Genomic DNA, 94,001 nt, shown 5'->3' with positions numbered 1-94,001 from the left:
TATGCGATCGTCGGCAGCGTCAGATGTGTATAAGAGACAGCTGATACACCGCATTCGCGAGCAAGCCCGCTCCCACATTGGATCGATGGTGGCTTCAAAAACAGCCCTGTCAGCTTCCGCTGACAGAGCCGTTTTTATGGCCGCTTTGCCTTACTCGGCATCCGCCGCCTTATCCCCATGAGACAGGCTGTAAACATACGCCGCCAGCAGGTGCACCTTGTCATTCCCTTGCAACTGCTCCTGCGCAGGCATCTGGCCCTGACGGCCATAACGGATGGTCTGCTGCAATTGCGCGAAGCTCGAACCGTAGATGAACGCGCCCGGGTGCGTCAGGTCAGGTGCGCCCATCGCTGGCGTGCCTTTGCCTTGTGGGCCGTGGCACGCCACGCAGTTGGCGGCGAACAGTTTCTCGCCGTTGGCCACGTCAGCCTTGGCGCCTTCCGGCAGTTTGCGGCCATCGAGTTTGGTCACCACAAAACCGGCCACATCGGCCACGCCTTGTTCGCCAATGACTTCGGCCCAGGCCGGCATCACCGCGTGGCGGCCTTTCATGATGGTTTCCTTGATGGTGGCGGGCTCACCGCCCCAGCGCCAGTCGGCGTCGGTAAGGTTAGGGAAGCCATAGGCACCCTTGGCGTCGGAACCGTGGCACACCGAGCAGTTGGAGGCGAACAGGCGGCCACCCATCTTCAAGGCTTGCGGGTCCTTGGCCACTTCTTCAATCGGCATCGCGGCGAACTTGGCGAAGATCGGGCCGAACTTGGCGTCCGACTTAGCCATTTCCTTTTCCCATTCGTGCACGCCGGTCCAGCCGGTCTGGCCGTTGGCAAACGGGGTTTGCTTGTCGTTGTCGAGGTAGGCATAGCCCGGCAGCAGGCCTTTCCAGTTACCCAGGCCCGGGTACAGCGCCAGGTAGCCGAGGGCGAAGATGATGGTGCCGACGAACAGCATGAACCACCATTTGGGCAGCGGGTTGTCGTACTCCTCGATGCCGTCGAACGAGTGGCCAACGGTTTCATCGGTTTGTTCGGCGCGCTGGCCCTTGCGGGTCGACAGCAGCAGCCAGGTCAGGGCGAAAATGGTACCCAGACTGAGGACTGTGACGTACAGACTCCAGAACGTAGTCATTCTTTATTACTCCTAGACGCTTCTACGACGTGCTTGATGGCTTCGGGATCATCCGCGAAGGGCAGCAAGGTCGCGTCTTCAAACTCTGACTTGCGCTTAGGGCTGAACACCCACAGCGCCAGGCCGATAAAGGCCACCATCACGACAACGGTGCCCAGGCCTCGAATCATCCCGATATCCATCCAGATCACCGTTTGCTTTTGATGATGGTGCCAAGGCCTTGCAAGTAGGCCACCAGTGCGTCCATTTCGGTCTTGCCCTTCACGGCAGCTGCCGCGCCGGCGATATCTTCGTCGGTGTAAGGCACGCCCAGGGTGCGCAAGACTTCCATCTTCTTGGCGGTGTCCTTGCCGTCGAGTTTGTGTTCGACGAGGAACGGGTACGCCGGCATTTTCGACTCGGGCACCACGTTGCGCGGGTTGTACAAGTGCGCACGCTGCCAGTCATCGGAGTAACGCCCGCCAACCCGGGCCAGGTCCGGACCGGTACGCTTGGAGCCCCACAGGAACGGGTGGTCCCACACGCTTTCACCGGCGACCGAGTAGTGGCCGTAGCGTTCGGTTTCGGCACGGAACGGACGGATCATCTGCGAGTGGCAGCCGACACAACCGTTGGCGATGTAGACGTCACGGCCTTCCAGTTCAAGGGCGGTGCGCGGCTTCATGCCTTCCACCGGCTTGTTGGTCACGTCCTGGAAAAACAGCGGAACGATCTGCGTCAGGCCGCCGATACTCACGGCGATGACCATGAAGAAGGCCAGCAGGCCGATATTCTTCTCGACTACTTCATGCTTCATCAGTGAGCTCCAACGACAGCGATCTGAGCGGCGGCTTCAGCTTCAGCCGGGGTCGAGGCGCGAACGGTGCGCCATACGTTGTAGGCCATGAACAACATGCCGCTGGCAAAGAACGCACCACCGATGGCGCGCACGATGTAGCCGGGGTGGCTGGCCTGCAGGGCTTCGACGAAGGAGTAGGTGAGGGTGCCGTCATCGTTGATTGCACGCCACATCAGGCCCTGGGTGATGCCGTTGACCCACATCGACGCGATGTAGAGCACGGTGCCGATGGTGGCGAGCCAGAAGTGCGTGTTGATCAGGCCAACGCTGTGCATCTGCGCACGTCCGAAGATTTTCGGGATCATGTGGTACAGCGCGCCGATGGAGATCATCGCTACCCAGCCGAGGGCGCCGGCGTGTACGTGGCCGATGGTCCAGTCGGTGTAGTGGGACAGCGAGTTGACGGTCTTGATGGCCATCATCGGCCCTTCAAAGGTCGACATGCCGTAGAACGCCAGCGATACCACGAGGAAGCGCAGGATCGGGTCGGTGCGCAATTTATGCCAGGCGCCCGACAGGGTCATCATGCCGTTGATCATGCCGCCCCAGCTCGGTGCCAGCAGGATGATCGACATGGCCATGCCCAACGACTGGGCCCAGTCTGGCAGTGCCGTGTAGTGCAAGTGGTGGGGACCGGCCCAGATGTACAGGGTGATCAGCGCCCAGAAGTGCACGATGGACAGGCGATAGGAGTAGATCGGACGCTCGGCCTGTTTCGGCACGAAGTAGTACATCATCCCCAGAAAGCCCGTGGTGAGGAAGAAGCCTACGGCGTTGTGGCCGTACCACCACTGGATCATCGCGTCCGTCGCACCGGCATAGGCCGAATACGATTTGAACAGGTTCACTGGCAGGGAGGCGTGGTTGACGATGTGCAGCATCGCCGTCACCAGGATAAACGCGCCGTAGAACCAGTTCCCCACATAGATGTGCTTGGTCTTGCGCTTGACGATGGTGCCGAAGAACACCAGCGCGTAGGTGACCCAGACGATCGCCAGCAAAATGGCGATAGGCCATTCCAGCTCAGCGTATTCCTTGGAGGTGGTGTAGCCCAGCGGCAGGGAAATACCTGCCCCAACGATCACTGCCTGCCAACCCCAGAAGGTAAAAGCGGCAAGGCTGTCGGAAATCAGTCGCGTTTGGCAGGTTCGCTGCACGACGTAGTAAGAGGTGGCAAACAGTGCACATCCCCCGAAGGCGAAAATCACCAGGTTGGTGTGCAACGGGCGCAGGCGTCCAAAGGTCGTCCATGGCAGGCCAAAATTCAACTCTGGCCAAACCAGTTGCGAGGCAATGAAAACGCCGAGCCCCATGCCAAGGATCCCCCAGACCACCGTCATGATGGCGAACTGGCGGACTACCTTATAGTTATAAGCAGTCGGACTGATTGCTGTGCTCATTCTAAGGTTCCACGGTTTAGTTTTTTTATAGGGTAAAAATCGGTCGCAAGTATGGAGAAAGCAAGATTCCATTGCAACGCAAGGTGACCTGCGTCAATGCGTTCCAAACCAGATTCTGCGCCCTTTCCATGTTTGGCGTAAGGACAAAATTCAGGGTTAAAAGCTGACGACTTGGACAGGATTTTAGAAGGGTCGAAGGTACTTGTAACTAGGTGTGTGTAAACAAGCGGCCCGGGTGACGGATGGTCAGTGGCACGACAGCCGGTAAGTACCGGCCTTTGCGCCTGTCATCGAGCAGAAATGTTTCAACCCATCGAGTGCAAGTCGGCCGTCGACCGGCCAATGCCAGCCCACTGTGAAAACAAGCGTAGACCCGAATGGCAGGAGGGGAAAGTCAACGATCGGATGGGTGCGACAATGGGTCGCAAAAAAGCCGCGCCTGAATCAGGTGCGGCTTTTGGCTATTGCGGGCTATTCGTGTTGGCTGTCAGGCGTTGCGCCATCGGCGTTATGGGACAGGCTGTAAACGTAAGCGGCCAGCAGGTGCACCTTGTCATTGCCCTGCAGCGCTTCCTGCGCGGGCATCTGGCCTTGGCGGCCGTGGCGAATGGTCTGCTGCAACTGCGCCAGGCTGGTGCCGTAGATAAAGCCGCTTGGCTGCGTCAGGTTGGGTGCGCCCATGGCTTCCGTACCATGGCCTTGTGGGCCGTGGCAGGCTACACAGGTCGCGCTGAATACCACTTGGCCCGCCGCGACGTCGGCAGTACTGTCAGCCGGCAACGGCAGGCCCGCCAATTCATGACGCACATAGGCCGCGACGTTTTTAACACCGTCCTCACCCAGCACTTCACCCCAGGCCGGCATCGCCGCATGACGGCCATTCATGATCGTCATCTTGATGGCATCGGCCGAACCGCCCCAGCGCCAGAGGTTGTCCGCCAGGTTCGGGAAGCCATAGGCGCCCTTGGCATCCGAGCCGTGGCACACCGCACAGTTTGAGGCAAACAGGCGGCCGCCCATTTTCAGCGCTTGCGGGTCCTTGGCGACTTCTTCCACGGGCATGGCTGCGAATTTGGCGAAGATCGGCCCGAACTTGGTGTCGGCCTTGGCCATTTCCTTGTCCCATTCCTTGGCCGAGGTCCAGCCGTCTTCATAACCCGGCAACACGCCTTTCCAGTTGCCCAGGCCCGGGTAGAGGATCAGGTAACCGACGGCAAACACCAGGGTGCCGGCGAACAGCATGAACCACCATTGCGGCAGCGGGTTGTCGTACTCCTCGATCCCGTCGAAGGAGTGCCCCATGGTCTGGTCGACGCTGCCCTTGGTCTCGCCCTTGCGGGTGCCGATCAAAAGCCACGTCAGGCCGATCAGGCTGCCGAGGGTCAGTACACAGATCCATGTACTCCAGAAGGTGGTCATGGCCGATTGCTCCTTGTTGCAGGCTCTTCTTGAGCGTCGGTGGTGGGCGGTAGCGGTTCATCGGCAAACGGCAGCAGGCACGCTTCGGCGAACTCCTGGTTGCGCTTGGAGTTGAACACCCACAGCGACAGGCCGATGAAGGCGATTGCCACGACCAGCGTGCCAAGCCCGCGGATGGTTCCTGCATCGAATTCAAATCCCATGGCTCACCTCTTGCTCTTGATGGCAGTGCCGAGTACTTGCAGGTAGGAAACCAGCGCGTCCATCTCGGTCTTGCCCTTGAGGGTGGCCACGGCGCCAGCGATATCGTCGTCGGTGTACGGCACGCCGAGGGTGCGCATCACTTTCAACTTGGTTTCGGTGTGGCTGCTGTCGACCGGGGCGGTGACCAGCCATGGGTACGCCGGCATCTTCGATTCCGGCACCACGTTGCGCGGGTTGTACAAGTGCGCGCGGTGCCAGTCGTCCGAGTAACGTGCGCCGACGCGGGCCAGGTCCGGGCCGGTGCGCTTGGAGCCCCACAGGAACGGGTGGTCCCACACGCTTTCACCGGCCACCGAGTAGTGGCCGTAGCGCTCGGTTTCGGCGCGGAACGGGCGGATCATCTGCGAGTGGCACTGTACGCAGCCTTCGCGGATGTAGATGTCGCGGCCTTCCAGTTGCAGCGCGGTGTAGGGCTTCATGCCTTCCACCGGTTTGTTGGTCACGTCCTGGAAGAACAGCGGCACGATCTGGGTCAGGCCGCCGATGCTCACGGCGAGCACCATCAGCAGCATCAGCAGGCCGACGTTCTTTTCAATGGTTTCGTGTTTCATCATCGACTCCTCAGGCCATCTGCGCAGCGGTGGGGTGTTCGGCGGCTTGGAGGGATGGCGCCGAACGCACGGTGCGCCAAGTGTTGTAAGCCATCAGGAGCATGCCGCTGAGGAAGATCGCCCCGCCCACCAGCCGTACGATGAAGCCTGGGTGGCTGGCCACCAGGGTTTCGACGAAGGAGTAGGTCAAGGTGCCGTCTTCGTTGACTGCACGCCACATCAGGCCCTGGGCGATGCCGTTGACCCACATCGAAGCGATGTAGAGCACGGTGCCGATGGTGGCCAGCCAGAAGTGCGCGTTGATCAAACCGACGCTGTACATCTGCTCGCGACCGAAGATTTTCGGGATCATGTGGTACAGCGCGCCGATGGAAATCATCGCGACCCAACCGAGAGCGCCGGCGTGTACGTGGCCGATGGTCCAGTCGGTGTAGTGGGAGAGGGCGTTGACCGTCTTGATCGCCATCATCGGCCCTTCGAACGTCGACATGCCGTAGAACGCCAGGGAGACGACCAGGAAGCGCAGGATCGGGTCGCTGCGCAACTTATGCCATGCACCCGAGAGCGTCATCATGCCGTTGATCATCCCGCCCCAGCTTGGTGCCAGCAGCACCAGTGACATCACCATCCCGAGGGACTGTGCCCAGTCCGGCAGTGCGGTGTAGTGCAAGTGGTGCGGGCCTGCCCAGATGTACAGGGTGATCAGTGCCCAGAAGTGCACGATGGACAGGCGATAGGAATACACCGGGCGTTCGGCCTGTTTCGGCACGAAGTAGTACATCATCCCGAGGAAGCCTGCGGTGAGGAAAAAGCCTACCGCGTTATGCCCGTACCACCACTGCACCATGGCATCTGTCGCACCGCCATACGCCGAGTAGGACTTGGTCCAACTCACCGGCAGGGAGGCGTGGTTGACGATGTGCAGGATGGCCACGGTGATGATGAACGCACCGAAGAACCAGTTACCGACGTAGATATGCTTGGTGTTGCGCTTCATCACCGTGCCGAAGAACACGACGCCGTAGGCCACCCAGACGACGGTGATGAGAATGGCGATCGGCCATTCCAGCTCGGCGTATTCCTTGGAAGTGGTGTAGCCCAGCGGCAAACTGATCGCAGCCAGCACAATCACCAACTGCCAGCCCCAGAAGCAGAACTGCGCGAGTTTGGGCGCGAACAGCTGGGTCTGGCAGGTGCGTTGCACCGAGTAGAAGGAGCTGGCAAACAGCGCGCAACCGCCAAAGGCAAAGATTACCGCGTTGGTGTGCAGCGGGCGCAAGCGGCCGAAACTGGTCCAGGGCAAATTGAAGTTGAGTTCGGGCCATACCAACTGGGCAGCGAGAAAAACCCCGAGCCCCATGCCGACGATGCCCCACACCACCGTCATAATGGCGAATTGGCGGACCACCTTGTAGTTATAGGCGGTACTTAAAGTAGTGTTCATGGTTCCCCATCCACGGTTCAACCCAAGCAAATGCGGCACTTGGGCTGGAGTTATAGGCAGACTAAAAAGCGAGGCAAGCATGGGCAAAGAGCACAAGGCCAGTATTGACGGGGATCAATGGGCGCAGTGTGTGCGGGAACGCGGCTGGTTGTTGGATGTCGCGAAAGGGTCTATCGCGCATACGCCGGTGACGCTGATCCTGGCCCACGGTGCGGGTGCGCCGATGGACTCGGGTTTTATGAACGACATGGCTGCACGCCTTGCCGGGCATGGCGTGAACGTGTTGCGCTTCGAGTTTCCCTACATGGCCCAGCGGCGTGTGGATCGCGTTAAACGCCCGCCCAATCCGGCCCCGAAACTGCTGGAATGCTGGCGTGAGGTGTATGCCGAGGTGCGACGTCATGTCGCTGGGAAACTGGCCGTGGGCGGCAAGTCGATGGGCGGGCGGATGGCCAGTTTGCTGGCGGATGAATTGGGGGCTGATGGGTTGGTGTGCCTGGGTTATCCGTTTTATGCGGTGGGCAAACCGGAGAAACCACGGACCGAGCACCTGGCCGGTTTGAAGACGCCGACGTTGATTGTGCAGGGCGAGCGGGATGCGCTGGGCAATCGGGCGGCGGTGGAGGGGTATGTGTTGTCGCCGAGCATCGAGGTGATGTGGCTGGTGGCGGGGGATCATGATTTGAAGCCGTTGAAGGCTTCGGGGTTTAGGCATGAGCAGCATCTGGAGGCTGCGGCGGTGGCAGTCTCGGGGTTTCTCGCTGGTCTTGAGTGAAACCTGTGGCGAGGGAGCTTGCTCCCGCTGGGCTGCGTAGCGGCCCCAAAATCCAGGGAGCGCTGCGCACTCCAGCGGGAGCAAGCTCCCTCGCCACAGGTGAGTCGATTACCGGTTAAAGCGTTCTACCAGCGAGTACTGGGTATTGGCGGTATGCGTCAGCTCTTCACTCAACTGCGCCGAGTTCAACGCCTGTTCCGACGTCTGGTCCGCCAGCAGCGCAATGGTGCTGATGTTACGGCTGATCTCTTCCGCCACCGAGCTCTGCTCTTCGGTCGCCGCCGCGATCTGCGCCGTCATGTCGGTGATGTGAGCTACCGCTTCGCTGATCCCGATCAGCGCCTTATCTGCTTCCATCACCCGCGCCACACCTTCTTCCGCCTGGCGATGCCCGGCATCCATGGTCTGAACAGCGGCATTGGCCGTCTGTTGCAGCTTGGCGATCAGCGCATGAATCTGCCCGGTGGACTCGCTGGTACGCTGGGCCAATTGCCTCACTTCGTCTGCCACCACCGCAAAACCTCGGCCCATCTCACCGGCCCGGGCCGCTTCGATCGCCGCGTTCAGTGCCAACAGGTTGGTTTGGTCGGCGATGCCTTTGATCACATCCACCACGCCGCCGATCTCGTCGCTGTCCTTGGCCAGCTGGGTCACCGTCACACCGGTTTCGCCCACGGCGACCGACAGGCGCTGAATCGCCTCACGGGTTTCGCCGGCGATATCACGCCCACGTCCGGTCAGGCGATTGGCTTCCTGAGTGGCATCGGCAGTGCGCTGCACATGGCTGGCGACTTCCTGAGTCGTCGCGGCCATCTGGTTGACCGCGGTGGCCACCTGTTCGGTCTCCACGCGCTGGCGCTCAAGACCACTGGAGCTGTTATGCGCCAGGGTGTTGGACTGCGCCGCCTGGTCGTTGAGGTGTTCGGCGGTGTCCTGCAACCGCGTAAGGCACGTCTTCAGGCGCGCCTCCTGGCTGAGGATCGACATCTCCAGGCGCGCCTGGGCGCCACGGCTGTCGGTGTACATCTGCGCGATCAACGGGTCGGAGGTGGTCTGCTCGGCCAGGCGCAGCAAACGCTTGAGCCCGCGTTGTTGCCAGCTCAGGCCCAACAGGCCCAGCGGCACCGACAGTGCGGCGGCCAGGGCAAAGCCCCAATGGGAGTCGAGCCACGCGCCGATCAAGAAGCTCAACTGGCTGACCAGGATAAACGGCAGCCAGTCCTGCAACACCGGCAGCCACTTGTCACTGCTCGGAATCGCCGACTTGCCCTGGTTGATGCGCTGGTAAAGCGCTTCGGCACGGCGGATCTGCTCGGCGGTGGGCTTGACCCGCACCGACTCGTAGCCGACCACCTGATTGCCGTCGAAGACCGGCGTCACATAGGCGTTGACCCAATAGTGATCACCACTCTTGCAGCGGTTCTTGACGATGCCCATCCATGGCAAGCCTTGTTTGAGCGTGGACCACATGTGTGCAAACACTGCCGCCGGAACATCCGGATGACGAACCAGGTTGTGCGGGGCACGCAGCAGTTCGTCATGGGAAAACCCACTGATCTCGACGAAGGCGTCGTTGCAGTAGGTGATCACGCCTTTGGCATCCGTGGTGGAGATCAACCGTTGCTGAGCGGGGAAGGTACGTTCGCGCTGGGTAACGGGTTGGTTGTTACGCATGAGTTTTCAATCCGCAAGGCTTTGATGGGTTGTCGGCCGTTACGGGGTTTTATTTAACTTATTTTTTGCAACAATCGGCGCAGCCTCAGCCCGCCAGCATCGGATAGGTAAACAACCCGAAATGCAGCAGGTTCAGCCCGAAGTGCGTAACGATCGCCGCGCCCAATCCGCCAAAGCGATACGCCAGGCCGTAGCCCAGGCCTGCGATGGTCGCCAGCAGGGTCCACTGCCAGCCTGCGCCCAGGTGTACCAGGCCGAACAGCAGGGCGGCCAACAGCAATGCGAGGTTTTCACCATAGGGCAATTGCTTGAACCGTCGGCTCAGGCCACCCTGGATATAACCGCGGAAGAGCGCTTCCTCCACCAGGGTCACCAGCAGCAGGTTATTCAACACCCACAGCCAGGCCTGCTCCGGCCACTTCGGGGCCCAACTGATGACGCCCAGCAACGCAGCGCCGCCCAGGGCGGCAATCGCCGTCAGTGTCAACGCCAAGGCGGTGGCGTAGATCGACAGGCGCAGGGACCGGCGCGCAACAATCCACGGGCAGGCCAGCAGCAGCCAGAAGCCAATCAGCGGTTTGTCCTGGTTCAGGTACATCGAGAAAGGCACGGCGTCGTCCGTAAAGCGCTGCGGCGCGATCCCGCGACCGTTGTAGAACCCCGGCAGCCAATGCATCGCCAGCCCCAGCGCCAGCACGATAAACAGCCCGTGGCCCAGATAGCGTACCCACGGGTTTCGCTGTTGGCGCACGGCAAACCCGGCCAGCAGCAGCATGGCGACGGAAAGCGCCGCCATTAACCCCAATTGCCCGTAGCTCAAGGCGAGTACATAGCCGATGGAAAGAAGCGCCAGGTACAGCCATGGCAGAGCAAGCATGGGGAATCCTTGTGACTATCAAAATCTGAGGCCGGCAGTATAACGACCGTCACCCACGGTAAAAATGAAAACACCGCCTATGTAAGGCGGTGTTTTGTATAGCGCGTGTTAGTTACGAGGCAATCAACTGCCGCAACACGTAGTGCAGGATCCCGCCCGCCTTGAAGTACTCAACCTCATTCAGGGTGTCGATGCGGCACAGCACTTCGACCTTCTCGCTGCTGCCATCGTCACGGGTGATCACCAGCGTCAGGTTCATGCGCGGCTCGATCTCGGCATGGGTCAGGCCGAGGATGTCGATCTTCTCCTTGCCGCTGAGCTTGAGGGCCTTTCGGTTCTGGTCCAGCTTGAACTGCAGCGGCAGCACGCCCATGCCCACCAGGTTGGAACGGTGAATCCGCTCGAAGCTCTCGGCGATCACCGCCTTGACCCCCAGCAGGTTGGTGCCCTTGGCCGCCCAGTCGCGGCTTGAGCCGGTGCCGTATTCCTGACCGGCGATCACCACCAGCGGCGTGCCCGACGCCTGGTATTTCATGGCGGCGTCGTAGATCGGCATTTTTTCGGCGGTAGGGATGTAGATCGTGTTGCCGCCTTCCTCACCGCCGAGCATTTCGTTGCGGATACGGATGTTGGCGAAGGTGCCGCGCATCATCACTTCATGGTTACCGCGACGTGAGCCGTAGGAGTTGAAGTCCCGTGGCTCGACGCCTTGCTCGCGCAGGTATTTGCCTGCCGGGCTGTCGGTCTTGATGTTACCGGCGGGGGAGATGTGGTCGGTGGTTACCGAATCTCCCAGCAGTGCCAGCACGTTGGCGGCCTTGACGTCTTCGATCACCGGCAGCGGCCCGCCGATGTCGTCGAAGAACGGTGGATGCTGGATGTAGGTGGAATCCTTCTGCCACACGTAGGTAGCGGCCTGTGGCACTTCAATGGCTTGCCACTGTTCGTCGCCGGCAAACACTTCGGCGTATTCCTTGTGGAACATCCCGGTGCTGACTTGCGCGACGGCGTCGGCGATTTCCTTGCTGCTGGGCCAGATGTCCCGCAAGTACACCGGTTTTCCGTCGGAGCCAGTTCCCAGCGGTTCGCTGCTGATGTCCATGCGCACGGTGCCGGCCAGGGCGTAGGCCACGACGAGGGGCGGGGAGGCCAGCCAGTTGGTTTTCACCAGTGGGTGCACCCGGCCTTCGAAGTTACGGTTGCCCGAGAGCACTGAGGCTACGGCCAGGTCGGCTTTCTGGATGGCTTTTTCGATCGGCTCGGGCAGCGGCCCGGAGTTGCCGATACAGGTGGTGCAGCCATAACCCACCAGCGCGAAGCCCAGCTTGTCGAGGTATTGGGTCAGGCCTGCTGCTTTGTAGTAATCAGTGACGACTTTCGAGCCAGGTGCCAGGGAGGTTTTCACCCAAGGCTTGCTCGTGAGGCCTTTTTCCACGGCCTTTTTCGCCACCAGGCCGGCGGCCATCATCACGCTCGGGTTGGAGGTGTTGGTGCAGGAGGTAATCGCTGCGATCACGACTGCGCCGTTTTTCAGGCGATAGGTCTGGCCTCCGAAGTCGTAGTCGGCTTCACCGATCAGGTCGGCATTGCCTACGGCAACACCGCCACCGCCTTCGCTTTCCAGGCGGCCTTCTTCTTTGTTGGTGGGTTTGAATTGCAGGTCGAGGAAGTCGCTGAAGGCTTGGCCGACGTTAGGCAGGGAAACGCGGTCTTGCGGGCGTTTCGGCCCGGCAAGGCTGGCTTCGACGCTGCCCATGTCCAGGGCCAGGCTGTCGGTGAACACCGGCTCCTGGCCGGCGTTGCGCCACAGGCCCTGGGTTTTGGTGTAAGCCTCTACCAGTTTGACGGCTTCTGTAGGACGGCCCGACAGGCGCAGGTAGTCCAGGGTTACTTCATCCACCGGGAAGAAGCCGCAAGTTGCGCCGTATTCCGGGGCCATGTTGGCGATGGTAGCGCGGTCAGCCAGCGGCAGGTCAGCCAGGCCATCACCATAGAATTCGACGAATTTGCCAACCACGCCCTTTTTACGCAGCATCTGCGTGACCGTCAGCACCAGGTCGGTGGCGGTGATGCCTTCTTTCAGCTTGCCGGTCAGCTTGAAGCCGATCACTTCCGGGATCAGCATCGACACTGGCTGGCCGAGCATCGCGGCTTCCGCTTCAATCCCGCCCACGCCCCAGCCCAATACGCCCAGGCCGTTGATCATGGTGGTGTGGGAGTCGGTGCCTACCAGTGTGTCGGGGAAGGCGTAGGTGCGGCCGTCTTCATCCTTGGTCCACACGGTGCGGCCGAGGTATTCCAGGTTGACCTGGTGGCAGATGCCGGTGCCCGGTGGCACTACGCTGAAGTTGTCGAAGGCGCTTTGGCCCCAGCGCAGGAAGGCGTAGCGTTCGCCGTTGCGCTGCATTTCGATGTCGACGTTTTCCTGGAAGGCGCCGGTGGTGGCGAACTTGTCGACCATCACCGAGTGGTCGATCACCAGGTCCACCGGTGACAGCGGGTTGATGCGCTGCGGGTCACCGCCGGCCTTGGCCACGGCGGCGCGCATGGCGGCCAGGTCGACCACGGCGGGTACGCCGGTAAAGTCTTGCATCAGCACGCGGGCGGGGCGGTATTGGATCTCGCGGTCGGAGCGGCGCTCCTTGAGCCAGGCGGCAATGGCCTTGAGGTCGGCGCCGGTGACGGTCTTTTCGTCTTCCCAGCGCAGCAGGTTTTCCAGCAGCACCTTGAGGGACATCGGCAGCTTGTCCAGGTCACCCAGGCTCTTGGCGGCTTCGGGCAGGCTGAAGTAGTGATAGGTCTTGTCGTCGATCTGTAAGGTTTTAAGGGTTCTCAGGCTATCAAGGGATGACATTACATGACTCCTTATGGTCCGCACGGCTACGGACCTGACGGGACGAACAGAGCTCTTAAATTAGCCCTGTTTTAAGTAGCTGGCTAATTACTGGACTCTATGGACAAGTCCAAGGTTCCGAACTCGGCTATCATGCGCGCGTTTTCATGACAGGCATTGCGCTATAGCAAGCCCGTGATCCAGGAGAGTTGATGAACACCCTTTTTATGCACTGCCGCCCGGGTTTTGAAGGCGAAGTCTGTTCCGAGATTGCGGAACACGCCGCTCGCCTGAACGTTTCGGGCTATGCCAAGGCCAAGACCGGCAGCGCCTTTGCCGAATTTGTGTGCACCGAAGAAGATGGCGCCCAGCGCCTGATGCGCGGCCAACGCTTTGCCGAGCTGATCTTCCCAAGGCAGTGGGCGCGCGGGGTGTTCATCGACTTGCCGGAAACCGACCGTATCAGCGTGATCCTGGCGCACCTGCGGGATTTCCCGGTGTGCGGCAGCCTGTGGCTGGAAATGGTCGACACCAACGACGGCAAGGAACTGTCGAACTTCTGCAAGAAGTTCGAAGTGCACCTGCGCAAGGCGCTGATGGCCGCCGGCAAGCTGGTGGAAGACGCCAGCAAGCCGCGTCTGTTGCTGACCTTCAAGAGTGGGCGCGAAGTGTTCATGGGCCTGGCCGAGTCGAACAACTCGGCGATGTGGCCGATGGGCATTCCCCGCCTGAAATTCCCGCGGGACGCGCCAAGCCGCTCGACCTTGAAGCTGGAAGAAGCCTGGCACCACTTTATCCCCCGGGATCAGTGGGACGATCGCCTGCACAGCGACATGACCGGCGTCGACCTCGGCGCAGCGCCTGGCGGCTGGACCTGGCAACTGGTCAACCGTGGCATGCTGGTGACCGCCATCGACAACGGCCCGATGGCCGAAAGCCTGATGGACACCGGCCTGGTGCAGCATTTGATGGCCGACGGCTTCATCTACACGCCCAAGCAGCCAGTGGACTGGATGGTGTGCGACATCGTCGAGAAACCTGCGCGTAACGCGGCCCTGCTGGAAACCTGGATTGGCGAGGGACATTGCCGCGAGGCGGTGGTCAACCTGAAACTGCCGATGAAGCAGCGTTATGCCGAAGTAAAACGCTTGCTCGAACGCATTGCGGAAGGCTTCAAGGAGCGGGGCATTCGGGTGGAGATCGGCTGCAAGCAGCTGTACCACGACCGTGAAGAAGTGACCTGCCATTTGCGCCGGTTGGATGTTAAGAAGCCAAAGGCCCGGTAAACTGGCGGCTTGTATCAGGAGTGAATGATGAGCGACATTTTTGACACCCCGGTCGATGGCACCCTCGACGCCACCGGCCTCAACTGCCCGGAACCGGTGATGATGCTGCACCAGCACATCCGTGACCTGGCGCCCGGTGGCTTGCTCAAGGTGATCGCGACCGATCCGTCGACCCGTCGCGATATCCCCAAGTTCTGCGTGTTTCTGGACCATGAACTGGTCGACCAGCAGGAACAGGCCGGCACTTACCTGTACTGGATCCGCAAGAAGTCCGCTTAACCCCGGCGAATCCGCTTGCGTGCACTGCGCACCAGGCGGATCACCAGCATCGCCGCCGCACAGCTCAGGCCAACGATCAGCCCCTGCCACAAGCCGCTCGGGCCGCGGGCCTGGCCCAGCCAGTCGGTCAGCCCCAGCGCGTAGCCCACCGGCAAACCCACCCCCCAATATGCAAACAGCGTCAGCACCATGGTCACCCGCGTGTCCTGATAACCGCGCAACGCACCGGCGGCCGTGACCTGGATCGCGTCCGAGAACTGAAACAGCGCCGCAAACACAATCAGCATCGCCGCCACTTGGATCGCCAGTGGGTCGGAGGTGTAAATGGTGGCGATCTGTTCGCGAAACAGCAGCATCAGGCTGCAGGACAGGCACGCGTAAAACAGCGCCGTGCCCATCCCCACGCCCGCAGCGAAGCGCGCTTCGCGGGGTTCGCCGCGGCCCAGGGCCTGGCCCACGCGCACGGTGACCGCCATGCTCAGGGAGTAGGGAATCATGAACACCAGCGAGCTGAAGTTCAGCGCGATCTGGTGTCCGGCCACCACTGTGGCGCCGAGGCTGCCGATCAGCAGCGCGATCACCGCGAAGATGCTCGACTCGGCAAACACCGCGATCCCGATCGGCAGGCCAATGCTCAATACGCGCTTGATCACCGACCATTGCGGCCAGTCAAAGCGCTTGAACAGCTCGCTGCTCTGATACACCGGCGCCCAGCGGGTCCAGGCGGCCAGGCCGAGCATCATCACCCACATCACGATCGCCGTGGCCCAGCCACAACCAATACCGCCCATGGCCGGCACGCCGAAGTGGCCGTAGATAAACACATAGTTCAGCGGAATATTCAGCGCCAGCCCGCACAGGCCCATGACCATGCTCGGCCGCGTGCGGCCCAGGCCGTCACTGAAGCAACGCAGCACGTAATACAGCGCAATCGCCGGCATGCCCGAGGCGATGCCGTGCAGGTAGCCCATGCACGGTTTGATCAGTTCGGGATCGACCTTCATCAAATGCAGGATCGGTTCGGCGCTGATCAATAACAGCAGCGCGGTAATCCCCACCACCAGCGCCAGCCACATTGACTGGCGCACCAGCGGGCCGATTTCGCCGTGGGTACCGGCGCCAAAGCGCTGGGCGACCTTTGGCGTGGTGGCCAGCAGGGTGCCGGTCATCAGCAGGTACACCGGGATCCAGATGGAGTTGCCCAAAGCGACCGCCGCCAGGTCCCGGGCACTGACACGCCCGGCCATCACCGCATCGACAAAGCCCATGGCCGTGGTCGCCAGTTGCCCGATCATGATCGGCAGGGCCAGGACCAGCAGGTTGCGCACTTCAAGGCTGACGCGAGCGGGGCGGGAGAGGGCGGTGGTGGCTGTGACAGTGTTCACGTACAGATGTCCGATAAGGGGGAGCGCAGGACGGCGCATTCTACGCCCTGACGTGTTGGTCAGGAAAAAACCTATGTTAGTCATTTGTAATCGACGCAGGCCCCTGTGGGAGCCGGGCTTGCCCGCGATGGCGGCTTGCCAGGCAAGAAATATGTCGCCTGACACAACGCCATCGCGGGCAAGCCCAGCTCCCACATTGAATCTATGGTGTTTGGCAAATCTCATTCCAATCCCGATCCCTGTACACTGCTGATCCGCGAAAGGAGCCTGCCATGCTGATTGTTGCCGACGAAAATATCCCGCTGCTCGATGCATTCTTCGAAGGATTTGGCGAGATTCGCCGGGTTCCGGGACGGTCCATCGACCGCGCGACCATTGAGCAGGCCGATGTGCTGCTGGTGCGTTCGGTGACCAACGTCAACCGGGCCTTGCTCGAAGGCACACAGGTTCGGTTTGTCGGCACCTGCACCATCGGCACCGACCACCTCGACCTCGATTACTTTCAGCGCGCCGGCATCCAGTGGTCCAGCGCCCCCGGTTGCAACGCCCGTGGCGTGGTCGACTATGTGCTGGGCAGCCTGCTGACCCTGGCCGAGATCGAAGGCGCCGACCTTACTCAGCGCACCTACGGCGTGGTGGGCGCCGGTGAAGTCGGCGGGCGTCTGGTCAAGGTGCTCAAGGCTTTGGGCTGGAATGTGCTGGTGTGCGACCCGCCCCGGCAGATCGCCGAGGACGGTGATTACGTCAGCCTGCAACAAATCGTCGAGCAGTGCGATGTGATCAGCCTGCACACGCCGCTGAACAAATCCGGCAACGGTTCAACCTGGCACCTGTTCGACCGCGAGCGCCTCAACCAGCTCAAGCCCGGCGCCTGGCTGATTAACGCCAGCCGTGGCCCGGTGGTGGACAACGCCGCCCTCAAGGACGTGCTGCTGCAACGCGAAGACCTGCAAGCGGTGCTGGATGTGTGGGAAGGCGAGCCCCAGGTGGACGTCGACCTGGCCGACTTGTGTGTGCTCGCTACCCCGCACATCGCCGGCTACAGCCTGGACGGCAGGCAGCGCGGCACGGCGCAGATCTATCAGGCGCTTTGTCAGCACCTTGGCCAGGCGCCAACGATTCAACTCAGCGACTTGCTGCCTGAGCCGTGGTTGGCCGAGGTCAGCCTCAACGCCAATACCGACCCGGCCTGGGCGCTGGCGGCCCTGTGCCGTGGCGTGTATGACCCGCGCCGTGATGACGCGGATTTCCGCCGCAGCCTGGTAGGCACAGTGGACGAACAGCGCAAGGCGTTTGACCAATTGCGCAAGCACTACCCGGCGCGGCGTGAGATCGATGGCTTGAAAGTACGGGTCAGCGGCGAGTCTGCCGCCTTGTCGAACATAGTGTCGGCGTTGGGCGCTCAGGCAATCTGAACCCATAAAAAACCCGGCCATCTAGGCCGGGTTTAAACGAGCTTGGGCGAATCAGCCTTGCTTGGCAGGCTTGACCAATTTCTGCTCCAGTTCGGCGCATGCGCTCTGGATCATCTCTTCGGTGATTTGCACTTCGCGGCCTTGAGCGTCGATGTACGAGCAAGGCAACTGCTGCGGTTGGCGGATCACTTCAATCTTGGCGTTGCTGCTGTTTTGCAAGGACATGGCCCGTCTCCTCATCAGGTTGTGTACCTACTCTAAAACCCCCGCGTGACCGCGTTGTTACAACTCCATACACGGTCGGCGGATCGAATGCCCAGTCCAGCAGAAACCGATACAAATTTCCAGCCGGGGCTTAGACCGATAGCCTCTAGGAGCCAGGTTCGGTAAGCATAATTAACCTGACTCATTGTGATTCGCTCAAGTTCCCCCCATGTAGCTGTGTAGGTTCCCGTCTCCAACCCTCAGGTGAAACCCTCCATGCTCTCAGCCCGTCAACGCCGCGCGATTCGCCTGGCCAGCCGCTTCGTCGCTCCCTACCGCTGGCAGGCCCTTGGGGCGTTGCTTGCGTTGATCGTCACCGCCGGCATCACCTTGTCCATGGGGCAGGGCATTCGCCTGCTGGTGGACCAGGGCTTCATGACCCAGTCACCGCACCTGCTCAACCAGTCCATCGGCTTGTTCATGGTCCTGGTGATGGGCCTGGCGGTGGGCACCTTTGCGCGGTTTTACCTGGTGTCGTGGATCGGCGAGCGCGTGGTGGCGGACATTCGGCGGCAAGTGTTCAATCACTTGATCTACCTGCACCCGGGGTTCTATGAAAACAACCGCAGCTCGGAGATCCAGTCGCGCCTGACCACCGACACCACGTTGCTGCAATCGGTGATCGGCTCTTCTCTGTCGCTGTTCCTGCGCAACGCCTTGATGGTGATCGGCGGGATCGTGCTGTTGTTTGTCACCAACCCCAAGCTCACCAGTATCGTGGTGATAGCGCTGCCGTTGGTACTGGCGCCGATTTTGATCTTCGGCCGCCGGGTGCGCAGCCTGTCGCGCCTGAGCCAGGACCGGATCGCCGATGTGGGCAGCTACGTGTCCGAGACCCTCGGCCAGATCAAGACCGTGCAGGCCTACAACCACCAGGTGCAGGACGAGCAGCGCTTTGCGGTGACGGTTGAAGAGGCGTTCACCACCGCCCGCAAGCGTATCCTGCAGCGCTCGTGGCTGATTACCCTGGTGATCATGCTGGTGCTGGGCGCCGTGGGCGTGATGCTCTGGGTGGGCGGCATGGATGTGATTGGCGGGCGTATTTCCGGCGGTGAACTGGCGGCGTTCGTGTTTTACAGCCTGATCGTCGGCAGTGCGGTCGGCACGTTGAGTGAAGTGTTGGGCGAGCTGCAGCGCGCCGCCGGTGCAGCGGAGCGCATTGGTGAGTTGTTGCAATCGAGCAATGAGATCAAGGCGCCCGAGGCAAACGTCATCAAGTTGCCGGAGCGGGTCAGTGGCCGCCTGGAAATCCAGGACCTGCGTTTCTCCTATCCGTCGCGTCCGGACAGCTACGCTATCGACGGCCTGAGCCTGACGATCAACGCCGGCGAGACCCTGGCCCTGGTCGGCCCGTCCGGCGCGGGCAAATCAACCATCTTTGACATGTTGCTGCGCTTCTACGATCCCCAGCAGGGCCGCATCCTGCTTGAAGGTCACCCGCTGACCGACCTCGACCCGCTGGACCTGCGCCGCTGTTTCGCCCTGGTGTCCCAGAGCCCGGCGCTGTTTTTCGGAACCGTCGAAGAGAATATTCGCTACGGCAATCCGTCGGCCACCTTTGCCCAGGTCGAAGAGGCGGCGCGCATCGCCCACGCCCACGATTTCATCCTGCAAATGCCCGACGGCTACCAGACCCACCTGGGCGACGGCGGCATGGGCCTCTCCGGCGGGCAGCGCCAACGCCTGGCCATCGCCCGGGCGTTGTTGGTGGACGCACCGATCCTGCTGCTGGACGAAGCCACCAGCGCGCTGGATGCCCAGAGCGAGCACCTGATCCAGCAAGCATTGCCGCAGTTGATGGAAGGGCGCACCACGCTGGTGATTGCCCACCGGTTGGCCACGGTGAAGAACGCGGACCGGATTGCCGTGATGGACCAAGGGAAGCTGGTAGCCGTGGGTACGCATCAGCAACTGATCGCCAGCAACCCGCTATACGCGCGTTTGGCGGCGTTGCAGTTCAGTGATGGCGAATCGAACGCGCACTAAATCACCGCCCATAAAAAATGCCCGCATCTGCGGGCATTTTGTTGTGAGCTGCGTTACTTATTGATCATCAAAGTACCGCTCATGCCAGTCCACCAGCGGCTGTGGTGCATTGAGCTTCTGCCCGTAGATCACCGAATAAGACAGCACATTCTGTACATACTGGCGGGTTTCGTCGAACGGGATGCTTTCCACCCACACGTCGAAACTCAGGTGATCGGCGCCGCGCAGCCATTGGCGCACACGGCCTGGGCCGGCGTTGTAGGCGGCGGTGGCGAGCACGCGGTTGCCGTTGAACTGGGCGTGTACCTGGCTCAGGTACGCCGCGCCGAGCTGGATATTCTTGTCCGGGTCGAGCACCTGCTGTTGCGAGGCCAGCGGGATGCTGAACTTGCGTGCGGTTTCCTTGGCGGTACCGGGCATCAATTGCATCAGGCCGGTGGCGCCGACGCCCGAGCGGGCGTCGTCCATGAAGGCGCTTTCCTGGCGGGTGATCGCAAACACCCAGCTCGAATGCACGCCGCGGATCTTGGCTTCACGCACGAGGGTGTCGCGGTGGGCCATCGGGAAACGGATGTCCAGGTCGTCCCAGTACTGCGCCTGGCTGATGGTACGGATCGCCGGGAAGTACCACTTCATGTCGTAGGCCAGCTTGGCCTGGGCGACCATTTCGTCGCGGTTGAAGTGCCGGCTGACGTGGTACCACTCACGACGGCCGTCCACGATCTGGCCACGGGCATAGAACTCCAGGGCGCGGCGCACGCCCGGGGTGTTACGCACCTTGTTCATCAGCGCCTGGCTCATCACCAGCGGCTTGTTGTTCAGTTGGTACGGGGACTGGGAGCGATCCGCCGCCAGAAAGCCGTAGAAGTCGCGCTCCTTGGCCAGGCCCTTGTACATCACCAGGGCTTGCGGGTTTTTCGGCTCTGCCAGTTCCAGGCTGCGGGCCTGCCAGTAGCGCCAGCGGTTGGTAGTGGCCAAATCCTGCGGCAGCTTGCGGGTCAACTGGTAGGCGTCTTCCCAGCGGGCCAGGCGCAGCAGCAGGCGCAGGCGCCATTCGGAAACGGTGTTGTCGCGCAGCTCCGGGTCGTATTGGGTCATCACGTCGAGGGCGCGCGGGTCGTAGCGGCGTGCCAGGGTCAGGCCGATTTCCCGGGCGATCGACACTTTTTCGTCACGAGAGAAGTGCATGCTGCTGGCATAACCGTCGAGCAGGGCCATGGCCTTGTCCGGGTCCTGGCGTGCCAGGCGGCGAAGCCCCAGGCCGACGGCGTCAGACATTGCCTCGTTGGCCGGCAGGAAGCGCGACGGGTCGCCGAGCATGTCGGGCTTCTGTGCCACGTCTACCATCAGGCGGCCTTGGGCGCCGAGGGTCGGCAGGGTTTTCACCAGGCTGTTGGCCAGCGGGTAGTTGCGGGCTTCGGCGGCGAGCTTGGCGCGGTCCCAGATTTTCTGTTCGGTCAGTTGGCCATCAGCGGCCCACTGGCCAAAGGTTGCATCACAGGCGGCAGGCTGGGATTTACCGGTCAGCCACAGCTTCTCGGTGGTTTTGTAGCCTTCGGCCTTGAGGTTGTGGGTCAGCTGGAATTGGCCATGGAGGCAGTCCAGTTCAACGAAATTGAGTTTTGCGTCGTAGTACTTTTCAAAGGTTTGCCAGTCGCCACGGTCGGCCAGCCAGCGCAACCAACGCAGTTTCATCCAGTTGGCCTGGGGCAGGTCGCCGTTCTTGGCGAGGAATTGTTCGATTTCCTCGTTGCTGGCGGTTTTCAGGCGCGCGGTCAGTTCGTCGTAGGCCAGGTAGGGCGTCAACGGGTAGTCGGCCAAGGCTTGGCTGTATTGGAAATACGGGCCGCTGTCGCCTTTGGCAAGGGCTCGTTTGGCTTCATCGTAATATTGACGTTGGGTGGTGAGGTCCACGGCCTGGGCGGATTGAACGGCGGTGGCAGAAAGAAGCAGACAAGATAAAAAGCTGAAAAGGCGACTGCGCATGAGACGTCCGTGCAGAGGAAACTGGACTAGTGCCGACGTCGCCGACACTGATTGCCCCTAGCTTAGCCTTTTGGCTGCAACCGGTGAAAGCTTTGCCGGTCGCTTCGTTCAAGTTCATCTCAAATGTCCAACAGAACATGTCAGCGGTGAAAATGCCGGCCGCCTCGAGCCCTAAGTCAGGTAGAATGCGCGCCCAGTTTTTGGAGAAGCGTATGACCCTGCTCAAATTCAGCGATGTGTCCCTTGCTTTCGGCGCTATGCCGTTGTTGGACAAGGTGTCCTGGCAGATCGCCCGTGGTGAGCGGGTGTGCATCATCGGCCGCAACGGCACCGGCAAGTCCAGCATGATGAAGCTGGTAAAAGGCGATCAGAAGCCCGACGAAGGCTCTGTATGGCGCGCGCCGGGCCTCAAGATTGGCGAATTGCCGCAAGAATTGCCGGTGGCCGACGGACGGACAGTGTTCGACGTGGTTGCCGAAGGCCTCGATGGCGTGGGCGCACTGCTCGCCGAATACCATCACCTGGCGCAGAACTGCGTCACTGAAGAAGACCTGAACAAGCTGATGCACGTCCAGCAAGACCTCGAAGCCCGTGACGGCTGGCGTCTGCAGCAACTGGTCGACAGCACCCTGAGCCGCCTGCAACTGCCGGCCGACAAGACCCTCGCCGAATTGTCCGGCGGCTGGCGTCGCCGCGTCCTGCTGGCGCAGGCTCTGGTTTCCGAGCCGGACCTGCTGATGCTCGACGAACCGACCAACCACCTGGACATCGGCGCAATCGCCTGGCTTGAAGAAGCCCTCAAGGATTTCCAGGGCGCCGTGCTGTTCATCACGCACGACCGGGCCTTCCTGCAAAACCTTGCCACGCGCATCCTTGAACTGGATCGCGGCGGCCTGATCGACTGGAACGGCGACTACGCCAGCTTCCTGGTGCACAAAGAAGCCGCACTGGCCGCTGAAGATACGGCCAACGCGTTGTTTGACAAGAAACTGGCCCAGGAAGAAGTCTGGATCCGCCAGGGCATCAAGGCGCGTCGCACCCGTAACGAAGGCCGCGTGCGTGCCCTCAAAGCGCTGCGCAACGAGCGCAGCGAGCGTCGTGAACGCACCGGCAAGGCTAACATTCAGTTGGATACCGCCGACAAGTCGGGCAAACAGGTGATGGTGCTGGAGAACGTCAGCTTCCATCACCCGGACGGCCCGTTCCTGATCAAGGACTTCTCGATGGTCCTGCAGCGCGGCGACCGTATCGGCCTGCTCGGCGCCAACGGTACCGGCAAGACCACCTTGCTCAAGCTGATGCTCAACGGCCTGCAACCCACCAGCGGTAAAGTGGAAGAGGGCACGCGCATCGACGTGGCCTACTTCGACCAGTTGCGCCACCAGTTGGACCTGGAAAAAACCGTGATCGACAACGTCGCCGAAGGTCGCGACTTTATCGACATTGACGGCCAGAGCCGCCACGTGCTGAGCTACCTGGGCGACTTCCTGTTCAGCCCGCAGCGTGCGCGTACGCCGGTTAAAGCCTTGTCGGGTGGTGAGCGTGCGCGCCTGCTGCTGGCCAAACTGTTCAGCAAGCCAGCCAACCTGTTGGTGCTAGACGAACCGACCAACGACCTCGACGTTGAAACGCTGGAGCTGCTGGAAGAGGTCTTGCTGACCTTCAACGGCACCGTACTGATGGTCAGCCACGACCGGGCATTCCTCGACAACGTGGTCACCAGCACCCTGGTCTTCGAAGGTGAAGGCAAGGTGCGCGAATACGTCGGTGGTTATCAGGACTGGCTGCGTCAAGGCGGTTCGCCGCGCCTGCTGGGCGTGACCGAGAGCAAGTCTGGCAAGGCTGACCTGACCTCGGCCGTGGTTGCCCCTGTGGCTGCTGCTCCAGCGCCAGCACAAGAAGCGCCTGCCGCCAAGAAGAAGCTCAGCTACAAGCTGCAACGTGAGCTGGAAGCACTGCCGGGCGATATCGACGCCAAGGAACAGCAGATCGCGGCTGTTGAGGCTGAAATGGCTGACGCGGGTTTTTACGTGCGTCCTGCTGCAGAAACCGCCAAGGTGATTGCATCCCTTGAGCAGTTGAACAGCGAACTGGAAGTGCTGGTTGAACGCTGGGCCGAGCTGGATGCCTGAGTGATTCAAGCACAGTAAAAAACCCGGCGCTCATTGGTATGAGCACCGGGTTTTTTGTATGAGATGCGGTTCAAGTGTGGGAGCGGGCTTGCTCGCGAATGCGGTGTGACAGTCCATATATTTGTCGACTGATCCACCGCTTTCGCGAGCAAGCCCGCTCCCACATTAGATTGCCACTGCTCTTACGAACTCTTTACCAGTTTCACTGCCAGCACATCGCAAGGTGCGCCGTGCAGCACGTCATTGGCGGTGGAACCCAGCAACAAGGCCAGGCCGTGGCGGCCATGGCTGCCGACCACGATCAGGTCGCAGCCTTGTTCCTTGGCCAAGTGGTGGATTTCCTGGCGCGGCTGGCCGTAGGTCAGGTGGCTCTGGTCTTTTTTCAGGGCAGGGTACTTGTTGATCAGTCGCTCAAGGCGTTCCTTGGCCTGGTCGAACTGCTGCTGTTGCAGCTGGGAAAGGTCCATCGGCACGTCGCCACCAAAGGCCATGGCCATCGGTTCGACGATATGCACCAGGGACAGTTTCACCGAGTCGCCGGCAAGGCCCACGGCCCGTTTGATCACGGGGTCGCATTCTTCGGTCAGGTCCACGGCGACCAGAATATGTTCGTAGGGCATGAGGAGTTCCTCCAAAGGAAAGCGATAAGTTCAGTATGGCTTGGTTTCAAGCGGATGCGGTTGCGTCAGGTCAAATCCGCTCATCAAGAAATTCGGGAGTACACATATGACGGTCTGGATAGTGGTGTCAATCCTTGCGCTGGTTTTAAGCCCCTTGGCGTGGTTGCGTCCTTCGCGCCATTCGAGCGGGCGCATGGCCCTGCGCATGGAGGCGCGGCGCATCGGTTTGGCCATGCAGCTGACGCCCCAGGACTGGCCGCACTGGCTCAAGCACGAACCGCCGAGCCCGTGTGCGCAATATCACCGGCCACGGCGCGGCACCAAACGGGTCACCTGGAGTTATTGGCAGTTGGAGCCGGGGGTTTGGGTCAATCAGTGGCAGGAAATCTGCGTCGATGAAAAGTTGTTGCCGCATTTTGCGACGCTGCCTGAGAACGTCTACAAAGTCGAAGCCGACAAGCAAATGATCACCCTCTTCTGGGGTGAGAAGGGCGAGTTGAGCGTGTTGCAGGACATTGACGCGGTGCTCAAGGCGCTGGCCTGAGTTTTCTAGGGGCATTAAAAAGCCCGAAAGTATCATCGGGCTGGAGTTGGCCAGGCAGGCCGGTAATTCGTTAAACGTGCCGCTAGCCTAGCCGTATATTCGGTTCTGTACAGCGCTTTAATTCAAATTTCTCATTATTGATTTCGTGAATGATTAAACATCGGCGGGGCGATGCCGGCTGCCTCGGGTTCTGAAATGACTGAAAAGTCGCGTTTTTACTGCCCTTTCGGGCGATTGACAATTCATCGGATTTGGCTGAAGGTGATGTACCCAAATCAAACGGGCGTATGAATTGAGCGTTTGTCTTTCAGACCGTTCGTACAGAATCCCGACTATCGCGTTGGCGGGTGTGCCTGGCAAATTGGCGTTAGCATCGACGGTAACGTCAGTGCCTGCGCTGAATCCTGCGTCCGACGTGTACTGTTCAGCTTCCATATCGTGGAGATCAGTTGATGATTTACGAAGGTAAAGCCATCACGGTTAAGGCTCTTGAAAGTGGCATCGTCGAATTGAAATTCGACCTCAAGGGTGAGTCCGTCAACAAGTTCAACCGTCTAACCCTGAATGAATTGCGTCAGGCCGTAGACACCATCAAAGCAGATGCATCGGTCAAGGGCGTGATCGTCTCCAGCGGCAAGGACGTGTTCATCGTCGGCGCTGACATCACCGAATTCGTCGACAACTTCAAGCTGCCCGATGCCGAGCTTGTGGCTGGCAACCTCGAAGCCAACAAGATTTTCAGCGATTTCGAAGACCTCAACGTGCCGACCGTTGCCGCGATCAATGGCATCGCTCTGGGCGGCGGTCTGGAAATGTGCCTGGCTGCCGACTTCCGCGTGATGTCTGCCACCGCGAAAATCGGCCTGCCGGAAGTCAAGCTGGGCATCTACCCAGGCTTCGGCGGTACCGTGCGCCTGCCGCGCATCATCGGTGCCGACAACGCCATCGAGTGGATTGCCGCCGGCAAGGAAAACCGTGCTGAAGACGCGCTGAAAGTCGGCGCCGTGGATGCTGTGGTTGCTCCCGACAAGCTGGCAGAAGCCGCACTGAACCTGATCAAGGGCGCCATCAGTGGCGAATTTGACTACAAGGCCAAGCGTCAGCCGAAGCTCGAAAAACTCAAGCTCAACGCCATCGAACAGATGATGTCGTTCGAAACCGCCAAAGGTTTCGTGGCCGGCCAGGCCGGCCCGAACTACCCGGCGCCGGTTGAAGCGATCAAGACCATCCAGAAGGCCGCGAACTTCGGTCGCGACAAAGCCCTGGAAATCGAAGCTGCCGGCTTCGTCAAACTGGCCAAGACTTCTGCCGCGCAGAGCTTGATCGGTCTGTTCCTGAACGATCAGGAACTGAAGAAAAAGGCCAAGGCCTACGACGAAATCGCCCGCGACGTGAAACAGGCTGCCGTACTCGGCGCCGGTATCATGGGCGGCGGTATCGCCTATCAGTCGGCGTCCAAAGGCACGCCGATCCTGATGAAAGACATCAACGAGCACGGTATCGAGCAGGGTCTGGCAGAAGCCGCGAAACTGCTGGTGGGCCGCGTTGATAAAGGCCGCATGACTGCGGCGAAAATGGCTGAAGTGCTTAACGGCATTCGTCCTACGCTGTCCTACGGCGATTTCGGCCACGTCGACCTGGTGGTCGAAGCGGTTGTCGAGAACCCGAAGGTCAAGCAGGCGGTACTGGCTGAAGTTGAAGCCCAGGTTAAAGACGACACCATCCTGGCTTCCAACACCTCGACCATTTCCATCACCTTGCTGGCCAAGGCCCTCAAGCGTCCGGAAAACTTCGTCGGCATGCACTTCTTCAACCCGGTGCACATGATGCCGCTGGTGGAAGTGATCCGTGGCGAGAAATCCAGCGAACTGGCGGTTGCCACCACTGTTGCCTACGCCAAGAAAATGGGCAAAAACCCGATCGTCGTCAACGACTGCCCGGGCTTTTTGGTCAACCGCGTGCTGTTCCCATACTTCGGCGGTTTCGCCAAGCTGGTCAGTGCCGGTGTGGACTTCGTGCGTATCGACAAGGTCATGGAAAAATTCGGCTGGCCAATGGGCCCGGCGTACCTGATGGACGTGGTCGGCATCGACACCGGCCACCACGGTCGCGACGTGATGGCTGAAGGCTTCCCGGACCGCATGAAAGACGACCGCCGCTCGGCGATCGACGCACTCTACGAAGCCAAGCGCCTGGGCCAGAAGAACGGCAAGGGTTTCTACGCTTACGAGACCGACAAGAAGGGCAAGCAGAAGAAAGTGGCCGACCCATCGGTTCACGAAGTACTCGCGCCGGTCATCTACGAGCAGCGTGAAGTGTCCGACGAGGACATCGTCAACTGGATGATGATCGCCCTGTGCCTGGAAACCGTGCGCTGCCTGGAAGACGGCATCGTTGAAACCGCAGCCGAGGCCGACATGGGCCTGGTCTACGGTATTGGTTTCCCTCCATTCCGTGGTGGTGCGCTGCGTTACATCGATTCCATCGGTGTGGCCGAGTTCGTTGCCCTGGCTGATCAATACGCTGATTTGGGCCCGCTGTACCACCCGACCGCGAAGCTGCGTGAGATGGCCAAGAATGGCCAGAGCTTCTTCGGTTAAGTGCCCAGACGACTAGAGCGAGAATATTTATGAGCTTGAATCCAAGAGACGTCGTGATTGTCGACTTCGGTCGTACTCCGATGGGCCGCTCCAAGGGCGGCATGCACCGCAACACCCGCGCTGAAGACATGTCGGCGCACCTGATCAGCAAATTGCTGGAACGCAACGTCAAGGTCGACCCTAACGAAGTCGAAGACGTGATCTGGGGCTGCGTCAACCAGACCCTGGAGCAGGGCTGGAACATCGCCCGCATGGCTTCCTTGATGACGCAGATCCCGCACACCGCTGCCGGCCAGACCGTCAGCCGCCTGTGTGGCTCGTCCATGAGCGCGCTGCACACCGCTGCACAAGCGATCATGACCGGCAACGGTGATGTGTTCGTGGTCGGTGGCGTTGAGCACATGGGCCACGTCAGCATGATGCACGGTGTCGATCCGAACCCGCACATGTCCCTGTACGCGGCGAAAGCCTCGGGCATGATGGGCCTGACCGCAGAAATGCTCGGCAAAATGCACGGCATTACCCGCGAAGCCCAGGACGCATTCGGCCTGCGTTCCCACCAACTCGCCCACAAGGCGACTGTGGAAGGCAAGTTCAAGGATGAAATCATCCCGATGAACGGCTACGACGAGAACGGTTTCCTGAAACTGTTCGACTACGACGAAACCATTCGTCCGGACACCACCCTGGAAAGCCTGGCGGCCTTGAAACCTGCCTTCAATCCAAAGGGCGGCACCGTGACAGCCGGTACTTCGTCGCAGATCACCGACGGTGCTTCGTGCATGATCGTGATGTCGGCCCAGCGTGCCCAGGACCTGGGCATCCAGCCGATGGCCGTGATTCGTTCCATGGCAGTCGCAGGTGTGGACCCGGCAATCATGGGCTATGGTCCAGTACCGGCCACACAAAAAGCATTGAAGCGCGCAGGCCTGACCATCTCCGATATCGACTTCTTCGAACTCAACGAAGCTTTCGCCGCACAGGCCCTGCCAGTGCTGAAAGATTTGAAAGTGCTCGACAAGATGAACGAGAAGGTTAACCTGCACGGCGGCGCGATTGCCTTGGGTCACCCGTTCGGGTGCTCGGGTGCACGTATCTCCGGCACGTTGCTTAACGTGATGAAGCAAAATGGCGGCAACCTTGGGGTTGCAACCATGTGCATTGGTCTCGGCCAAGGCATCTCCACCGTCTTCGAACGTATCTAAACGTTTCGCTGACGGAAGCCGGGGCCCAGTGCCCCGGTTTTTGTTTTTTGGAATTTTTTATATTTTTTTTTAACAAATTTTGTAAGAGGGCCAGAGCATGAAAGTCGAACCAGGGCTCTACCAGCATTATAAAGGTCCAAAGTACCGCGTTTTTAATGTGGCGCGGCACTCCGAGACCGAAGAGGAAGTGGTGTTTTACCAAGCACTGTATGGCGATTACGGCTTTTGGGTGCGTCCCTTGAGCATGTTCCTGGAGACCGTCGAAGTTGACGGCGAACAGGTCCCGCGCTTTGCTTTGATCCAGGTCGAACCCAGCCTTTTTTCCGCGCAATAAAGGCAGGCCGCGCAGAATGCTGCGCTTGACCTCACCTTGTTGCCACTATATATAGCGTTGCCGCGTCAGGCGCCAACTGCCTTTCACTTCTCGAATTCAGGAATTTTCCGATCCATGGGCAAATCGCTGGTCATTGTGGAATCCCCGGCTAAGGCCAAGACCATCAACAAGTACTTGGGTAACGAGTACGTGGTGAAGTCGAGTATCGGCCATATCCGAGACCTGCCCACCAGCGGTTCGGCTAGCGCCAGCAAGGAGCCTGCCGCCAAGCGCGGCAAGGCGGCTGCGGGCGAAGGTCCGGTGCTCACGCCTAAAGAGAAAGCGCGCAAGCAGCTGGTCTCGCGCATGGGTGTCGATCCCGATCATGGCTGGAAAGCCAAGTACGAGATCCTCCCGGGCAAGGAAAAGGTCATCGAAGAGCTGCGCCGGCTCGCCAAAGATGCTGACACCATCTATCTCGCAACCGACTTGGACCGCGAAGGGGAGGCTATTGCCTGGCACCTGCGGGAAGCCATCGGTGGTGATGACAGCCGCTACAAGCGCGTGGTGTTCAACGAAATTACCAAGAAGGCGATCCAGGAAGCCTTCTCCAAGCCGGGTGAGCTGGACATTGACCGCGTCAATGCCCAACAGGCCCGCCGCTTCCTCGACCGCGTGGTCGGTTACATGGTCTCGCCGCTGCTGTGGGCGAAAATCGCCCGTGGCCTGTCCGCTGGCCGTGTGCAATCGGTGGCGGTGAAACTGGTAGTTGAGCGTGAGCGCGAGATTCGTGCGTTCAACCCCGAAGAATATTGGGAAGTGCACGCTGACCTGGGCACTGCCAAGGGCAACAACGTGCGCTTTGAAGTGGCCCGCGAGAAAGGCGAGGCCTTCAAGCCGCTCAACGAAGCCCAGGCCATGGCCGCGCTGGAGAAGCTCAAGTCTTCCAGCTACAGCATCGTCAAGCGTGAAGACAAGCCCACCAGCAGCAAGCCGTCGGCACCGTTCATCACCTCCACCCTGCAACAGGCCGCGAGTAACCGCCTGGGCTTCGGGGTGAAGAAGACCATGATGATGGCCCAGCGTCTGTATGAAGCGGGCTACATCACGTATATGCGTACCGACTCCACCAACCTGTCGCAAGACGCGGTGGCGATGGCGCGCACTTATATTGAAAGCGAGTTCGGCAAGAAGTACCTGCCGGAGAACCCGAACGTCTATAGCAGCAAGGAAGGCGCACAAGAGGCTCACGAAGCGATTCGTCCCTCCGATGCCAACACCGAGCCAAGCAAGCTGAGCGGCATGGAGCGCGACGCTGAGCGCCTCTACGAGCTGATCTGGCGCCAGTTCCTGGCCTGCCAGATGCTGCCGGCGCAATACTTGTCCACTACCGTCAGCGTGGGTGCTTCCGACTTCGAGCTGCGTGCCAAAGGCCGTATCCTCAAGTTCGACGGTTACACCCGTGTGATGCCGCAAATCGCCAAGCCGGGCGACGACGACGTGCTGCCTGACATGGCCCAGGGCGACGTGTTGAAGCTGATCAAGCTCGACCCGTCCCAGCACTTCACCAAGCCGCCGGCGCGTTATTCGGAAGCCAGCCTGGTCAAGGAGATGGAAAAACGCGGCATCGGTCGTCCTTCGACCTATGCAGCGATTATTTCCACCATCCAGGACCGCGGTTACGTGGCGCTGCACAACCGTCGTTTCTACTCGGAAAAGATGGGCGACATCGTGACCGAGCGCCTGTCCGAGAGCTTCTCCAACCTGATGGACTACGGCTTCACCGCCGGCATGGAAGAGAACCTCGATGACGTGGCCCAGGGCGAACGCGACTGGAAAAACGTACTCGACGAGTTCTACGGCGACTTCAAGAAGAAACTCGAAGTAGCGGAAAGCGCCGAGAACGGCATGCGTGCCAATCAGCCAGTGATGACGGACATTCCGTGCCTCACCTGCGGCCGCCCGATGCAGATTCGTACGGCGTCCACCGGTGTGTTCCTCGGTTGCTCGGGTTACAGCCTGCCGCCGAAAGAGCGCTGCAAGGCCACCGTCAACCTGGTGCCGGGCGATGAAATCGCTGCCGATGACGAGGGTGAATCCGAGTCGTTGGTATTGCGTGGCAAGCACCGTTGCCCGATCTGCAGCACGGCGATGGACGCCTACCTGCTGGACGAGAAGCACAAGCTGCACATCTGCGGTAACAACCCGGATTGCAACGGCTACGAGATCGAAGAAGGTACTTACCGCATCAAGGGCTACGAAGGTCCGAGCCTGGAATGCGACAAGTGTGGCAGCGAGATGCAGCTCAAGACCGGCCGTTTCGGCAAGTTCTTCGGTTGCACCAACCCGACCTGCAAGAACACCCGCAAACTGCTGAAAAGCGGTGACGCGGCGCCGCCGAAGATGGACCCGGTGAAGATGCCTGAACTCAAGTGCGAGAAGGTCAACGACACTTACATCCTGCGTGACGGCGCTTCGGGGCTGTTCCTGGCTGCCAGCCAGTTCCCGAAAAACCGCGAGACCCGTGCACCGCTGGTGATTGAGATCGTGCCGCACAAGGACGAGATCGATCCGAAGTACCACTTCCTCTGTGAAGCGCCGAAAAAGGACCCGGACGGTCGCCCGGCCGTGATCCGTTACAGCCGTAAGACCAAGGAGCAGTACGTGCAGACCGAGGTTGAAGGCAAGCCTACCGGCTGGAAAGCGTTCTACGACGGTGGCAAGTGGAAGGTCGAGGACAAGCGCCAGGGCGCTTGATTCGGTTTGTAGGAGCGAGCGTGCTCGCGAAGGTCGTTAACGATAATGCGGGCATTCTGGCTAAACGCGTTATTCTTGAAGTCTTCGCGAGCAAGCTCGCTCCTACACAGCCAGCATCACGCCTTATTCGTTGTGGAGACTGCCTTCATGGCCAACGAACTCTATACCCGTACCAACCAGAAAATTTACTTCGCGGGTTTGTCCCTGGAAGCCCTTGGCCGTGCCGAGGAAGGAAAGGAGATGAACGCTATCGCGCTGGTACAGGCCGGGCGTGAAGCCGCGCTGTTCCACCTGTATGGCGCCTTGCTTGGCTTGTGCCATGAGATCGCCGGGTTCTATCGCTTGCCGCAGGCCGGCTCGCCGCGTGCGGAAATGATCATCAACCGGGATGTGCTGGAGTCCATGGCCATCCCGGAACTGGCCGAGCTGGTAGAGATGGCGCAGAGCCCGGACAGCTGGCTGGCACGATTGCTGGTAGCCCACGCCGAGATGTTTCAGCCGCCACGGGTGAAACACACGCCCAAAGGCGATGTGACCCAGCCGCTGATCGTGGCCGTTAGCCTGGACGAAGAAGGGCCTGAGCCATTAAGCCGTGAAGAGTTGGAAAGCTGGCGGCAGGAGCTGAAGAAGCTGGCCATTCGGTTTCGTGATGGGTTGAACGAGTGCTGAGTTAAGTTGGGTGCCATTCATCACGCCGTAAAGAAAGCTGTTCAGATCCTCAGCTAGGCCCCTCTGATGACTGATATAATGCCGGCCTTTCGTGGAGAACAGACTTTTATGCCAACGTCCTTTCTGGAAATTGTTGAACTGCCCGACGGCCGAATCGAGCTGCGCCGGGCTGAGGACGAGGGTTCTCTGGTGATTTTGGATTTTTCCGAAGACGCGAAAGCGTTCCTGCAAGGCCAGCACGTGGAAGTGGCAAAAGCCATGTTGAGCGTAGGTGTGCAGATGGCAGGGCGCCTGGCTGAAGGCGAGCCGGAGAAGGAAGACGGTCCACGGATTCTTCACTGAGTCCGTTTGTCGGCTTTTTTGTAAGCTTCAACCGTACAGATCGGCTTCTCAATCCTGAAGAAGCCTCGCTTCATGGCGGACACCGACAGTAGTCAGTCACCCGCACCTCGTTATCCCAACCGAATATTCAAGCTTTGTGCATCGCCCGTACGTGCGGCGCTGATCAGCTGTTGCCTGGCCGCTGTGGTCAGTGGGTTCAACCAGCTGACCACCGTATGGCTGCGGCCCAGGCGCAAGGCTTCGCAGGTCAACTGCTGGGCGCTTTGAGCACCGCGGGGTTGCAGCAACAGGATGCGCTCGCGGTTCAGGCCGGCGTCCCGCAGCCAGGCCTGGGTCAGGCTGGACGGCGGGGCGATCAGCGTCAGCCAGCGTGCGTCCTGTTCCTCGCTCAATTCGCGAAGGATCGGCGCCAGCAGGCTCAGGCAGCTCCCGGCAGCACCGCGCAACGACAGTTCACTGAACGCCTCGGGTTCGGCGCTCCAGGGCGCTTCGACCGTTTCCTTGAGGATGGGCGTAAGGGGCTGGGCCATAAAGGCCTCAAACAGAGACAGCTGAGTGTGTTGTGGGGTCTGTAGGAACTGCATGATGCCTCCGTTAGCGGCGAATAACGCCGACGCTCAAGCCTTCAATCACCAGGTCCTGATCCTTCAGGTTCACTTCAATCGGCGCGAACTCAGGGTTCTCGGCCAGGAGCCAGACCTTGCTGCCTTCGCGCTTGAAGCGTTTGACCGTCACTTCATCACCAATACGGGCGACGACGATCTGGCCATTGCGGGCTTCACGTGTGGTGTGGACTGCCAGCAGGTCACCGTCGAAAATACCCACGTCCTTCATGCTCATGCCATGGACTCGCAACAGATAGTCGGCACGGGGATGGAAGAAGGTCGGGTTGATGTTGCAGGATTCCTCAACGTGCTGCTGCGCCAGGATCGGCGCACCGGCTGCGACCCGGCCGATGATCGGCAGTGTCGACTCGTCGGCCTTGGCTTCGAAGCCAGGGATGCGAATACCGCGTGAAGCACCTGGGGTCATCTCGATCGCGCCTTTTCGGGCGAGGGCCTTGAGGTGTTCTTCAGCAGCGTTGGGTGACTTGAATCCCAGTTCCAGCGCAATTTCTGCCCGGGTCGGCGGGTAGCCGTTGTCATCGAGGCAGCGCTTGATAAAAGCCAGAATCTCAGCTTGGCGTGGCGTCAGTTTTAGCATGTTGATCGCTCTGTCTTTTTATACAGTGACTGGGATTATATACAGTGGACTGCGCTTGGCAATCACCGTTTTCAGTCACTCCGCTGGACGGTCATTTGTCACCTGTCCTACACGCTGAAGACAGCGCTGCCTACAGACCTTGGCGAATGTGATTAAATGGCCATGAAATCGGTGACCGACCAGCCGCAAACGGACCTGCAGGCTTGACAAGACATAGCTTGAAACGTATGTTTCAAACAAGTGTTTGTCAGGCGGAGTAGCCATGGCCCAGTCGGAAACCGTTGAACGCATTCTCGATGCTGCCGAGCAGTTGTTCGCGGAAAAAGGATTTGCTGAAACTTCATTGCGGCTGATTACCAGCAAGGCCGGGGTCAACCTGGCGGCAGTGAACTACCATTTCGGCTCCAAGAAGGCGCTGATCCAGGCCGTGTTCTCACGGTTCCTGGGGCCTTTCTGCATCAGCCTCGACCGTGAGCTGGAGCGCCGCCAGGCCAAGCCTGAAAACAAGCCAAGCCTGGAAGACCTGCTGGAAATCCTCGTCGAGCAAGCCCTGGTGGTCCAGCCTCGCAGCGGCAACGACCTGTCGATCTTCATGCGCCTGTTGGGCCTGGCGTTCAGCCAGAGCCAGGGCCACCTGCGGCGTTACCTTGAAGACATGTACGGCAAAGTGTTCCGCCGCTATATGTTGCTGGTCAACGAAGCCGCACCACGTATCCCGCCGATCGAGCTGTTCTGGCGCGTGCACTTCATGCTCGGTGCCGCTGCGTTCAGCATGTCCGGCATCAAGGCTCTGCGGGCGATTGCCGAGACCGACTTTGGCGTCAACACCTCCATCGAGCAGGTGATGCGCCTGATGGTGCCGTTCCTCGCCGCCGGCATGCGTGCCGAAACCGGCGTCACCGACCAGAGTATGGCAGCCGCCCAACTGCGCCCCCGCAGCAAGTCGGTGCCGGCCCCGGCCAAGGTTTAACCCCTGCCGGGTGTGCGCGGCCGCTTGCATCCGCTAAGCTAGCCGCCCATGCCGATTTCAGCTATTTACCCACAGCCCGTTGCTCTCGCTGAGCGTCCGTCTCCAGGTTTTATCCTGGCGATGCGATCTCGCGAGGGCTTCGGGCTGCGCGCGTTATTTAAGGAAGCTTTATGACCCAAACCCTGCAAGGCTCTTTGATGGTGGACGTCGCCGGTACCTGGCTGACGGCTGAAGATCGCCACCTATTGCGCCAGCCCGAGGTGGGCGGCCTGATCATTTTTGCGCGCAATATCGAGCATCCGCGCCAGGTGCGTGAGTTGAGCGCCGCGATTCGCGCCGTGCGCCCGGACCTGCTGCTGGCGGTCGATCAGGAAGGCGGCCGTGTGCAGCGCTTGCGCCAGGGGTTTGTGCGCCTGCCGGCGATGCGTGCCCTGGCGGACAATCCGAATGCAGAACAACTGGCCGAGCAGTGTGGCTGGATCATGGCTACCGAAGTGCTGGCGGTCGGCCTGGACCTGAGCTTCGCCCCGGTACTCGACCTTGATTACCAGCGCAGCGCCGTCGTGGGCACTCGCGCATTCGAAGGCGACCCCGAGCGCGCCGCCGTGCTTGCAGGTGCCTTTATCCGCGGCATGAACAGCGCCGGCATGGCGGCCACCGGCAAACACTTCCCCGGCCATGGCTGGGCCGAAGCCGATTCCCACGTCGCGATTCCCAATGATGAACGCAGCCTGGAACAGATTCGCGCCAATGACCTGGTGCCTTTCGCACGGCTGAGCAAGCAGTTGGCCGCCGTCATGCCGGCCCACGTGATTTATCCACAGGTCGACGCGCAGCCGGCTGGTTTCTCCCGGCGTTGGCTGCAAGACATCCTGCGCGGCGAGTTGCAGTTCGACGGGGTGATCTTCAGTGACGATCTGTCTATGGCCGGCGCCCATCTGGTGGGCGACGCCGCCAGCCGTATCGAAGCGGCGCTGACCGCCGGTTGCGACATGGGGTTGGTGTGCAACGACCGCGCTGCGGCTGAGTTGGCCCTGAGCGCGGCCCAGCGCATGAAGGTCACGCCATCGGCGCGGATCGCGCGGATGCGTGGTCAAGCAGTCGCCTCTACCGAATACAAGCAGGATCCGCGTTGGCTGGCCGCATTGGGTGCGCTGCGAGATGCTCAGTTGATCGACTGAGAACTGTGGTGCGCCCTTCGCGAGCAAGCCCGCTCCCACACTTGAGCGCGTATAACCTGAAGAAATGCGGTCGAATGTGGGAGCGGGCTTGCTCGCGAAGGCGATCTAACAGTCAGCGTTTTTCTTGCTTCTGAGGCAACGGCGCAAACAGCGCCTCAATATCCTCATTGCCCAACTTCCAATCCCCCGTCGTGCGCCCATCCAGAACGCCCGCTGCCAGATCAGACTTTTCCTTCTGCAAATGCTGGATTTTCTCTTCCACGGTGCCTCGGGCAATCATCTTGTAGACGAACACCGGCTTCTCCTGGCCAATGCGATACGCACGGTCAGTCGCCTGGTTTTCCGTGGCCGGGTTCCACCACGGGTCGTAGTGAATCACCGTGTCTGCTTCCGTCAGGTTCAGCCCCACGCCGCCTGCCTTCAGGCTGATCAGAAAGATCTGTAGCTTGCCGCTCTGGAAGTCCTTCACCGGCGTGCGCCGATCCCGCGTCTGGCCGGTGAGTAGCGCGTAGGCCACGCCACGTTTCTTCAGCTCGGCCTCGATCAGGCTCAGCATCGAGGTGAACTGGGAAAACAACAGAATCCTGCGCCCTTCGGCAAACAGTTCTTCGAGCATCTCCATCAAACTGTCGAGCTTGCCCGAGCTGCTGCCCTTTGCCGGTAAGGTCGCATCATTGACCAGGCGCAAATCACAGCACACCTGGCGCAACTTGAGCAGCGCTTCCAGGATGATGATCTGGCTGCGGGCCACGCCCTTGCGGGTGATCTCGTCGCGGACTTTCTTGTCCATCGCCAGGCGCATGGTTTCGTACACGTCGCGCTGGGCTTCGTTGAGGTCGACCCAATGGATGATCTCGGTCTTGGGCGGCAGCTCAGTCGCCACCTGTTCTTTGGTACGGCGCAGCAGGAACGGCTTGATCCGACCATTGAGGTGCTGCAATCGCACATCGCTGCCGCGCTTTTCGATCGGTACGCGGTAATCGCGGTTGAAGCTTTTCACATCCCCCAGCCAACCCGGCAGCAGGAAGTGGAACAGCGACCACAACTCGCCCAGGTGGTTTTCCAGCGGCGTACCACTGAGGCACAGGCGCTGGCGGGCATTCAGCTCGCGGGCGGCCTGGGCGGCCTTGCTGTTGGGGTTCTTGATGTACTGCGCTTCGTCGAGGATCAGTACGTGCAAGGGCAGGGCGGCCAGTTGCTCGATGTCCTTGGGCAGCAGCGCGTAGGTGGTCAGCAGCAGGTCGTAGTCCTGCAACTGCGGGAAATGTTTCTTACGCCCGGCGCCATACAGCGCCAGCACTTTAAGCTGCGGTGTGAAGTGCGCCGCTTCATCGAGCCAGTTCGGGATCAGGCTGGTGGGCATCACCACCATGCACGGCCGGTCCAGGCGCCCGGCGATTTTCTCGCTGAGAATATGCGCCAGGGTTTGCAGGGTTTTGCCCAGGCCCATGTCATCCGCGAGAATCCCGCCGACGTCGAGCTGGCGCAGCGACTGCATCCAGCTCAGGCCTTCCAGTTGGTAGGGGCGCAACGTCGCGTTCAAGCCTTCGGGCGCTTCGCAGCTGAAATCCTTGATGTCCCGCAGGCGCTGGGCGAAGTTGCGGATCTTTTCGCCGCCTTCCCATTGCAGTGGCAGGTCTTCCAGCGGGTTCAGGCGAATGGCGTCGGCTTTGGCCAGGCGCAGCGCAGTGGTGCCGGGCTCTTGCAGGTAGAACTCGCCAAGGGTCGCCAGCACCGGTTTCAGGCGGCCGTAAGGCAGCGCCACTTGCAGCGGGCCGTGGCCGTTGGGCAGGCCGGGGATGTTCACCAGGATCAGTTCGTCATCGCGGCGCCGGGCGAGTTTTTCCGGGTTGAGGATCTCAGTGTGAGAGCGCATCAGGTTCAACAGGATCGGCAGCAAGCTCAAGCGCTCGCCGTTGACGATGATCCCCAGCTCCAGGTCGAACCAGTCACGTTCCGGTACTTCGTCGACGCTGGCGTACCAGTCGTCGACGGCGCTCAGGTCGAAACCGAACTCTTCGTCGATCTGCAATTCCCAGCCCTGGGCGCGCAGGTTCGGTGACGCGTTCAGGGTAAAGTTCAGCCACGCGCTGTCATTGACCATCTCGAACAGTTCGCCGGCGCTTTCCGGCAAAGCCTTGCTCTGGCGCGTGGCGATCTTGAAACCCAGCAGGCGCAGTTGTTGGCGAAACTGCTGCTCCACCTCGGGATGGCGCTTGATCCGCAGGCTCTGCTGTTCCTGGCGCACGATGATGTCGGCGTTTTTCTGGCCGCTGACGTAATTGCCTAAATAGTTGAAGGACAGTGCCGCGCGGTGCTGGATGTAACGCTGCATCTTGCCGTTGCGTGGCTCGAAGGCGCTGAACTCGATACTCGCCAGCCACAGGCGTGGCACCGGCTGCACGTCTTCCATCACCACTTGCGGCAGTACCACACGGTTATCCAGCACCGCCTGGAGTTTCTCCAGCAACTCGGCATCCTGGGCCGCCGCCGGGTAGGCCAGGGTTTCCTGGACCTTGAGCAGCACCGCGGCGATGTGTTTGCAGTTGGTGTGCACGGGGCAGGTGCAGCGGCTGTCCACCAGGATCAGCGTGCCCTTGGCGGATTCGCGCAGGGAAATGGTTTGACGGTAGACGTTGCCGCCCGAGCCTTCGCAGCTGGCAATGATGGTGCTGTCGCCGGACTCGACGATGCGCACGCGGTTTTCCAGGGCGTAGCGCCGGCCGCGCTCAAGGCTTTGCTCTTTAAAGCGATTGGCCCACGAAGGGGCCAGGGGTTTGGTCAACGACGACGTCAGGGGCATGGTGCTGGATCAGTCCTGGACGTCGGGCGGTGGAGCGCTGGGCGGCTTGGCGGTCAGCGAAGTGATCTTGATCAGCAGGGCGAGGTGGCCGCCGTCCAGGTAATTGAGTTGGTTGTTCTTGGTGCGCACGTCTTGCTGGCTGAGGTGCTCGCTGGCAATCACACTGCCGTTGGCGTCGAACTGGTTGACCCAAAAGTCTGCATCGATGTCGGTAAAACGTCCGAGTTGCAGGCTCAGGGTGCCTTCGATAGGAAACTGCCCGAACTGTTCCGTACCGTCACTGATCGCCAGCTTGATCGGCTGCTCACCGAGGTTCTGCTCCCAAGTGCGGTGCAGCAACACCGTGTAGCTATTGTCGGCATTGAGTTTGTCGACGATGTTGCCCAGCCGCGGCGGGCTCATTTTGTCGGCCGGCAGGCGGGGTGCGCCGGCGTCCCAGTTTTCCGGCGCCGCGCGGCTATTGATCACCGGCTCGGCGTTCTGGCGCACCAGGATCATCTCAACCAGGTACGGGCTGTCGGCAAACGCCGAAGGGGCAACGACCACCAACAACAAGCTCAAAATGCGGAACAGGCGCATTGGGGCGTCCTTCAAGCAGATTTCGGGATGAGGCGCTCAAACAGCGCCTCCAGTGTATTAAAACGTTCTTCGGCGCGTTCCATCGGCACCATGAATTTGAACAGCGTAGCCCCTTCGAACTTGTAGCGATTGGGCTGGCCCTGAATCAGCTTGATCAGCACCAGCGGATCCACCGGCGTCTGCGCTTCGAACTCGATACGCCCGCCTTGCGGCCCGGCGTCGACCTTCTTGATGCCCAATTGCTCGGCCTGCAATTTGAGCAGGGTCAGGCGCACCAGGTTCTTGGTCGGTTCCGGCAACAGGCCGAAGCGGTCGATCATCTCCACCTGCAGGTCCTTGAGGCCGTCTTCGTCGGTGGCCGAGGCGATGCGCTTGTACAGGATCAGCCGCGCGTGCACGTCTGGCAGGTAGTCTTCGGGAATCAACGCCGGCAAGCGCAGGTTGATTTCCGGGCCGCCACCCAGCGGTTGATCGAGGTTCGGTTGCTCGCCCTTGCGGATGGCTTTCACCGCCCGTTCGAGCATTTCCATATAAAGGGTGAAGCCCACGGCCTGGATCTGCCCGCTCTGGCCGTCGCCCAGCAGTTCGCCGGCGCCACGGATTTCCAGGTCGTTGGTGGCCAGCACAAAGCCGGCGCCGAGGTCCTGGGTGTTGGCGATCGCTTCCAGGCGCTTCTCGGCGTCGGAGGTGATCTGCTGGCGCGGTGGCGTCAGCAAATAGGCATACGCCTGGTGGTGACTGCGGCCGACCCGGCCGCGCAGTTGGTGCAACTGCGCGAGGCCGAACTTGTCGGCCCGCTCGATGATGATGGTGTTGGCGCTCGGCACGTCGATGCCGGTTTCGATGATGGTCGAGGCGATCAGCACGTTGAAGCGCTTGTGGTAGAAGTCGCTCATCACCTGTTCGAGGTCGCGTTCGCGCATCTGCCCGTGGCCGATGGCGATCCGCGCTTCCGGCACCAGTTCTGCGAGGTCGGCGGCGCATTTCTCGATGGTTTTTACATCGTTGTGCAGGTAGTAAACCTGGCCGCCACGCAGCAACTCACGCAGCAGGGCTTCCTTGACCGTGCTTTTGTTCTGCTCCATCACGAAGGTGCGCACCGACAACCGGCGCGCCGGCGGCGTGGCGATGATCGACAGGTCGCGCATGCCCGACACCGCCATGTTCAACGTGCGCGGAATCGGCGTGGCGGTGAGGGTCAGTATGTCGACTTCACTGCGCAGGGCCTTGAGCTGTTCTTTCTGACGGACACCGAAGCGGTGCTCTTCGTCGATGATCACCAGGCCAAGGTTCTTGATCTTCACATCGTCCGACAGCAGCTTGTGGGTGCCGATGACGATGTCGATTTTGCCTTCCGCCAGGTCGGCGATGGCCGCGTTCACTTCTTTGGCCGACTTGAAGCGGCTCATCACTTCAACGGTCACCGGCCAGTCGGCAAAGCGGTCGCGGAAGCTGTTGTAGTGCTGCTGGGCGAGCAGGGTGGTCGGCACGAGGATCGCCACTTGCCGGCCGCCATGCACCGCAATAAAGGCTGCGCGCATTGCGACTTCGGTCTTGCCGAAGCCCACGTCGCCGCACACCAGGCGGTCCATCGGCTTGGGCGCCAGCATGTCGGCGCGCACGGCGTCGATGGTGGTTTGCTGGTCTGGGGTTTCTTCGAAGGCGAAGCCAGCGCTGAAGGTGGCGTAGTCGGCTTTTGGGTCGGCAAACGCATAACCTTCGCGAGCGGCGCGGCGGGCATAAATGTCGAGCAGCTCGGCGGCCACGTCGCGCACCTGTTCAGCGGCCTTGCGCTTGGCTTTCTGCCAGGTCTCGGAGCCGAGGCGGTGCAACGGCGCCAGGGCGTCGTCGCTGCCGGTGTAGCGGGCGATCAGGTGCAGGTTGGCCACGGGCACGTAGAGCTTGGCGCCCTCGGCGTATTCCATGGTGAGAAACTCTGCCACCTGGTTGTCGATCTCCAGGGTTTGCAGGCCCAGGTAGCGGCCCACGCCGTGGTCGATATGCACCACCGGCGCGCCTTCGCGCAGTTCGGTGAGGTTCTTGATCACCGCGTCGTTGTTGGCGTCGGCGCGTTTTTCGCGACGGCGACGTTGCATCACGCGTTGGCCGAACAACGGGCTCTCGGCAATCAGCGCCAGGGCCGGGTCGTCCAGCAGCAAGCCTTCGTCCAACGGTGCGATGGTGATCGCCAGGCGATCCTTGCTCGCGACAAAGTCTGGCCAGCTGTCGACGGTTTTCGGCCGCAGCTTCAGGCGTTCCAACAGCTCCAGCAGCACTTCGCGGCGCCCGGCGGACTCGGCGGTAAACAGCACGCGGCCGGGGAAGTCGCCGAGGAAACTCGACAGCGCTTCCAGCGGCTGGTTGGCCTTGGCTTCAATCGCCAGGTTCGGCAGCGCTTGCGCCGGGAAGCGCTCGCGGCCTGCACCGGCGTCCACGTCTTGCTGGCTGGCGACCACGCGCGGCCAGTTTTTCAGGCGGGCGAAGCAGTCTTCTACCGGCAGGAACAGTTCGGCCGGTGGCAATAAAGGACGGGACGGGTCGACGCGGCGTTCTTCATAACGGTTGCGCACGTCATTCCAGAAGTTTTCCGCCGCCTGTTCGATGCCTGGCAGCGAGAACACTTGGGTGTCCTGGGGCAGGTAATCGAAGAGGGTCGAGGTTTCGTCGAAGAACAACGGCAGGTAGTACTCGATACCGGCGGGGGTAATCCCGCTGCTCAAGTCCTGAAAGATCGGGCAGCGCCGGAAGTCCACGTCAAAACGCTCGCGGAAACGCGCCTTGAAGCGCGTGACCGCATCTTTTTGCAGCGGAAATTCCCGGGCCGGCAGCAGTTTGATCGACTGCACCTTGTCGATGGAGCGCTGGTTTTCCGGGTCGAAAGTACGCAGGGTTTCGATTTCGTCGTCGAACAGGTCGATCCGGTACGGCAGTTTGCTGCCCATCGGGAACAGGTCGATCAACGCGCCACGCACCGCGAACTCACCGTGCTCATACACCGTGTCGACGCAACGGTAGCCGCTGGCCTCAAGCCGGGTGCGCATTTGCTCCACGTCGAGCTTCTGGCCGATATCCAGCACCAGGCTGCTGCCCAGCAGGAACTTGGTCGGCGCCAGGCGGTGCAAGGCCGTGGTGATCGGCACCACCAACACGCCGTGAGCCAGTTCCGGCAAGCGGTACAGGCTGGCGATGCGCTGGGAAATGATGTCCTGGTGCGGCGAGAACAGATCGTAGGGCAGGGTTTCCCAGTCCGGGAAATGCAGTACCGGCAAATCGGGGGCGAAGAAACTCAGCTCCTGTTCCAGCCGCTCGGCACTTTGGCTGTCGGCGGTGAGCAGCAGGGTAAAGCGCTTGGCTGCGCTGGCAGCCTCGGCAATGGCCAGGCTCAGGGCGGCACCGGGCAGATTGCCCCAGTGCTGTTTACCTGCCGCAGCAGGGAGAAGCGGTAGACGCAGAACGGGCACGGAAGGTTGAGCTCCAAGCGTTGCGACAAAGTCGGTAATTGTAACGGCCCGAGGTGCCGCCTGTCAGTTGCTGACTGTGCCTAATGCGTATTGAGGGAAATGTAGTGGCTAAGACAAACAAAGGCGTCTTTTGACTCATTATGTAGTGCCGAAATCGACGTATGTTTCGGAGGGTTACGGACACTTTGTCACGTTGCTCCAACAAGGGGTGTGCTGGAAGCCACGTATTTACTGGGCTCCAGCGGGGCGATATTTTTTTGCAAGGGGTTTTGTTGCGGAGCGCGCATTGCTCCAGGGGCGGTCGGGCGGCATAATGTAGCCCCTTTTTTCTGCCCCTACATGTGGAAGGTTCCCGTGACTCAGAAGCCCGACCAGTGTCTTGGTGAATGGATCGACCGTGAAGCACTCGCTGAAGCGATGATTCCGCTTATCGGTCAGCTATACCGCAATAACAACGTGGTGAGCTCGATCTATGGCCGCAGCCTGATCAACCAATCAGTCATCGCGATTCTCAAGGCTCATCGCTTTGCTCGCCATCGTTCCGCCGACGACAGCGAACTCTCCGTCCACGAAACATTCCCCCTGCTGAAAGCCATGAGCGAGCTCAAGCTCGGCGCGGCCTCGGTAGACCTGGGCAAGCTGGCCTATAAATTCCGCAAGGAAGGCGCTGGCCGCACCGCCGAGCAGTTCGTCCGTGAAGAAATGGCCGACGTGGTTGGCCAGCAAAACGCTGCGGCCCGCAAGGGCACCGATGTTGTGCTGTACGGCTTCGGTCGTATCGGCCGCCTGCTGGCGCGCATCCTGATCGAAAAAACCGGTGGCGGCGACGGCCTGCGCTTGCGTGCCATCGTGGTTCGTAAAGGTGCAGACAACGACCTGACCAAACGCGCCAGCTTGCTGCGTCGCGACTCGGTACACGGTCCGTTCAACGGCACCATCGTCATCGACGAAGAAAACAACACCATCACCGCCAACGGTAACCTGATCCAGGTGATCTACGCGAAAAACCCGGCTGAGGTGGATTACACCCAGTACGGCATCAAGGACGCACTGCTGGTGGACAACACCGGTGTGTGGCGCGACGCCGAGGGCCTGGGCCAGCACCTGGCGTGCCCGGGTATCGACCGCGTTGTCCTGACTGCGCCTGGCAAGGGCAAGCTGAAGAACATCGTGCACGGTATCAACCACGGTGAAATCACCGCTGACGACAAGATCGTGTCCGCCGCTTCCTGCACCACCAACGCTATCGTGCCGGTGCTGAAAGCTGTAAACGACAAGTTCGGCATTGTTAACGGTCACGTTGAAACGGTTCACTCGTACACCAACGACCAGAACCTGATCGACAACTTCCACAAGGGCGATCGCCGTGGCCGTAGCGCCGCGCTGAACATGGTGATCACCGAGACCGGTGCTGCCACCGCTGCTGCCAAGGCCCTGCCTGAACTGGCCGGCAAGCTGACCGGTAACGCGATCCGTGTTCCGACGCCGAACGTGTCGATGGCCATTCTCAACCTGAACCTTGAGAAAGCCGCCACCCGTGAAGAGATGAACGAGTACCTGCGCTACATGGCGCTGCACTCCGATCTGCATAAGCAAATCGACTTCGTTAATTCCCAGGAAGTGGTTTCCACCGACTTCGTTGGCTCGCGCCACGCCGGTGTGGTGGACGCTGAGGCGACCATCTCTCAAGACAACCGCGTTGTTCTGTACGTTTGGTACGACAACGAATTCGGTTACAGCTGCCAGGTGGTTCGCGTGATGGAAGACATGGCCGGGGTTAACCCGCCAGCATTCCCGCGCTAAGCATCAGCGGTAAATGAAAAAAGCCCCGACTGGTTCGGGGCTTTTTTATGTCTGCGGGTTTTGTAGTGGCTGGCAGGGCCTCTTCGCGAGCAAGTCGAATCGTCGCACCGCCGCTCCACATTCGACCGCATTTCTTCAGGGCATACGCGGGTAAATGTGGGAGCGGGCTTGCTCGCGAAAGCGACCTATCAAGCGCCGCCGACTATCGAGGCCTGCGCGGTGCGCAGTTCATGACGGTTGCCCTTGAACAGGATCAGTGTAGCGATCAAGCCCATGACTGCTGCGCCGCTGAGCCAGATGCCCGGTGCCGCCTTGTTGTCCAGCACGTGGATCAGGTAGGTGCAGGCCGCCGGAGTAAAGCCACCAAAGGTCGCTGTCGCCAGGCTGTAGGCCAGGGAGAAACCGGTGGTGCGCACTTCGACCGGCATGATTTCGGTCAGCGCTACAACCATCGCACCGTTGTACGAGCCGTACAGGAACGACAGCCAGAGCAACACGATCAGCAAATGGCTGAAGCTCGGGTTGGCCACCAGCCACGACAGCGCCGGGTAAGCCGTGAGGATTGCCAGAATGGTCGCACCCAGCAGCAGGGGTTTACGCCCGATCTTATCGGACACCGCACCCATCACCGGCAGCCAGATGAAGTTGGAGATGCCCACGCACACAGTTACCAGCAGCGCGTCGAAGTCCGACAGGTGCAGTTCGGCCTTGCCGAAAGTCGGGGTGTAGGCGGTGATCAGATAGAACGACACGGTGGTCATCACCACCAGCGCCATGCCGGCGATAACGATGCCGAAGTTCTGACCGATCGAGCGGACGATTTCCTGCAGGGTAGGGCGGTGTTTACGCGCCTGGAATTCAGGGGTTTCTTCCAGGGAGCGACGAATCACGAAGATCACCGGCACGATCAGGCAGCCGATCAGGAACGGCACGCGCCAGCCCCAGTCACCCATTTGTTCGGGGCTGAGCCAGTGGTTGAGGCCCACACCCAGCAATCCTGCGAACACGACGGCGGCTTGTTGACTGGCGGACTGCCAACTGACGAAGAAGCCTTTGCGGCCCGGTGTGGCGATTTCCGCCAGGTACACCGACACGCCGCCCAGCTCGACACCGGCGGAGAAGCCTTGCAGCAGGCGACCGAACAGCACGATCAGTGGCGCCGCGACGCCCAAGGTGGCATACCCGGGAACGCAGGCGATCAGGACGGTGCCGGCCGCCATCAGCGCCAGGGTGATCACCAGGCCCTTTTTACGGCCGTGACGGTCGATGTAGGCGCCGAGGAAAATCGCGCCCAAAGGACGCATCAGGAACCCGGCGCCGAAGGTCGCCAGGGACAGCATCAGGGATGCGAAGGCGCTGTCGGTCGGGAAAAATGTCTTGGCAATGGCCGTGGCGTAGAAGCCGTAGACCATGAAGTCGAACATCTCGAGGAAGTTACCGCTGACAACGCGAAAGATCGCCTTGCCCTTGCCCGTTGTAGTGGACATGTCATGCACTCATTTTGGCTATCTTATTAGTAATCCCTGGTCGCAACCGTCCTTGCTGTTAAAGCCTTGGCACGAAGCTGGCGCTGAACAGTTTTGTAACGATATGTGTATAAGCCACCACAGGCAACAAAAACCCGATAGCAAACTGGCAAATTGCCGCAGGTGCCGAGGGTGATGAAAATCTAATGTGGGATCAGTTGAGGAGGGTTTTGCGCAGGCTGTCGGACAGACCCTTTGGTTCCAGCCAGATGCCCAGATAAGCCTTCGCCAGTTCGTCATTGCGACTGCTGAACACCACTGTGTCGTTGATTTCCAGGCTTAGCCCGCGCTGGGGCCGAAAATCCAGCGCATAACGGTCGCCGCTACGAATGTCGCGAAAGCTTTTGTGCAATTGCTCCACTTCAGGCTTCAAGCGGGCGAGGGCGGCGGGCGTTTGCTGGCGTTCGAGGGTGGCGGTGGCGGCCTTGATCACATCGTTGCGGTCGATATCGCGAAAGTAATACAGCTCCAGGCGCAGGTCCTTTTGCTGATCCAGGGCCTGTTTGGCGCTCAGGTCAGCCTGGGCGAACAGCGCTGCCGCATACACGTCTGCCCACAGGTAGGTCAGGACGGCCTGGTTTTTCAGAACCAACTGATGCGATTGCGCCGGAAAATCGGCTTGTTTGAGCCGATCAGCTTCATTCGCCAGCACCGGTACCGAAAACATCAGCAATAAACAGATAACGACATGCCGCATAATGACCCGTCCTGAAATGGCGCTTGCCTACAGGTTAATTCAATTTCCGACTGCGAAAGGTTTTATGGGCTGCCTGCGGCATATTTTGGTTTTATGCGGGCTCGCGGCGCTGGCCGGCTGCGGCGGTGATTCGCTGGAGCGCTTCGGTGGCCCGACCATGGGCAGCACTTATTCGATCCAGTATGTGCGTACGCCGGGCGCGCCTGCGCCGGCCGAGGTCCAGCGCCAGGTGGAAGGCATTCTGGCGCAGGTCGACCAACAGATGTCGACCTACCGCAGCGACTCCGACATCGAACGTTTCAACGACCTGCCGGCCCATAGTTGCCAGCCGATGCCGGAACCGATCCTGCAGCTGGTGCGCACCGGCGAGCAGTTGTCCCAGGCCAGCGAGGGCGCATTTGACCTGACGGTCGAGCCGCTGATGAACCTGTGGGGCTTCGGCCCTCAGGCCCGTGAGATAAAAGTCCCGGATGCCACAACCCTTGAGCAGGTCCGCCAACGCGTCGGCCACCAGTTTTTGCACATCGACGGTAACCAGTTGTGCAAGGACGCCGCCGTCGAAGTCGACTTCAACAGCATCGCCGCCGGGTACGCAGTGGACCGCATTGGCGCACAACTCACCCAGCTGGGCATCCACAGCTACCTCGCCGAAGCCACCGGCGAACTCAAGGCCGCAGGCGTCAAACCCGACGGCTCGCCTTGGCGCATCGCCCTGGAAGAACCCCGCGACGATCAGCAAGTGGCCGAAAAAATCATCGCCGTGGATGGCTTCGGTGTATCGACATCGGGTGACTATCGCAATTATTTCCAGCAGGATGGTCGGCGTTATTCCCATACCCTGGATGCCAGGACCGGCGCGCCGATCACGCATCAACTGGCGTCGGTGACCGTGTTGCAACCTTCGGCACTGATGGCCGATGGATTATCGACGCTGCTGCTGATCCTCGGGCCCGAACAAGGTTGGGAATACGCCGAAAAACACCAGGTCGCCGCGTTTTTTGTGATGCGTGAGGGCGCTGGTTTCGTCACACGGAGCAACAAGGCATTCGAGCAACTGACGGCAGTGAAGCCGTAACGAACGCTGTGTAATAAAGGCAAAACTGGCCTACGACGCGACCAAGGGTTAATGTGCGCGGCGTTGAGCCTTCTATAGACTGTGCCCCGGCTCACACACTTGAGCCAATTGATCCTTCATGACCGCTGGCCGCGGCATGATTTAGCCAGGCGCCCAACCGTGCGCCCTGGCCTGTTCTGAGGAGTACGCATGGCTGTCTACAACTACGACGTAGTGGTACTGGGTTCCGGCCCAGCTGGAGAAGGTGCGGCGATGAACGCCGCCAAAGCAGGGCGCAAGGTGGCGATGGTCGATAGCCGTCGCCAGGTCGGCGGTAACTGCACCCACCTGGGTACCATCCCGTCCAAGGCCTTGCGTCACTCGGTGCGCCAGATCATGCAGTTCAACACCAACCCGATGTTCCGGGCCATTGGTGAGCCGCGCTGGTTCTCGTTCCCGGACGTGCTCAAGAGCGCTGAAAAAGTCATTTCCAAACAGGTTGCCTCGCGTACCGGCTTCTATGCCCGTAACCGCGTCGACCTGTTCTTCGGCACCGGCAGCTTCGCCGACGAGCAAACCGTCGAAGTGGTCTGCGCCAACGGCGTGGTCGAGAAACTGGTGGCCAAGCACATCATCATCGCCACCGGCTCGCGCCCGTATCGCCCGGCGGATATCGATTTCCACCACCCGCGTATCTACGATAGCGACACCATCCTCAGCCTGGGCCACACCCCGCGCAAACTGATCATCTATGGCGCCGGCGTGATCGGCTGTGAATACGCCTCGATCTTCAGTGGCCTGGGTGTATTGGTCGAGCTGGTGGATAACCGTGACCAGTTGCTGAGCTTCCTCGACTCGGAAATTTCCCAGGCGTTGAGTTACCACTTCAGCAACAACAACATCACCGTGCGCCACAACGAAGAGTACGATCGGGTTGAAGGCCTGGATAACGGTGTGATCCTGCACCTGAAATCCGGCAAGAAGATCAAGGCCGATGCCTTGCTCTGGTGCAACGGCCGTACCGGCAACACCGACAAGCTGGGCATGGAAAACATCGGGGTCAAGGTCAACAGCCGTGGCCAGATCGAGGTGGACGAGAACTACCGCACCTGCGTGACCAACATCTACGGTGCCGGTGACGTGATCGGCTGGCCAAGCCTTGCCAGTGCCGCCCACGACCAGGGCCGCTCGGCGGCTGGCAGCATTGTCGACAACGGCAGCTGGCGCTACGTCAACGACGTGCCAACCGGGATCTACACGATTCCCGAGATCAGCTCGATCGGCAAGAACGAGCACGAACTGACCAAGGCCAAGGTGCCTTACGAAGTCGGCAAGGCGTTTTTCAAGAGCATGGCGCGTGCGCAGATCGCCGGTGAGCCGCAAGGCATGCTGAAGATCCTGTTCCACCGCGAAACGCTCGAAGTGCTCGGGGTGCATTGCTTCGGCTATCAGGCGTCGGAGATCGTGCACATCGGCCAGGCGATCATGAACCAGCCGGGTGAGCAAAATACCCTCAAGTATTTCGTCAACACCACCTTCAACTACCCGACCATGGCTGAAGCCTATCGGGTAGCGGCCTACGACGGCCTCAACCGGCTTTTTTGAGCGGCTCCGGCCGGTGGCCTGAGCCGGCCGGGGAGACCGATTTCAGTAATTCCCGAGGGTGGCAGTGGCCAAACCGGGAAAGTCTGTAATCAGGCTATCTACGCCGAAGTCGGCGAGCCTGCGCATCAGCGCGGGTTCGTTGACTGTCCACACCGACACGTGCAAACCCTGGCGCTGGGCTTTTTCCAGCCGCTCGGGGGTGCACAACGTCCAGTTCAACGCCAGAATCTCACAGCCATAGTTGGCCGCGACCTTCAACGGGTCTAGCCAGGCGTATTCGGCTACCAGCCCACGGGACAGGTCCGGGGTGAGGTCCAGCGCTGCTTTCAACACTTCCCGGGAGCTTGAGGTCACGGTGACCTTGTCCATCAGCCCGAAACGCTGAGCCATTTCACGGATGGCCAGTACGGTGGTTGCTGCACGGGTGCGCGACGCGCTTTTGACTTCCAGTTGCCAGTGATCGAAGTCGCACTGTTCGAACAGTTCTTCCAGGCGCGGGATAGGGCAGGGTTTGACCCAGCCTGGGCCGCCTTTGCGTGCGTCCATCTTGACCAGGTCGGCGGCTGAATACTCGACGACCTTGCCGCGCCGGTCGGTGGTGCGCTTGAGGGTTGGGTCATGAATGACCATCAACTCGCCGTCCATGGACAGGTGCAAATCCAGTTCGCAACGGCGCACGCCGTGCTTGAGGCATTCCTGGAAGCTGGTCAGGGTGTTTTCCGGTGCTTCGCCTTTGGCACCGCGGTGGCCGTAAATCAGGGTCACAGTTGCTCCTTTACGCCAGGGTTCCTGGCTGGATGGATGACGCGACGCGCCATTCAATGTTCGTATTCAGGTGTCGGACTCGTCGCTTTTTTCCCGCGCCAGGCGCCGTTCCTGGGCCTGCTTTTGCAAGATATAGCGTGCCAGTAGCTGGCGTTGGGCATCGGTCATGGCTTCGAATTCCGTGCCGATTTCAAAGCCGCCGGTCTTGGCATCGCAATGGGTGACCTTGGCCCGCAGCAACAGGCCGAGCGCTTGCGGCATCAGCACCAGCTTGACCGCCAGCTGGCTGTCGGGCTGGATCGCCGTGGGGTTCAGGAATTCGATGCCGCCTTCGGAGATGACCACGGGCTGCGGCGTACCGATCTCGCCCAGCAGGCTTTGCGCCATGATCTGGCTGAGCAAATCCATGCGTTTGTTCTGCACTTTGAGGAAGGCGGCCAGGGTGCGATCCCGCTCGCCGATCTGGCGCAGCAGGTGCTGGGATTCGAATTCACTCAGGTGCAACTCGCTGAGCAGATTGAACAGCGGCGAATCATCCAGCAACACTTCCTTGCTCAGCGCTTCCGGGCCCGACAGTGGGGTAATTTCCAGTGCGATCATGTCCTCGATACGGTAGTATTCGCGGCGATCTTCTTCATCTAATGTCGACATGGCGAACCCAAGGCAGCGGTGATGGTCTGAGTGTAAAGCTGCTTACCTGACCCCGCCACAAGGACGTCTTCTTTTCCTCCGAACAAGCCCCGACATGTTCAGACCTCTCTTCGTATTTATTGGCACGCGTTATACCCGTGCAAAACGTCGCAATCATTTTGTGTCGTTCATTTCCTTGACCTCGATGATCGGGCTCGCCCTTGGCGTTGTCGTGATGATCGTGGTGCTGTCGGTGATGAACGGCTTCGATCATGAGATGCGCACGCGCGTGCTGGGCATGGTGCCCCACGCGACCATCGAGTCTGGTGAACCCATCAGCGACTGGCAAAGCCTGGCCGCCAAGGTCAAGCAGAACCCCAAAGTGCTGGCGGTTGCGCCGTTTACGCAGATGCAGGGCCTGTTGACCAACGACGGCAAGGTGCAGAAAGTCCTGCTCAATGCCATCGACCCGGCGCAGGAACGCAACGTCTCGATCATCGATAACTTCATGCAGCAGGGCAAACTGGACGACTTGTCGCCCGGCAGCTTTGGCATCGTTATTGGCGACAAGGCGGCGGCCAAGCTGGGCGTGGGCATCGGCGACAAGCTGACCTTCGTCGCGCCGGAAGTCACCGTGACCCCGGCCGGCATGTTCCCGCGCATGAAGCGTTTCACCGTGGTCGGCATCTTTCATGTCGGCGCCGGTGAGATCGATGGCTACCTGGGTTTGACCAACCTGACCGACCTTGCCCGCCTGCATCGCTGGAAGCCGGATCAAGTGCAGGGCCTGCGCCTCAAATTCAACGACCTGTTCGACGCGCCGCGTACCTCGTGGGAAATCGCCCAGCACCTGGGTGAAAACCAGTACTACGCTCGCGACTGGACCCGTACCCACGGCAACCTGTACCAGGCCATCCGCATGGAAAAAGCCATGATCGGCCTGCTGTTGCTGCTGATCGTCGCCGTGGCCGCCTTCAACATCATCTCCACGCTGGTGATGGTGGTGAACGACAAGAAGGGCGATATCGCGATCTTGCGTACCCTTGGCGCCACGCCGGGGCAGATCATGGCGATCTTCATGGTGCAGGGCACGGTGATTGGCGTGGTCGGCACCTTGATCGGCACCGTGGTGGGGATTCTCGCCGCGCTGAACGTGAGTGCGGCGATCGCCGGGCTGGAAGTGTTGATCGGCCACAAGTTCCTCAACTCCGACGTCTACTTCATCGACTACTTGCCGTCCCAGGTGCAGAGCCAGGACGTGTTGATGGTCGGCGCCGCTGCGTTGGTCCTGAGTTTTCTTGCCACCCTGTATCCAGCCTGGCGCGCGGCACGTACCCAGCCGGCGCAGGCTTTACGTTATGAGTGAATCGGGCATGAGTGAAAAAGCAATCCTGAGCTGCCGCAACCTGGGCAAATCCTACGAGGAAGGCCCGGAATCCGTGGTGGTGCTGTCCAACCTGCAGTTGGAGCTGCACCCGGGCGAGCGCGTGGCGATCGTCGGCAGTTCCGGTTCCGGCAAAAGTACCTTGCTCAACCTGTTGGGCGGCCTTGATACGCCGTCCCAGGGCAGCGTGTGGCTGGCCGGCGAAGAACTGTCGGCCCTGGGCGAGAAGGCCCGTGGCCAGCTGCGCAACCGTTCGCTGGGCTTTGTGTACCAGTTCCACCACTTGCTGCCTGAGTTTACCGCCCTGGAAAACGTCTGCATGCCGCTGTTGATCGGCAAGACGGCGATCCCGGAAGCGCGTCAGCGTGCCAAGGCGTTGCTGGAGCGCGTCGGCCTGGGCCATCGCCTGGAGCACAAACCGGCTGAATTGTCCGGCGGCGAGCGCCAGCGTGTGGCGATTGCCCGCGCCCTGGTCAACAACCCGGGCCTGGTGATGCTCGACGAGCCCACCGGCAACCTCGACTCCCACACCGCGCAGGGCATCAAGGACTTGATGCTGGAACTGAGCACCCAGATGCGCACCGCGTTTTTGGTGGTGACCCATGACATGAGCATGGCCCGTCAGATGGACCGCGTGCTGCATCTGCAGGAAGGTCATCTGGTCGCCATCTGACCTGTTTCAAGCCCGGCGCCTGACGCCGGGTTTTCTATTTTTTCAACGGTGCCCGCGAATGTTCAGACCGTTATCGATTTTCATCGGCACGCGCTATACCCGCGCCAAGCGCCGCAACCGTTTTGTTTCGTTTATCTCGATGACCTCGATGATCGGCCTCGCCCTGGGCGTGCTGGCGATGATCGTGGTGTTGTCGGTGATGAACGGCTTCCAGCGGGAAATGAGCTCACGCATCCTCGGCATGGTGCCCCACGCGACCATCGTTGGCGTAAAGCCGATCAGCGACTGGCAGCCGGTGGCCGCCGCTGCGATGAAGAACCCTGAAGTGACCGCCGCCGTGCCGTTCACCGAGATGGACGGCATGCTGTCCTACAAGGGCGCGATGCAGCCGATCCAGATCAGCGGTGTGGACCCGGCCCAGGAAGGCAAGGTGTCGATTGTTGCCCAGCATATCGTCCAGGGCCATCTGGAAGACCTGAAGCCGGGTGAGTTCGGTGTGGTGATCGGCGAAATCACGGCCAGGCGCTTCCGTCTGAACGTTGGCGACAAGCTGACCCTGATCGTGCCGGAAATCAGCAGCGCACCCGGCGGTATCACCCCGCGCATGCAGCGTTTGAACGTGGTTGGCGTGTTCAAGGTGGGGGCTGAACTGGATGGCTCGATGGCCTTGATCCACATGGCCGATGCCGCCGAGATACAGCATTGGGATCCGAACCAGGTGCAAAGCGTGCGCCTGGCGGTGAAGGACCTGTACGCGGCGCCCAAGGTGTCGGCGGATATCGCTGCCAGCCTTGGGGCTGACTACAAGGCGGACGACTGGACCCACACCCAGGGCAGCCTGTTCAGCGCGATGAAGATGGAAAAAACCATGATTGGCCTGCTGTTGCTGATGATCGTTGCCGTGGCGGCGTTCAACATCATCGCGACCTTGATCATGGTGGTGAACGACAAGGGCGCCGACATTGCGATCCTGCGCACCATCGGCGCCACGCCACGGCAGATCATGGCGATCTTCATGGTGCAGGGCACGGTGATCGGGATCGTCGGTACCTTGATCGGCGGCATCCTCGGCGTGATCGCGGCGCTGAACGTCAGTGAACTGGTGGGTTGGCTGGAGCGGGTGACCGGGCAGCATATCTTCAGTTCGGACGTGTATTTCGTCAGCAACCTGCCTTCGGAGTTGCAGGGTGGGGATGTGTTGCTGATTTGCTCGGCGGGGTTTGTGTTGAGTTTTTTGGCGACGATTTACCCGGCGTATCGCGCGGCGAAGATTGAGCCGGCGCATGCACTGAGATATTCGTAGTTCTTAAGGCCGCCTTCGCGAGCAAGCCCGCTCCCACATTTTGACCGAGTGCATTCAGGACGAATGCGATCGAAATGTGGGAGCGGGCTTGCTCGCGAAAGGGCCGGTAGAGCTTGCATCAATGCCCCTGCGGCAACTCAATCACAAACCTCGTCCAGCCCGTCCCGGACTCACAGAAAATCCGCCCGCCATGGGCCCGCACAATCGACTGGGTAATCGCCAGTCCCAGTCCCGCATGCTCGCTACTCCCTTCATGCCGCGCCGGATCTGCCCGGTAGAACCGATCAAACAACCTCGGCAACAACCCCTCTGGAATGCCTTCCCCGGTGTTTTCCACGCTCAACCTCACGCTTTGCCCGCCCTCGACAACCCGCACACTGACTTCGCCACCCGGCGGGGTGAACCGCAGCGCGTTATCCAGCAGATTGGAAATAGCGCGGCGCAACATGCTGCGGTCACCTGACGTGTTAGCGCCACCTTCCCGAACCAGCCGCACCTGGACGTCTTCCGCCAACGGCGCGAAAAACTCCAGCAATGCATCCACTTCATCCGCCAACACCAGGGTTTCGCGCTTGGGCACCAGCAGCCCATGGTCGGCCTTGGCCAGGTACAGCATGTCGTTGACCAGCTGCGCCATCCATTGCAGTTCTTCCAGATTGCTGTGCAGGGCCTCGCGGTAGTCCTCCAGCGCCCGTGGCTGCGTGAGGATGACTTGGGTGTGTGTCAGTAAATTCGACAGCGGCGTGCGCAGTTCATGGGCTATGTCGGCGGAGAACGCCGAGAGCCGCTGGAAGGCATCGTCCAGGCGCCCGAGCATCGCGTTGAAGGACTGGGCCAGTTCCGCCAGCTCGGCGGGCATTTGGTCCTGGGGCAGGCGCTGGGTCAGGGAATGGGCGGACACGCTGCCAGCCACTTCGCTCATGCGCCTCAGCGGTCGCAACCCGCTGCGGGCGGCCCAGGCACCGAGCAGGGCGGTGGCCAGGGCGGAAAGGCCGACGGTCAACCAGATCAGGTGCTGCATGCGTTGCAGGAAGTGTTGGTGGTGGGTGATGTCGAGCATCAGCGTCAGTTGTGGCGAATCGACGTTGCCGGGCACAAGGGGCTGGTTGTACACCCGGTAATCGGTTCCGGCGTTCTGCAAGCTGTGCAGGCCGGGCTCCTGGGGCAGGGTGATGCCCGGTGCGCCGTCGAACCAGCGCTGGTCGCCGGCGGTGATGCGCAGGGCCAGATCGGGCTGGCGATTGAGTTCTTCGCGCAGCTTCGTTTCTCTTAAGGCAAATAGCTCGGGTGTGTCGGCACCTTGCAATGTGCTGCGCAGTGCCACCAGCTTGCCGTCGAGCAACTGCTGGTCCAGCTCGATAAAGTGCGCCTCGCTGGCGTGGTTGAACAGCACGCCCGCCAGCAGCGAGACCACCGCTGTACAGCCGGCAAACAGCAGTGCCAGGCGGCTGGTCAGGGAAATGCGCTTGATCAACTGAACCGCTCCTCAAGCACGTAGCCCATGCCGCGCACGGTATGGATCAGCTTGTTGGGGAAGTTGTCATCGACTTTCAGGCGCAGGCGGCGGATCGCGACTTCGATGATGTTGGTGTCGCTGTCGAAGTTCATGTCCCAGACCTGGGAGGCAATCAGCGACTTGGGCAGCACTTCGCCCTGGCGGCGCAGCAGCAGTTCCAGCAGCGAGAATTCCTTGGCCGTGAGGTCGATGCGCTGGCCGTCGCGCTCCACCCGGCGGCGGATCAGGTCCAGACGCAGGTCGGCCAGTTGCAGGCTGGTTTCCTGGGGCGGGCTGCTGCCACGACGCAACAGGCTGCGCACCCGAGCCAGCAATTCGGAAAAGGCGAAGGGCTTGACCAGATAGTCGTCGGCGCCCAGTTCCAGGCCATGCACCCGGTCTTCCACGGCGTCCCGCGCGGTAAGGAATAGCACCGGCATGTCGAGCCCGGCGCTGCGTACGGCCTGGAGGATTTGCCAGCCATCACGGCCTGGCAGCATCACATCGAGGATCAACAGGTCGTAGTCACCGGTCAGCGCGAGGTGTTGGCCGCTGGTGCCGTCGGCCACCAGTTCGGTGTTGAACCCGGCCTCGGCCAGGCCCTGGCGCAAGTAGTGGCCGGTTTTCGGTTGGTCTTCGACGATCAGCAGTTTCATGGGCGGCTCATGGCGTTACGTAAACACAGGCTTTATACAGCGCGCTCCCGGCAGCAGGCTCAAGCTGACAAAGTTGTAATCTAGCCGTCAGCTGGTTGGCAGCGGCGCGTTCGTAAAGTGTCCCACAGACTGATTCCGAACCTTTGGAGTGTGACCATGTTTTTGCGTAAATCCTGGTTGTTGGCCGGCTGCCTGATGGTGCTGAGTTTTCCAGTACTGGCGTCGCCGGCTGAAACCTTCGCCTTCGGTGAAGCAGCGCCCGCGGCCAAGGCCACGCGTACCGTGGAAGTGGTGCTGCAGGACATTTCCTTTTCGCCCAAGGCAATCGAGGTAAAAGCGGGCGAGACCGTGCGCTTTGTGCTGGTCAACAAAGGCCAGTTGTTGCACGAGTTCAACCTGGGCGACGCGGCGATGCACGCCGCGCATCAGAAGGAAATGCTCAAGATGCAGGCCAGCGGCATGCTGACGGCGACCGGCATGGGCAAAATGGACCATAGTGCAATGGGCCATGGTGATATGGCAGGCATGAAACACGACGACCCCAACAGCGTGCTGGTAGAGCCGGGCAAGACTGCCGAGCTGACCTGGACCTTCACCAAGGCCGCCGGCCTGGAGTTTGCCTGCAACATCCCCGGGCACTACCAGGCGGGCATGGTCGGCAAGCTGACTGTCAGCCAGTAAGCCACTGACGGGCAAAGGCGGGTAGAATGGCGGCGTTTATTTAGCCAGGTTTCCGCCATGCATCCCGCAGCCGAACATTCGCCGCTGGGCAAGTCCAGTGAATACATCTCCACCTACACCCCTTCGTTGCTGTTCCCGATTCCCCGTGCCGCCAAGTGGGCCGAGCTGGGCCTGAGCGCCGAGACCCTGCCGTATAAAGGTGTGGACTTCTGGAACTGCTTCGAATTGTCCTGGCTGCTGCCGTCCGGCAAGCCTGTGGTGGCCATCGGTGAGTTCAGCATCCCGGCCGACTCGCCGAACATCATCGAGTCGAAATCCTTCAAGCTGTACCTCAACTCGCTGAACCAGACCGCGTTTGCCGATGTGCAGAGCCTGGAGGCAACCTTGCGCACCGACTTGAGTGCAGCCGCCGGCAAGCCAGTAGGCGTGCGTATCCGCAGCCTGGGCGAGGTTGAAGCCGAAGGCGTGGTCGCGTTGCCGGGTGTGTGCATTGATGACCTGGACATTACCGTCAGCAACTACGAGCATCCGCGCCCGGAACTGCTGCGTTGCGACGAGTCGCGTGTGGTGGAGGAGAGCGTCCACAGTCATCTGCTCAAGTCCAACTGCCCGGTGACCAGCCAGCCCGATTGGGGCAGCGTGGCGGTGGAGTACCGCGGTGCGGCGCTGGATCACGCCAGCCTGCTGGAATACCTGGTGAGCTTTCGCCAGCATTCAGACTTCCATGAACAGTGCGTGGAGCGGATCTTTCTCGACCTGCAGCGCCTGCTCAAGCCGCAGAAACTGACGGTGTATGCACGGTATGTGCGTCGGGGCGGGCTGGATATCAACCCGTATCGCAGCACGGAAGATGTGCAATTGCAGAACCTGCGTCTCGCTCGCCAGTAGCCTTTACACAAAGTAAATGTGGGAGCGGGCTTGCTCGCGAAAGCGGTGTATCAGTCAGCCTATGTATTAGCTGACGGGCCGCATTCGCGAGCAAGCCCGCTCCCACATTGGGTATGTGTTCGGCTATCAGATCCCGATATTACCCAGGGTTACCACAATATTGCGCAAGGTCCCGGCGATGCCCGGGTGGTCCAGTTCGAAGCGTTCTACTGCCAGGTTTACGCCATCGGCGATACTTGGGTCCTGAATGGCGCCTTCCAGCGGCTCCTGAACTTCCAGTTCAGCGATCAGTGTTTGCAGCTCTTCGCGCTTTTCGAGGGGCATTTCTGGATTCTGATCCAATTGCTCGCGCAAAATTTTGACCTGTTCTTGCAGTTGTTCGCGGGCAGGCATGGCGTTCTTCCTTTTATCGATAGGCACTGGCATAGACCGCGGCACGCCGTGAAAGGTCTACGGGCTGACCTGTAGATTAATCCACTGGCGCCGACTGTGCATGATCTCGATCAGGGCTTCTCGCCTTTGAGCTGGCGCAGGCTGATGTCGGCCAGGCAGGTGTGCAGCTCGCCGAGGTGGTCAATTACCGAGTGCACCCCCAGCCCGTACAGCGCAACCGTCGCCTTGGCGCGCTTGTGTTCGCGCTCCTGTTCGCTGAGTGCCTGCCATTGCGCCGGTGAAAGCCCGCACAGTGAGCCGCAGGAAGCCAGGCCGATGGTCCACAGCCCGGCGTTAAGCCCCGATTGCAGCAGGCGTGGCTCGCCGCTGACCAATACGCAGCCTTCCAGGCGTTCGATATTCAGTTCCATCAATGCCTGCCAGCACGCGTGGGGCGCGGGCCAGCGGGTGGGCGAGGGCTTGGCGGCCTTGATCCAGCGTGGCAGCACGGCAGCGAGGGGCGTGGAAACCGAAAGGGGTAACTCGTCCAGCCACGCGCAAGGCACGCGCTGTTCTTCGAGGCTGCGCAGGATCTTCAGAGCGCCGACGGTGGCCGGGGTGTCGCTTGAGGGGGCGGAATCGGCGCGGGCCTGGGAACCAAAATCCACCAGGCAACCACTCAGCCCGAACAGTACGGCCGTCAAGGACGGCGCGCTGGCAGCAACAATTTCGGCGTGTGGCATCTCGACGTCCCTGAAATAGCAGTCACGCTATCGGACGCTGATGACAGGCAAGTTACATTGGCTGTAATTGTAGGAATTTTGTCCATTTATTCGAATGACATTTCTGCAAGGCTGCCTAATCTGACACTTCCGTCATATACTGACGGCCTCATTCAGGGCATAGCGCCCATGACAGACCATTCAAGGAGTTCAAGCTATGCGCTGGAGCCAATGTCTAGCTCAGCTATCCGTGTGTGCCAGCGTATTGCTGGTGCCTTTCGCGGCCCAGGCGGCCTCGGAAGATGATCCATGGGAAAGCGTCAACCGCCCGATCTTCACCTTCAACGACACCGTTGACACCTACGCCCTCAAGCCTTTGGCCCAAGGCTATCAGTTCGTGACCCCGCAATTCGTGCAGGACGGCGTTCACAACTTCTTCCGCAACATCGGCGACGTCGGCAACTTTGCCAACGACGTGTTGCAACTCAAGCCTCACGCTGCCGGCGTCGACACTGCCCGTCTGCTGATGAACACCACGTTCGGCGTGCTGGGTTTCATTGATGTAGGCACCAAAATGGGGCTGCAACGCAATGACGAAGACTTCGGCCAGACCCTCGGTCACTGGGGCGTCGGTAGCGGTCCTTACGTGATGCTGCCACTGCTGGGCCCAAGCACCCTGCGTGACGCGCCGTCCAAGTACGTGGACAGCTACACTCAGCCATACCGCTACATGAACGATATCGGCTGGCGCAACAGCACCTTCGGCCTGAATATCGTCGACACACGTGCCAGCCTGCTGTCCTCCGAGAAGCTGATCAGCGGCGACAAATACACCTTCATCCGCAACGCTTACCTGCAGAACCGCGAGTTCAAGGTCAAGGATGGCAAGGTTGTAGACGACTTTTAAGCCTCAGGCTTGAATGAAGAAGGCGGCCCTCGGGTCGCCTTTTTTATCGGCGGGATTTGAGGTTTATCCGTGGCTTACGTCCTTACTTTAAGTCGCGGTTTCAAGCGTTCTTATAACCACCGGTGATTTGCGGTGTAAAGACGCCCGGCGACCATCGCCATGAGCTTGAAACCCCTGGCGGATGGGAGTACCGTCTGCGCCTTAGAAGGGCACCTCTGCTTTACCTTTGTGCATGGGCAAAATCCAGGTACTTTGTAGGACAGAGAGGCTAGAAAGCGAATCCAGTAGTGAGCCCGGCCATTGTCGAGCTGCCTACGCCAACCTAATTCTGGCGCCGTTTGCCCACATGCAGAAAACCAGTGCCACGCTGCTGATAATCGATGACGACGAAGTAGTGCGCGCGAGTCTCGCAGCCTATTTGGAAGACAGTGGCTTCAGCGTCCTGCAGGCCAGCAACGGCCTCCAGGGTCTCCAGGTATTCGAGCGCGACAAGCCCGACCTTGTGATCTGCGACCTGCGCATGCCTCAGGTGGGCGGCCTCGAGCTGATCCGCCAGGTGACTGACATTTCCCCGCAGACGCCGGTGATCGTCGTGTCCGGTGCCGGCGTGATGAACGATGCCGTCGAGGCCTTGCGCCTGGGCGCCGCCGACTACCTGATCAAGCCCCTGGAAGACCTGGCCGTGCTGGAGCACTCGGTGCGCCGCGCGCTGGATCGTGCACGGTTGCTGCTGGAAAACCAGCGTTACCGTGAAAAGCTCGAAACCGCCAACCGCGAACTCGAAGCCAGCCTGAACCTGCTCCAGGAAGACCAGAACGCCGGTCGCCAGGTGCAGATGAACATGCTGCCGGTGAGTCCATGGACCATCGACGAGTTCAAGTTTGCTCACCAGATCATCCCGTCGCTGTACCTCTCGGGTGACTTTGTCGACTATTTCCGCGTTGATGAGCGGCGTGTCGCGTTCTACCTGGCCGACGTTTCCGGCCACGGCGCCTCCTCGGCATTCGTGACCGTGTTGTTGAAATTCATGACCACACGGCTGTTGTTCGAATCCAAGCGCAATGGCACCTTGCCGGAGTTCACCCCTTCGCAAGTGCTGGGCCACATCAACCGGGGCCTGATCAGCTGCAAGCTGGGCAAGCACGTGACGATGGTCGGCGGCGTGATTGATGAAGAAACAGGTCTTTTGACCTACAGCATTGGCGGTCACCTGCCATTGCCGGTTTTATACACTCCAGACAGTGTGCGCTACCTGGAAGGGCGTGGTTTGCCGGTTGGCTTGTTCAATGAGGCCACCTACGAAGACCACATCCTGGAACTGCCGCCGACATTTAGCCTGACGCTGATGTCTGACGGTATCCTGGACCTTTTGCCAGAGCCTACACTCAAAGAGAAAGAAGCCGCCTTACCCCAACGGGTCAGGTCGGCGGGCGGCAGCCTGGATGGCCTGCGGCAGGTTTTTGGATTGGCCACGCTAGGGGAGATGCCGGATGATATCGCCCTATTGGTGTTGAGCAGGAATCTTTGATGAGTACCGGAAGAATCCAATTCGCCGAGCAAGACGGGACTTTTGTCCTGAAATTTGTCGGTGAAGTGCGCCTGACCTTGTGTTCGGCGCTGGATGCGACGATTGAGCGGATCTTCACAGCCTTGAATTTCTCGGCGATCGTGATCGATCTGACCGAAACCCGCAGCATCGATAGCACCACCCTTGGGCTGTTGGCCAAGTTGTCCATTCTGTCTCGGCAGAAGGTCGGACTGCTGCCGACTGTCGTCACCACCCACGAAGACATCACCCGTCTGTTGCAGTCCATGGGCTTCGATCAAGTGTTCAACATCGTTGATCGCCCGATCCCGTGCCCGGAATGCCTGACCGACCTGCCATCTCAGGACCAGTCCGAGGAAGTGGTACGGATCAAGGTGCTGGAAGCCCACAAGATCCTGATGGGCTTGAACGACTCCAACCGCGAGGCGTTCCACGACTTGGTGAATGCGCTGGAGCGGCACTAATTTCCAGCTGAAACACTGTCAAAGTGTGGGAGGGGGCTTGCTCCCGAAAGCGCCGGGTCAGTAGTGAATATAGCGACTGACACCCTGTATTCGGGAGCAAGCCCCTCCCACATTTTTGACTGAGTTCGGCTCGAAATCGGCTAATACAAAAAAAGGGCGGCACCCTTACAGGTGCCGCCCTTTTTGTCGCCGCCGTTTTTACAGCTTGGCGGTCAACAGTGCTTCGAGTTTTTCCTGGTCGCGGGCGAACTGACGAATGCCCTCGGCCAGCTTCTCGGTCGCCATCGCATCTTCGTTGGACTCCCAACGGAACTGCGCTTCGGTCAAGTGCACACGCGCTTCGCCCGCGTGGCCCGGCGCCAATTTGCGCTCCAGCTTGCCATTGTCGGCGGCCAGTTTTTCCAGCAGGTCCGGGCTGATGGTCAGGCGATCGCAACCGGCCAGCTCTTCGATCTGGCTCAGGTTACGGAAGCTCGCACCCATCACCACGGTCTTGTAGCCGTTGGCTTTGTAGTAGTTGTAGATGCGTGTCACCGACTGCACGCCCGGATCATCGGAACCGGTGTAGTCGTTGCCGTTGGCCTTCTTGTACCAGTCGTAGATACGGCCCACGAACGGCGAAATCAGGAACACGCCGGCTTCAGCGCAAGCCACGGCCTGGGCGAAGGAGAACAGCAGGGTCAGGTTGGTCTGGATGCCTTCCTTTTCCAGCTGCTCGGCAGCGCGAATGCCTTCCCAGGTGGAGGCGATCTTGATCAGCACGCGGTCGCGGCCAATGCCGGCTTTTTCGTACAGGTCGATCAGACGGTGCGCGCGCTTGAGTACGGCGTCGGTGTCGAACGACAGGCGGGCATCCACTTCAGTGGAAATGCGGCCGGGTACCACTTTGAGGATTTCCTGGCCGACGGCTACCGCGAAACGGTCGCTGGCCAGGCCTACGTCGCCGTTGCAGTCGGCAACGCACTCGTCCAGCAGCTTGGCATAAGCCGGGATCGATGCGGCCTTGAGCAGCAGCGAAGGGTTAGTGGTGGCGTCCACCGGCTTGACGCGAGCGATAGCTTCAAAGTCGCCGGTATCGGCAACGACAGTGGTGATTTGTTTGAGTTGTTCCAGCTTGGAAGTCATGGGCGTGCTCTGTCCTATGGGTCTGATGACATTACCCGAGCGCTGACAGCCGCTCAAGGGCGCAAATGCATTCGATCGTTTGCGAGGGCAACAACCTGAAAACGGCCGTTTGAAACACCGGCCACTGCTGAATAGGAGGCCAAAACAGCCGTCAGGTTCAACCCGACTGCCCGATGACCGCTCCGATCAAACGCTGGGAGCTGCCTCGCCTGCGATAACGTCCCCACAGCCCCCCAATCCTCCTGACACACCCCCACCCAAAATGTGGGAGCGGGCTTGCTCGCGAAGGCGTCGTATCAGCCTCCAAATAAACCCACTGATACCCAACTCACCGCCCCTCCAACAACTCCCCCGCCTTATCCAGCAACGCCAGCGGATCACTGGCCTTATGAATATCTACCGACAACAACTGCCGAAACTTCCGAGCCCCCGGGAAACCCGTCCCCAGCCCCAGAACATGGCGCGTGATGTGGTGCATCGATCCACCTGTTGCCAGATGCTCGGCTATATACGGACGCAACTGCGCCAGCGCCTCGGCCCGGGTGATCGCCGGCGCGGTGCTGCCAAACAGCTGCTGATCCACCTCGGCCAGCACATACGGATTGTGATAAGCCTCACGGCCCAGCATCACGCCGTCGAACGTCTGCAAATGCTCCTGGCACTGCTCCAGCGTCTTGATCCCGCCGTTGAGAATGATCTCAAGCTCCGGGAAATCCTGCTTCAACTGCGCCGCCACGTCGTAGCGCAATGGCGGGATGTCCCGATTTTCCTTTGGCGACAACCCTTCCAGAATCGCAATCCGTGCATGCACGGTAAAACTGGTGCAGCCCGCGTCCTTCACCTGGCCGACGAAATCGCATAGCTCGGCATAACTGTCCCGGCCATTGATACCGATGCGGTGCTTCACCGTCACCGGGATCGAAACCGCGTCCTGCATCGCCTTCACGCAGTCCGCCACTAAAGCCGGGTGCGCCATCAGGCAGGCGCCGATCATGTTGTTCTGAACCCTGTCGCTTGGGCAGCCGACGTTGAGGTTCACCTCGTCGTAACCGGCATCCTGGGCCATACGGGCGCAGGCGGCCAGGTCGGCAGGGACGCTACCCCCCAACTGCAAGGCAAGTGGGTGCTCGGCTTCGTTGTGACGCAGGAAGCGTTCGTGGTCGCCGTGGAGGATTGCACCGGTGGTGACCATCTCCGTGTAGAGGAGGGCGTTTTTGGAGAGCAGGCGCAGGAAGTACCTGCAGTGTCTATCTGTCCAATCCATCATCGGGGCAACAGAGAAACGACGGGAGATCAATGGCGTTTGTGCTATGTGTAAGGACATTAGGGTCTGAGGTGGATAAGGCGAAGGGTGGACAGTTTAACAGGAATGGGTCTGGTCCCGTGGAGGTCAGTGCCAGAGCTTCAGTTGCCTTGGCACTGTTTCAGCCTATTTCTTCTTTTTGTCAGGCGCTTGAGTCAACGCTGAAGCCGCCACAGATTTTACATCCGGCGGAGTGCTTGGATCGGCCAGCAGCTTGGCTGCTTTTGAAGCGACGCTTTCACTGGTTTTTTCGTCTTTAGCCATTACTTAAGCATCCCTGTACGTAGATCGCAGGATCATCTGAATTGATGCCTGGTCGGCTTTAATATGTAGGGGCTAACTGTTGATATCGCCAATCAGAATATGTGCCGGGATAATTCGTCGCCAAAATGACATCAAGCTGAACCAACGCTGTCTCCCAGCAAAGTTTCATAATTCCTACAGGTATTGAGGCCTACGCTCGCTCCATAAGCGTGTATGCCCACGCCTCCTGCCCAAAGGGAACTGAAAAATGACCTCCAACCTCGTCAAAGTCGTGATGATTGCCGGCGTGTTGCTGTTGAGCGCTTGTTCGACGGGTTCGTCGGGCGAGAGCAGCGATCCTTGTTTCACCGGCGGATGCCAGGCCTTTGGTGACCATAGCCCCAGCAAAGCCGCCAAGATGAATTTTGGGGGCAGTGCGCTTGGGAGTAGTTATGGGGAGTATGGTTCGGGGTTGTTGCATGATGACTGACTGATCGGGGTGGGGCAGTCATCACTCAGTGACTGACCCACCGCTTTCGCGAGCAAGCCCGCTCCCACACTGGATCGTGGGCGGGCCTTGGAGGTGTGGCGTTAATGGCCTCCCTTCATGCGACGCGCAATCAGGTAGATGCCCAGGCCAACAAGTGCCGTAGCCGCGCCAATGTAGCCCGTACTGGTCCACCCATACCCCGCCGTAATCGCCATCCCGCCAAACCACGGCCCCAGCGCATTCGCCAGGTTAAACGCCGCGTGGTTGGACGCCGCCGCCAGGCTCGGTGCTTCATGAGCAATGTCCATCAAGCGGATCTGCAGCGGCGCGGCCATGGCGATCATGGTGCCGACCAGGCCAATGCCCAGCAGTACGCTCCACAGCGAGCTGGCGGCGAAGGTGAAGAAAATCAGCACGGCCATCGACCACACCATAATCCAACCCACGGCGCGAAATTGCAGGCGATCAAACAGTTTGCCGCCGGCGATGTTGCCGATGATGCCGCCTACGCCAAACGCGGCCAAACCGAATGGAATCCACTGTGGCGACACTTTGGTCACTTCAAGCATGGTCGGCGCCAAGTAGCTGAACACGCAAAACATTCCGGCAAAACCGATGGCGCCTATGGACAGCGCCATCCACACCTGCGGTTTGGTGAAGGCGCGCAGTTCTTTGCGCGGGTCGCTGCGGGGTTCGTCGTGGCGATCTGGTACGAATTGCCAGACCAGCGCGATGGTGCACAGGGCGATGGCGCTGACCAGCGCGAACGCCGAGCGCCAGCCCAGGTGCTGGCCGAGGAAGGTGGCGATGGGGTTGCCGAGCAACATGGCCAGGGTCAGGCCCATCATCACGCGGGCGACGGCGCCGGCGCGTTTGTCGTTCGGTACCATGCTTGAGGCGACCACGGCGGCGATGCCGAAGTAGGCGCCGTGTGGCAGGCCGCTGATGAAGCGGAAGGCCACCAGCGAGCCGAAGGTCGGGGTGAAGGCGGTGGCAAGGTTGCCCAGGGCATACAGGCCCATCAGCAGCAGGAGCATGTGTTTACGCAGCAGTTTGGCGCCGAGGATCGCCAGCAGCGGTGCGCCGACCATCACGCCCAACGCGTAGGCGCTGATGGCGTGGCCCACTTGCGGTTCGCTGAGGTTGAGGTTGTGGGCGATGTCGGGCATCAGGCCCATGATGGCGAATTCGCCGGTGCCGATCGCGAAGGCGCCCACGGCCATGGCAGCTTCCATTTTGGCGGCGCTGCGCGCGGGCAGCACGTGCCCGGGTGTTTGCTGGATAGTCATGGGTAACTCTGTTGAAGTGCACGAAGGACAGCCGCCGATGCTACGCAAGCAGCGGCGAAGGTGTCTAGAACAGCCTTTTTCAGCAGAGTTCAGTTTCATCAAACAGCCTGTGACGCCACGTCGCGCCTGCCAGGCTTGACACTGAGGCGTTAAAACCCGCGATTTAGAGCCGTCAATTGGCCAAACAGCGCATACCGGCCGTTTGCCGTGATATTCTGCGCGCCGTCTTGGTCTAGTCTTTCTCCGGTGCGTACACCCGTATACGTCCCGGCGGTTGGCTGTCGCCCAGGTAGCTGAAGCCAATAATGATAAGAAGTCAGCGCAGAAGGGACATAAAAGTGAGGTCGATACGTCGGCCTTGTGTGCCCACCCTGCGGTCCCCGAATGAATGTGCAAACCCCGCGGTGCGTTGCCTGGCGCAGCGTGATTGAGGGTTGCCCATGATCAGGGGCAGTGGGGCGGATGGCGTTCTATCATAGGTGCTACTGATGTTTAAAAAAGTAAACACTGCCCTGCTGGGGCTGGCTTTGTCGATGGGGATCACCTCCGTTCACGCGGAAGAGGCAAAGAAAGTCGATGTGCTGCTGATCGGCGGCGGCATCATGAGTGCGACCCTGGGTGTGTGGCTCAATGAGCTGCAACCGGATTGGTCGATGGAGATGGTCGAGCGCCTTGATGGCGTGGCCGAAGAAAGCTCCAACGGCTGGAACAACGCCGGTACCGGTCACTCGGCCCTGGCTGAGCTGAACTACACCCCGGAAGACAAGAACGGCAACGTTGAAATCCCGAAAGCGGTCGAGATCAACGAAGCGTTCCAGATCTCCCGTCAGTTCTGGTCCTGGCAGGTTCAGCAGGGCGTCCTGAAGAACCCGCGTTCGTTCATCAACTCCACTCCGCACATGAGCTTTGTGTGGGGCGATGACAACATCAAGTTCCTGAAGAAGCGTTATGAAGCGCTGCAAGCGAGCCCGCTGTTCGCCGGTATGCAGTACTCCGAAGACCCGGTGCAGATCAAGAAGTGGGTCCCGTTGATGATGGAAGGGCGTGACCCGAACCAGAAAATCGCGGCCACCTGGACCCCGATCGGTACGGACGTGAACTTCGGCGAGATCACCCGCCAGTTCGTCGCTCACCTGCAAACTACGCCGAAGTTCGACTTGAAACTGTCGAGCGAAGTGCAGGACATCACCAAGAACGCCGACGGTTCGTGGCGTGTCAGCTACAAGAACCTGAAAGACGGCACCAAGACTGAAACCGACGCCAAGTTCGTGTTCATCGGCGCGGGCGGCGGTGCACTGCACCTGCTGCAGAAGTCGGGCATTCCTGAAGCCAAGGAATACGCTGGCTTCCCTGTGGGCGGTTCGTTCCTGGTCACCGATAACCCAACGATTGCCGAGCAGCACCTGGCCAAGGCCTACGGTAAAGCTTCGGTTGGCGCACCGCCGATGTCGGTTCCGCACCTGGACACCCGCGTGCTGGATGGCAAGCGCGTTATTCTGTTTGGCCCATTCGCAACCTTCTCGACCAAGTTCCTGAAAGAAGGCTCGTACCTGGACCTGCTGACCAGCACCACCACCCACAACATCTGGCCAATGACCAAAGTCGGTATTCGCGAATACCCACTGGTCGAGTACCTTGCCGGCCAACTGATGCTGTCGGATGACGACCGCTTCAAGGCGCTGCAAGAGTACTTCCCGAACGCCAAGAAAGAAGACTGGCGCCTGTGGCAAGCCGGTCAGCGTGTGCAGATCATCAAGCGTGACGAAGAGCAGGGCGGCGTCCTGAAACTCGGTACCGAAGTGGTCAGCTCCGCCGACAACACCATTGCAGGCCTGTTGGGTGCATCGCCAGGCGCGTCCACCGCGGCTCCGATTATGCTGACCGTGCTGCAAAAAGTGTTCAAGGAACAGGTTGCTTCCCCTGCCTGGCAGGAAAAACTGCACCAAATCGTGCCTAGCTACGGCACCAAGCTGAACGACAGCCCTGAAGCTGTTGCTAAAGAATGGGCCTACACCGCCAACATTCTGCAGCTGACACCGCCGCCAGCGATTCCGCAGCTGACTGCTCCAAAAGCCACCGAGGCTGCAAAGCCTTCGGCTGAGCCGAGCAAGCCAGCTTCTGACCTCGCGCTGTAAGGCGTTGGTGAGGTCCTGATTCAGGACCAAGCCGATGTAAAAAGCCCGCTGAACCGGTAACGGTCAGCGGGCTTTTTGTTGGCTTTACGAGGGCATTTACCAGTGACCGGCGGGCAACTCGACTTGCCGCTCTGCCGCCGCCAAGGCCGCCTTCAGGCCCTCTTTATCCAGAGGTATGCAGTACGCAGGCTTGGCTCGTTCAAACCGCCAGCTTTCATCCAGCCCGCCGGCATCCACCGCGTCGAATCCGATCTCGTCCAGCAACGCAATCACTTGCGCCTTGGCTGCCGGGTCATCCGCAGCCACCGGGAGCGCACGCCGGTCGGGTGCGCCGCTGCTGCGAGCATCCTGGGTCAAGTCCGGCGCCAGGATCGCGTTGAACACTTTCACCACATTCGACTGTGACAGGTGCTCGGCCACCAACCGGCTGGTGGTGGTTTCAAAGCGGTCGAGCACGGGAATGTGGCCGTCACGATTCGGGTAGTAGTTGTTGGCATCCAGCACTGTTTTGCCTTCCAGCCACTGCGCCGGCACGCTGCGGTAATGCTCGAACGGAATGGCCAGCAATACCAGTTCGCCAAATTGCGCCGCGTTCTGCGCGGTGCCCACTTGAACCCCACGAATGCCACTCAGCACGCTGCTCATGGACTGGGGGCCACGGGAGTTGCTCAACATCACTTCATGGCCGGCGGCCAACGCCAACTGCGCAACGGCGCGTCCGATAAAGCCTGCTCCGATGATGCCAATTTTCATGTCGGTGCTCCTTTGTTGAGAGAGCCGTTATGATGATTGGCTACTGGATGAGGATAAATGGCCGTTTTGGTCTTGGTGTTGTTACTGGGAGTAGTGAATGATGGACCGCCTTTCAAGCATGAGTGCCTTTGTGATGGCGGCCGAGCTTGGGTCCTACGCTCGTGCGGCCGAGCGCCTGGAGATGTCGCCGCAGATGGTGGCCAAGCATGTGGCGGCCCTGGAGCATCGGCTGGGCGCGCGTTTGCTCAACCGCACCACGCGTCGGCAAAGCCTGACGGAGCTGGGCAGCGCGTACTACGAGCGCTGCAAACATATCCTGGCGGAGGCAGAGGCGGCAGATTCCCTCGCACAGATCATGAATGACACGCCGCGAGGCAAACTCAAGGTCAGCGCGCCCGTGACCTTTGGCTCCTACAGCCTGATGCCGCTGGTGACCGAGTTTTTGCGGGACAACCCCGAGGTAGAAATCGACCTGCACCTGACCGACCGGTTTGTCGACCTGGTGGAGGAGGGCTACGAAGTGGCGTTCCGCATCGGCCCTCTGGCAAGCAACAGCCTCACCGCCAGGCCGCTGCAGCAGTACCGCTTGGTGGTCTGCGCCGCACCGAAATACCTGGCCGAACGCGGCACGCCACAGACGCCCGCAGACCTTGAGCGCCACGAGTGCCTGGGGTACGCCTATTGGTCACGCCCGGTTGATCGCGAATGGTCGTTCTATCAAGGCTCTATCTTGCACAAGGCGCAGGTCGCCAGCCGTCTGCACGTGAACGAAAGCCGGGCCCTTATGTCTGCCGCGCTGGATGGTTTCGGGATTGTCTTGGGGCCTGAAGACTTTTTACGCTCGGCGTTGAACAGCGGCGAACTGGTGCGCTTGCTGCCGGACTTTGAAGCGCCAAGCCGGCAGATGCATTTGCTCTACACCGCGAACCGCCAGCGCACGGCCAAGCTGCGGCGATTTGTCGACGCGGTACTGCGGCGTTTTGGCCCGCAGTGATCCAGAGCCAGTTTTTCTTTACCTACAGTCCGCTCGTGGGTTCAGCAACCTGACAGTTGGCACCTGTTAAAAAGTCTTATAGCCAAGCAGGAGCGCGGCTGGAACAAGGGGGTATTTTTTTACCGATGTAAACGCTGGGCGGTGACGCCCGAGGATTCTTTATGTTGTTACGTTATGCGGCATTGGCGGCTCTGGTCGTCGCGGCTTCCGGGTGTGTAGAGGAGCGGGTCGTGCATGATCGACGACCGGTGCAGCGTGAATATGTAGAAGTCGTCGCGCCGCAACCGCCGCCGGTGCAGGTCATTGAGGTCGAGCCCGAAGGGCGGCCAGGCTACCTGTGGTCACGCGGTTATTGGCGTTGGGAAGGCGGGCGTTATATGGCGGTGCATGGCCACTGGGAGCCGGAGCGCCCAGGCTATCGCTACGTGCATCCGCATTGGGTACAGCGCAATGACGGCTATCACTGGCAGGGCGGCGGTTGGGTTCGCTGACCGTATTGCTATCGTTTAAATCGGCTTCCTGGTACCCAGGAGCCGAACTTCCCTGAGCAGCGCCGCGCCCAATTGGCCGGTGCCAAGCTCCTTGTAACCCACGGCTTTTACATCACCGTTCTCTTCCGCCTGGATGAGGATTACCGGTGTTTCCTTTCGTGTGCCTTCGTCGACATGCATCGCATATTGCGGGATATCCAGCTTGATCGGCGTACCTGCCGCCTTGCCTTTCACATTGATCAGAAACGCCGCACAACCGGCATCCACATCCTGGCTGTTGGCGGAGCGCCCGCTGACGAAGCAGGTATCGGGCAGGTCGGGCCAGGTGATGGCTTCGGCGAGGGTCAGTGGGGACGTGAATGCCAGGCCGGCGAGAAGAAGCGTGCGCACGTTGGTTTTATCTCTGGATAAAGTCGTTAACGGTATTTTCTACCAAAGCCTTTACGTTGCTGCAACGCAACGCAGCGTCTCAGGTCAGCCGACGCATGCCTGTGGCCTTGGCTGCGTTGACGTCAAATGTCGCCGTATATTCACATCCCGCTGCGTGGGCACAGCGTTCAATCAGGCAGTCGGCGAAATCGGCCTTGGTGCTTGTGAATCGCCGCAGTGCTTGCCAGATAACTTCGGCGTGCTCTACAGTCAGTTCCCGGGTGCGTAGCAGCGTCTCCAGGACCGCAACCACTTCGCTCTTGGCTGACTGGTAGCTGGACTGCAGGACCCATACCAACTCCACCACTGAAACCAGGCTGACAAAACCCGGCGAGGCAGTGGTGAGTGATTCGATCAGCCTGGATGCCTTTGGCGATTGAACGGGATCATCCTGGGTGACGTAGCGCACGAGCACATTGGTATCCAGTCCGATCATCGTGCTTTTGCTCCCTGTGCAGCGATGGCCAGGTTCATTTCTTCGATGCTGACAGGCTTGGCGGGCTTGCGGATCAACCCCTTCAGGTCCAGCACGGTTTTGCTGGCCGCGATGATGGCGAATTTGCCATCCTCCATTTCGATAAATTCGACCCGGTCGCCAGTGTCCAGCCCAAGTGCGGCCCTAACTTGAACAGGGATGGTTATTTGGCCTTTTGACGTGAGTGTGGCGGTAGCCATGTTGAAAACCTCTAGCGTGATACTCCTTACCTTAGGGTAAGGAGTATTAGAGGGCAAGATCCATTGGTCCATAGGTTACTCATTTGGCATCGGTGGGTCGGAACAGGTAAAACGATAGTTCGAACTACCCCCGTCGGCACGCCTGAAACCCGACTCAAGAGATACAACATATGACCGACCGCCACCTCATCATCCCCACCTCCATGCACCCTATCGTCGAACGTGCCGGCTACGTCCCTGCCGTAAAAGTCGGCAAGACCCTGTACTGCGCAGGCCAGGTCGGGCGCACGGAAAACCTGGAAGTCATCACCGACCCCGAGGCGCAATTCATCGCAGCCTGGGAGAGCCTGCGGCGGGTATTGGAGGAAGGGGGTTGTACTTTCGAAGACGTGGTCGACATGACCACCTACCACGTGAACATGAGCGAACACATGGCGGTTTTCCGTGAAGTGAAAAACCGCCTGTTCCCCCGAGGGCTGTGTGCCTGGACGGTCATTGGCGTATCAGAACTGGCCAACCCAGGCTTGCTGCTGGAGATCAAGTGCGTAGCGGTTCAGCGCTGACTCACTGCACCACGCGGTAGCACGGCACGTACGCAGCGCCGCCCGGCAGTTTCATCCGGTGCTGCTCCACAAACGCCTTCAGCAATTCATCCAGCGGTTTCATGATCGCCGGGTCGCCATGGATCTCATACGGCCCGTTCTGCTCGATCAGGCGGATGCCCTTGTCCTTGACGTTGCCCGCCACGATCCCCGAGAACGCCCGGCGCAGGTTGGCTGCCAGTTCATGGGGCGGCAGGGCGTGGCTCAATTGCAGGCTGGCCATGTTGGCGTGGGTCGGGTCGAACGGGCGCTGGAAGCCTTCGTCGATCTTCAGCAGCCAGTTGAAGTGGAACGCATCGTTGCGCTCACGGCGGAACTGTTTGACCGCTTTCAAACCGGCGGTCATCTGCCGTGCTACTTCAGCCGGGTCGTCAATGATGATCTGGTAGTGGGCCTGGGCCGCTTCGCCCAGGGTCGCGCCGACGAACGCGTGCAGTTGTTGCAGGTACGGCGCCGCATGTTTCGGCCCGGTGAGGATCACCGGGAACGGTACGTCGCGGTTGTCCGGGTGCATCAGGATGCCCAGCAGGTACAGGAACTCTTCGGCCGTACCGGCGCCGCCCGGGAAGATGATGATGCCGTGGCCGACGCGCACAAAGGCTTCGAGGCGCTTTTCGATGTCCGGCAAAATCACCAGCTCATTGACGATCGGGTTCGGCGCCTCGGCGGCGATGATGCCCGGCTCGGTCAGGCCCAGGTAGCGCCCGCCGGTAATGCGTTGCTTGGCGTGGGAAATGGTCGCGCCCTTCATCGGGCCTTTCATCACGCCGGGGCCGCAGCCGGTGCACACGTCGAGGCTGCGCAGGCCCAGTTCGTGGCCGACTTTCTTGGTGTATTTGTATTCTTCGGTATTGATCGAGTGCCCGCCCCAGCACACCACGATCTTCGGCTCGACGCCCGGGCGCAGGGTGCGGGCGTTGCGCAGCAGGTGAAACACGTAGTCGGTGATGCCCTGGGAGCTGCTCAGGTCGATGCGCTGGCTGTCCAGTTCGTTTTCGGTGTAGACGATGTCACGCAGGGCGCTGAACAGCATCTCACGGGTGCTGGCGATCATTTCGCCATCGACGAAGGCGTCAGCCGGGGCGTTCAGCAGTTCCAGGCGTACGCCGCGGTCTTGCTGGTGGATGCGTACTTCGAAGTCTTTGTAGGCGTCGAGGATGGTCTTGGCGTTGTCGATATGCGCGCCGGTGTTGAGGATGGCCAGGGCGCATTGACGGAAGAGGGTGTAGATGCTGCCGGTACCGGCTTCGCTCAGTTGCTGGACTTCACGTTGCGACAGCGTTTCAAGGCTGCCTTTAGGGCTTACGGAGGCATTGATGACTTGTCTTTGGGGCATTCTGATTCCCTGAAAGCACAGCCACCGGACCATACATGGCCAGTGGCTTGAGGATAGTGCGCGCCGTTTTCGGTCGCGTTGGACTGGTATTTTCCTCGGCGCTGGAGCCGAGCGCAAACACCGTCGCGCACCATCATGCCGCAGAAGTTACTGAATCAGCTTCCAGTTTTTGTAGAAAAACCGTCGCAAGGTAAAGACCGCTCCGGCAAAGCCTGCGATCAGGCCGTTAAGCACGGACGGCACCAGGGTCGGCCGCACGATATCGATGAACAGGCAGTAGCGCTTGGCGTCGTTTTTGTTGAAGGAGGCGTGCATCAGCGTGTCATCGAAGATAAACAGCGGGTCATCGTGCCAGTAGTGCTTGTGCTTGCCGACCTGGATGTAAACGCCATCGTGATGGGGCGCCGGTGCCATGTTGTAGAGCACCCGGAACATCATGCGCAGCGGGCCGAAGTGAAACGAAGTGGAACGGTTTTCATTGAATACCGATACGCCAATGGTTTTCACGTAGGGCAGTTTTTCCCGCAGTTGCGGGATATCCAGGGTCGTCTCGATCGGGCGGCCGTACCATTGGAAGAACAGCATGCCGCGTTTCTTCTCGGCCATGCGCTCATCGAGGTACTGGATGATTTCGTCTTTGTTGGCCATGGCGTCGTCGATGACCTTTTGCAGGTCTTCGCGCCAGGCTGGCGGCAGGTCGTTCATTTTGTAAACGTGGCGATTGCGCTGGCTCAACAGGTCAAACAGCGTGTTGAACGGCGCCAGCAGCCAGGTATTACGGCCGTTGCCGATGAAGTACTTCTTGATGGTGGGGCCGTCGTACAGGCCATTACGCAGGAAGTCATACAGCCCGCAGAATACCACCAGCAGCAGAAACACCAGGGTGATGCGCGGGAAGCAATAGATGAACAGCAATACACCTAGGACCCAGGCGGCGGACGCCAGGCGTTTGCGAATGACACTCTTACTCATGAAACCAGGCTCCATCAGGCGGCTTTCGATCGCTTCAAATCGCCCGATGCTAGGCTGGCAGGGCCAGACAGATGAGCGTCAATTCCTGTGGCAGGGCGCCGGAATCGAAACATATCGAAATAATATCGCCATCATAAGGGGTTATTCCTCCGCCGGGCGGTTTAAATATTGCGAAATTGTGAAGAGCGGGCACAATTTTTTACCGTTGTCCCTCTAAACCCCGTCGGTTGTGAGCCGGATCAAACGCTTGGCGGATAGCATTTTGTGAACAGAAGATTTGCGACTATCGTGACGCTTCGGTTTTCCGGACGTCTATGATCCGTACGATTGACGCTGTAATGGCCACCATTGGCCTTCGGCACCTTGGAAGAGGCAGAAATTTTATGATCATCAAACCGCGGGTTCGTGGCTTTATCTGTGTGACCGCTCACCCGGTTGGCTGTGAAGCGAACGTCAAAGAGCAGATCGACTACGTGACCGAGCACGGTGCCATTGAAGGCGGCCCGAAAAAGGTGCTCGTCCTCGGGGCTTCCACCGGCTACGGCCTGGCTGCGCGCATCAGCGCTGCCTTTGGTTGCGCCGCCGACACCCTGGGCGTGTTTTTTGAGAAAGAAGGCGAAGAAGGCAAGCTCAGCTCTGCCGGCTGGTACAACAGCGCCGCCTTCGAGAAGTTTGCACTGGAAAAAGGCCTGTACGCCAAGAGCATCAATGGCGATGCGTTCTCCGACGAGATCAAGCGCCTGACCATCGAAACCATCAAGAAAGACCTGGGCAAGATTGACCTTGTGGTCTACAGCCTGGCCGCGCCACGCCGCACCGACCCGCAAGGCGTGGTACACACCTCCACCCTGAAACCGATCGGCAAGGCCGTGACCCTGCGCGGTATCAACACCGACAAGGGCGTCGTGGTCGACACCACTCTTGAACCGGCCACCCAGGAAGAAATCGACGGCACCGTGAAAGTCATGGGCGGCGAAGACTGGCAGCTGTGGATCGACGCCCTGCGTGACGCCGACGTATTGGCCGAAGGCGCCAAGACCACCGCGTTCACCTACCTCGGCGAGAAGCTGACCCAGGATATTTACTGGAACGGCTCCATCGGCGAAGCCAAGAAGGACCTGGACAAGAAAGTCCTGACCCTGCGCGACAACCTGGCTGCACTGAAGGGCGACGCCCGTGTGTCGGTACTCAAGGCCGTGGTTACCCAGGCAAGCTCGGCGATCCCGATCATGCCGCTGTACCTGTCGCTGCTGTTTAAAGTGATGAAAGAGCAGGGCACCCACGAAGGTTGCATCGAGCAGGTCTACGGCCTGTTCAAGGACAGCCTGTATGGCAAAGAGCCCAAGCTCGACGCCGATGGCCGCCTGCGTGCCGACCTCAAGGAGCTTGAGCCGAAGGTTCAGGACGCGGTCGCGGCGCTGTGGAATCAGGTTTCCGACGACAACGTCAACGAGATCAGCGATTTTGCCGGCTACAAGGCGGAGTTCCTGCGCTTGTTCGGTTTTGAGATCGACGGCGTGGACTACGACGCTGACGTCAATCCGACCGTGAAGATCAAGGGCCTGGTTCAGGCTTAAGCGCTTCGGTTAAAGAAAAACGGCCTTTCGGGGCCGTTTTTTTTGGCCGGTGAAAACCCGAGTCTCAGAACGGTCCTACGCGTCGTCGCGTGCCTGCTATCGGCCTGGATATGCCAAACTCCGCCTCCTGTCATATTCAAGCTAACGGAGGATCTTCATGACGATTCGTGCAGTAGTTTTTGATTTCGGCGGTGTCCTGTTCGACTGGAACCCGCACCATCTCTACCGCCAGTTGATTGCCGACGACCGTCAACGCCAGCAGTTCCTGGACACGGTCTGCACCCAGGCCTGGAACACCGAGCAGGACGCCGGCCGCAGCCTGGCCGAGGCGACCCGCACGCTGATTGCCGAACACCCGCAGCACGAACCGTTGATTCAGGCGTATTACGACCGCTGGCACGAGATGCTGCGTGGCGCGCTGCCTGAGGGCGTGGCAATTCTGGAAGCGTTGCATGAGGCCAGGATGCCGCTGTTCGGGCTGACCAACTGGTCTGCCGAGACGTTTCCCTACGCCCGGGCCAACTATCCATTCCTGCAGTATTTCCGCGACATCGTGGTATCCGGCGAAATCAAACTGATCAAGCCCGACCCTGCGATCTACCACGCCAGCCTGGCGCAGGTGCGTGCCCATTTGCCGGATATCAAACCGGCTGAAGTGGTGTTCATTGATGACGTGGCCGGCAATATCGAGGCGGCTATTGCCCTCGGTTGGCAGGGGATTCACCACGTGTCTGCCGGGCAGACCCGCGAACGCTTGCTTGAGCTGGGGGTGAACCTCTAGCGCGCCCACTTCTCCATGACGAAATCCACAAACGCCCGCAGTTTGGGCAGGCGATAGCGGTCCTGGGCGTATAGCAAATGCATGGGCCGGCTGGGCAGTTGGTAGTCCGTCAGCAAGGCCACCAGTTTCCCGGCCCGCAGGTCGGGTTCTACCAGTGCGTCAGGCAGCATCACGATGCCCATGCCTTCCACGGCTGCCTGGCGCAAGGCCTGTGAACTGTTGATGGTCAACGAGCCGGAAACGGGAATTTCCACTTCGCCCTCTGCGCCGCGCATTCGCCATAGTTTGTCGGCATTGCGCCAATCGTCGGTCGCGGGGTAAGCGAACGCCAGGCAGTCATGCTGCTTTAAATCATCGGGGAATTGGGGAGTGCCACGCCGCGCCAGGTAATCCGCAGAGGCGCAGAGGGTGATGGTGTAATCCTGCATCGGTCGGGCAATCAGGCTTGGAGCGTCCAGCTCGCCCAAGCGGATGGCCACGTCGAAGCCACTGTCGACCATGTCCATCCGCTGATTGCTCAGCACCACGTACAGCTTGATCTGTGGATAGCGCAGGGAGAATTCGCTGAGTGCCGGTGCCAGGCGTTCGGTGCCAAAGGCCGGTGGCGCGGTGATCCGCAGCAGGCCCTTGGGCACGTCGCTGTTGGCTTGTTCGGCCATCTGTTCGGAGTCGGCCACCAGCCCCAGCACTTCCAGGCAACGCTGGTAATAAAGCCCGCCAAACTCGGTCAGGCTTTGCTTGCGCGTGGTGCGCTTGAGCAGGCTGACCCCCAGGCGTTGCTCCAACGCGCGCAGGTGATTGCCGACCATGGTGGTGGACATGCCGCACGACTGCGCCGCCGCCGTCATGCTGCCGGCTTCCACCACTTTCACGTACACGGTCATCGCCTGGAATACATCCATTATCAAGCCTTGGTTTAAAGTGATTGCAGTGTTGTGCAGTTTATCCAGTCGGGGTGGCTAACGATACTGGTGCCATCACTACGATGCACTGGAGCCTGATGCCATGACCGCCGCCTGCCTGATGACCACTTATCAACCTTCGCCCCTGAGCTTTACCCGTGGCCTTGGCACGCGGCTGTGGGACCAGCAGGGCCGCGAATACCTCGACGCCGTGGCGGGTGTGGCAGTGACCAACGTTGGTCACTCCCATCCACGGTTGGTGGCTGCCATCAGTGAACAGGCCGGTTTGCTGCTGCACACCTCCAACCTCTACAGCATCGACTGGCAGCAGCGCCTGGCCCAGCGCCTGACCCAACTTTCAGGGCTGGACCAGGCGTTCTTCAACAACTCCGGTGCCGAAGCCAACGAGACGGCGCTGAAGCTGGCCCGGCTGCATGGCTGGAAGAAGGGTATTGAACAGCCGCTGGTGGTGGTGATGGAGAATGCCTTTCACGGGCGCACCTTGGGCACCATGTCGGCCAGCGATGGGCCGTCGGTGCGGCTGGGGTTTCAAAAGTTGCCAGGGGACTTTATTAAGGTCGGCTTCGGCGACGTGAAGGCGCTGGAGGCCGTGACCCGCGAGTTTGGCGCGCGGATTGTCGCGGTGCTGCTGGAGCCGATCCAGGGTGAAAGCGGCGTGCAAGTCGCACCGCCTGGCTATCTGAAAGCCTTGCGCGAGCACTGCACCCGGCAAGGCTGGTTATTGATGCTCGATGAGATCCAGACCGGAATCGGCCGCACCGGCCGCTGGTTTGCCTTCCAGCATGAAGGCATCGTGCCCGACGTGATGACCCTGGCCAAAGGCCTGGGCAACGGCGTGCCGATTGGCGCATGCCTGGCCCGGGCCTCCGTTGCGCAACTGTTCACCCCCGGCAGCCACGGCAGCACCTTCGGTGGCAACCCGCTGGCCTGCCGCGTGGGTTGTACGGTGTTGGAGATCATCGAAGAGCAAGGCTTGCTGGACAACGCGGCGCAACAGGGCGAGCGGCTGCTGGCGCGCCTGCGGGTGGAATTGAGCGAGCATCCTCAGGTGCTGGCGATTCGCGGGCAAGGGCTGATGATCGGTATCGAACTGGCGACGCCTCACCGCGACCTGGCCCAGCGTGCGGCGCATGAGCATGGCCTGCTGATCAACGTCACGCGGGGCAAGATCATTCGCCTGCTGCCGCCGTTGACCATCGATGCCAAGGAAGTGGAGATGATTGTGCGCGCGCTTTCCCGGCTGCTGGACTGAACACGGATAAGGCTGACGCGGAGCGTCACTGGCTGCATTCCCACGCAGAGCGTGGGAACGATCAGTCAAGCGGGGTAGCCTGCGCCCATCTGCACCCCGTTCAACCACTCCTGATTCAGCGTCTCGGTATCCCCCAGATAGTCGAGCAACCAGGCCATGGCCGGCGACAGTTTGTTCTGCGCCCACGCCACGCACGACGGGCTGGCGGGGAAGGGCCGGGACAGTTGCAGGGCGCTCAGCTCGCCGCGCTCGATCCACGGTTGCACCAGGTGCGCCGGCGCCATGCCGACGCACAGGCCATCGCGCAGGCAATCAATCGCTGATGCCCAATGCGGCACCACCAAGCGGCGCTGGTTATCCAGGGTCCAGGTGTCGCGCTTGGGCAGGTTGCGCGAGGTGTCGGTCATGCACAGGGAGGCGAAGGGCCGCAATTGATCATCGCTGAGCAGGCCTTCTACTGTCGCCAGCGGGTGCCGGCTGCTGACCACGCACAGCCAGTTCAACAGACCCATGTCGCGAAACGTGAATTGACTGGCCACCGGCACCGCGCTGGTGGCGCCGATCACGATATCGGTACGGTCATCGGCCAGGGCATCCCACACGCCGTTGTACACCTCGTACTCCAGCAGCAATTCCACCTCCGGGAACTGGCGATAGAAATCCAGCACCAGTTGGCGGCAGCGCTGCTGTTTGACGATGGAGTCCACCGCGACTTTCAACTGGCCACTCCAGCCATTGGCCACTTGCTGGCACAGTCGACGGGTGCCGAGCATTTTTTTCATGACGCCGCGGGCTTCGTCGACGAACAGTTTACCGGCGGGTGTCAGCTCCACGTCCCGATGACGTCGGACAAACAGCGGCACCGCCAGCCATTCTTCGATTTGCCGCACGGTGTAGCTGATGGCCGATGGCACGCGGTGCAGTTCCTGCGCGGCGGCGCTGAAGCTGCCGTGGCGCGCCACCGCATCCACTACATCGAGGGAATATTCAGACCACATGGAGGTTGCCTTCAAAAATATTGATAAGAGAGTCCAATTATTCTCGCTTCACAGGGAAATAGTGAGCTTCATAATAGGCGCCAGTCAGCAAATAGTTTGATGGCAGGTTATACAAGGCTTCAATGAAAAATTCTTTTGGATTCACCTGGTACCTGGCGGGGCTGAGCATGCTCGGCTATCTGGCCATGGATATGTACTTGCCGGCGTTTGGCGCCATGGGCGAGCAATTGCAGATTTCCCCCGGCGCGGTGGGCGCGAGCCTGAGTATTTTCCTCGCCGGCTTTGCCGTCGGGCAGTTGCTGTGGGGGCCGTTGTCCGACCGGCTGGGGCGCAAGCCGATCCTGCTCACCGGTCTTTGCCTGTTTGTGCTCGGTTGCCTGGGGATGTTCTGGGTCGAGACCGCGCCGCAGCTGTTGGCCTTGCGTTTCGTGCAGGCGATTGGCGTGTGTTCCGCCGCCGTCAGTTGGCAAGCGCTGGTGATCGACCGCTACCCGGCAGACAAGGCCCATCGGGTGTTCGCCGGCATCATGCCGCTGATGTCGCTGTCGCCGGCCCTCGCGCCGCTGTTGGGGGCACTGATGTTGAATCACTGGGGCTGGCAGGCGATCTTTGGCGTGCTGTTGGTGGTTTCGCTATTGCTGCTGTTGCCGACGTTGTTTCTCAAACCGCTGCCGAAACGCCTGACAACCGATGCCGAACCTTCTCGGCTCGGCTATGGGCAATTGCTCAAGTCGCGGGTGTTCACCGGCAACGTGATGATCTTTGCCGCGTGCTCGGCCAGTTTCTTCGCCTGGCTCACTGCCTCGCCGTTTATCCTCGGTGGCATGGGCTACAGCCCCAATGACATTGGCTTGAGCTACATACTGCCAACGCTGTCGTTCTTGATCGGTGGCTACAGTTGCCGCAGCGCGTTGCAGCGGTTCCAGGGCAAGACCTTGTTGCCCTGGTTGCTGCTGGCGTACTGCATCAGCATGGTGGCGCTGTACCTGGTCGCGACCTTGACTGTGCCGACGCTTGCCACCTTGCTGATTCCGTTCTGCCTGATGGCGTTGGTCAATGGCGCCAGTTACCCAATCGTGGTGGCGAATGCGCTGATGCCATTTGCGGAAAATTCCGGCAAAGCGGCAGCCTTGCAGAACACCTTGCAGTTGGGGTTGTGCTTTCTGGCGAGCCTGATCGTGTCGTCGATGATCGACCAGCCATTGTTGATCACCGCGCTCGTGATGCTGGCAACCGCGCCATTGGCCGTACTGGGCTACTGGTTGGCGCGGCCGAAGGTTGACGATAGCGATGCCGACCTGGTGCGTGCGAATTAAAACGTCACTTCCATGTTCACCGTCGGCGTGGATGTGCGGCTGCCCCGGCCGCCGTCCACGCCGAACTTGTTATGCCAATACTCGTAGCCCACGCCCAGATACAGGTTGGGCTTGACGCTTTTGCCCGGGCGCACCGCCACCATCAGTGCAGTGCGCATCAGGGTTTCCGGCGCCGTGTCGCGGCCATGGAAGTCCTCGCCCTTTTCCCCGACGTGATTGATAAACCCCTGAAACTTCGCCCCGTGGTTGCCGATCTCGAAAGGCCGCATCCAGGTCAGGTTGAGCATGTAGGTATCGTCGAAGGTGTGGTCGGGTTCTTTCGCGCCGGGGATGCCGGAATGGTTCCGTTCCTTGTAGTACATCAGGCTCAGGTCCAGCACGCCGACGGTGTTGAACTTCAAGGTCGGGCCAATTACCAGCGCACGCTTTTTGGCCGATGCCAGGTTGTTGTTGCGGTTGGCGTCAAAGCCGAAGGTGAGGGCGTAATCCTTGATTACCCCGGTGCCCAGCGGCACATCGAATACCCGTGAGGCGTACAGCTGATGCCGGTACACGGCATACACTTCGCTGCCACCGTGGTCGGTGCCCTTGCGCGGGTCGCGGCTGTCGGACAGGAACACATCGAGGTTCAGGTAATTGCTGCCGTACTGGTAGCCGCTGGCGTGGGTGAAGCTGTAGATGCGCTTGCTGAAGTCATCCGGGTTGTTCGGATTGGTGAACTGTTGCCCGTAGCGAAATCCTACGCTGTTGTTCATCCATTCCAGCGCGACAGCCTCCCCGCCGCCGAAGAGGGTAAGTAATACGGTTGCGCCGTGCAGTGCCTTTTTCATTGTTTTAATTCCTTTGGCGTTTTGGCTCATGGCGACCGCGCAAGGGTCGCCGGGCGCAGTATCCGCACATCCGTTGTGGGTTCCAAAGAACAGAATCTCGCCTGGGCCGATGCCGAAACGGCAGCACTGAAGCTGGCCTGAGAGTCAGGAAGTACGCGGTGTCCAGGGTGTTTCCTGGTGTTCGCGCAAGCTGATTTCTTCGCTGAGCAGGTGGGCCATGGCTTGCACCGCAATCGGCAAGTCCCGGTCTTTGCGGGCATACAGGCCCAGGTCGCTGAAGATTCCGCCCTGGTCGCTGAGCGGGATATGCAGGAGTTCGCCGCGTGCCAAATCAACCTCCACGCCGATGCGCGTCTGGAACGCGATGCCCAATTGCTGGCGCGCCAACTGCCGGGCCAGTTCCATGGAGTTGCTGTGCAGCAGCGGTTTGTTCGCTGCTGCCGACCGCTTGTGCAGCGGCGCGATCAGGTGATGAACCGACAGTTCGCTCTTGGCCTGGATCACGCCGTGTTCGCAACAGCGTGCATAACTCACGCTGGTCTCGCCGGCCAACGGGTGCCCCGGCGCCATCAGCGCGCCCAGGCGGAAATGGCCGACACACACCTGGATGGTTTCGCTGCTGCGCGGTAAGGCAAAAGCCAGCCCCAGATCCGCCTGGCCGTTGAGCACCGCGCCGGGAATCGACTGCGAACCTTGCACCGTGACGCCAATGGTCACCTTCGGGTAGCGCTCACGCATGCGCTTGAGTGCGGCCGGCAGCAGTTCCACGGTGGCGCCTTCCACCGTGGCGATTTCCACATGGCCGGTCTGCACGCAGTCCAAGCCATCCAGTTCTCCACGCACACGCTCCACATCCTGCAACAGCAGACTCACGTGGCGGGTCAGGATCTCGCCGGCCGCAGTCAGTCGCAGCCCGCCGGGCAGCCGTTCGAACAGCGCCGCGCCTACTTCGTCTTCCAGCTTGAGGATCTGCCGGTTCACCGCCGACGATGACACGTTCAGGCGGCGTGCGGCTTCGCGGATCGAGTGGCAGCGGCGGACCCTGTCGAAGTAGTAAATCGCCGGGGCGTGAATGCGCAGCTTGCGGTTTAGCATTTTTTTCAAGTCCTTGTGCGCAGCACTTCGAGCCATGGGGCAGGGCGGCTGAATGGATTTTTGTAACGGTGTTTATGATCATCTTGTTAAAATGATTGTATACAACTCTATGGACATCCAATCTTTCTATTGCATACAGTGAGTGCACAACAAAAACAGAGAACCCCTCACCATGACTATCCCGAAGGCGTCACCGCAGCGGCCAGAAGATGAGAATCTCGGCGTCGCAGCCAACATGGCTTACGGCCTGCAACATGTGCTCACCATGTACGGCGGCATCGTGGCCGTACCGTTGATCGTCGGCCAGGCGGCCGGGTTGTCGCCGGCCGATATTGGCCTGCTGATCGCCGCCTCGCTGTTTGCCGGTGGCCTGGCCACGTTGCTGCAAACCCTGGGGTTGCCGTTCTTTGGCTGCCAGTTGCCGCTGGTGCAAGGCGTGTCCTTTGCCGGGGTGGCGACCATGGTGGCGATTGTTGGTAGCGACGGCGCGGGCGGCATCCCGGCGATTCTCGGGGCGGTGATGGCCGCGTCCTTGATCGGCTTGCTGATCACTCCGGTGTTCTCGCGAATAACCAAATTCTTTCCGCCGCTGGTCACCGGCATTGTGATCACCACCATCGGCCTGACCCTGATGCCCGTCGCGGCTCGCTGGGCCATGGGCGGCAACAGCCGTGCCGCCGATTTCGGCAGCATGCCGAACATCGGCCTGGCGGCGCTGACCCTGGCGCTGGTGTTGCTGCTGAGCAAGATCGGCAGCGCGACCATCTCGCGGCTGTCGATCCTGCTGGCGATGGTGATCGGTACGGTGATCGCGGTGTTCCTCGGTATGGCTGACTTCTCCAGCGTGACCCAGGGCCCGATGTTCGGTTTTCCCACACCCTTCCATTTCGGCATGCCAACCTTCCACCTGGCGGCGATTATTTCGATGTGCATCGTGGTGATGGTGACGCTGGTGGAAACCTCGGCCGATATTCTCGCGGTCGGCGAAATCATCGACACCAAGGTCGACTCCAAGCGCCTCGGCAATGGGCTGCGCGCCGACATGCTGTCGAGCATGGTTGCGCCGATCTTCGGTTCGTTCACCCAAAGTGCCTTCGCCCAGAACGTCGGGCTGGTGGCGGTTACCGGGGTCAAGAGTCGCTATGTGGTCGCCACCGGTGGGATATTCCTGGTGATCCTCGGCCTGCTGCCGTTCATGGGGCGGGTGATTGCGGCGGTGCCTACTTCGGTGTTGGGCGGTGCCGGGATCGTGCTGTTCGGCACGGTGGCTGCCAGCGGTATTCGTACCTTGTCGAAGGTCGATTACCGTAACAACATGAACCTGATCATCGTCGCCACTTCCATCGGTTTTGGCATGATCCCGATTGCGGCACCGAGTTTCTATGATCACTTCCCGAGCTGGTTCGCGACCATTTTCCACTCGGGGATCAGTTCGTCGGCGATCATGGCCATCCTGTTGAACCTGGCGTTCAACCACTTCACCACCGGTAACTCGGACCAGCAGTCGGTGTTTGTCGCCGGCACTGAACGCAGCTTGTGTTTCCAGGATGTGGCGGCGTTGCGGGACGGGGACTACTTCAGCGGCGGCAAGCTGTTTGATGCCGAGGGCAAGGAGATTCCGTTGCTGGCGGACGTGCCGAAGAAAACGGCGGTGCAGGGCAGGGCGCAGACCAGCGAGGTGTAATACCTGTCTCTCGTTGCATCCAAAATCATTGTGGCGAGGGAGCTTGCTCCCGTTGGGCTGCGAAGCGGCCCCAGCTTTTGCGACTGCTTCGCAGTCGAGCGGGAGCAAGCTCCCTCGCCACATAAGCGGTGTAATCAGCTGACTTTTCTGCGGGGCACCGAGCACGCCTCATCCAAAAACTGCACCACCGTGCCCATGCACGCCTGCCGCTCTTCAACGTGCGGCATGTGGCTGGAGTCTTCGAACAGCGCCCAGCGCACATCGGCGATCTCATCCAGGAACGGCTTGACCACCAGCGGCGTGGCCTCGTCATGCCGACCGGAAATCACCAGGGTCGGCACATTGACCTTCGACAACCGGCCAATCACGTTCCAGTCTTTCAAACTGCCAATCACATGAAATTCCGTCGGGCCGCTCATGGCGTGATACACCGTCGGGTCCGAATCCACCTGGGCGAACGTGCGGGCCACTTCTTCCGGCCATGGATTGACCCGGCACACGTGCTGGTCATAGAAAATCCGCGAAGCTACCAGGTATTCAGGGTCTTGATAGGTGCCGGCCTCTTCGTGCTTGAGCAGGGTCTCGTGCACGCCTTCAGGCAGTAACTTGCGCAGGCGATTGGCTTCCGCGACCCAAGTGCGCATGCACGTTGGCGAGTTGGCCGGGATAAAGGCGCGCAGGCCCTTGGGTTGCAGGATGGCGTGCTCGCTGCCGAGCATGCCGCCCCAGGATTGCCCCAGGATCGCGTAGTTGTTGCTGATTTGCAGGTGGTCCAGCAGGTTGTCGAGTTCTTCGAGGAACAAGCCGACGGTCCAGAAAGAAGGGTCTTTGTCAGGCAGGTGCGTGGAGCGGCCGTTGCCCAGTTGGTCATAGTGAATGACCGCATGGCCACTGGCAGCCACGTCCTTGTAGGCGTCGACATAATCATGGGTACAACCGGGGCCACCATGGAGGATGACCAGGGGCGTGAGGCCGCTGTTCAGGTCGCCGGTAACCCGATACCAGGTCTGGTAGTCGCGAAAGGCGGCATAGCCTTCGCGGATTGTTTCGATGAATTCCATTTCGTGCCCTGCCCTGAGAAAAAGTGATCAGGTACACGATAGTCGGCACGCAAAGTTTAGGTAACTAGCAAAACAGCTAGGTTTTTCCTTCGGATCAGTCTTCCAGCAGCCGGTAATGGGTGGCGCGTACCACCGCTTGCACCCGGTTTTTTGCCCCCAGTTTGTGCATGGCCGAAGCCAGGTGCAGGGTGACGACGGCCAGGGAGCGGCTCAATTGCGTGGCAATTTCGGCGGCGGTCAGGCCGTCGGCGGCCCATTTCAGGCATTCGCGCTCACGCTTGGTCAGGCGGATGTGCGGGTAGGAGCGCAGTTCCTTGCTGAAAAGCGGGTAGGCCGCTTCCTGCAAAGCATGGGTGATCAGGCTGAATTCCGACAAGGTCTGGCGGGCATCCTGCAACACCGTGCTGGCCTTGCCGGTGAGCAGGCCGGTCAGTGAAGCGAAGCCGCCGCGGGGCAAATGGATCGGCACGCTGACGCCGCAGGTCATCTGCCGGTCGTGCAGGTAGCTGGAAACGGGGGCGTGGCAGGGGTCGATGATCTTTTGCAGCGCGGTGTCGGTCTTGGCCTCGTAGGACCACACAAACGGTGAAACCGTAGTCAGCGCCAGGTGTTGCACCGGATCGATCTGATAAAAGCCCGCGCTGCACCACAAGCTGTACCAGTCAGGTGGCGTATTGCGCAGTTGCAGCACAGAAGGGGTGATCAGTGCACCATTATGGTCAATGGGCACGGGGGTGTAGTCGTAGACCAACGCATCGAAACCCAGGTGTTGGGCCAATACGAAGGTGTTGTCCATCTGTTCATCCAGGCTCCTGCCGGGGATGAGACGGTCATTAAACGCAGTTAGCCTGGCCAGCATCCGTTCTGCTCCCGAATTCGTTTGAATCTCGTCTTGCTGCAAGTAGAATGCCACGCCCCGGCGAAGGACTGCCAGACCAAACCTATAAGAATTACCAGGTTATGGACGCGCGGCATCCTCGGTAGTGTTGGCCTTTAAACGGCCACTATCTAAAGGGCCGACACACAACAAGGAATGTATGCATGTGGCGTGAAATTGCTCCCGACCAGCAGCACAACGTGCAAGTCGATGGCCACAACCTCGTGGCCTATAGCTTTGGCGAAGGCGATGAAGTGTTGCTGTGTCTCAATGGCGGCCCGGGGCTGCCTTGCGACTACTTGCGCGACGCTCATGGCTGGCTCAAGGACAACGGCCTGCGAGTGGTTGCATTCGACCAGCTTGGCACGGGCGCATCAGCCAGACCGACCGATGTTTCGCTGTGGGAAATCAGCCGTTATGTCGAAGAAGTCGAAACCGTGCGCCAGGCCCTCGGCCTGGGTCGCGTGCACCTGCTGGGGCATTCCTGGGGTGGATGGCTGGGCATCGAGTACGCCATTCACTACCCCGGCGCGCTGAAAAGCCTGATCCTGGAAAACACCGTCGGCGATATTCCGCACTTGTCCCTTGAGCTGGAACGCCTGCGCGGCGCCCTGGGCAGCGAAACCGTGGCGATGATGCAACGCCACGAAGCCATGGGCACCCTCGATCACCCGCAATACCAGGCCGCCATCACCTTGCTCAACTACCGTCACGTCTGCCGCCTGGACGAGTGGCCGGCACCGGTCCAGCGTTCCCTCGGCGACTGGAACATGGGCCCTTACGAAACCATGCAGGGCCCCAACGAATTCCTCTACATCGGCAACCTCAAGGACTGGAACCGCATCCCCGAGATGGCCGAGTTCAAGATGCCAATACTGATCACCACCGGCCAGCATGACGAACTGACCCCAGCCTGCGCCATGCGCATGAAAAGTGCGGCCAGGCACGCCGAATTGCACGTGTTCCCCAACAGCAGCCATATGCCGTTTTACGAAGAGCCGCAGGCTTACTTCCCGGTGCTGCTGGATTTTCTTGCTCGTCACCGAGGCTGACGGATGAACCTGGCGCGTTACCGCTTTGTGCTGTCCCGGCCGCTGCAATTGCTGCCGGTGCTGTTTGGCATCAGCCTGATCACCTTTGTGCTGGTGCGCTCGATTCCCGGTGACCCGGCGCGGGCTCTGCTGGGGTCGCGCAGCACCCCGGACGCCTTGCTGAAGATCCGCGCCCAGTACGGCCTCGACCAACCCTTATGGCTGCAATATTTCTACTTCCTGAAAAACCTGCTCAAGGGCGATCTGGGCCAGTCGCTGTTGTACAAGGTCGACGCGCTGAAACTGATCGTCACCCGCATCGAGCCGACCCTGTTCCTGGTGCTCGGCAGCGTGTTGCTGGCGCTGTTGATCGCCGTGCCGCTGGCCACCGTGGCCGCGCGTAATAAGGGTGGCTGGGCGGATAACCTGATCCGGCTGTTCACCACGGTCGGCCTGGGCATGCCGGCGTTCTGGCTGGGCTTGATGCTGATTCTTCTGCTCAGCGTGCAATGGGGCCTGTTCCCCGTCTCCGGTTATGGGCGTACCTGGCTGGACAAGGCGCACCACATGGTGCTGCCCTGCCTGACCATCGCCCTGGCGCTGTCGGCGGTGCTGGTGCGCAACCTGCGGGCGAGCATGCTGATGGAACTGCAGGCTGACCACGTGACCGCTGCCCGGGCGCGGGGTTTGTCGGAGGCCGCCGTTTTTCGTCGCCACGTGCTGCCCAATTCCCTGGTGCCGGCGGTCAACCTGCTGGCGGTGAACATTGGCTGGCTGATCAGCGGCACAGTGGTGATCGAAAGCCTGTTCGCGATTCCCGGCATCGGCCAGTTGCTGGTACGCGGGATCTTCACCCGCGACTACATGGTGGTGCAGGGCGTGGCGATGGTGCTGGCCTGTGCGACTGTGCTGGTCAACTTTGTCGCTGATGTGGTGACGGTAGCGCTGGACCCGCGAGTGAAGATGCAATGAGCAGCCGCCCATTGATTGCTCCGTGGCGCTTGCGTCTGCGCTTTGGTTTTCGCAATGGCCGGCTGACTGCGGCCTGGGGTCTGTTGATTCTGCTGGCGTGGCTGGCGCTGGCGCTGTTCGCCCCGTGGATTGCCCCCTTCGATCCGATTGCGCAAAACACCGACATCAGTTTGTTGGGCCCAAGCCTCGCTCATCCATTTGGCACTGATAACTATGGCCGCGACATTCTTTCGAGGGTGATCTGGGGCGCGCGCATCGACCTGCAACTGGCGGTGGTCGGGGTGATCTTTCCGTTTCTGATCGGCACGTTTGTTGGCGCGGTGTCCGGTTATATCGGCGGGCGTTTTGACAGCTTCTGCATGCGGGTGATCGATGTGATCCTCGCGTTCCCGTTCCTGGTGCTGATGCTGGCGATCATGGCCATCCTCGGCCCGGGCTTGAAGAGCTTCTATATCGCCATGGCGCTGGTGGGCTGGGTCTCCTACGCACGGCTGATCCGCTCGCAGATCCTGGTGCTCAAGGAAAGCGACTTCGCCCTGGCTGCCAAAAGCCTGGGCTTTGGCCATGGGCGCATTCTGTTTCGGCATTTGTTGCCCAATGCGATGTTCGGCTCGATTGTGTTCTCGATGTCTGACGCGGTACTGGTGCTGCTCAACGGCGCAGCGGTCAGCTACCTCGGCCTGGGCGTGCAACCGCCGACAGCCGAGTGGGGCACCATGGTCGCCGAAGGCCAGGCATTTATCACCACGGCCTGGTGGATCTGCACCTTCCCGGGCCTGGCCATCGTGACCCTGGCCATGGGCTTCAGCCTGTTGGCCGATGGTGTGGCGCAAGTGTTGGGGGATCGCTCATGAGCCTGTTGCAAGTGCAGGACCTGAGCGTCATCGCCAATAATACCGGGCGCGATGTGACGTTGGTGGACCGGGTGTCCTTCGACCTGGCCGAAGGTGAAATCCTCGGCTTGGTGGGCGAAAGCGGCTCGGGCAAGACCATGGCCTGTCGCGGGCTGATGCGTTTGCTGCCGTCCCCCAGCCTGCGTGTGCAGGGCGGTTCGGTGCGCCTGGCGGGCCAGGATCTTCTGAAGCTGGACGACGCCGGCATGCGGGCAGTACGCGGCGGCCAATTGGGCATGATTTTCCAGAACCCCAGCAGCCACCTCGACCCGCTGATGCGCATTGGCGAGCAGATCGCCGAAGGCATCCGCCTGCATCAGGGGGCGTCGAAAAAAGAGGCGCGCGTGCAGGCTATCGAGGTGTTACGCCAGGTCGGGATTCCCGATCCTCAGGCGCGTATCGACAATTACCCTCACGAGTTTTCCGGCGGCATGCGCCAGCGGGCAATGATCGCCGTGGCCTTGGGCTGTAATCCCAAGGTGCTGATCGCCGACGAGCCGACCACTGCTCTCGACGTCACCGTGCAGGCGCAGATCCTGCGCCTGTTGCTGGACCTGCGAGACCAGCGCGGCCTGTCGATCATCATGATCACCCACGACCTGGGCGTGGTGGCGCAAACCTGCGACTCCATCGCCGTGATGTATGCCGGGCGCCTGTGTGAACACGGCAGCAAATACGAGCTGCTGGCGCACCCGCAACACCCGTACACCGCCGGCCTGATCGAGTGCCAGCCTGCCACCAGCAGCGGGCACGCCTTGTTGCGCACCATCCCCGGGCAGCCTCCGTTGCTTGATGCATTGCCCAAGGGCTGCCGGTTCAACCCGCGTTGCCCGCAAGTCGGCACCTTGTGCACCGAGCTGTTGCCGGAAGGCGCGCGGGTTGCCTGCCACTATCCCTTGGGAGTTCGCCCATGACGCTGTTACAGGTGAATGACCTTGAGGTGCGTTTTGCCGCCGCGGGCAGTGGCCTGTTTGGCCTGAATAAACAGTGGGTGAGGGCGGTCAACGGTGTGTCGTTGACCCTGGCCGCCGGCGAAACACTGGGTTTGGTGGGCGAGTCCGGCAGCGGCAAAAGCACGCTGGGGCGGGCGATCCTGCACCTCAACCCGATCAGCGCCGGGCAGGTGGTGTTTGACGGCATCGACATGGCCCACGCCGGGCCTGTCGACATCGCCCGTTTGCGGCACGAGACGGCGATGATCTTCCAGGATCCCTACGCCGCCCTGAACCCGCGTCTTACCGTTGGCGAAACCATCGCCGAAGTCCTGCGGGTGCAGCGCAAGGTTGCGTCAGAAAATATCCCGCGCCGGGTCGACGAGTTACTCGACCTGGTAGGACTGCGCCCCGAGCTCGCCAGCCGCAAGCCCGGCTCCCTCAGCGGCGGGCAGTGCCAGCGTGTCGGTATTGCCCGGGCGCTGGCGGTGGAACCCCGGTTGATCATCGCCGACGAATGCGTGGCTGCCCTGGACGTGTCGATCCAGGGCCAGATCATCAACCTGCTGCTGGAACTGCAGCAGCGCATGAACCTGGCGATCCTGTTTATCGCCCACGACCTGGCCATCGTCCGCCGATTGTGCGACCGGGTGGCGGTGATGTACTTGGGGAAAATCGTCGAGGAAGGCCCGGTGGAAGCGGTCTTCACCGCCCCGCGCCATCCGTATACGGCGGCGTTGATCCAGGCGATCCCGGAGATTGATCCGTACCGCCCGTTGCCCAGCGAGCCATTGCCGGGCGAGCCACCGAGCCCACTGAAATTGCCTGGTGGCTGCGCCTTTCACCCGCGTTGCCGGCATGCACGGGCCGTGTGTGCCGAAGTATTGCCGCCGACTCACTTTGTGCAAACGCATCGGTACAGTTGCGTGCTTGAAGAACCTTTGACCCTATCTGCCATTCGTGAACAACCGCCGTTATAGACAAGGAGTTATGACATGCAATCCCGTCACTTGAAGTTGCTCGCCGCCGCCACACTCACCGCCTGGTCGCTGACCGCCGGTATCGCCCAGGCTGCGGGTGTGCTCACCATCGGCTGCCGCGAAGACAGCACCACGTTTGACCCGATCAAAAGCGCGCAGAACCGCGATACTTGGGTGTTTGCCAACGTCTACGACACCCTGGTGCGCGTGGATAACCTGGGCACCAAGATGGAACCGGGGCTGGCAGAAAGCTGGGACATTTCCAAGGACGGCCTGACGTATACCTTCAAGCTGCGTGCCGCGAAGTTCTCGGACGGCTCGCCGATCACCGCTGACGACGCCGCGTTCAGCCTGTTGCGCATCCGCGACAACAAGGCCTCGCTGTGGAGCGACCCTTTCAGCCTGATCAACACCGCCAAGGCAAGCGATCCGCAAACCCTGGTGGTGACGCTGAAAACACCCGCAGTGGCCTTCCTTTCGCAACTCGCTTCACCGACGGTATCGATCCTGTCGGAAAAGGCCATGACCAAAATGGGCGAGGACGCCTACTCGGAAAACCCGGTGACCTCCGGCGCATTTACCGTGGGTGAGTGGCGCAAGGGCGATCGGGTGATCCTGAAGAAGAACCCGAACTTCTGGCAGGCCGGCAAGGTGAGCCTGGATGGCGTGGAGTGGGTGTCGGTCACCGACGACAACACGCGCATGCGCATGGTGCAGAACAACGAGCTGGACACGGCGATCTTCGTCCCGTTCTCCCGGGTTGAAGAGCTGAAAAAAGACAAGAACGTGGTGGTCCACTCCGACCCGTCGACCCGTGAAGATCACCTGTTGATCAACCACGCCCACGGCCTGCTGGCCAAGCCGGAAGTGCGTCAGGCGCTGGACATGGCCATCGATAAACAATCGCTGGTGAAAACCGCCACCTTCGGCCAAGGCACCGTGGCTTATTCCTACATTCCAAAAGGCTCGCTGTACCACTACGCCAACAACCTGCAACGCCCGTATGACCCGACCGAAGCCAAGAAACTGCTGGCTGCTGCCGGGGCCCAGGACTTAAAGCTCAATTACGTGGTCAACGCCGGCAACGAAGCCGACGAGCAGATTGCGGTGATCATCAAGGATCAGTTGGCCAAGGTCGGCGTGACGGCCAACCTGCAAAAGGTCGACCCGACCCAAAGCTGGCAGATGCTGGTGGACGGCGAATACGATATCTCGGTGATGTACTGGACCAACGACATCCTCGACCCGGACCAGAAGACCACCTTCGTGTTGGGCCACGACACCAACCAGAACTACATGACCCGCTACAAGAACGAAAAGGTGAAGGCCCTGGTGGCAGCGGCGCGGATCGAGGCCGACCCGGTCAAGCGTGAGCAGATGTATGTCGACCTGCAGAAAATGGCGAAACAGGATGTGAACTGGATCGACCTGTACTACAGCCCGTACATCAACATCTCACGCAAGAACGTCAGCAACTTCCTGCAAAACCCGTTGGGGCGCTTCACGCTTGAGGACGTGGTGAAGAACTAAAGAACACTGCAATACCAATGTGGGAGCGGGCTTGCTCGCGAAGGCGGTGTGTCAGTCAACAGAGATATCGACTGACCC

At 60.5% G+C, this 94,001-nt stretch carries 86 protein-coding genes; 42 read left to right on the top strand and 44 right to left on the bottom strand.

Annotated elements, in window-relative coordinates:
- Positions 1-150: 150 nt before the first annotated feature.
- The 8 genes from ccoP (CEC48_RS15475) to ccoN (CEC48_RS15440) all read right to left on the bottom strand — a co-directional run bounded on the left by ccoP (CEC48_RS15475) (position 151) and on the right by ccoN (CEC48_RS15440) (position 7,044).
- A complete protein-coding gene (gene ccoP, locus CEC48_RS15475) occupies positions 151-1,128 on the bottom strand; it encodes a cytochrome-c oxidase, cbb3-type subunit III (RefSeq protein ID WP_088424529.1) in 978 nt (325 codons plus the stop codon).
- Positions 1,125-1,310 carry a CcoQ/FixQ family Cbb3-type cytochrome c oxidase assembly chaperone gene (locus CEC48_RS15470; RefSeq protein WP_008437575.1) on the bottom strand — a complete coding sequence of 62 codons (186 nt, stop codon included), beginning with the start codon at positions 1,308-1,310 and terminating at the stop codon, positions 1,125-1,127. Before CEC48_RS15470 ends, ccoP (CEC48_RS15475) begins: the two co-directional genes overlap by 4 nt.
- A 5-nt stretch (positions 1,311-1,315) precedes the next feature.
- Entirely contained in the window at positions 1,316-1,924 is a 609-nt protein-coding gene (ccoO, locus tag CEC48_RS15465; RefSeq protein ID WP_078734203.1) for a cytochrome-c oxidase, cbb3-type subunit II, read from the bottom strand.
- Entirely contained in the window at positions 1,924-3,366 is a 1,443-nt protein-coding gene (gene ccoN, locus CEC48_RS15460) for a cytochrome-c oxidase, cbb3-type subunit I (RefSeq protein WP_088424528.1), read from the bottom strand. The genes ccoO (CEC48_RS15465) and ccoN (CEC48_RS15460) overlap by 1 nt, the downstream gene beginning before the upstream one ends.
- 471 nt (positions 3,367-3,837) lie before the next feature.
- Entirely contained in the window at positions 3,838-4,785 is a 948-nt protein-coding gene (gene ccoP / locus CEC48_RS15455) for a cytochrome-c oxidase, cbb3-type subunit III (RefSeq protein WP_088424527.1), read from the bottom strand.
- Positions 4,782-4,988 carry a cbb3-type cytochrome c oxidase subunit 3 gene (locus CEC48_RS15450; protein ID WP_088424526.1) on the bottom strand — a complete coding sequence of 69 codons (207 nt, stop codon included), beginning with the start codon at positions 4,986-4,988 and terminating at the stop codon, positions 4,782-4,784. The genes ccoP (CEC48_RS15455) and CEC48_RS15450 overlap by 4 nt, the downstream gene beginning before the upstream one ends.
- Before the next feature lie 3 nt (positions 4,989-4,991).
- Positions 4,992-5,600: a cytochrome-c oxidase, cbb3-type subunit II gene (gene ccoO, locus CEC48_RS15445; RefSeq protein WP_010176375.1), complete on the bottom strand. Its 609-nt coding sequence runs from the start codon at positions 5,598-5,600 to the stop codon at positions 4,992-4,994.
- A gap of 10 nt (positions 5,601-5,610) precedes the next feature.
- Positions 5,611-7,044 (bottom strand): cytochrome-c oxidase, cbb3-type subunit I, encoded by a 1,434-nt coding sequence (ccoN, locus tag CEC48_RS15440; RefSeq protein WP_088424525.1) that lies wholly within the window; start codon positions 7,042-7,044, stop codon positions 5,611-5,613.
- A gap of 79 nt (positions 7,045-7,123) precedes the next feature.
- Here ccoN (CEC48_RS15440) and CEC48_RS15435 point away from each other — a divergent pair, with 79 nt between their 5' ends.
- Positions 7,124-7,819: an alpha/beta family hydrolase gene (locus CEC48_RS15435; protein ID WP_088424524.1), complete on the top strand. Its 696-nt coding sequence runs from the start codon at positions 7,124-7,126 to the stop codon at positions 7,817-7,819.
- 108 nt (positions 7,820-7,927) lie between these two features.
- On the opposite strand, the gene CEC48_RS15430 is transcribed toward CEC48_RS15435, so the two are convergent.
- The 3 genes from CEC48_RS15430 to acnA all read right to left on the bottom strand — a co-directional run bounded on the left by CEC48_RS15430 (position 7,928) and on the right by acnA (position 13,224).
- Positions 7,928-9,493 (bottom strand): PAS domain-containing methyl-accepting chemotaxis protein, encoded by a 1,566-nt coding sequence (locus CEC48_RS15430; protein WP_088424523.1) that lies wholly within the window; start codon positions 9,491-9,493, stop codon positions 7,928-7,930.
- 85 nt (positions 9,494-9,578) lie between these two features.
- Positions 9,579-10,370: a CPBP family intramembrane glutamic endopeptidase gene (locus CEC48_RS15425; RefSeq protein WP_003219003.1), complete on the bottom strand. Its 792-nt coding sequence runs from the start codon at positions 10,368-10,370 to the stop codon at positions 9,579-9,581.
- 112 nt (positions 10,371-10,482) lie between these two features.
- Positions 10,483-13,224 (bottom strand): aconitate hydratase AcnA, encoded by a 2,742-nt coding sequence (gene acnA, locus CEC48_RS15420; RefSeq protein WP_088424522.1) that lies wholly within the window; start codon positions 13,222-13,224, stop codon positions 10,483-10,485.
- 191 nt (positions 13,225-13,415) lie between these two features.
- Here acnA and rlmM point away from each other — a divergent pair, with 191 nt between their 5' ends.
- Together rlmM and tusA are read left to right on the top strand one after the other, a co-directional pair.
- On the top strand, positions 13,416-14,489 hold the full coding sequence (gene rlmM, locus CEC48_RS15415; protein WP_088424521.1) for a 23S rRNA (cytidine(2498)-2'-O)-methyltransferase RlmM: 1,074 nt from the start codon (positions 13,416-13,418) through the stop codon (positions 14,487-14,489).
- Positions 14,490-14,516: 27 nt separating this feature from the next.
- Positions 14,517-14,768 (top strand): sulfurtransferase TusA, encoded by a 252-nt coding sequence (gene tusA, locus CEC48_RS15410; protein WP_088424520.1) that lies wholly within the window; start codon positions 14,517-14,519, stop codon positions 14,766-14,768.
- Here tusA and CEC48_RS15405 read toward each other — a convergent pair.
- Entirely contained in the window at positions 14,765-16,153 is a 1,389-nt protein-coding gene (locus tag CEC48_RS15405) for an MATE family efflux transporter (RefSeq protein WP_088424519.1), read from the bottom strand. The genes tusA and CEC48_RS15405 overlap by 4 nt on opposite strands.
- Positions 16,154-16,425: 272 nt before the next feature.
- Between CEC48_RS15405 and pdxB the strand changes: the two genes are divergently transcribed.
- On the top strand, positions 16,426-17,568 hold the full coding sequence (gene pdxB, locus CEC48_RS15400; RefSeq protein ID WP_088424518.1) for a 4-phosphoerythronate dehydrogenase PdxB: 1,143 nt from the start codon (positions 16,426-16,428) through the stop codon (positions 17,566-17,568).
- 51 nt (positions 17,569-17,619) lie between these two features.
- Here the strand turns inward: pdxB and CEC48_RS31580 are convergent, their stop codons facing one another.
- Positions 17,620-17,793 carry a PA1571 family protein gene (locus CEC48_RS31580; protein WP_176438723.1) on the bottom strand — a complete coding sequence of 58 codons (174 nt, stop codon included), beginning with the start codon at positions 17,791-17,793 and terminating at the stop codon, positions 17,620-17,622.
- Positions 17,794-18,048: 255 nt separating this feature from the next.
- Here CEC48_RS31580 and CEC48_RS15395 point away from each other — a divergent pair, with 255 nt between their 5' ends.
- A complete protein-coding gene (locus CEC48_RS15395) occupies positions 18,049-19,818 on the top strand; it encodes an ABC transporter transmembrane domain-containing protein (RefSeq protein WP_088424517.1) in 1,770 nt (589 codons plus the stop codon).
- Positions 19,819-19,875: 57 nt separating this feature from the next.
- On the opposite strand, the gene CEC48_RS15390 is transcribed toward CEC48_RS15395, so the two are convergent.
- Positions 19,876-21,804 (bottom strand): transglycosylase SLT domain-containing protein, encoded by a 1,929-nt coding sequence (locus CEC48_RS15390; protein WP_088424516.1) that lies wholly within the window; start codon positions 21,802-21,804, stop codon positions 19,876-19,878.
- Between the two features lie 212 nt (positions 21,805-22,016).
- On the opposite strand from CEC48_RS15390, the gene CEC48_RS15385 reads away from it, so the two are divergent.
- Entirely contained in the window at positions 22,017-23,936 is a 1,920-nt protein-coding gene (locus CEC48_RS15385) for an ATP-binding cassette domain-containing protein (protein WP_088424515.1), read from the top strand.
- Between the two features lie 182 nt (positions 23,937-24,118).
- Here the strand turns inward: CEC48_RS15385 and CEC48_RS15380 are convergent, their stop codons facing one another.
- Entirely contained in the window at positions 24,119-24,556 is a 438-nt protein-coding gene (locus CEC48_RS15380) for a universal stress protein (protein ID WP_088424514.1), read from the bottom strand.
- 106 nt (positions 24,557-24,662) lie between these two features.
- Here CEC48_RS15380 and CEC48_RS15375 point away from each other — a divergent pair, with 106 nt between their 5' ends.
- The 7 genes from CEC48_RS15375 to CEC48_RS15345 all read left to right on the top strand — a co-directional run bounded on the left by CEC48_RS15375 (position 24,663) and on the right by CEC48_RS15345 (position 32,986).
- Complete coding sequence (locus CEC48_RS15375) at positions 24,663-25,100, top strand: hypothetical protein (RefSeq protein WP_088424513.1); 438 nt, start codon at positions 24,663-24,665, stop codon at positions 25,098-25,100.
- A 452-nt stretch (positions 25,101-25,552) separates the two neighbouring features.
- Entirely contained in the window at positions 25,553-27,700 is a 2,148-nt protein-coding gene (gene fadB / locus CEC48_RS15370; protein ID WP_088424512.1) for a fatty acid oxidation complex subunit alpha FadB, read from the top strand.
- A gap of 29 nt (positions 27,701-27,729) precedes the next feature.
- A complete protein-coding gene (gene fadA / locus CEC48_RS15365; protein ID WP_003218978.1) occupies positions 27,730-28,905 on the top strand; it encodes an acetyl-CoA C-acyltransferase FadA in 1,176 nt (391 codons plus the stop codon).
- Between the two features lie 97 nt (positions 28,906-29,002).
- Entirely contained in the window at positions 29,003-29,239 is a 237-nt protein-coding gene (locus CEC48_RS15360) for a DUF1653 domain-containing protein (RefSeq protein ID WP_088424511.1), read from the top strand.
- Between the two features lie 114 nt (positions 29,240-29,353).
- Positions 29,354-31,975, top strand: a complete 2,622-nt coding sequence (topA, locus tag CEC48_RS15355) for a type I DNA topoisomerase (RefSeq protein WP_088424510.1) — start codon at positions 29,354-29,356, stop codon at positions 31,973-31,975.
- Positions 31,976-32,122: 147 nt separating this feature from the next.
- Complete coding sequence (locus CEC48_RS15350; protein ID WP_088424509.1) at positions 32,123-32,644, top strand: DUF6586 family protein; 522 nt, start codon at positions 32,123-32,125, stop codon at positions 32,642-32,644.
- Positions 32,645-32,752: 108 nt separating this feature from the next.
- A complete protein-coding gene (locus CEC48_RS15345; RefSeq protein WP_003218969.1) occupies positions 32,753-32,986 on the top strand; it encodes a hypothetical protein in 234 nt (77 codons plus the stop codon).
- Positions 32,987-33,096: 110 nt separating this feature from the next.
- Here the strand turns inward: CEC48_RS15345 and sulA are convergent, their stop codons facing one another.
- Positions 33,097-33,570 carry an SOS-induced cell division inhibitor SulA gene (sulA, locus tag CEC48_RS15340; RefSeq protein WP_088424508.1) on the bottom strand — a complete coding sequence of 158 codons (474 nt, stop codon included), beginning with the start codon at positions 33,568-33,570 and terminating at the stop codon, positions 33,097-33,099.
- 10 nt (positions 33,571-33,580) lie between these two features.
- Positions 33,581-34,189, bottom strand: a complete 609-nt coding sequence (gene lexA / locus CEC48_RS15335) for a transcriptional repressor LexA (RefSeq protein WP_003172575.1) — start codon at positions 34,187-34,189, stop codon at positions 33,581-33,583.
- Positions 34,190-34,451: 262 nt separating this feature from the next.
- Here lexA and CEC48_RS15330 point away from each other — a divergent pair, with 262 nt between their 5' ends.
- Positions 34,452-35,159 carry a TetR/AcrR family transcriptional regulator gene (locus CEC48_RS15330; protein ID WP_088424507.1) on the top strand — a complete coding sequence of 236 codons (708 nt, stop codon included), beginning with the start codon at positions 34,452-34,454 and terminating at the stop codon, positions 35,157-35,159.
- A 170-nt stretch (positions 35,160-35,329) separates the two neighbouring features.
- Positions 35,330-36,340 carry a beta-N-acetylhexosaminidase gene (gene nagZ / locus CEC48_RS15325; protein ID WP_088424506.1) on the top strand — a complete coding sequence of 337 codons (1,011 nt, stop codon included), beginning with the start codon at positions 35,330-35,332 and terminating at the stop codon, positions 36,338-36,340.
- Between the two features lie 112 nt (positions 36,341-36,452).
- Here nagZ and CEC48_RS15320 read toward each other — a convergent pair whose 3' ends face one another.
- The 3 genes from CEC48_RS15320 to mfd are packed head-to-tail and all read right to left on the bottom strand — an operon-like array spanning position 36,453 to position 43,183.
- On the bottom strand, positions 36,453-39,143 hold the full coding sequence (locus CEC48_RS15320) for a DEAD/DEAH box helicase (protein ID WP_088424505.1): 2,691 nt from the start codon (positions 39,141-39,143) through the stop codon (positions 36,453-36,455).
- A gap of 9 nt (positions 39,144-39,152) precedes the next feature.
- Positions 39,153-39,722, bottom strand: a complete 570-nt coding sequence (locus CEC48_RS15315; RefSeq protein WP_088424504.1) for a CsiV family protein — start codon at positions 39,720-39,722, stop codon at positions 39,153-39,155.
- Positions 39,723-39,733: 11 nt separating this feature from the next.
- Positions 39,734-43,183, bottom strand: a complete 3,450-nt coding sequence (gene mfd / locus CEC48_RS15310) for a transcription-repair coupling factor (protein WP_088424503.1) — start codon at positions 43,181-43,183, stop codon at positions 39,734-39,736.
- A 339-nt stretch (positions 43,184-43,522) separates the two neighbouring features.
- On the opposite strand from mfd, the gene CEC48_RS15305 reads away from it, so the two are divergent.
- Positions 43,523-44,986, top strand: a complete 1,464-nt coding sequence (locus tag CEC48_RS15305; RefSeq protein WP_088424502.1) for a glyceraldehyde-3-phosphate dehydrogenase — start codon at positions 43,523-43,525, stop codon at positions 44,984-44,986.
- Positions 44,987-45,174: 188 nt separating this feature from the next.
- Here CEC48_RS15305 and CEC48_RS15300 read toward each other — a convergent pair whose 3' ends face one another.
- Positions 45,175-46,473 (bottom strand): MFS transporter, encoded by a 1,299-nt coding sequence (locus CEC48_RS15300; protein ID WP_088424501.1) that lies wholly within the window; start codon positions 46,471-46,473, stop codon positions 45,175-45,177.
- 193 nt (positions 46,474-46,666) lie between these two features.
- A complete protein-coding gene (locus CEC48_RS15295) occupies positions 46,667-47,209 on the bottom strand; it encodes a chalcone isomerase family protein (protein WP_088424500.1) in 543 nt (180 codons plus the stop codon).
- Between the two features lie 64 nt (positions 47,210-47,273).
- On the opposite strand from CEC48_RS15295, the gene CEC48_RS15290 reads away from it, so the two are divergent.
- A complete protein-coding gene (locus tag CEC48_RS15290) occupies positions 47,274-48,284 on the top strand; it encodes an FAD:protein FMN transferase (RefSeq protein WP_088424499.1) in 1,011 nt (336 codons plus the stop codon).
- A gap of 189 nt (positions 48,285-48,473) precedes the next feature.
- The gene (sthA, locus tag CEC48_RS15285) at positions 48,474-49,868 is read left to right on the top strand and encodes a Si-specific NAD(P)(+) transhydrogenase (RefSeq protein ID WP_088424498.1); all 1,395 of its coding nucleotides are present in this window, start codon (positions 48,474-48,476) and stop codon (positions 49,866-49,868) included.
- Positions 49,869-49,910: 42 nt separating this feature from the next.
- Here sthA and CEC48_RS15280 read toward each other — a convergent pair whose 3' ends face one another.
- Positions 49,911-50,633, bottom strand: a complete 723-nt coding sequence (locus tag CEC48_RS15280; RefSeq protein ID WP_088424497.1) for a glycerophosphodiester phosphodiesterase — start codon at positions 50,631-50,633, stop codon at positions 49,911-49,913.
- A 66-nt stretch (positions 50,634-50,699) separates the two neighbouring features.
- Complete coding sequence (locus CEC48_RS15275) at positions 50,700-51,284, bottom strand: PilZ domain-containing protein (RefSeq protein ID WP_088424496.1); 585 nt, start codon at positions 51,282-51,284, stop codon at positions 50,700-50,702.
- A gap of 94 nt (positions 51,285-51,378) precedes the next feature.
- Between CEC48_RS15275 and CEC48_RS15270 the strand changes: the two genes are divergently transcribed.
- The 3 genes from CEC48_RS15270 to CEC48_RS15260 are packed head-to-tail and all read left to right on the top strand — an operon-like array spanning position 51,379 to position 54,623.
- Complete coding sequence (locus CEC48_RS15270; RefSeq protein WP_088424495.1) at positions 51,379-52,629, top strand: lipoprotein-releasing ABC transporter permease subunit; 1,251 nt, start codon at positions 51,379-51,381, stop codon at positions 52,627-52,629.
- A 7-nt stretch (positions 52,630-52,636) separates the two neighbouring features.
- Positions 52,637-53,320 carry a lipoprotein-releasing ABC transporter ATP-binding protein LolD gene (gene lolD, locus CEC48_RS15265; RefSeq protein WP_017477213.1) on the top strand — a complete coding sequence of 228 codons (684 nt, stop codon included), beginning with the start codon at positions 52,637-52,639 and terminating at the stop codon, positions 53,318-53,320.
- Positions 53,321-53,378: 58 nt separating this feature from the next.
- On the top strand, positions 53,379-54,623 hold the full coding sequence (locus tag CEC48_RS15260) for a lipoprotein-releasing ABC transporter permease subunit (RefSeq protein ID WP_088424494.1): 1,245 nt from the start codon (positions 53,379-53,381) through the stop codon (positions 54,621-54,623).
- 118 nt (positions 54,624-54,741) lie between these two features.
- Here the strand turns inward: CEC48_RS15260 and CEC48_RS15255 are convergent, their stop codons facing one another.
- Entirely contained in the window at positions 54,742-56,097 is a 1,356-nt protein-coding gene (locus CEC48_RS15255) for a heavy metal sensor histidine kinase (RefSeq protein ID WP_176438722.1), read from the bottom strand.
- Entirely contained in the window at positions 56,094-56,774 is a 681-nt protein-coding gene (locus CEC48_RS15250; RefSeq protein ID WP_088424493.1) for a heavy metal response regulator transcription factor, read from the bottom strand. The genes CEC48_RS15255 and CEC48_RS15250 overlap by 4 nt, the downstream gene beginning before the upstream one ends.
- A 156-nt stretch (positions 56,775-56,930) precedes the next feature.
- On the opposite strand from CEC48_RS15250, the gene CEC48_RS15245 reads away from it, so the two are divergent.
- Together CEC48_RS15245 and queF are read left to right on the top strand one after the other, a co-directional pair.
- Positions 56,931-57,455 carry a plastocyanin/azurin family copper-binding protein gene (locus CEC48_RS15245; protein ID WP_088424492.1) on the top strand — a complete coding sequence of 175 codons (525 nt, stop codon included), beginning with the start codon at positions 56,931-56,933 and terminating at the stop codon, positions 57,453-57,455.
- A 57-nt stretch (positions 57,456-57,512) separates the two neighbouring features.
- Positions 57,513-58,343, top strand: coding sequence for an NADPH-dependent 7-cyano-7-deazaguanine reductase QueF (gene queF, locus CEC48_RS15240; protein WP_088424491.1), 831 nt, complete (start codon positions 57,513-57,515; stop codon positions 58,341-58,343).
- A 126-nt stretch (positions 58,344-58,469) separates the two neighbouring features.
- On the opposite strand, the gene CEC48_RS15235 is transcribed toward queF, so the two are convergent.
- A complete protein-coding gene (locus CEC48_RS15235) occupies positions 58,470-58,736 on the bottom strand; it encodes a DUF4404 family protein (RefSeq protein ID WP_003218929.1) in 267 nt (88 codons plus the stop codon).
- Between the two features lie 110 nt (positions 58,737-58,846).
- Positions 58,847-59,458, bottom strand: coding sequence for a phosphatase (locus CEC48_RS15230; protein WP_088424490.1), 612 nt, complete (start codon positions 59,456-59,458; stop codon positions 58,847-58,849).
- Positions 59,459-59,654: 196 nt separating this feature from the next.
- Here CEC48_RS15230 and CEC48_RS15225 point away from each other — a divergent pair, with 196 nt between their 5' ends.
- The 3 genes from CEC48_RS15225 to rssC all read left to right on the top strand — a co-directional run bounded on the left by CEC48_RS15225 (position 59,655) and on the right by rssC (position 62,354).
- On the top strand, positions 59,655-60,344 hold the full coding sequence (locus CEC48_RS15225) for a VacJ family lipoprotein (protein WP_088424489.1): 690 nt from the start codon (positions 59,655-59,657) through the stop codon (positions 60,342-60,344).
- A gap of 346 nt (positions 60,345-60,690) precedes the next feature.
- On the top strand, positions 60,691-61,872 hold the full coding sequence (rssB, locus tag CEC48_RS15220; RefSeq protein ID WP_088424488.1) for a two-component system response regulator RssB: 1,182 nt from the start codon (positions 60,691-60,693) through the stop codon (positions 61,870-61,872).
- Positions 61,872-62,354, top strand: a complete 483-nt coding sequence (gene rssC / locus CEC48_RS15215) for an anti-sigma factor antagonist RssC (protein WP_068587814.1) — start codon at positions 61,872-61,874, stop codon at positions 62,352-62,354. The genes rssB and rssC overlap by 1 nt, the downstream gene beginning before the upstream one ends.
- A 198-nt stretch (positions 62,355-62,552) precedes the next feature.
- On the opposite strand, the gene tal is transcribed toward rssC, so the two are convergent.
- From tal to CEC48_RS31575, 3 genes are all read right to left on the bottom strand, one after another.
- A complete protein-coding gene (gene tal / locus CEC48_RS15210) occupies positions 62,553-63,479 on the bottom strand; it encodes a transaldolase (protein WP_088424487.1) in 927 nt (308 codons plus the stop codon).
- A 328-nt stretch (positions 63,480-63,807) separates the two neighbouring features.
- Positions 63,808-64,803, bottom strand: a complete 996-nt coding sequence (gene dusA / locus CEC48_RS15205; protein ID WP_088424486.1) for a tRNA dihydrouridine(20/20a) synthase DusA — start codon at positions 64,801-64,803, stop codon at positions 63,808-63,810.
- A gap of 105 nt (positions 64,804-64,908) precedes the next feature.
- The gene (locus tag CEC48_RS31575; protein ID WP_176438721.1) at positions 64,909-65,046 is read right to left on the bottom strand and encodes a hypothetical protein; all 138 of its coding nucleotides are present in this window, start codon (positions 65,044-65,046) and stop codon (positions 64,909-64,911) included.
- A gap of 247 nt (positions 65,047-65,293) precedes the next feature.
- Between CEC48_RS31575 and CEC48_RS15200 the strand changes: the two genes are divergently transcribed.
- Positions 65,294-65,515 carry a hypothetical protein gene (locus tag CEC48_RS15200; protein ID WP_088424485.1) on the top strand — a complete coding sequence of 74 codons (222 nt, stop codon included), beginning with the start codon at positions 65,294-65,296 and terminating at the stop codon, positions 65,513-65,515.
- 101 nt (positions 65,516-65,616) lie between these two features.
- Here CEC48_RS15200 and CEC48_RS15195 read toward each other — a convergent pair whose 3' ends face one another.
- Positions 65,617-66,804, bottom strand: coding sequence for an MFS transporter (locus CEC48_RS15195; RefSeq protein WP_087693663.1), 1,188 nt, complete (start codon positions 66,802-66,804; stop codon positions 65,617-65,619).
- A 488-nt stretch (positions 66,805-67,292) separates the two neighbouring features.
- On the opposite strand from CEC48_RS15195, the gene mqo reads away from it, so the two are divergent.
- Complete coding sequence (gene mqo / locus CEC48_RS15190; RefSeq protein WP_088424484.1) at positions 67,293-68,939, top strand: malate dehydrogenase (quinone); 1,647 nt, start codon at positions 67,293-67,295, stop codon at positions 68,937-68,939.
- A 96-nt stretch (positions 68,940-69,035) separates the two neighbouring features.
- Here the strand turns inward: mqo and CEC48_RS15185 are convergent, their stop codons facing one another.
- A complete protein-coding gene (locus tag CEC48_RS15185; RefSeq protein WP_088424483.1) occupies positions 69,036-69,692 on the bottom strand; it encodes an NADPH-dependent F420 reductase in 657 nt (218 codons plus the stop codon).
- Between the two features lie 97 nt (positions 69,693-69,789).
- Here CEC48_RS15185 and CEC48_RS15180 point away from each other — a divergent pair, with 97 nt between their 5' ends.
- On the top strand, positions 69,790-70,686 hold the full coding sequence (locus CEC48_RS15180; RefSeq protein WP_088424482.1) for a LysR family transcriptional regulator: 897 nt from the start codon (positions 69,790-69,792) through the stop codon (positions 70,684-70,686).
- 161 nt (positions 70,687-70,847) lie between these two features.
- A complete protein-coding gene (locus tag CEC48_RS15175) occupies positions 70,848-71,177 on the top strand; it encodes a YXWGXW repeat-containing protein (RefSeq protein WP_088424481.1) in 330 nt (109 codons plus the stop codon).
- 15 nt (positions 71,178-71,192) lie between these two features.
- Here CEC48_RS15175 and CEC48_RS15170 read toward each other — a convergent pair whose 3' ends face one another.
- From CEC48_RS15170 to CEC48_RS15160, 3 genes are all read right to left on the bottom strand, one after another.
- Complete coding sequence (locus tag CEC48_RS15170; RefSeq protein WP_176438720.1) at positions 71,193-71,567, bottom strand: hypothetical protein; 375 nt, start codon at positions 71,565-71,567, stop codon at positions 71,193-71,195.
- A gap of 79 nt (positions 71,568-71,646) precedes the next feature.
- Positions 71,647-72,042, bottom strand: a complete 396-nt coding sequence (locus CEC48_RS15165; protein ID WP_088424480.1) for a PIN domain-containing protein — start codon at positions 72,040-72,042, stop codon at positions 71,647-71,649.
- Positions 72,039-72,353, bottom strand: coding sequence for an AbrB/MazE/SpoVT family DNA-binding domain-containing protein (locus tag CEC48_RS15160; RefSeq protein ID WP_088424479.1), 315 nt, complete (start codon positions 72,351-72,353; stop codon positions 72,039-72,041). Before CEC48_RS15160 ends, CEC48_RS15165 begins: the two co-directional genes overlap by 4 nt.
- A gap of 98 nt (positions 72,354-72,451) precedes the next feature.
- On the opposite strand from CEC48_RS15160, the gene CEC48_RS15155 reads away from it, so the two are divergent.
- The gene (locus tag CEC48_RS15155) at positions 72,452-72,844 is read left to right on the top strand and encodes a RidA family protein (RefSeq protein WP_088424478.1); all 393 of its coding nucleotides are present in this window, start codon (positions 72,452-72,454) and stop codon (positions 72,842-72,844) included.
- Position 72,845: 1 nt separating this feature from the next.
- On the opposite strand, the gene ppnN is transcribed toward CEC48_RS15155, so the two are convergent.
- Positions 72,846-74,219: a nucleotide 5'-monophosphate nucleosidase PpnN gene (gene ppnN / locus CEC48_RS15150; protein ID WP_088424477.1), complete on the bottom strand. Its 1,374-nt coding sequence runs from the start codon at positions 74,217-74,219 to the stop codon at positions 72,846-72,848.
- Between the two features lie 147 nt (positions 74,220-74,366).
- The gene (locus CEC48_RS15145; RefSeq protein WP_088424476.1) at positions 74,367-75,191 is read right to left on the bottom strand and encodes an aspartyl/asparaginyl beta-hydroxylase domain-containing protein; all 825 of its coding nucleotides are present in this window, start codon (positions 75,189-75,191) and stop codon (positions 74,367-74,369) included.
- 383 nt (positions 75,192-75,574) lie between these two features.
- Between CEC48_RS15145 and fabV the strand changes: the two genes are divergently transcribed.
- Positions 75,575-76,768: an enoyl-ACP reductase FabV gene (fabV, locus tag CEC48_RS15135; RefSeq protein WP_088424474.1), complete on the top strand. Its 1,194-nt coding sequence runs from the start codon at positions 75,575-75,577 to the stop codon at positions 76,766-76,768.
- Between the two features lie 157 nt (positions 76,769-76,925).
- Positions 76,926-77,549: an HAD family phosphatase gene (locus CEC48_RS15130; RefSeq protein ID WP_088424473.1), complete on the top strand. Its 624-nt coding sequence runs from the start codon at positions 76,926-76,928 to the stop codon at positions 77,547-77,549.
- On the opposite strand, the gene CEC48_RS15125 is transcribed toward CEC48_RS15130, so the two are convergent.
- Positions 77,546-78,451 (bottom strand): LysR family transcriptional regulator, encoded by a 906-nt coding sequence (locus CEC48_RS15125; protein WP_088424472.1) that lies wholly within the window; start codon positions 78,449-78,451, stop codon positions 77,546-77,548. The two genes, CEC48_RS15130 and CEC48_RS15125, sit on opposite strands and share 4 nt — an antisense overlap.
- 103 nt (positions 78,452-78,554) lie before the next feature.
- On the opposite strand from CEC48_RS15125, the gene CEC48_RS15120 reads away from it, so the two are divergent.
- On the top strand, positions 78,555-79,724 hold the full coding sequence (locus CEC48_RS15120; protein WP_088424471.1) for an aspartate aminotransferase family protein: 1,170 nt from the start codon (positions 78,555-78,557) through the stop codon (positions 79,722-79,724).
- A gap of 65 nt (positions 79,725-79,789) precedes the next feature.
- Here CEC48_RS15120 and punR read toward each other — a convergent pair whose 3' ends face one another.
- Positions 79,790-80,722 (bottom strand): DNA-binding transcriptional activator PunR, encoded by a 933-nt coding sequence (gene punR / locus CEC48_RS15115; RefSeq protein ID WP_088424470.1) that lies wholly within the window; start codon positions 80,720-80,722, stop codon positions 79,790-79,792.
- Between the two features lie 122 nt (positions 80,723-80,844).
- Here punR and punC point away from each other — a divergent pair, with 122 nt between their 5' ends.
- Positions 80,845-82,038 (top strand): purine nucleoside transporter PunC, encoded by a 1,194-nt coding sequence (gene punC / locus CEC48_RS15110; RefSeq protein ID WP_088424469.1) that lies wholly within the window; start codon positions 80,845-80,847, stop codon positions 82,036-82,038.
- Here punC and CEC48_RS15105 read toward each other — a convergent pair.
- Together CEC48_RS15105 and CEC48_RS15100 are read right to left on the bottom strand one after the other, a co-directional pair.
- Positions 82,035-82,868, bottom strand: coding sequence for a nucleoside-binding protein (locus CEC48_RS15105; protein ID WP_088424468.1), 834 nt, complete (start codon positions 82,866-82,868; stop codon positions 82,035-82,037). The two genes, punC and CEC48_RS15105, sit on opposite strands and share 4 nt — an antisense overlap.
- 144 nt (positions 82,869-83,012) lie before the next feature.
- On the bottom strand, positions 83,013-83,963 hold the full coding sequence (locus CEC48_RS15100; protein WP_088424467.1) for a LysR family transcriptional regulator: 951 nt from the start codon (positions 83,961-83,963) through the stop codon (positions 83,013-83,015).
- Positions 83,964-84,135: 172 nt separating this feature from the next.
- On the opposite strand from CEC48_RS15100, the gene CEC48_RS15095 reads away from it, so the two are divergent.
- Positions 84,136-85,647 (top strand): nucleobase:cation symporter-2 family protein, encoded by a 1,512-nt coding sequence (locus CEC48_RS15095; protein WP_088424466.1) that lies wholly within the window; start codon positions 84,136-84,138, stop codon positions 85,645-85,647.
- Positions 85,648-85,781: 134 nt separating this feature from the next.
- Here CEC48_RS15095 and CEC48_RS15090 read toward each other — a convergent pair whose 3' ends face one another.
- A complete protein-coding gene (locus CEC48_RS15090; protein ID WP_088424465.1) occupies positions 85,782-86,708 on the bottom strand; it encodes a proline iminopeptidase-family hydrolase in 927 nt (308 codons plus the stop codon).
- 94 nt (positions 86,709-86,802) lie between these two features.
- Positions 86,803-87,567, bottom strand: coding sequence for a LuxR family transcriptional regulator (locus CEC48_RS15085; RefSeq protein ID WP_088424464.1), 765 nt, complete (start codon positions 87,565-87,567; stop codon positions 86,803-86,805).
- A gap of 182 nt (positions 87,568-87,749) precedes the next feature.
- On the opposite strand from CEC48_RS15085, the gene CEC48_RS15080 reads away from it, so the two are divergent.
- Genes CEC48_RS15080 through CEC48_RS15055 form a run of 6 tightly spaced genes read left to right on the top strand, consistent with a single transcriptional unit; the run spans position 87,750 to position 93,923 of the window.
- Positions 87,750-88,637, top strand: coding sequence for a proline iminopeptidase-family hydrolase (locus CEC48_RS15080; RefSeq protein ID WP_088424463.1), 888 nt, complete (start codon positions 87,750-87,752; stop codon positions 88,635-88,637).
- A gap of 3 nt (positions 88,638-88,640) precedes the next feature.
- Entirely contained in the window at positions 88,641-89,588 is a 948-nt protein-coding gene (locus CEC48_RS15075) for an ABC transporter permease (protein ID WP_010176243.1), read from the top strand.
- The gene (locus CEC48_RS15070) at positions 89,585-90,442 is read left to right on the top strand and encodes an ABC transporter permease (RefSeq protein ID WP_088424462.1); all 858 of its coding nucleotides are present in this window, start codon (positions 89,585-89,587) and stop codon (positions 90,440-90,442) included. The genes CEC48_RS15075 and CEC48_RS15070 overlap by 4 nt, the downstream gene beginning before the upstream one ends.
- The gene (locus tag CEC48_RS15065; protein WP_088424461.1) at positions 90,439-91,395 is read left to right on the top strand and encodes an ABC transporter ATP-binding protein; all 957 of its coding nucleotides are present in this window, start codon (positions 90,439-90,441) and stop codon (positions 91,393-91,395) included. Before CEC48_RS15070 ends, CEC48_RS15065 begins: the two co-directional genes overlap by 4 nt.
- On the top strand, positions 91,392-92,393 hold the full coding sequence (locus CEC48_RS15060; RefSeq protein ID WP_088424460.1) for an ABC transporter ATP-binding protein: 1,002 nt from the start codon (positions 91,392-91,394) through the stop codon (positions 92,391-92,393). Before CEC48_RS15065 ends, CEC48_RS15060 begins: the two co-directional genes overlap by 4 nt.
- A gap of 15 nt (positions 92,394-92,408) precedes the next feature.
- Positions 92,409-93,923, top strand: a complete 1,515-nt coding sequence (locus CEC48_RS15055; protein ID WP_088424459.1) for an ABC transporter substrate-binding protein — start codon at positions 92,409-92,411, stop codon at positions 93,921-93,923.
- Positions 93,924-94,001 lie beyond the last annotated feature (78 nt).

This window comes from Pseudomonas sp. K2I15, from assembly GCF_002204795.1.
Taxonomy (GTDB): domain Bacteria; phylum Pseudomonadota; class Gammaproteobacteria; order Pseudomonadales; family Pseudomonadaceae; genus Aquipseudomonas.
The sequence above is the reverse complement of the archived record's forward strand: the minus strand, read 5'-3'. Positions and strand labels throughout refer to the sequence as shown.

Coding starts and splice junctions, on each gene's coding strand:
- CEC48_RS15295 (WP_088424500.1), bottom strand. CDS start 47,209: ATGCGGCATGTCGTTATCTGTTTATTGCTGATGTTTTCGGTACCGGTG.
- CEC48_RS15360 (WP_088424511.1), top strand. CDS start 29,003: ATGAAAGTCGAACCAGGGCTCTACCAGCATTATAAAGGTCCAAAGTAC.
- CEC48_RS15235 (WP_003218929.1), bottom strand. CDS start 58,736: ATGCCTGCCCGCGAACAACTGCAAGAACAGGTCAAAATTTTGCGCGAG.
- CEC48_RS15395 (WP_088424517.1), top strand. CDS start 18,049: ATGCTCTCAGCCCGTCAACGCCGCGCGATTCGCCTGGCCAGCCGCTTC.
- fadB (WP_088424512.1), top strand. CDS start 25,553: ATGATTTACGAAGGTAAAGCCATCACGGTTAAGGCTCTTGAAAGTGGC.
- CEC48_RS15180 (WP_088424482.1), top strand. CDS start 69,790: ATGATGGACCGCCTTTCAAGCATGAGTGCCTTTGTGATGGCGGCCGAG.
- queF (WP_088424491.1), top strand. CDS start 57,513: ATGCATCCCGCAGCCGAACATTCGCCGCTGGGCAAGTCCAGTGAATAC.
- CEC48_RS15245 (WP_088424492.1), top strand. CDS start 56,931: ATGTTTTTGCGTAAATCCTGGTTGTTGGCCGGCTGCCTGATGGTGCTG.
- CEC48_RS15320 (WP_088424505.1), bottom strand. CDS start 39,143: ATGCCCCTGACGTCGTCGTTGACCAAACCCCTGGCCCCTTCGTGGGCC.
- ccoP (WP_088424529.1), bottom strand. CDS start 1,128: ATGACTACGTTCTGGAGTCTGTACGTCACAGTCCTCAGTCTGGGTACC.
- CEC48_RS15230 (WP_088424490.1), bottom strand. CDS start 59,458: ATGCCACACGCCGAAATTGTTGCTGCCAGCGCGCCGTCCTTGACGGCC.
- CEC48_RS15380 (WP_088424514.1), bottom strand. CDS start 24,556: ATGCCCTACGAACATATTCTGGTCGCCGTGGACCTGACCGAAGAATGC.
- CEC48_RS15090 (WP_088424465.1), bottom strand. CDS start 86,708: ATGGAATTCATCGAAACAATCCGCGAAGGCTATGCCGCCTTTCGCGAC.
- fadA (WP_003218978.1), top strand. CDS start 27,730: ATGAGCTTGAATCCAAGAGACGTCGTGATTGTCGACTTCGGTCGTACT.
- CEC48_RS15350 (WP_088424509.1), top strand. CDS start 32,123: ATGGCCAACGAACTCTATACCCGTACCAACCAGAAAATTTACTTCGCG.
- CEC48_RS15425 (WP_003219003.1), bottom strand. CDS start 10,370: ATGCTTGCTCTGCCATGGCTGTACCTGGCGCTTCTTTCCATCGGCTAT.
- CEC48_RS15165 (WP_088424480.1), bottom strand. CDS start 72,042: ATGATCGGACTGGATACCAATGTGCTCGTGCGCTACGTCACCCAGGAT.
- ccoP (WP_088424527.1), bottom strand. CDS start 4,785: ATGACCACCTTCTGGAGTACATGGATCTGTGTACTGACCCTCGGCAGC.
- CEC48_RS15075 (WP_010176243.1), top strand. CDS start 88,641: ATGAACCTGGCGCGTTACCGCTTTGTGCTGTCCCGGCCGCTGCAATTG.
- ppnN (WP_088424477.1), bottom strand. CDS start 74,219: ATGCCCCAAAGACAAGTCATCAATGCCTCCGTAAGCCCTAAAGGCAGC.
- CEC48_RS15130 (WP_088424473.1), top strand. CDS start 76,926: ATGACGATTCGTGCAGTAGTTTTTGATTTCGGCGGTGTCCTGTTCGAC.
- CEC48_RS15260 (WP_088424494.1), top strand. CDS start 53,379: ATGTTCAGACCGTTATCGATTTTCATCGGCACGCGCTATACCCGCGCC.
- CEC48_RS15305 (WP_088424502.1), top strand. CDS start 43,523: ATGTGGAAGGTTCCCGTGACTCAGAAGCCCGACCAGTGTCTTGGTGAA.
- CEC48_RS15300 (WP_088424501.1), bottom strand. CDS start 46,473: ATGTCCACTACAACGGGCAAGGGCAAGGCGATCTTTCGCGTTGTCAGC.
- CEC48_RS15125 (WP_088424472.1), bottom strand. CDS start 78,451: ATGGATGTATTCCAGGCGATGACCGTGTACGTGAAAGTGGTGGAAGCC.
- punR (WP_088424470.1), bottom strand. CDS start 80,722: ATGTGGTCTGAATATTCCCTCGATGTAGTGGATGCGGTGGCGCGCCAC.
- acnA (WP_088424522.1), bottom strand. CDS start 13,224: ATGTCATCCCTTGATAGCCTGAGAACCCTTAAAACCTTACAGATCGAC.
- CEC48_RS15100 (WP_088424467.1), bottom strand. CDS start 83,963: ATGCTAAACCGCAAGCTGCGCATTCACGCCCCGGCGATTTACTACTTC.
- CEC48_RS15145 (WP_088424476.1), bottom strand. CDS start 75,191: ATGAGTAAGAGTGTCATTCGCAAACGCCTGGCGTCCGCCGCCTGGGTC.
- CEC48_RS15065 (WP_088424461.1), top strand. CDS start 90,439: ATGAGCCTGTTGCAAGTGCAGGACCTGAGCGTCATCGCCAATAATACC.
- CEC48_RS15055 (WP_088424459.1), top strand. CDS start 92,409: ATGCAATCCCGTCACTTGAAGTTGCTCGCCGCCGCCACACTCACCGCC.
- ccoO (WP_078734203.1), bottom strand. CDS start 1,924: ATGAAGCATGAAGTAGTCGAGAAGAATATCGGCCTGCTGGCCTTCTTC.
- CEC48_RS15095 (WP_088424466.1), top strand. CDS start 84,136: ATGACTATCCCGAAGGCGTCACCGCAGCGGCCAGAAGATGAGAATCTC.
- fabV (WP_088424474.1), top strand. CDS start 75,575: ATGATCATCAAACCGCGGGTTCGTGGCTTTATCTGTGTGACCGCTCAC.
- CEC48_RS15435 (WP_088424524.1), top strand. CDS start 7,124: ATGGGCAAAGAGCACAAGGCCAGTATTGACGGGGATCAATGGGCGCAG.
- CEC48_RS15200 (WP_088424485.1), top strand. CDS start 65,294: ATGACCTCCAACCTCGTCAAAGTCGTGATGATTGCCGGCGTGTTGCTG.
- punC (WP_088424469.1), top strand. CDS start 80,845: ATGAAAAATTCTTTTGGATTCACCTGGTACCTGGCGGGGCTGAGCATG.
- CEC48_RS15375 (WP_088424513.1), top strand. CDS start 24,663: ATGACGGTCTGGATAGTGGTGTCAATCCTTGCGCTGGTTTTAAGCCCC.
- CEC48_RS15120 (WP_088424471.1), top strand. CDS start 78,555: ATGACCGCCGCCTGCCTGATGACCACTTATCAACCTTCGCCCCTGAGC.
- topA (WP_088424510.1), top strand. CDS start 29,354: ATGGGCAAATCGCTGGTCATTGTGGAATCCCCGGCTAAGGCCAAGACC.
- CEC48_RS15385 (WP_088424515.1), top strand. CDS start 22,017: ATGACCCTGCTCAAATTCAGCGATGTGTCCCTTGCTTTCGGCGCTATG.
- lolD (WP_017477213.1), top strand. CDS start 52,637: ATGAGTGAAAAAGCAATCCTGAGCTGCCGCAACCTGGGCAAATCCTAC.
- CEC48_RS15390 (WP_088424516.1), bottom strand. CDS start 21,804: ATGCGCAGTCGCCTTTTCAGCTTTTTATCTTGTCTGCTTCTTTCTGCC.
- rssC (WP_068587814.1), top strand. CDS start 61,872: ATGAGTACCGGAAGAATCCAATTCGCCGAGCAAGACGGGACTTTTGTC.
- nagZ (WP_088424506.1), top strand. CDS start 35,330: ATGACCCAAACCCTGCAAGGCTCTTTGATGGTGGACGTCGCCGGTACC.
- sthA (WP_088424498.1), top strand. CDS start 48,474: ATGGCTGTCTACAACTACGACGTAGTGGTACTGGGTTCCGGCCCAGCT.
- CEC48_RS15345 (WP_003218969.1), top strand. CDS start 32,753: ATGCCAACGTCCTTTCTGGAAATTGTTGAACTGCCCGACGGCCGAATC.
- mqo (WP_088424484.1), top strand. CDS start 67,293: ATGTTTAAAAAAGTAAACACTGCCCTGCTGGGGCTGGCTTTGTCGATG.
- pdxB (WP_088424518.1), top strand. CDS start 16,426: ATGCTGATTGTTGCCGACGAAAATATCCCGCTGCTCGATGCATTCTTC.
- CEC48_RS15315 (WP_088424504.1), bottom strand. CDS start 39,722: ATGCGCCTGTTCCGCATTTTGAGCTTGTTGTTGGTGGTCGTTGCCCCT.
- CEC48_RS15080 (WP_088424463.1), top strand. CDS start 87,750: ATGTGGCGTGAAATTGCTCCCGACCAGCAGCACAACGTGCAAGTCGAT.
- dusA (WP_088424486.1), bottom strand. CDS start 64,803: ATGTCCTTACACATAGCACAAACGCCATTGATCTCCCGTCGTTTCTCT.
- CEC48_RS15290 (WP_088424499.1), top strand. CDS start 47,274: ATGGGCTGCCTGCGGCATATTTTGGTTTTATGCGGGCTCGCGGCGCTG.
- CEC48_RS15175 (WP_088424481.1), top strand. CDS start 70,848: ATGTTGTTACGTTATGCGGCATTGGCGGCTCTGGTCGTCGCGGCTTCC.
- CEC48_RS31575 (WP_176438721.1), bottom strand. CDS start 65,046: ATGGCTAAAGACGAAAAAACCAGTGAAAGCGTCGCTTCAAAAGCAGCC.
- CEC48_RS15330 (WP_088424507.1), top strand. CDS start 34,452: ATGGCCCAGTCGGAAACCGTTGAACGCATTCTCGATGCTGCCGAGCAG.
- CEC48_RS15225 (WP_088424489.1), top strand. CDS start 59,655: ATGCGCTGGAGCCAATGTCTAGCTCAGCTATCCGTGTGTGCCAGCGTA.
- CEC48_RS15085 (WP_088424464.1), bottom strand. CDS start 87,567: ATGCTGGCCAGGCTAACTGCGTTTAATGACCGTCTCATCCCCGGCAGG.
- CEC48_RS15060 (WP_088424460.1), top strand. CDS start 91,392: ATGACGCTGTTACAGGTGAATGACCTTGAGGTGCGTTTTGCCGCCGCG.
- CEC48_RS15195 (WP_087693663.1), bottom strand. CDS start 66,804: ATGACTATCCAGCAAACACCCGGGCACGTGCTGCCCGCGCGCAGCGCC.
- CEC48_RS15470 (WP_008437575.1), bottom strand. CDS start 1,310: ATGGATATCGGGATGATTCGAGGCCTGGGCACCGTTGTCGTGATGGTG.
- CEC48_RS15430 (WP_088424523.1), bottom strand. CDS start 9,493: ATGCGTAACAACCAACCCGTTACCCAGCGCGAACGTACCTTCCCCGCT.
- rlmM (WP_088424521.1), top strand. CDS start 13,416: ATGAACACCCTTTTTATGCACTGCCGCCCGGGTTTTGAAGGCGAAGTC.
- ccoN (WP_088424525.1), bottom strand. CDS start 7,044: ATGAACACTACTTTAAGTACCGCCTATAACTACAAGGTGGTCCGCCAA.
- sulA (WP_088424508.1), bottom strand. CDS start 33,570: ATGCAGTTCCTACAGACCCCACAACACACTCAGCTGTCTCTGTTTGAG.
- CEC48_RS15160 (WP_088424479.1), bottom strand. CDS start 72,353: ATGGACCAATGGATCTTGCCCTCTAATACTCCTTACCCTAAGGTAAGG.
- CEC48_RS31580 (WP_176438723.1), bottom strand. CDS start 17,793: ATGTCCTTGCAAAACAGCAGCAACGCCAAGATTGAAGTGATCCGCCAA.
- rssB (WP_088424488.1), top strand. CDS start 60,691: ATGCAGAAAACCAGTGCCACGCTGCTGATAATCGATGACGACGAAGTA.
- ccoO (WP_010176375.1), bottom strand. CDS start 5,600: ATGAAACACGAAACCATTGAAAAGAACGTCGGCCTGCTGATGCTGCTG.
- CEC48_RS15185 (WP_088424483.1), bottom strand. CDS start 69,692: ATGAAAATTGGCATCATCGGAGCAGGCTTTATCGGACGCGCCGTTGCG.
- CEC48_RS15250 (WP_088424493.1), bottom strand. CDS start 56,774: ATGAAACTGCTGATCGTCGAAGACCAACCGAAAACCGGCCACTACTTG.
- tusA (WP_088424520.1), top strand. CDS start 14,517: ATGAGCGACATTTTTGACACCCCGGTCGATGGCACCCTCGACGCCACC.
- lexA (WP_003172575.1), bottom strand. CDS start 34,189: ATGCTAAAACTGACGCCACGCCAAGCTGAGATTCTGGCTTTTATCAAG.
- CEC48_RS15105 (WP_088424468.1), bottom strand. CDS start 82,868: ATGAAAAAGGCACTGCACGGCGCAACCGTATTACTTACCCTCTTCGGC.
- ccoN (WP_088424528.1), bottom strand. CDS start 3,366: ATGAGCACAGCAATCAGTCCGACTGCTTATAACTATAAGGTAGTCCGC.
- tal (WP_088424487.1), bottom strand. CDS start 63,479: ATGACTTCCAAGCTGGAACAACTCAAACAAATCACCACTGTCGTTGCC.
- CEC48_RS15450 (WP_088424526.1), bottom strand. CDS start 4,988: ATGGGATTTGAATTCGATGCAGGAACCATCCGCGGGCTTGGCACGCTG.
- CEC48_RS15275 (WP_088424496.1), bottom strand. CDS start 51,284: ATGTCGACATTAGATGAAGAAGATCGCCGCGAATACTACCGTATCGAG.
- CEC48_RS15270 (WP_088424495.1), top strand. CDS start 51,379: ATGTTCAGACCTCTCTTCGTATTTATTGGCACGCGTTATACCCGTGCA.
- CEC48_RS15155 (WP_088424478.1), top strand. CDS start 72,452: ATGACCGACCGCCACCTCATCATCCCCACCTCCATGCACCCTATCGTC.
- CEC48_RS15070 (WP_088424462.1), top strand. CDS start 89,585: ATGAGCAGCCGCCCATTGATTGCTCCGTGGCGCTTGCGTCTGCGCTTT.